This window comes from uncultured Granulicatella sp. (assembly GCF_963528195.1).
Taxonomy (GTDB): domain Bacteria; phylum Bacillota; class Bacilli; order Lactobacillales; family Aerococcaceae; genus Granulicatella.
In genome coordinates this window covers 1-86,430 of record NZ_CAURVN010000005.1, presented here as the reverse complement: position 1 = coordinate 86,430, position 86,430 = coordinate 1, and the positions used below count along the sequence as shown (strand labels likewise).

Here is an 86,430-nt window from a genome sequence, read left to right as displayed (position 1 = left end):
TAGTATTGTTAGGTTGGTTGTTTTATATCTTTAGAGAAAAAAGAAAGATTCAAGCTCTAATTTTATTGATTTTTAGTATACTTATTTTTCTCTTATATCCATCTAGATTTGACTGGATGAGGGTATTTGCAATCATTCCGTTATATTACTATAATCGTATGAAGTTAAATCAAGAAGGGAGAGGGCAAGAGCATGATGCAACAGTTTAAAAGACTGAACCGAGTACAGAAAAGTAATATAGCTTCCGTTTTTTTAGTTTCAGCATTGATTACGATGATTTTTGCTAGAATTCATATATTAAAAGATGGTAATTTTGATTTTACTATTTTGGGATGGATTAAAGTACATTTCTGGAGTATTATTCCTGCCTTTGTTAGTATTTGGATATTGAAATGGACAAAACTAGAATTGATAGAAGGGAATTTTATCGTTAAAGGATTATTGAATTGGTTTCTAACGATAGTCGCTACGATATTAATAGAACTTTCCTTTGTACTAATTTTCTATTTATTTATCTTACTGATGTATAGTTTGTAATGGAAGAATAAAGACTATAAAAATATATGAGAAATAAAGTGCCCCCAAAAAGTCAAACTTTTTGGGGGCATTTAAGTATGGAAAGAATTCTTTTTATAAAATACTTTACAAAAACAAGTAAAATGTTATAATCAATCTATAGGTAATGCAAACGTTTGCCTAAATTAAAAAATAAAGGAGATTTGAATGATGAAAGAGACATTCAAAAATATATTGTCTTTCGAGTTTTGGCAAAAATTCGGTAAGGCTTTGATGGTGGTTATCGCTGTTATGCCGGCTGCTGGTTTGATGATTTCAATCGGTAAGTCACTTGTAATGATTAATCCAACTTTTGCACCACTTGTAATTACAGGTGGAATTCTTGAGCAAATTGGTTGGGGTGTAATTGGTAACCTACATATTTTATTTGCCCTTGCTATTGGAGGAAGCTGGGCTAAAGAACGTGCTGGTGGTGCTTTTGCTGCTGGTCTTGCCTTCATTTTAATTAATCGTATCACTGGTACCATCTTTGGTGTATCAGGGGCTATGTTGAAGGATCCTCAAGCAATGGTAACAACTCTGTTTGGAGGTTCAATTAAAGTTGCTGATTACTTTATCAGTGTTATGGAAGCTCCAGCATTGAACATGGGTGTATTCGTAGGGATTATCTCTGGTTTTGTAGGGGCTACTGCTTTCAACAAATACTACAACTTCCGTAAACTTCCAGATGCACTTTCATTCTTTAACGGGAAACGTTTTGTACCATTTGTAGTTATTCTTCGTTCAGCAATTGCAGCTATTATTCTTTCAATTGTTTGGCCACTTGTACAAACTGGTATTAATAATTTTGGTATTTGGATTGCAAACTCACAAGAAAATGCTCCAATTCTTGCACCATTCTTGTATGGTACTTTGGAACGTTTACTATTACCATTTGGTCTTCACCACATGTTAACTATCCCAATGAACTATACAGCTCTTGGTGGTACTTATGAAATCTTGACAGGTGCAGCGAAAGGCACTCAAGTATTTGGACAAGATCCATTATGGCTTGCATGGATCACAGACCTTGTGAACCTTAAAGGTACAGATGCAAGTCACTACCAACAATTATTAGATACTGTTCATCCAGCTCGTTTTAAAGTTGGACAAATGATTGGTTCATTCGGTATCTTGATGGGTGTGCTTGTTGCTATCTACCGTAATGTTGATAATGACAAGAAACATAAATATAAAGGTATGATGATTGCAACTGCTCTTGCAACATTCTTAACAGGGGTTACTGAGCCGATCGAATACATGTTTATGTTTATCGCAACACCTTTATATCTTGTATATTCACTAGTTCAAGGTGCAGCATTTGCTATGGCTGACGTAGTGAACTTACGTATGCACTCATTTGGTTCAATCGAGTTCTTGACTCGTACACCAATTGCGATTAGCGCTGGCATTGGTATGGATATTATTAACTTCATTTGGGTAACAGTTCTATTTGCAGTAATTATGTACTTTATCGCAAACTTCATGATTCAAAAATTCAATTACGCAACTCCAGGACGTAACGGAAACTACGAAACTGCTGAAGTTTCAGAAGAATCTAGTAGTGAAGTGAAAGTTGCAGAAGCTTCTCAAGCTGTAAACATTATTAACCTTCTTGGTGGACGTGCAAATATTGTTGATGTTGATGCATGTATGACTCGTCTTCGTGTAACGGTTAAAGACGCTGATAAAGTCGGTGATGCAGAGCAATGGAAAGCAGAAGGAGCTATGGGTCTTGTTATGAAAGGACAAGGAGTTCAAGCTATCTACGGTCCAAAAGCCGACGTATTGAAATCAGATATCCAAGATATCCTTGATTCAGGGGAAGTCATTCCTGAAACTCTTCCAACTCAAATGACTGAAGCGCAACAAAACGCTGTTCAATACAAAGATCTAACTGAGGAAGTATACTCAGTAGCAGATGGTGAAGTAATTGCATTAGAACAAGTAAAAGATCCAGTATTTTCTCAAAAAATGATGGGTGATGGATTTGCTGTAGAACCTGCAAATGGAAACATTGTATCCCCAGTTTCAGGTACTGTTTCAAGCATTTTCCCTACAAAACATGCTCTTGGTCTTGTGACTGAAGCAGGTCTTGAAGTACTTGTTCACATTGGTTTGGACACAGTAAGTCTTGAAGGAAAACCATTTACAGTTCATGTTGCTGAAGGACAAAAAGTTGCAGTAGGTGACTTACTTGTCACAGCTGACTTGGATGCTATTCGTGAAGCAGGACGTGAAACTTCAACAATCGTTGTCTTCACAAATGCTGATGCGATTCAATCAGTTAAATTAGAACAAACAGGTTCTCTTGCAGCTAACACAGTAGTTGCTAAAGTAGAATTATAATCATCTTGAGGTTGGAAGCTATTTTCCAACCTCTTGTTTTAGGAGAAAAATATGAAATTTTTAACACTGAATACTCATAGCTGGATGGAGCAAGAAGTAGAAGAAAAATTCAATCTTTTACTTCAGGATATTCTTGACAAGAATTATGATTTAATTTGTTTTCAAGAAATCAATCAGGAAATTACTTCTCCAGAAGTAAAAGTCGATGACTTTTATAAAGCTTTGCCATCAGCAGAACCGATTCATCAAGATCACTATGTAAGATTGTTGGTGGAAAAATTAGCTGAAAGTGGCAGAAATTATTACTGGACTTGGTCTTATAATCATATTGGTTATGATCGATACCATGAAGGGGTAGCAATCTTATCTAAAACACCAATCGAAGCCAGTGAAGTTTTAGTTTCAGACGTGGATGATCCAACAGACTATCATACTCGTCGAGTTGCCTTGGCTGAAACGGTAGTGGATGGTAAGGAACTTGCAGTGGCTAGTGTGCACCTTTCTTGGTGGGATAAAGGGTTCCAAGAAGAATGGGCACGTTTTGAAGCTGTCTTGAAAGCATTAAACAAACCGCTTTTACTAGCTGGTGATTTCAATAACCCAGCCGGTCAAGAAGGATACCAAGCTATTTTAGCGAGTCCATTAGGCTTACAAGATGCATTTGAAGTTGCGAAAGAAAAAAGTGGTAGCTATACCGTTCCACCAGAAATTGATGGATGGAAGGGAAATACAGAACCACTTCGAATTGATTATGTTTTTACAACTAAAGAGTTAGAAGTAGAAAATCTAAAGGTTGTTTTTGATGGGAACAATAGTCCTCAAGTGAGTGACCACTTTGGCTTAAATGCTCAGTTAAATTGGAAATAACAGTACGAAAAAGGTTAGGAAAGAATCCTAACCTTTTTTACATTCCTAGATATTGATATGTGAGCTTAATTAGGATTAACGAAGGATAGAGTGGGGATATGTTGTAAAACTTCATAATGGTTTACTAGAAACTTATTATCCGGTAAAATAACGTTATTCTATAAAGTGAGGTATAAAGATGATAAAGAATTTTTTACAATTAACACGTAAACAACAAATCATTACAATTGTAGTTTATACAGTGATTGCAGCTATTACAATGTATCTTGGGTATAAACAAAGTCAAACCCCTGTTGTGACTACGAACTCTCTTACAGGATTCCAAAGTGCTCAATTACCTTCAGCACCGGACAATTCTATTTTAGGATGGTTAAATTTCCATAAAATTGGATTAGTTTTTGCACCAGTGAGTGTATTGATTCTTGATTACTTTAAAATCCATTTAATTCGTAAAGGATTTATTCTGAAAACATTACTCAGTGCAGGTTTAATTTTACTATTTACATTTTTATTACAAGTTGCTTTAGCTATTGTTTTTGGAATTGTTGTACTTGCCATTGCTCTTGGAATTCTTTTCAATGAATTTGGATCAGGTTCTGGAAGCTATAGTAGTGGTGGGGATTATTCTGCACCCTCTAATAACAACAATGATGCTTTCAATGCTGAACAAGCTAGACTAGCAAGTGAACAAGATGCGGAACGCAGAAGACAACAAGATATTGATTGTTATGAAAAAGCAGCTTATGAATACCAAAGCCGTGGCTTGAATCGTGCTGCAGATGAAATGAATCAAAGAGCGAATAATTTGAAATAAGCTTAGACTGAGACTGTTTGATGTAGGAGCAGTGAAACTACAGATAAAAGTCTTTTTTAGAAAGGAAAACTAATATGATATCAATGCAATATAAAATTCAATTACCAGATTCGTTTGACATGAACATCATTAGAGAACGAGTTCGAGAAAATGGACATAAAATGGATGGTTTTAAAGATTTACTCTTTAAAGCGTATCTTATCTCTGTAGAAAATAGTCAAAATGACATCAAAAAAGAATATGCTCCATTATATTTATGGAAAGATTCAGTAGGAATGAATCAATTTATATGGGATGGATTTTATGATAATATTCTGAAGTCATTTGGATGGCAAACTATTTCTAAAGCAATTCCATTAGCATTTGAGAAAAAGGAAAAATTTAATAGCAGTCGTTATTGTTTAGAAATAACAAGAGAAATCTCAGAATCAACTCAAATGGAACGCTTAAGTTTCTCTAGTACCTTTAACAATAGTACGAGTCAATTATTAGTTTATAATCCAGAAAAATGGCAATGTAAGGAATATTATTTCTTTGAAGAACTTCCAGAACAAATGGAAGGTACAAATATTTATGAAATCTTACATTTATCATTAGAACAGTAAAATTAAAGGAGAATAACATGACAAATTATGAATTACCACGTGTGTGGAGTGCAGCAGACAGTAATCAAGGAAAATTCTCAGGAATTAATCGTCCAACTGCTGGAAGTCGTTTTGAACAAGTATTACCAAAAGGGGAGAAACCTTTCCAATTATATTCTCTAGGAACTCCAAACGGTGTAAAAGTGACGATTTTATTAGAAGAATTATTAGTATTAGGAATCCAAGAAGCGGACTACGACTTATATAAAATCTCTATTATGGATGGAGAACAGTTCGGAACTGGCTTTGTAGAAGTGAATCCAAACTCAAAAATTCCTGCATTATTAGATCAATCAGGAAAAACAAATATTAGAATCTTTGAATCAGCGAATATCCTATTATACCTTGCTGAGAAATTTGGACAATTTCTTCCAAAAGAAGTTGAAAAACGTACAGAAGTATTAAACTGGCTATTTTGGCAAGCTGGATCTGCACCATTTGTCGGTGGAGGATTTGGACATTTCTTCAATTATGCTCCTGAAAAAATTGAATATGCCATCAATCGTTTTACAATGGAAACAAAACGTCAATTAGATTTACTAGATAAAGAATTAGCAACGAGACCTTATATTGCTGGAGACGAGTATACAATTGCAGATATTGCGATTTGGTCTTGGTATGGACAATTAGTATTAGATAAATTATATCAACATTCAGCAGAGTTTTTAGATGCATCTAGCTACACACATTTAGTGGAATGGGCAAAACGAATCGAGAATAGACCTGCTGTTCAAAAAGGACTAGATGTAGAATATAAGAGTTTATAGTTCTTAGTTGAAGCGAAAAAATTAGAAAAGGAATTAGGCGCTATTTAGCTGCTTAATTCCTTTTTTGTGTCAAAAAACATTTACTTATCCCAAATTAACTGTTATCATTGAACTATTATCTTAATAAAAAGGAGAAATTATGAAAATTTTTACACATCGTTCAAAATTAATGTATTTTGCAATTTTCTTAATGATATTCGATAGTTTTCGACCATTACTATTTAGTTTGGATACTTCACTTTATTTGTCAATTGTAGGTCGCATTGTTTATCCTATTTTGTTATTTTTATTTGCAGATAGTTTCTACCATGCAACTAATAAAAAGAAAATAATGATTGGATTACTCCTATTGAGTTGGTTGCTATCTCTTGGATATGGTCTGATTGATCATTTTATTGTACCGATAGGATGGCAAAGTTATAAAAATATCTTTACGACATTACTAATTGTTGCTATGTTCAATGTTGGAACTGATTATTTAAGAAAGTATCGTAAACAATTAGGAAAGAAAAATTATATTCCACGGTTCCAAGGAATAGTAATGATTTTATTACCTTTTATCCTATCGTTTTTAGTATTTGAAATTGGAATGTTCTTTTTGAAACCAAGGTTTTCGAAAGCTATTGTGTATTATATCGTGGGAGCAGTAATGTTAATGTTACCAAGTCTCTTTGTAGTTCCTACTGGAGTAATGATGGTAATATTAGGTTGGTTATTTTATATTTTTAGAAAAAGAAGAGGAATTCAATATTTATTAATCCTTGTTTATAGTATCTTTAGTTTTCTTTTACATCCATATAGCCTTCAATGGACGATGGTATTCTCAATTATAGCGATTCATTTCTGTTATCGAGAAAAGAAAGAAAAAACAAATCCAACTTCAGATATTTCTGAATAAAGTATCTTTATATGTTCGTGATTGAAACATTAAATTCATAAAACTAAAAAAACACGCTCAGTTTCATATTGAGCGTGTTTTGATTTATACGATTTAATCGTTATTAATCTTTTTTAAAGATGTTTTTAACACCTTCAATAGCGCCTTCAACAGCTTCTTTAGCGTCTTCAGCAACTTCTTTTACTTTAGAAACTACTTGTTCAGTAGCACCTTCAGATTCAAGTTTTTTGTCGCCAGTTAATTTACCAAAACCTTCTTTGATAGAACCAGCAACTTGGTTTAATTTTTCTTCTGCTGACATGAGATTCCCCTCCATTTATTAGTTTATATCTAATTCAAAGAAGAGTAATCATCATTAAACTAGATAGTAGCTAAATTATATCTATTCTGATTTTCATAAGCAAATTAACTGCTCAGAAAGTTTACTGAACATTCATCAAAATATTAATACGTTACAACATTAATTTGCCCTTTGTCATATTCAGCAATAAAGATATCCGCTACATTATCATAGCCTTCTTCTTCTAACTTGGCCATTAACCATTCTTCAGATTTGCCAATTGTATCTAAAATTTCCGATTGAATAACACCGTCTGTAATAATAGGGTATTTAGGATTTTCATCGCCCATTCTTACAACAATAAATTGCCCATTTTGTTCAATCACAGCTCTTTTAACATCTTTTAATTGGAAGATACCTTGAGAACGTAATTTAAGAGCGACATCTGAAGCAGATAATCCTTTAGAACGACATGCTTCAGGATCTAATTTTCCATTTTTAATAATTAAAACAGGTTTACCATCAATTAATTGCTTAATAACTGAGACATTTGTGTTCAACCATTTCAACAGTAAGATTAAAATTGTCCAAATAATTAAAATAACAACATATTGAAGAATTGAAATTGAACTATTGTAAATAATCCCACCAATGATTCCCCCGAGAACAAAGTTTTGTACTTGGTCTACTGCAGAACTTGGTGCTAAATTTCCTTTACCAGTTACATTAATAACAAATACTAAAGAAATAAGACCTAAAGCTAACTTAATCGCAATTGTAATAAAAAAGCTCATTATTTTTTAACCTCCACAAGTTCAACATCTGATTTATATAATTCCATCTTTTCTAATAAATAGCTATCTTTGTTAGAGCCGTTTAAAGCACGATAGAATTGATCGCCAACTTTAATAATTGCTCCATCAGTCGTAGCAGAAGTGTTGACATATATCTTTTCCTTATCTACACCTAATTCTTTTGAAACAATTTCAATAAAGTGTAGAGAGTTACGGAATTGATTATTTGTAGATTGATTACTTTGAAAATTAGAAATTCCCATTAAAACAACAGCAACTAAAGCTAAAATTGAAATAAGCGATAATTCACGAAACTTACTTCCACGTTTATCTTGATAAGCTTTAAAAGCGAAAAATGCAGTAACAAGAATCAGTAAAGCAGAAAGAATAACCATGACCCAATCTTGCTGACTGATTTGACTTAATACATATTCATATGAATAAAATTTCATAACGAACCTCCTTTTTTTGAATGCAATTTATTATAAGACATTTATGATATAAGAACAATGATTTTAGATTATCGTATGCGCTTTATAAATAAATCTTTACTCAAAAAAAGAAATTATGTATACTTTTGTTAAAATTCAAGAAAGAGTGAAACAGAGATGAAAGAAAAACAATCATTAACACTAAAGCAGAAGATATTGGTGGCTATCGTATTTTTAGTTTCTGCATTAGCAACATCGGAAATGGCTCATCTATATATTGAAAAAAACGGAGAATACGAATATTCCATTTTTAGATGGATAATAGTACATCAATGGAGCATCGTCCCTGCTGTTGGAAGTGTCTGGTTATTAAATTGGAAAAAAATTGAACTTATCAAACAAAATTTTTATATTAAAGTATTGCTAAACTGGGTTCTCATACTAGCACTGACTGATATATTAGAAATCGTTTTACTTTTCGTTATATTAATATTTGTTCTTTAAACCTATTAAGGATAGCTTGTCAGAAAAAATAAAATAGAGTGATCAAAGTACTTTACGTTCAGTAGATTACTTTTTTGTTAGGGAAATGTGGGAGGTTTAATGCTATACTATGAGTACTAAGTGAAAAGATGGGAATTAGTAAAAATGGAATTTTTAGAAACAAAACAACTGATTGGAGAGATGATGCAAAAAGATTACAAAACATTTGTAACAGCATTAATCAGTATCGAAAAAGATATCACTAATCAAGAAGTATTAGATATGATGTACCAAAAATTTATGAATATCGATGAAATGCATTTATTGAATGATGAATTTGATGAAATGATTGAAGTAGTAAGTGGAATTTGAGAAAATTTATTTAAATACCTCAGTTTAGTATTTGTAATTAACTTTTAAGAAAATTAAGATAAAAATTATAAAGTCTTTTTTCACTCCTTTTTAAATATAGTCGTAAATTTCCTTTAAAAGTTCAAAAAAATCTATTTCTAATAAATTAGCAAGAAGTTTTAATGTAGGTAAACTAGGTAATGTATTCCCGTTTTCTATATTTTTTAAGGTTTCTAGAGAAATACTATCCTCATTTAAAAAACCTTTATTTATTCTATCAACAAGAAAATTTTCTCTGCTACTGTTTAAAGATAAGTTCAATCGATGAAACTTAATGATTTCTCCGATTTTAAATAAGTTATTATTATATTTTTTTCTCTTAGTCATGTGTATATTATACCACAAAAGGTACCAAGGTTTCTTTATTTTTGGGAAAAATTATGCTATTTTTATAAAAAATAACATAATTAAAGGAGAAATTCTAATGACTGTAAACAAATTTAAAGTGAAAGCTTTGAGAACTATCAGTTCACCATCTGATGAAAATATTACAACCTATTTAGCATTAACTGAATTTAGAGACTTACCAAGTAATTTATCTTTAGAAGTTAACCCTAGAAAACCAAAAATGAACACTTCAGTTGCTAAACAATTAATTAACGCAGTGAAATCTAATTCTAATATTAATTTTGATATTAATAATAGAGGGATTGTTTTAACTGCTAAATCAGTTCATTTTAATAATTCTACTAGTGAAATTTCTGTTGATTTTTCGGATGATTCATCAAAATATGGTATCCTAGATGGAGGTCATACTTATACAGCAATAATAGAAAATCGAGACTTAATGGTAGATGATATTAATAAATATGTTAGATTGGAAATAATTGTAGGTGATACACTAAATGTAACTGAATTAGCAGATGCAAGAAATACATCAATTCAAGTAAGTGATATTGCCCTATTTGAGTTAGATGATAAATTTGATTTTGTTAAAGAAGCTATTAGTGAAATGCCTTTTAAGGATGATGTTGCATATAAAGATAATGAAAACAAGCCTATTCCGGTAGTAGAATTATTAAAGCTTATGTTTATGTTTAATATAAAAAGATATCCAGATGATTCATCAGCTCCTACTCAAGCTTATTCAGCAAAAGCTAGTGTTTTTAAAGATTTTAAAAAGGAATTAAGTTGTGAAGACAATATCTACTTAAGCTTATCTCCGTTATTACCTAAGTTAGTGGAATTATATGAATGTATTCAAATTGAAATGCCACAGAAGTATAAAGAATTTAAAGAAGAGAATGGATTTAAAGGATCGTTTGGAAGAGTAAGAGGAGTAATTTCCGCTCAAGAAAATAAGTCATCATTTTATTCAGATTTTACTCGAGAAACTATTCCTTATGAAATTTCTTCAGGATTTTTACTACCAATCTTTGGAGCATTTAGAGCATTAATTAAGAAAGAGGAAAACGGAAGTATTCAATGGAGATTTGATCCAATAGAAGTTTGGCAAGAATGTGGAGTTAGGTTAGTTCAAAATACATTCGAAACAGATACTAATCCACAAAGTGTTGGTAAAATGAAAACTCTGTGGCAATCAAATTATAGAATTGTTGAAAGTACGATGAAGGATAAAGTTATAAATGAGTTAATTAATAGAAATTAGAACAATATTTCTATACTAGAGAGTATTCATAAGATTAATTATAATTTTAAAATGTATAAAAGGTAATGTACAATCTTTTGAACACATACTCGCTAAATATATTTTATAAAATGATTTACCGTGGATGAATATTGTCCACGGTATTTTTATTTAAAAGAACGTAAGCGACTTTTAGGGAGTAAAACTCAGATGTTTAGATGTTTCTATATACTTTAAAAATATTTTTCTTGTGTATAAAAAATGTTATACCATATGCCACACTTACAAGTTAAAAAATAAAACAAAAAATTTGTAAAAAAATCAAGCAAAAGGTTTGCATTTAATTGAAAAATTGTATACGATATCACTTGTAGATGAGAATCATTCTTATTTATTATGAAAACATAGGAGGCTAACTTACATGAAAGTTGTAGTAGTTGGATGTACTCATGCGGGTACAGCTGCAGTAAAAACAATTTTAAATGATAATCCAGGCGCACAAGTTGTGGTATATGAAAGAAATGATAACATTTCATTCTTATCATGCGGTATTGCGTTATACGTAGGAGGAGTTGTTAAAGACGCTCAAGGCTTATTCTATTCTAGCCCAGAAGAATTAGCTTCATTAGGTGCTGAAGTTCATATGGAACATGATGTAACAAGCATCGATACAGCTGGTAAATCTTTAACTGTTAAAGATTTAAAATCTGGTGAAGAAAAAACAGAAACTTTTGATAAATTAGTTTTAACAACTGGTTCTTGGCCAATTCTTCCTCCAATTCCAGGACGTGAATTAGAAAACGTTCAATTATGTAAAAACTATAACCAAGCAAAAGAAATCTTTGCTAAGAAAACTGACAAGAAGAAAATCGTTGTTGTCGGTGGTGGATACATTGGTATCGAATTAGTAGAAGCATTTGCTTTAGAAGGTAAAGAAGTAACATTAGTTGACGGTTTAGACCGTATCTTAAACAAATACTTAGACCCAGAATTCACTGATATCTTAGAAGAAGACTTACGTGAACGTGGTGTACAAGTTCGCTTAAACGAAATGGTTAAATCATTCGAAGGCGAAAACGGAGTTGTAAACAAAGTTGTAACTTCTGGTGGCGAATACGAAGCTGACATGGTTATCTTATGTGTAGGTTTCCGTCCAAATAACGACTTAGTTAAAGACCAATTAGAAACAATGCCTAACGGTGCTATCATCGTTAACGACTACATGGAAACATCTGTTAAAGATGTATTCGCAGCTGGAGATAGCTGTGCTGTTAACTACAATCCTAACGGAGGACACGCATACATTCCATTAGCAACAAACGCTGTACGTATGGGTGCTTTAGTTGGTAAAAACATTAACGGACATAAAGTTAAATACCGTGGAACACAATCTACATCAGGATTACACTTATTCGGATGGAACATTGGTTCAACAGGTGTAAACGTAGGTAGCGCACCTCACTTTGGTTTAGATGTACGTTCTGTATACGTGGTAGATAACCACCGTCCAGAATTCATGCCAACATACGAAAAAATCTACATGAAATTAGTTTACGAAGTAGGTACAAACCGTATCGTAGGTGGACAAGTAATGTCTAAATACGACTGTACAGCTTCTGCAAACACATTGTCATTAGCAATCCAAAACAAAATGACAATCGAAGACTTAGCATACGTAGACTTCTTCTTCCAACCAGTATTCGACCGTCCATGGAACTACTTAAACATCTTAGGACAAGCTGCAGTAGAACAAGAACGTGTATTAGCTGAAGGCAAATAATTCAATTAAAAGATGAAACAAAAACGACAAGTATCCAAACGACACTTGTCGTTTTTTGCGTTTCTAACTTATTGTATTAAACCTTAAAGTGAAAAATCTGAAACAGAAAAAATTTTCATAGTAGCAATAATATAAACCACAGAGCAGTGGTTTATATTATTAGGAAAATTGAGACCAAGGCTCAATTTTTAGCCAAGAGACCCAAAGGGGCTACTGGCGTCCGGCTACAATGAACAATTTTTTCAGTTGAAGAACTATCATAACCGTCCCTCATATCAATGAGAGTGAATAGAAACAAAAAAAATTTTTACCGTAGCAATAATATAAACCACAGAGCAGTGGCTTATATTATTAGGAAAAATTGAGACCAAGGCTCAATTTTTAGCCATGAAACCCAAAAGGGTTTGCTGGCGTCCGGCTACAATGAAAATTATTTTCTGTTTCTATTCACGAGTATTCTCTAAAAAAGAATTAAGGTAACGATTGAATTAGCATTTCTGTTCGTTTCTATGTTACAATAAGTACGTTATATTCCATCAGAATATAGAACTCAGACATTAGATACAATAACAGAAGAGGAGTTACCAATGAAAAGGAAAATTATGTACGACGAACAAGATTCCCGCATCGATTACGGAATAATCCTACCCGTCTTATTACTAGCATTAATCAGCATAGCGACATTACTATCAACTACTTACCTCCAAGTAGCAAACGGATCACTAAGAACCGTCTTCATGCAATTTGTATGGTACGTTATCGGAACAATCGCCATAGTCATCATTATGCAATTTGACTCAGAACAACTATGGAAACTAACAACCCTGAGTTACATCATAGGACTCTTACTACTAGTAGCCGTCCTATTCCTCTATGACAGAGGAACCGCAGCCGCAACCGGTGCGAAAAGTTGGTTTAGAATAGGAGGCTTCTCCTTCCAACCATCTGAAATTGTAAAAATCTTCTACATCCTGATGCTCGCAAAAGTAGCGACCCATCATAACATGTTAACGAAGTACCGAACAAGAAGTACCGATTGGTATTTATTTGCCAAACTAATCGCATATGCATTACCTGCCCTATTACTAGTTATCCTACAAAACGACTTAGGAACAACATTAGTATTCTTAATGATTCTAGGCGGCGTTATGATTATGTCAGGAATTAGCTGGAAAATCTTATTACCATTAATTTTAACAGCCGTTCTAATCGGATCATTACTCATCTATTTAGTAGTGTACAACCGACAATTATTATTAAATATCGGATTCAAAAATTATCAATTCGGCCGTATCGATTCATGGTTAGATCCTTACCGTGACCAAGGTGGAGCAGGATTCCAATTATTCCAAAGCTTGAAAGCTATCGGTTCAGGGAAAATGTTCGGTAAAGGATATGGACATTCAGAAGTATACGTTCCCGTTCGTGAATCAGACTTAATTTTTGCAACAATCGGTGAAAACTTCGGATTCCTAGGAGGAACATTCTTAATTACCGTGTATTTCATTTTAATTTATCAAATGATTCGCGTATGTTTTGATACAAAAAATGAGTTTTATTCTTATATTGCAACGGGAGTTATTATGATGATTTTATTCCACGTTGTAGAAAATATCGGAATGACGATTGGGTTATTACCATTAACAGGGATTCCATTACCATTCATTTCTCAAGGGGGATCTTCTCTATTAGGAAATATGATGGGGATTGGGTTAATGATGTCGATGAGATACCACTTCAAGAGTAATATCTTTGGAGAAGATGAGGATCCATTTAACCAACAAACAAGACAACAACAACAATTACCAGAAGAATTTTTAAAAGCAAGAGCGTAAAGGGGAACAAACATGATTATTTATAGCCATCCAAAATGTACAACTTGTAAGAAAGCCTTAAAATGGTTAGAACTACACAATATTCCATTTGAAGTAAAAGATATTCGTGAAGAGCATCCAACTTCAGAAGAATTACAAGTCTTATTTGAAAGAAGCGCATTACCACTAACAAAAGTATTCAACACGAGTGGAGAATTATATCGTAAATTGGGATTAAAAGATGTGATTAAAACAATGGAAACTTCGAAAGCTATGGAATTATTAGCCAGTGATGGAATGTTAATTAAACGACCATTATTAGTATCAGACGAAGCAGTGTTTTTCGGGTTTAAAGAAGAACAATATGAACAATTATTGAAAGGCGGATCAAATGATTAAATATAGTGAAAATGGTTTATGGATTAAACAAGAGAAAAACCAATATACAGTAGGTATTTCTCCAAAAGGTCAAGATGATATTGGAGATGTTAGTTTTGTAGAATTATTTGTCCAAGAATCATTAACAACAGAAGATTCATTTATGAGTGTGGAAGCAGCAAAAGCTGTCACAGAATTCGTCAGTCCATTATCAGGAAAAGTAGTCGCTTGGCATACAGAATTAGAAGATAATCCTGAAATGTTAAACCAAGTCGATACATCTATGAACTGGATTTATACATTAGAAGAAGTCGATGAAACAGCATTTGCGAGTTTATTAGACAAAGATTTACCAATCGTTTGTGAGAAGAAAGAAGGATGTGAAAACTAGAATGCAAGTACAATTAATTACAGCAGAGGTTTTTGAACAACGACAAGAAAGTTATAAAAGTGCCAACTTTTTACAAACAAAACAAATGGCAGAAGTTCACGGGCAACGTAGTGTATATGAAGAAGTATTTTTTATTTCTTGGACGGAAGGCGACGAATGGATTGCTCAAGGTTTAGTAGGAATTCGTAGACGTTTCAGATTTTTCAAAGAAGCAGTCTTAATTCAAGGCCCATTATTTGAAGATGATAAAATTGCTAAACTTCCTGAAATGTTAGAAACTTTAGAAGAATTTTTAAAAGAGCAAGGCATTGCCAGAGTGGAAATGAATCCATATATGATGAATAAAGTCATTAATGAATCTTTAGAAGTCGTAGAAGAGTGTCATTATCCGGAATTATTAGCGCATTTTGAACAAGCAGGATATGACCGTTTTCTTGATTTAGATGGTCGAGCAGTCATGGGGCAATTGTTCAGAAAAGATTTATCGGAATATGAAGATAGCGAAGCGATTTATAAAGATTATTCGAATTCATTAAAACGTGACTTACGTAAAGCGATAGAATCTCATATTACGATTCGTGAATTAGAATTAGATGATTTAGAAATTTTCTATTCTATTTTAAGTGAGACTTCTATCCGAAAAGGATTCCGAGTGCAAGATTTCAGTTATTTCCAACAAATGAAAGAAGCATTCCAAGACAAAGTAAAATATATGGTTGCTTTCTTAGATGTTGAAGCCTATAAAGCTTATTATCATGAAAGAATTGAATTCTTCACGAATCGAGTGGAAGAGCTGGAAAAAGAATTAGCAGTCCGTGAAGCAGAAGGAAAACATGTAAAGAAAACACGTGGATTAATTACAGATGCTAAAGATCAATTAGCGAGTTATCAAAAACGTAAAACGACTTTTGAAGCATTAGACATTCATAATCCAATGTTAGCTTTATCAGGATACTTATTTATGTGTTATGGGGATGAAGTCATTTCAGTATTTGGTGGTTCTCATGAAGAATACTTAAACTTTGGTGGTTCAAGCTTATTGAACTGGGAAATGATGAAATATGCGAAAGACAATGGATTTAAGTATTATAATTTCTATGGAACGATTGAAACGAATCAAGCGAACCAAAATGAAGGAAACTTTAACTTCAAACGTCAATTTGGAGGAAGACTCGTTCAACCAGTCGGCAACTTCATGAAAACATTAAGCCCACTATTAGCATTCATTGCGAAATTTAAGAAAATATAACAATCTAACGTTTTACCGTGGAATAAGAAAAGGAATTTCTTATTCTGCGGTATTTTTTGCACCGACAAAAAGAGAAAAGACTTTTCAATGTAGTATGAACAATAAAAGCCACTTGGAGTGGCTTTTATTGTAGGAAACATCGAGACCTAGGCTCGATGTTTAGCAATGAGACTCGCAAAGCGAGGCTGCTTGTGTCCTAAATACTACATGTTAGAAAAGTCTTTTTTCTCTTACGTATTCTACAAAATGGTTGAATAATTCTTGCATTCCTTTATCGTTATGAATCATCGCTTCCGGATGACCTTGAAGAGCGATAATGTAATGTCCATCTTCATTTGATTCAAAAGCTTCGATTAATCCATCTGAACTCCAAGCAACAGCTTTGAAGTTTGGAGCAAGGTTTTTAATCCCTTGATGATGATAAGAATTAATAGCTGCTTTCGTACCAAGAATTTTTGCTAATTCACTGTCTTTTGAAATTTCAATGGAGTGAGTGGCCATTGAAGGCATCGTTTTTTGCAAATGTAAAATATTTGATTCTGTATATTGCGATTGTAAGTCTTGATATAAGGTTCCTCCAAAGGCAACATTTAAAATTTGAAAGCCTCGACAGATTGCTAGAATAGGTTTACGTTGACGATAAGCTTCTTCAATAAGTGCAAGATCAAAGGTATCTCTAATCGGATAAGTTCTACCTAATTTTAGATGAGGTTCTTCTCCATATAAAAGAGGTGAAACATCTTGCCCTCCTGATAAAACTAATGCGTCAACTCTTGAAATATATTCGTGAGCTGTTTCTCGAGAAACAATCGGTAAGATTACTGGAATGGCTTTTGCTTTTTCTAATCCAGTAACAAATCCATTTGGTGCATAGGATAATAAATAGGGATCTTGTTCAGTATTATCTTGACGATGATTCCCTGAAATTCCTATTAAAGGATATTGTTGCATCTGATTTTCCCCTTTCGCATTGTAAGTAGTTTATATAATACTCCATTTTCAGAAAAATGAAAAGATTTTTATATGAAAAGAATGGAAAAAATTGTAAAAGAATATCCGAAAAAATCGTTATCTTTTGATAATCGTTCTCATTTAGGATAAAATATTCTTAATGTGACAGATAAAAATATCTGTTATATCATTGAGGATTTATTTTGAAAGGGGCTTAATAATGGCAACATTAGAAATTAAAAATTTACATGTGTCAATTGAAGATAAAGAAATTTTAAAAGGTGTTAATTTAACCATCAATACTGGAGAAATCCATGCAGTTATGGGACCGAATGGAACAGGAAAATCAACTCTTTCTGCAGCAATTATGGGACATCCAAGTTATGAAGTAACAGAAGGTGAAATCTTATTAGATGGAGAAAATGTTCTTGAAATGGAAGTAGATGAACGTGCTCGTGCAGGTCTATTTTTAGCAATGCAATATCCAAGTGAAATTGCTGGAGTAACAAATGCAGAATTTATGCGTTCAGCTATTAATGCTCGTCGTGATGAAGACAATAAAATGGGTGTTCGTGAGTTCATCAAAAAATTAGATGAAAAAATGGCAATTTTAGATATGCCAGAAGAAATGGCAGAACGTTACTTGAATGAAGGATTCTCTGGTGGAGAAAAGAAACGTAATGAAATTCTTCAATTAATGATGATTGAGCCAAGTTTTGCTATTTTAGATGAAATTGACTCAGGGTTAGATATTGATGCGCTTAAAGTTGTTTCTCGTGGTGTGAATGCTATGCGTGGAGAAAACTTTGGATCATTAATTATTACTCACTATCAACGTTTATTAAACTATATTGAACCAGATGTTGTTCATATTATGATGGATGGACGTGTCGTAATGACAGGAGATGCTGCATTAGCAAAACGTCTAGAAGCAGAAGGATATAAAGGAATTAGTGAAGAATTAGGAATTTCTTTAGAACATCAAGAATAGGAGAAAGAGAATGGCAGAGAAATTAACCGTAACACCAGAACAACTGACTTCATTCTCACTTCTAAAGAATGAACCAGATTGGTTTTTAGACATTCGTTTAAAAGCATTGGAATTAGCGAAACAATTACCATTACCATTTATTGAGCGTGTAAAATTCCATCGCTGGAATTTATTCCAAAGTGAAATTGGAGAAGCAAACTCACTCATTACAGAATTAGAAAAAGACATTCCAAGTGCAGTAGGAAGTGCAAAAATTGTTCAATTAGGAGCAGTTTCTTACTGGGAAGAGATGAATGTTGAAACAGCTATGCAAGATGTATTAGTAATGGATTTATTTGAAGCATTACAACAATATCCAGAATTAGTGAAACCATATTATATGACAAAAGCTGTACCAGTGGATGAAGATAGCTTAACAGCGTATCATGCTGCAATGGTCAATTCAGGAATTTTCATTTATGTTCCTAAAAATGTTATTTTAGAAGACATTATTGAATCTCATTTTGTACAAAATAATACAGTAGACGAAGCATTTGTTAAACACGTATTAATTGTTGCAGAAGAAAATAGTTCACTCTCTTATGTGGAACGTTTCGAAAGTATTGGAGATCGTAAAAATACTGCGAATATCATTGTAGAAGTGATTGCAAAAGAAGGAGCAAAAGTTCATTTTGCAGCAGTTGATACATTAGGACAACCAACGGATGCCTACATTAATCGTCGAGGCTATTTAGAAAAAGATGCGACTATTGAATGGGCATTAGGCATTATGAATGACGGAAATGTAATCGCAGACTTCGATAGTGAATTACGTGGAGCAGGTTCTACTGCAAAAGTTAATGTGGTTGCTATTTCAACTGGTAAACAAGTTCAAGGAATTGATACAAGAGTGACAAACTATGCAAACCACTCAGTGGGACATATTTTACAACATGGAGTTATTCTTGATAAATCAACGTTAACATTTAATGGAATTGGACATATTATTAAAGGAGCAAAATTCGCAGATGCACAACAAGAGAGCCGTGTATTAATGCTTTCTGAAGGCGGACGTGGAGATGCAAACCCAATTTTATTAATTGATGAAAATGAAGTAACAGCAGGACATGCGGCAAGTGTAGGACAAGTGGATGATGAACAATTATTCTACTTAACAAGCCGTGGAATTAGCCAAGCAGAAGCGAAACGTTTAGTAATTCGTGGATTCTTAGGTTCTGTAATTAGTGCCATTCCAGCACAAAATACACAAAAAGAATTAGTAGAAATGATAGATCAAAAGTTGGCGAAAAATGATGAACAGTAAAGACATTCGAAAAGATTTTCCAATTTTAACTAGAACCGTTAATGATGAACCATTAGTCTATTTAGATAATGCCGCTACAACGCAAAAGCCTGAAAGTGTGATTCGTTGTATGGAAGAGTATTATCGTCATTATAATGCCAATATTCATCGTGGCGTGCATACACTCGCTCAACTAGCAACAGATGCCTATGAAGCGAGTCGTCAAAAAGTTCAAGCATTTATCCATGCTTCTTCGATAAAGGAAGTATTGTTTACAAGAGGTACAACGACTGGAATCAATTGGGTGGCGCAAGGTTTTGCTAAATATCGCCTACATGAAGGAGACGAGATTTGGATTAGTAAAACGGAGCATCATTCAAATTTTGTTCCATGGCAACAATTAGCACTTCAAACAGGAGCTAGTTTAAACTTCCTTCCATTAACCGAGGAAGGTGAGCTAGATTTACAAGCTACAAAAGAAGTGTTAACTCATCAAGCAAAAATTGTTTCAATTGCGCATGCTTCTAATGTGTTAGGAACCATTCAGCCGATTAAAGAATTAGCAAAAATCGTCCATGAAGTTGGAGGCGTATTAGTTGTTGATGGAGCTCAAGCAGCACCTCATATGAAAATTGATGTACAAGACTTGGATTGTGATTTTTATGCGTTTAGTGGACATAAAATGTTAGCTCCAACAGGTATTGGTGTCTTATATGGAAAGCAAGCATTATTAGAAGAAATGCAACCCATTGAATTTGGTGGAGAAATGATTGACTTTGTGTATGAAAAAGAAAGTACATGGAATGAACTTCCATGGAAATTTGAAGCAGGAACACCTAATATTGCTGGTGGAATAGCACTAGGAGCAGCGATTGATTATTTAGAACAAATTGGTATGGATCACATTCATGCCCATGAACAACAATTAGTAGCATATGTTTATGACCAATTAACACAAATGGAAGGTGTGACCGTTCATGGTCCAACAGATGTTTCAAGAAGAAGTGGCGTGATTTCATTTACAATGGATGGCGTTCACCCTCACGATTTAGCAACTGCCTTAGATATGGAAGGAGTCGCAATTCGTGCAGGACATCATTGTGCACAACCATTAATGAGAGATTTATGCGTTTCTTCGACTGCTCGTATTAGTTTTTATATTTATAATACAATGGAAGAAGCTGAATTTTTCATAGAAGCATTACAAAAAGTAAAGGAGTTTTTCTCAGATGGCTTTATCTAAATTAGATCAATTATATCGTCAAGTGATTTTAGACCATTCAAATTTTCCTCGTCATAAAGGGATTCAAACTGAAAAAACAGCTGAAGTTATCGAGTTGAATAATCCGACTTGTGGCGATGTATTACAGTTACAATTAGAATTATCAGACGATGGTCATATTACAAGTGCTTGCTTTGATGGACAAGGTTGTTCGATTAGTATGGCAAGTGCCAGTATGATGTGTGTTATTTTAGAAGGAAAAACTTTGCCAGAAGCTTTAGAATTAGCAGAAGATTTCTCAAAATTAGTACAAGGACAAAGTGTGAACGAAGATCGATTAGAAGATGCTGCCTTACTAAGTGGAGTTTCTAAATTTCCTGCACGTATAAAATGTGCAACCTTAGCATGGAAAGCATTAGAAAAAGCAGTTGAACAGAAAAACAAGAAAGGAATTTAAAAATGAGTGGAGTTCCAGAATTAGAAGATTACAAGTATGGCTTTCATGAAGATGTAACGCCCGTATTTGATAGTGGAGTTGGATTAAGCGAAGAAGTCGTTCGTACAATTTCAAAAATGAAAAACGAACCAGAATGGATGCTTGAATTCCGACTAAAATCTTTAAAAGCATTTGAAAAAATGCCAATGCAAACATGGGGAGCAGATTTATCAGATATTGATTTTGATGCAATTACCTATTTCAAACGTGCGAGTGATAAACCAGCTCGTTCTTGGGATGATGTTCCTGATAAAATCAAAGATACATTTGAAAAAATTGGGATTCCAGAAGCAGAACGTGCTTATTTAGCAGGGGCATCTGCACAGTTCGAGTCAGAAGTTGTGTATCACAATATGAAAGAAGAATTCGATAAACTAGGAATTGTCTTCACTGATACAGACTCAGCATTAAAAGAATACCCAGAATTATTCGAAAAATATTTTGCAAAATTAGTACCACCAACAGATAATAAATTAGCAGCATTAAACTCAGCAGTATGGTCAGGTGGAACGTTTATTTACGTACCAAAAGGCGTAAAATGTGATGTTCCACTTCAAACCTACTTCCGTATTAATGACCAAAATATGGGACAATTTGAACGTACATTAATTATCGTAGATGAAGGTGCAAGCGTACACTATGTAGAAGGATGTACAGCACCAACATACTCATCAAACAGCTTACACGCTGCAATTGTAGAAATCTTCGTAGAAGAAGGTGGATACTGCCGTTATACAACGATTCAAAACTGGTCTGATAATGTCTACAATCTTGTAACAAAACGTGCTCGTGCAGCAGCTCATGGAACAGTTGAATGGATTGATGGAAACTTAGGAGCAAAAACCACAATGAAATATCCTTCTGTATTTTTAGAAGGGCCTTATGCAAAAGGGACAATGTTATCAATTGCCTTTGCTGGAGAAGGTCAACATCAAGATACAGGGGCAAAAATGATTCATAATGCACCTCATACTTCTAGTTCGATTGTTTCAAAATCAATCGCAAAAGATGGCGGTGTTGTAAACTATCGTGGACAAGTAACCTTTAGTAAGAAATCTGATTATTCAATTTCTCATATCGAATGTGACACGATTATTATGGACGATTTATCGAAATCAGATACAATTCCATTTAACGAAATCCATAATGATAAAGTCGCTTTAGAACATGAAGCAAAAGTATCAAAAATTTCTGAAGAACAATTATTCTACTTAATGAGTAGAGGAATTAGTGAATCTGAAGCAACAGAGATGATTGTCATGGGATTCGTTGAACCATTTACAAAAGAACTTCCAATGGAATATGCAGTTGAATTAAACCGATTAATTGCGTATGAGATGGAAGGGAGTGTCGGGTAACCGATAAAAAGAAAAAAACTTTCCTTACGTAGCAAGGTCGCCAGCAGCCAGCAAATGCTGTCTCATGGCTAAAATTTGAGCCTAGGTCTCAAATTTTCCCTGTACAAAGTACTTTTGCTACGAAGAAAAGTTTTTTTCTTTTTATCATAAATGACTTACGTTTCAACTAAATAATAACCAATTTTAAGTTAGAATGGGAAAAGTACCAGAGAATTACTACTTCTATTTCTTGTACAAAATGAATAAGCTTTGTTTAATGACAATCAGAGATTATTGAGATAAAATTGATAGTGTCGTTATGCAACTATAATAGATAAGAATGTTATAAAGGAGAACAAATGAAAGTACTAATTGTATTAGACTGTCAAAAAGGTATGTTAGAACGTGGACATTTTGACGAATTAAGAAAAAATATTTTAAAATTACAAAACATTTTTAAGCAAAATGGAGATATTATTATTAATACGAGACATATTGATAATGATGAAAATAGTATTATTTACAATGGAAATGAAAGTGGAAGTTTAGATGAGGAATTGTCAGTTTTAGCAGACTATATTATTGAAAAAGAAAGTCCAAATATTTTTCAATGTAAAGATTTGACGGAGATCTTATTGAAGCATCAAATTAAAGAAGTTGTGATTACAGGATTAAATGCAGAATATTGTTGTTTATTTTCTGCTATTATTGCTTCAGATAGAGGTTATAAAGTAACGTATATTGAAGATGCAACTGCCAGTGTGAATAATGGGGAAACATATGAAATGAAGGATTTAGATATTGTTGATTTCATTGGTTGTATATTAGATTGGTCAGGACAAGTTGAAGTATTATATCTTGATGAATTTGAAAGTAAAAACCGATAGATTTGCTATAAATTGACAAAAGAAAATAGTTATTATAGAATTATGTCAGAGTTGAGGGAGAATTTTTATCCTTTCAATTACAGATTTTTCCAATAATCTATAGTGATATAGAAGTGTAAAAAAGCACGTTACACTGCTTGGCAGAGCTAATGAACTGTTCCCTTGCGATAAGCCTAAAAAGCACAACAGTAGGGAGTTAGTTGCTTTATATGAGTAACTAATCGATTGTCTTGTTCGGAGACTTTTCCGTTCCGTGCTTATTTTTTTTGCTTTAAGGAGCGACTATGGATAATGATGCAACTTTACAAAGTGTTTTAATTGATTATCATGAAAAGTTTTGTCATAAAAAATGTTTATTGGAGATAAACTATCCTAAATTTGATAAAATAGTTGTTCTCTTTCATGAACTTGATTTGCATCATTTATTGGGCTTACATTATGTATTAGATAAAAGTATCAATGCTACTACAAGTATACAAAGTATAAAAGATAATAAATTATTTTTATCTGATTTAACAAAAAGTACTAATTTTAGGAAGATGTTTTCTAGATTTAATAATTATTCTTTTATAGAAAGAATTTTCTATGATAAAAAAGTGAAAGTTTGTGTTTTAAATAAAGACTTAAATAGTAATAACATGCATCTTGATTTAGTTTTCTTTGAGGAACAAGGAAGAACTGCTTTGGTATTAGGGTTAAGAAAAGTAGGAAATTATTATAGATTGATTACTTTACATGAAAGTGATGTTAGAAAATATAAAAAAGTAAGAAAAACTCAAATTAATAATATATCTTGGATAAAATAAGAAAGACTTTTTGCGAATGCAAAAAGTCTTTCTTCTATTTCAATGTAAAACTCATTGAAACTGGGTTGTGATCGGAATGTTGGAATTCTAAGTCATGTGCTTGGACATGGTTGAATTGTACATTGTCTGAAATAATGAATCCATCGACTAATGTTACAAAAGTTCTTCCTTTTTGGTAGCCTTCATCTAATGCACGAGCTGAAGGGATTTTTTGTTCTGCTAATCCTTGAGTGGCTAATGTAAAGTGCTTTGAAAGATTTTCTACTGGGAATGGATGAGTCCAAGTTTGTGGTTCATCGGATGTTTGGAAGACTTCCGGACTTTTTCCAAGTAAAATATCATGATTAAAGTCACCACCGACAATGACATAGTTTCCTTTTTCATATTCACTTTCCATATAGCGGAATAGCTTTTCTAATTGGCTTTTTCCAATCGTTGGATCTTTTGTATATGCAGATAAGTGAATGTTGATTAATGCTAATTGCTTCTGATTTGAAACGGGTAAGTAACTAACGGTAAAAGCTCGGTCTAAATCGAAAAATTTATTGAAATTCGTTTCAATTGGTAAACTATATCGTTGGCTAGATTGAATCGTGTATTTTGACATCGTTAGGAGTCCAGAAGTTGCTTTTCCAATGGGATCTAATAGTGGATAAAATAAATAAGGTGAATCATAGTTTTGTCCAAATACCCAATTTTGTTTCTCAAACGCCTGAGTGATAAATTCCACTTCATCCACATGTTGGGAACGATCTCCATCTGTATCTATTTCTTGGAATAGAGCAATATCTGGTTGAATCATCTGAATAGCATTTTGGATTCCTTGCATATTATTTAATACGGTTTGTCGATTATAGGCTCTTGAATATTTTCCGCCATCCATAAAGAAGCTATAGTCTTGAGGGTAAGCTCCATATCCGATATTAAAAGAGGAGATGGTATAATCTTTTCCAGTGTTGAGAGATTGATCTGTATGGCTTGTAACTGATAAAGGTAGATTATCTTCTAAACGATAATAAGCCGTATAACCATAAATAAAATAGCCAATAATCAAACTGATAAGAATGATTAGAGGACTTAAAAAATAAAATAGTTTTCGTCTGAATGTTGTTTTTCTTTTCATAATAAATTCCTTTTGTTGTCAATAATTTCTTTATCGATTATAGCACGATACTTTAAAACTACATAAAGGAATGAATTTCATTTCATTGACAGTACTTTCTATTTTGGTGTATATTGGCTCTGTTATACTGATTACTAGGAGGTTTTGTTATGGCAGAAGTAGAAAGTTTCACATTAGATCATAATAAAGTGATTGCACCTTATGTGCGTAAAATTACAGAAGAAGTTGGAGAAAAAGGAGATCGTATTACAAATTTCGATATTCGTTTCTTACAACCAAATAAGCAAGAAATGCCAACAGGTGTGATTCATACATTTGAACATTTATTAGCGGACTTATTAAGAGATAGAGTAGACGGAATTATTGATATCTCTCCATTTGGATGCCGTACAGGATTCCATTTAATTACATGGGGAACACCAAGTGCAGAAACAATTGCAGTTGCGCTAAAAGCAACATTAGAACAAATTGTGAATGAAATTCGTTTTGAAGATATTCAAGGAATTTCAGCAGTACAATGTGGAAACTATAAAGATCATTCATTGTTCGGAGCAAAAGAATACGCAAAACAAGTATTAGAACAAGGAATCAGCATCGACCCATTCGAAAGAAAAGTTATTTAGTAGACGGAACCATTGTCGTGAAGTAAGGAAGGAGACTTCTAACTTCACGTTTTTTTATAGGGTTAAACGTTTGAAAATTATTTTTTTTCACTTTTTTTCGTATGGCTGTTAAAAAAAGGATAAAATAAAAAGGTCTTTTCTTTAATAGCATGGGTAATATTATCTGCAAAAGCAGATAATATTACAGGTAAATTCGAGACCAAGGTTCGAATTTTAGCCAAGAGACAGCGTAGCTGGCTACTGGCGTCCTAATGCTATTAAGTAAGGAAAGACCTTTTTATTTTCTATTTTGTTTTCCGCTATTTTTTCCTGTTGATGTGCGGTTTCTTTGCGCAAATGTTTGTTGAGTAGGTGAAACAGTTGTATTATTAGCAGTCTTAACAGTGTTAGTTGTATCTGGTAAGATAACTGAATTTCCTTGTGCTTCTAATTCTGCATCGATTTCAGCTTTTACTTTTGGACGAATGAATTGGTTTTGAATCCAAGTTTGTAAGATTGCAGTTAAACCAGAAGTGAAGAAGTAAATCCCAATCCCTGCAGCTGTACCAACCGTGAACAATAGCATCATGACTGGCATCATATATAGAGTAGCTTTAGCTTGAGCCTTTTGCGTTTCATCCATATATAATTGGCTAATATATCCTTGGATTAAATAAATAACGGCAGTTGCAATCGCAATTGGTAAATACGTACTACCTAATGAAACTCCCATAAATGAACTATTTGAAATTTCAGGAGAGTATAAAATCGCATTATATAAAGCACTATAGACTGGCATTGTGACTAATACTGGAAGACATCCAGAAGCAATCCCACCTGTTAATGAAACATTATTTAAACGATAAATATCCATTGTATATTGTTGAACTTCCATACGTTGTTCTGGTGTTGGGTCATCCCCATAACGTTCGTTCATTTTATCAATATATGGTTTTAATAATGCCATTTTTTCTTGGTTCATTAACATTGTTTTCATTTGTTTAAACATAGTTGGCATTAAAATAATACGAACTACAATTGAAACAATCATAATAGAAATGACATAGTTTCCACCGATTGCTGAAGCAATCCAGTTTAAAATGGTTTGAGTCGGTACTGCTAAATAATCGTATACAATTCCATACGGTTGATTAGTGGCTTTGTCGATTTGTACACATCCGGATAGGAATAGTACAAGTAAGCTCGATAGAGCAGCTAATTGAACTTTTTTTGTTAATTTCATGAATCACATTCCTTTATTTTTTTCTGTTAAACACAATCATTTTACTTTATATTGAATAGAATAGCAATGAAAATCAGTCGTATGTGGTTCTCTCTCTTTTATTTTTATCCTTAATAATAAATTGAGAAACCTTTATAAATCGGTTCATTTTCAATAATTTCTAATGTTGATGAACGGATTTTTGCATATGGAGATGGGGGAGAGGTTTTTACTCGGTCTACAAAAGCATAGGCTCTCTCCGGAGTATCCTGGACAATGATTTCAACGGAAGCATCGATTTTATTTTTTACCATTCCGTTTATTTGTAAATGATCTGCTAAACGTTTTGTATAAAAACGAAATCCAACTCCTTGAACAAGTCCCCAAACTCTTAGACGTAAAGTAATCATTTGAATTCCTCCTTTTTAACTATCCTATCAAAAATATATGAATTTTCAATGGATGAAGATAACAAGTTTTGAAAAAGTCTGGTATACTGTTCAAGAGAGGTGATAGATATGTATTGTGTTATCCAAACAAAAGGAGTCGATGAGCCTTGGTGGATGATGGACGACTGGAAAGAGATGATTGTTTTAGAAGAATCTTGTTCCACTCTAGAAGAAGCAAAAGAACTTTATAAACAATTAGTAGAAACATATACAGCTAAATATCAAAAGAAACGTGAGAAACATTTTTCTTGCGCATTTTGGGATGAAAATGAATGTGAATATTGTGAGTCCTGTGAGGATTGTTTGCAAATCTATTATGGTGTATTGATTTTAACACCAGAAGGAAAACTATATTCAGAAGGAGAGTAAAGTGGCTAAGCAAGAACAAAAGAGAAAAAGAAAATCTACAAAAAAGAAGACTGAGTCTACAATATCCATTGAAATTGTGATGGCGATATTGATTCTAATTCAATTGTTAGCCATTTTTAAATTAGGATTTTTAGGACGATTTTTTGCCAATAGTATTCGTTTTTTTGTAGGAGATTTATTTATATATGCGGGTATTGTTGGCATACTCGCTTCAATAGGAGTTTTATTCCGTGGAAGAATACATTCTATTCCGAAAAAATGGATTGGAGTTGCTACATGTCTTTTAATTGCGATTTTTCTTTGGGTAGAAGTGGCTGTATTTAGTAATCATGTTCAAGAAGGCGGTCAATTATTTAAAGAAATGATGGCTCGTTATGCGATTGATTTTAAAGCAAATGCTATCGAACAAAATTTAGGTTCGGGGATGATTGGAGCATTATTTTATACGATTACTTATTTCTTAGTTTCTCAATGGGGAACTTATTTGACGATTTTCGTACTATTTATGATTTCCATATTCGTAGCATTTGAAATTCACTTAAGAGATGTTTTCGAAGTTTTAAGAAATTGGACAGCCCAAGTTAAACACCAGTTAGAAGAAAATAAAGCGGAAAAAGCTTCTCAAGTTCGTGAAACTAAACCAGAAGTGATTGAAGCAAAACCAAAAGAAGTAAAAGAAAAGAAACCTTCCTTAATAGACAAGATGAAAAACTTTGTTTTTGATGAAGAGGAAGAAGAGGATGAGTTTGAAGAAATTTATCCAGAAGTAACACCACCACCTGTTACAAAACCAGTTGTAGAAGAAGAGTTTGTTCAACCGAAAAGAGAAGAACCAACTTCTTTCAATCCTTTTGTCGAACCAACAGAAGTAGAGGAAGATACGGAAGATTTAGAAGACTTTGTCATTAATGGAGGAACTGATGATTCAGATTATCAATTGCCACCATTAACATTATTAAATCCAATTCCACCATCTGATCAATCAGATGAAAAAATGATTGTTGAGAAGAATCTTAAAATTTTAGAAAGAACGTTTGAAAGTTTTGGAGTTGAGGCAAAAGTGATGCCAAATCCATTAGTAGGGCCTGCTGTAACTAAATTTGAAATTAAGCCTGCTATTGGAGTGAAGGTTAGCAAAATTGTGAATTTAAGTGATGATATTGCTTTAGCTCTTGCTGCAAAAGATATCCGTATTGAAGCGCCAATTCCTGGAAAACCTTATGTAGGAATTGAAGTTCCAAATAGTAAAACGAGTTTTGTGGCTTTCAGTGATGTGATTCAAGCAGCTCTTCAATCACCAAAACCATTGGATGTGCCTCTAGGAAGAGACATTTCTGGAAATGTTCGATTATGTGATATTTCTAAAATGCCGCACTTATTAATTGCTGGTTCAACGGGTAGTGGTAAGTCCGTTTGTATTAATGGGATTATTACAAGTATTTTGATGAAGACAAAACCGCATGAAGTTAAATTAATGATGATTGACCCTAAAATGGTAGAGTTAAATGGCTATAATGGGATTCCTCATTTATTAACGCCTGTTGTAACGAATCCAAGAAAAGCAGCGCAAGCTTTGAAAAAAGTTGTGAGTGAAATGGAAAAACGTTATGAAATGTTTGCGGCAATGGGAATGAAAAATATCGATGGTTATAATGCGCATGTAGCTTCTTATAATGCTGAAACTGGAGAAGAGAATCCATTACTTCCATATATTGTAGTGATTGTGGATGAGTTAGCAGATTTAATGATGGTTGCGAGTAATGAAGTCGAAGATGCGATTATTCGTTTAGCGCAAATGGCTCGTGCAGCGGGGATTCATATGATTTTAGCAACGCAACGTCCATCAGTTGATGTTATTACCGGAATTATTAAAGCAAATGTACCTTCAAGAATTGCCTTTGCAGTATCCAGTGGTACAGATTCTCGTACGATTATTGATTCAAGTGGTGCTGAAAAATTACTTGGTCGAGGAGATATGTTATACATTCCAATGGGTGAAAATAAGCCGATTCGTGTGCAAGGAGCTTATTTAACCGATGAAGAAGTAGAAAGAATTGTCGAATTTGTAAAAACACAACAAGAAGTGGAATATGACGAGACAATGATGCTTCCAGAAACATCAGAGGGTAGTTCGGATGATCCTGAAGATGATTTGTTTTATGAAGTATTAGAAATGATTCGAGAATTAGAAACGATTAGTACTTCTTATATTCAACGCCGATTTAAAATTGGATTCAATCGTGCAGCTCGTTTAATTGAAGAGTTAGAAGCAAGAGGTTACGTAGGGCCTTCAGAAGGAAGTAAGCCAAGAAAAGTAAACTTAGATGCTTTTGATCATGAAAATGACTCACAAAATCCACCAACTGTGTAACAAATGAAATGCTAGGACAAGTGATGCCGAAATGTTAGAATAAAACCTAACAAAAAGGTTCGCTAACCTAGCATTTTTTTGAAATCAGTCTTTAGATGGATGGTCAGGAAAGAAGGAATATGTTACTTTTATAGTGAGAAATTACTCTAAAGAAAGAAGGGTAGAAATGAAAAAGAATCGATTCATCTTAATCCTATTTATTATAGCCATTGGGATGTTTTTAACAGGTTTTCAATTATTCACGAATCACCACTTGCTGTTTTTATTTGTTTTAGGAATTATTTTTGTAGGAATTGCCGTTCAATTAAAAAATCGATTTATTCGTACAAATGGAATTTTCTTTGGAATATTAATGATTTTATTATCTGTATTTTCTACATGGGGAATTTGGTTAGCAGGAAGTATTTTAATTGTTTATGGTCTTTCTTATGGTAGAAAATTAATTAAAAAATACTTTTCAGATGATAGTGAATGGATTTGGAAGAAAAAAAGATATGTTTCCGTTAAGCTAAAAGAACCGTCAGACCGATTTGAAACACAAAGACAGGAATGGATTGGAGTTCAAAAAATTGGAAAAGACACTTTTGAATGGGATGATATTAATATTAGCCATTTAATGGGAGACACGATTATTGATTTAGGAAATACGGTTCTTCCAAATGAACAGAATACCATTATGATTCGAAAAGGCATTGGACGTATTCGTGTTATTGTTCCTATTGGGGTTGGCGTGAAACTTTGTCATAATGCATTTATTGGTGAAGCAAAGTTTGATGGGCAACAGTTAGAATTAAAAAATGAGACGATTACGATGTATTCAGAACGCTTTGAATCGAGTCATAAAAAAATAAACATTATCTCGTCAGTTCTTGTAGGAGAAATTGAGGTGATTGAAGCATGAAAAAGTGGTTTTTACGAATCTGTTTTGTTGTGTTTCTCTTTGTCTCTAGTATTTTTCTAATTGGTGTAAATGTTATTCATTCTTTATTTGGGATTGAGTTATTTGAAAAACTGTCGTCTAATCAATTAATTATATTATTTCTTGTAGTAACATTAATTGTATTTGTTATTACTTTTATGGCAGCAAGTATTGTATTTTTCTTACAGCGATTAACGGATTCTGTTATGTACAATCAATTAGAAGCCATTAGAAATCAACAATATTCAAATGTAAAAAAATCGGTGGATGAAATTTGGTATCGTCCTTTATTAATGATTCGATTGGATACATTTTTCCAAGAAACTGCTAAAATAGCAGAAATGCAGGAACAACTGGTTCAAAATCTTCAACAGATTTCTTCTAGACCAGAATATATTGGTGAAGAAACGAAGGAAGAAATTATTGAATTGGAAAGACATCGTATTGCTCGAGAATTACATGATTCGGTGAGTCAACAATTATTTGCTGCGATGATGATGCTTTCTGCGATGAATGAGCAAAAAGAACAATTATCTCCAGCAATCCAGCAACAATTAGCATTAGTAGAGAAAGTTATCAATGATTCTCAATCAGAAATGAGAGCTTTATTATTACACTTACGTCCGATTTCACTTGAAAATAAAACATTAGTTCAAGGGATTGAAAGCTTATTAAAAGAATTAACGACAAAAGTGCAATTATCGCTTCATTGGGAATTAGATGAAGTGACACTACCTAGTACTTTTGAAGATCATCTTTTTAGAATTGTACAAGAATTGGTGTCCAATACATTACGACATGCAAAAGCCAAACAATTAGAAGTCTTTTTAAAACAAAAGGATGATTATATTATTTTAAAACTAGTCGATGATGGAATTGGATTTGATACAAGTGTTTCAAAAGCAGGTAGTTATGGTTTGAAAAATATTGAAGAACGTGTTGCAGGAATGGGAGGGCAATGCAAAATCATAAGTATTGCCAATCAAGGAACCATTATTGAAATAAAAATTCCACAAAAGCAGGAGAAGGAGTAGTTGAATGATTAAAGTTTTATTAGTAGATGACCATGAAATGGTTCGATTAGGTGTATCAGCCTATTTATCTGTTCAAGAAGATATTGAAGTAATAGCTCAAGCAGAAAATGGGAAAATCGGTGTTGAAAAAGCACTAGAATTAAAACCAGATATTATTTTAATGGATTTAGTAATGCCTGTGATGGATGGAATTGAAGCGACAAAAGAAATTTTATCTAAATGGAAAGAAGCTAAAATTATTATTGTGACAAGTTTTATTGATGATGAAAAAGTTTATCCAGCTATTAGTGCTGGAGCAAAAAGTTATTTACTAAAAACTTCGTCTGCTTCTGAAATTGCTCAAGCGATTCGTGATACTTATCGTGGAGAAGGAGTATTCGAAAAAGAAGTGAGTGAGAAGTTAGAACATCGTCACGAAGTAGAAGAAGAATTTCGTTTGTTTGAAGAATTAACGAGTCGTGAAAAAGAAGTGCTTTTGTTGATTGCGCAAGGGAAATCGAACCAGGAAATTGCGGACGAGTGTTTTATTACTTTAAAAACGGTTAAAACGCATGTTTCGAATATTTTATCGAAGTTGCAAGTAGAAGACCGTACACAAGCGACGATATATGCATTTAAGCACCATTTGGTCCAGCCTTAATTTTAAATGACTTTTTGGTTATAGTAGTAATGGACGGCAGCAGCCCTGCGGTCTCATGCCTAAAATTTGAGCCTAAGGTCTCAAATTTTCCAGTGATAAAAGCTACACTTGGATTTTATCACCAATACTACTATGAAAAGTCTTTGGGTTTCGCTTATATATTAGAGTACGAAAAAATAGAGTGATTATTTTAGTAGAAAAATGCTAAAATAGTCATTCTATTTTTTATTTTACAATAGCCAAAAAATATTGTACGCTTAGGATTAGAAAAACTTTTCATGAAAGTAGGATATTATGATACGGAATAGTAAAAAATCAATTGGATTAAGTGATAAAATCCGTATGCAAAGAGATTCAAAAGAAATATTATTAGAAGGTTCTTCCTGGTTAACGATTGGTAGTATGGTTTCTAGATTACTAGGAGCTTTATATATCATTCCATGGGGAGCAATGTTTGCGACTCAAAGGGATGATGCAAACTTCTTATATTTCATTGCATACAATATTTATGCTTTAGTATTACAAATTTCAACTGCTGGAATTCCAGTAGCGATTTCAAAAATTGTGGCAGATAATCAATCAAGAAAAGATTACGAGACAAGTTGGAATATTTTTAAAGGCGGAATGTTATTTATGACCGCAACAGGAATTGTCAGTGCGATTGTCATGTATGTAACGGCTCCTTATTTTGCAAAAGGAGGTTCTGCTCAAGAAATTCAAGATAGTATCATGGTCATTCGTTCACTTGTTCCAGCGGTAGTGATTATTCCACCATTAAGTTTATTAAGAGGATATTATCAAGGCTATAGTGATATGGCACCTTCTGCTAAATCTCAATTGTGGGAGCAAATCGTACGTATTATTTATATGTTACTCTTAACGTTCATTGTCATGAAATTATTCGGTGGCAGTTATGCTGTTGCAGTTGCGCATTCAACTTTTGCTGCATTTGTTGGGGCGGTTGTTGCATTTGTCTATTTAGGGTATAAAATGTGGAAAGATATGCCTGGCATGAAGCAATTAATGAGTGAAGGGCGTCCTGCTCGTAACATGAGTTTTGGGCGAATTGTATTTGAAGTGATTCGTGAAGCCTTACCATTTGTGATTGTGACTTCAAGTATTCAGTTAATTAGTATTTTGGATCAAGAAACTTTCCAACCACTAGCGATGACATTTACTCATTTGAATTTTGAACAAAGTAAAGAATTATTAACAATTTTTGGATTTAATGCCAATAAAATTATTATGATTATTTTATCTCTTGCCATTAGTATTTCAACAGCGGCATTACCATTATTAGCTTCTCATTATTCCGTGAAAAATCATGCAGAAGTAAAAAATGTTATTGAGGAAAATATTGGTTTATATTCCTTTATTATGATTCCAGCTTCTGTTGGAATGGCAGTTGTAGCAGAACCAATTTATAATGTGTTTTATTCTCCAAGTAAAGATGGAACGTATTTATTAATGATTTCTTGTGTTCTATGTATTTTTATGGGGGCTTTTACTGTCTTTACATCAATTCAACAATCCATGCAGCAACATATGATTGCGATTAAAGCTTTAGTAATTGCTTTAGTGGTGAAAATGTTATGGCAACCGATGATGATTTATTTCTTTGAAGGTGCAGGTCCATTATGGGCGACAAGTCTTGGATTTATTTTAGCAACCGTTTATATGGGGTATCACTTATATTATCAAACCTTATTTAATCTAAAAAAAGTCGCTATTCAATTAGCAAAAGTAATGGGAATTTCATTGATTATGCTGATTGTCAGTTCCTTAACTCTAGTAGGTTTAAAACAAATCATTAATATTGATGGAAAATTAATGGCGCTGATTGCTGTTGCGATTGTTGGTTTTGTTGGAGCGATTGTTTATGCAATGATGAGCTTGTATACAAGATTAGCAGACGAATTATTAGGGAAAAGAATGGTTGCGATTCGTAGAAAACTAAAAATGAAGGAGTAAGTTGAGTGAGACTAGATAAGTTTTTAGCCGATTCTGGAATAGCAACACGTTCTCAAGTAAAATTAATTTTAAAACAAAAGCGTGTTCGAAAAAATCAAGAAATTGTGACGAATGGTAAAGTACAAATCGATGAAAAATTAGATGAAATCTATTTAGATGATGAAAGAGTCTATTATGAAAAATATTTGTACTATGTGATGAATAAGCCAAAAGGGGTTATTTCAGCAACAGAGGATACGAAACATGCAACCGTGTTGGACTTAATTGGTGAATTAGCACAAAAACGAGGAGTCTTTCCTGTAGGAAGACTGGATATTGATACGCATGGATTTCTATTATTAACGAATAATGGAGCTTTAAGTCATGCAATGTTATCTCCAAAAAAACATGTGGAAAAAACTTATGTTGCTAAAATTGAAGGAATCATGACTCAGGAGGATCAAGTTTCTTTTGAAAAGGGAATTACATTGGATGATGGTTATGAATGTATGCCGGCTCATTTAGAGATTCTTTCGGTAGATGAAAATCATCAAGCTTCACTTGTCCAAATTAAGATAAAAGAAGGTAAATTTCATCAAGTGAAACGTATGGTGAAAGCTTGCGGAAAAACGGTAGTTGATTTACAACGAATCAGTATGGGACCATTACATTTAGATGAATCCTTAAAAATCGGAGAGTTTCGTAGTTTAAAGGATTCCGAATTAGAAGCCTTAAAAATTTTTAATGTAGAATTGTAATCAATAGAGGAGTAAGAAATGAATGTTTCTTATTCCTTTTTTAGTTATCTCTTCTAGCAAAATATATGGAAAAATGATAAGATAAACCTAATGAATTTCGTAAAGGAGCGATAATATGACAATTGATTGGAAAAAAGAAGTCGAAAGCCGTAAAGAAGACTTATTAAAAGATTTATTTGATTTATTACGTATTGATAGTGTTCGTGATGATTCAAAAGCAAGTGAGGATGCACCAGTAGGCCCTGGTCCTAAAAAAGCTTTAGAAGCCTTTTCAGCTATTGGGGAACGTGATGGATTTACAACAAAAATGGTTGGAAATTTAGCAGGTCATATTGAATTTGCTCCAAATCCTGATTATAAAGAAACATTAGGAGTATTAGGACATGTGGACGTTGTGCCTGTTGGAACAGGTTGGGAAACAGATCCTTTTGAACCACAAATTATCAATGACCGTATTTATGCACGTGGTTCAAGTGATGATAAAGGGCCAAGTATGGCAGCTTATTATGCGTTAAAAATTATTAAAGAATTAGGATTACCAGTATCAAAACGTGTTCGTTTCATTATTGGTACAGATGAAGAATCTGGTTGGAAATGTATGGATCGTTACTTCCAAACAGAAGAAATGCCAGACTTTGGTTTTTCACCAGATGCTGAATTCCCAATTATTAATGGAGAAAAAGGAATTTTATCACTACATTTTGAGTTAGCAGCAGGAGAAAGTGCTGGACAATTCCAATTGAAAAACTTCAATTCTGGATTAAGAGAAAACATGGTACCTCAAGATGCTCATGCAGAAGTAGTTGTTCCAAATTCTTCAGAATTTGTAGCAGCATTTGAAGCTTATATTGCTGAAAATCCAGTTGAAGGAACAGCTTCAGTTAATGAAGGTGTAGTTGTATTAGATGTAGTTGGTAAATCAGCTCATGGTTCAACTCCTCATGCAGGAATTAATGCAGCTACTTATTTAGCAGCATTCTTAAATCAATATGATTTTGCAGGACAAGCGAAAAACTTCTTATCTTTTGCTGCAGATGTGCTTCACTTAGATACAGATGGTGCAAAATTAAATGTGGCATTTGAAGATTCAGTAATGGGACCATTAACTGCAAATGCAGGTATTTTAACATTTGCTCCTGAAGTAGGAGGAAAATTAGTAGTTAACTTCCGTTACCCACGTGGAATTGATGCAAAAACAGTAGAAGCAAAAGCAAATGCTGTGTCATCTAATTATGGATTGACTGTTTCTGCAGGTAAATCTCAAGTACCTCACTATGTTTCACCAGAAGATCCATTGGTAGCAACATTATTAGAGGTGTATGCAAAACAAACAGGACTTCCAGCTCATGAACAATCCATTGGTGGAGGAACTTATGGTCGTATTTTTGAACGTGGAGTAGCGTATGGTGCTTTATTCCCAGATTCAATTGATACAATGCACCAAGCGAATGAATTCTTTGCACTAGATGATTTATTCCGTTCAGCAGCAATCTATGCAGAAGCAATTTATGAATTAATCAAATAATCAATAAAAGAATCTTTCTAAAGGACCAAATATTCGCTATAAATGACGGATTTTGGTTCTTTTTTTCGAAAAAATTTTTGCTATAAAGTATACAAACGTGATATACTAGTCCTGTATGTAAATTAATATGTAGATAAATAAATTTTGGAGGAAGAGATATGGGATTTGTATATTTCTTACTTATAATCGTGGTAGCCGGTGCCATTGGTTATGGAGTAGCACATTACTTAAGTCAAAAACAAAGTAAAGTTATCGAAGAATTAGGAGTTAAAAAACAAAAATTAATGACTGTTCCAATTGCAGATATTTTATTTACTTTAAAAAATCTGAATTTGACAGGACAAACAAAACGTACGTATGAAACTTGGCAAGCAACTTGGCAAACCATTACTCGTTTCCGTTTTCCAGAGATTGAAGCAGCATTAGTAAGTGCTGAACAATATACACAACGTTTGAATTTTGTTAAAGGTTCTCAAATTTCAAATCAAGCTAGTCAATTAATTGAAGAAACGAAAGCAGAAGTCGATAAAATTTACACAGCATTACAAAAATTATTAGATAGCGAAAAGAAAAACCGTGAAGAATTAGAAGTATTACAAGAACGTTATGCAAGTATGCGTAAAGATTTATTAGCACATAGTTTCTCATTTGGTGAAGCACTAGAGTCATTAGAAAAACGTTTATCTTATTTAGAATTAGATTTTACAAAATTTAATACTCTAACAAATGAAGGTGACCACTTAGAAGCTAAAGAAGTATTAGGTCGAATCGAAGCTGAAATGCAAGATTTCGAACAAATCGTTGAAGAAGTTCCTAAATACTTAAAAGAAATCGAAGAAGAATATGAAGACCAAGTAGCTGACTTAAAAGAAGGCTATCAAAAAATGGTGGAAGAGCATTATCAATTCCCTAAAATTTCTATTCCGACTGAAATTCAAAAAATTGAAGAAATTATTGCTGTTGCAAGAGAACATATTAAGGCAACTGAATTAGAAGATGCTCGTCAACAATTAGATAAAGTTGCGCGTGAAATTGATCAATTATATGCAGTAATGGAAACTGAAATCGAAGCAAAAGCATTTGTACAAAGAAATCGTGCTCAAGTAGAGAGAAAATTAAATCAAGTATTACAAAGCAATCGTTATGTCAATATCGAAGTCGATCGTGTATCTCAAAACTTTGTATTATCGAATAATGAATTTAATCGTGTGCAAGATTTTGCAAAACAATTAGAAAAAGAACAAGAGGCAGTTGCTTACTACAGTAAAGCATTACAAAATCAACAAGTTCCTTATTCTATTGTGAAAGAACATTATGAAATTGTATTAAATACCTTAAAAGAAATTGATGAAAATCAATTATCATTAGTAAATACATTGACTGATTTAAGTCAACAAGAGAAGAGTATTCGTGATGGCTTAGATGTATTTGAATTAGATTTACGTAATATGAAACGTACGATTGAAAAATATCATTTACCAGGCTTACCAAAAGAATATTTAGAATTATTCTTTGCAACAAGTTCTCGTATCGAACAATTATCTCAATTAATGAATCGTGTAAAATTAGATATGACTGAAATTACAGGATTAAATCAAACGATTGAAGATGATGTTGAAAAATTAGATATTATGACAGAAGAAATTGTTGATCATGCTCAATTAACAGAGTTCATGATTCAACATGCGAACCGTTATCGTTTAGATCATCCAGAAATTGATACAGCTATTCAACAAGCTTTAGAACAATTTAATCATTTCTATCGTTATGAAGAATCATTAGCAATTATTGAAAAAGCGTTGAATCAAGTGGACCCTGGTTCTGCTCAACGTGTACGTGATAATTATCAATCAGAAAAAAATAACAGTTTATTCTTCTAAAGTAAAAAAGAAGCCGTGAGGCTTCTTTTTTGTTTTAAAAATCTCATTTTACGTGTTTTTTTTGCAAAAAAATGGTACACTTAAAACAATATGGTAACGAATGAAAGGATGAAAGTTGTGTCTCAAAAGAAACAGCGTTATCGTGCAAATATTGCTGGAAAGACTTATACCATTTTAGGTACAAAATCTCATCAGCATATGCATAGCGTCATTAAATTATTAAATGAACAGTGGAATGAACTTAGTGAAGTTGCGAAAGAATGTTCTAATGAAGAAAAGGCCATTTTATTAGCGATTAATGCAGTGAGTTTACAATTAGAAAAACAAGAAGAATTGATGATGTTAGAAGAAGAAAATCAACAGTTGAAGAAAAATGTTTCACATCATAGAGGTAATAAACGACAAAGTATTGCTCTAGAGCGTAAGGAACAATTTGAAAAACAATTTGCTGATCAAGAAGAATTATGGAGAAAGTAGGCAATTAATGGTAACAATAGGGATTTTAATATTTTTATTATTAGGAATTTATACAGGTGCTAGAAGAGGATTAGCTTTACAATTAATTCATTTTGTAGGATATATCATTTCTATTTTTATTGCTATTTTTTGCTATCGAGCATTTTCTAAAATGATTGAAATGTATGTACCTTTCCCATCTTATATTCCTGGAACACATTTAGCGATTTTTTCGGATGGACAAGCATTAGAAATGGATCAATCATTTTATTATTTATTCTCGTTTATTATCATTATGGTTGTGAATTGGGCAATTGTTCGTTTGATTACAACAGTGATTAAAGAAATGATAAAATTACCAATTATTAAACAATTTAATACATTAGGGGGAGCGATTTTAGGATTTGTTTTCCACTATGTAGCGATTTTCTTTGTATTATATTTAGTAGCGATGATTCCTACAGATTCAGTACAAAAGATTTTTGAAGGACATACTCTAGCGAATTGGATTGTGACACATACACCATTATTCTCAGGAATTGTTAAAATGTGGTTGTTTTCATAATCTATGATTAGAAATCTATTCAACAAAGAATAGTAGAATCTATAAGAGTGGAAAATAATTTTATTTTTCACTTTTTTTCTGTCTAAAAGGAGGAGAAAGCATGAATCAAAAAATTGAAGATATTTTAGAATTTCATAAAATAAGACATGCTGTAAAAGAATTTGCGAATACTCAAAAAGCAAAAACAATGATTCTTCAATTACCAATTGAAACGAATGCTAAAAAAATTTGCCATAAAATTGAAGAAACAAGAGATGCAGTGACGCTTTTACGATTAAAGCAAGGAATCCCCATTCCTAAATTAGAAGATATCAGTGTATCGATTAAACGATTAGAAGTAGAAGCAGGATTAAATGGAAGAGAATTAAGTGAAATTTTAAAAGTATTACAAACAACGAATCAAGTGGCTACTTTCTTTGAAAAAGTGAAGGAAGAAGATATTACATTAGATCGATTGCCACAATTAGTAGAAAAATTAGAATATTTACCTGAAATTTCCAAACAATTACAGTTATCTATCCGTGAAGATGGGTATGTATTAGATGATGCCTCCATAGCATTAAAAGGAATTCGTCAAGGAATTTCCAGAACTGAACAAGAAATTAAAGGACAATTGGATACGTATGTCACTGGGAAATATGCGAAGTATTTAACGGATTCTTTAATTACAATTCGTAATGATCGTTATGTTGTTCCTGTTAAAGCAGAATACAAATCAACCTTTGGTGGAATTGTGCATGACCAAAGTGCAACAGGGCAAACATTATTTATGGAACCACAAGCGATTGTAAACTTGAATAATAAATTACGAGATTATCAATTACAAGAAAAGAAAGAAGTCGAGCGCATTTTACTAGAATTATCAGAAAAATTAATGCCTCATACACCTTCTTTAACACAAAATCACTATGTATTATCTCGTTTAGATATCGCAAATGCAAAAGCGCTGTATGCCAAACAAATTAAAGCAAATGAACCGATTATTGATGAAGAGAACCATGTAGCGATTTGGCAAGCAAGACATCCGCTCATTTCGCCAAAATCAGTAGTCGCTAATGATATTATTTTAGGGCAAGAATATCAGTCCATTGTCATTACTGGACCAAATACGGGTGGTAAAACTATTCTTTTAAAAACGATTGGGATTATCCAATTAATGGCACAAATGGGATTATATATTCCAGCACTACCGGACAGTCGTGTAGGTGTCTTTACGCAAATTTTTGCAGATATTGGAGATGAACAATCGATTGAACAAAACTTAAGTACATTCTCATCTCATATGTCAAATATCGTTTCGATTTTACATAAAATTGATGAGAAAAGTTTAGTGTTAATGGATGAAATTGGTTCAGGAACTGACCCGCAAGAAGGAGCTTCATTAGCCATTGCGATTTTAGATTATATTGGGACAAAACAAAGTTATGTAATTGCAACGACCCACTATCCTGAATTGAAAGTCTATGGATATAATCGAGTAGGAACGATTAATGCCAGTATGGAGTTTGATAGTGACACGCTTCAACCAACGTATCGATTCTTACTAGGAGTTCCAGGAAGAAGTAATGCCTTTGATATTTCAGCAAGACTAGGACTTCCAAAAGTTGTAATTGAACAAGCACGACAATTTATTTCTGTTGAAAGCCAAGAATTGAATGAAATGATTTCTGATTTAGAAAGAAAACGTCGTATTGTAGACCAAGAAAAATCAGTGATTCAACAACAATTAAAAGAAAGTTCTCAATTACTAGAAGCATTGAAACTTGAAACAGAAAACTTCAAAGAAAATAAAGCTCGACTCATTGAACAAGCAAAAGAAAAAGCCAATGAATTAGTATCCCAAAGTCAAGAAGACGCAGAAAAAATCTTATCGGATATTCGTGCAATGCAATTGAAGAGTAAGGAAACAGTTGTCAAAGAACACGAATTAATTGAGAAGAAAACAGCTTTAACAGATTTAAAACATGAACAAGCATTGAAGAAAAATAAAGTACTGAAACGTGAAAAAGCTAAGAAATCATTGCGCCCAGGACAAAGTGTAGAAGTCACAAGTTTTGGACAAAGAGGAACATTAGTTGAAAAAATTTCCGAGCAAGAATGGGTTATTCAAATGGGCATTATTAAGATGAAATTACCTGTTGAAGATTTAATTAGTATTGAGGAAGAACCAAGTAAACCAACTCAAGTGATTGTGAAGAGTCATCGTTCGAGTCATGTTTCAACGGAATTGGATCTACGTGGGAAACGTTATGAAGAAGCCATCAAGGATTTAGAATTGTTCTTAGATGCAGCTTTATTAGCGGGATATCCTCGTGTGACGATTATTCACGGTCGTGGTACGGGTGCAATTCAACAAGGGGTTCATAAGACTTTGAAGAAACATCGTAGTGTGGCTTCTTATGAATTTGCTCCAATGAATATGGGAGGAAACGGTGCTACTGTAGTTTTATTTAAATAATTAGAAAGTTACTTTTCAGATGTAGCAAAAGATAAGAGCAGCCTTGCAAAATACGAGGATCGTTGTTTTTGCTATTGTAGAATTTTTCGTGAGCAGAATATTTTGTAAATAGAATGAGGCTTGATATACTATGTTTACAAGTGAGAAGAAAGGGTGATTTTAATGGTACAATCATTAAATGATAGCAATTTTATAGAAAAAACAAATGAAGGAGTTGTGTTAGTTGACTTTTGGGCACCTTGGTGTGGACCATGTCGTATGCAAGCTCCAGTTATTGATGCATTAGACGAAGAATTGGGAGATAAAGTGACTTTTGCAAAAGTAGACGTTGATGAAAATCCTAATACTGCTCGTCAATTTGGAGTAATGAGTATTCCAACTTTACTTGTTAAGAAAGATGGAGAAGTCGTAAATAAAGTAATCGGCTACCATTCTAAAGAACAATTAGAAGAATTATTAGAACAATATTTATAAGAAATAGACTTTTCTAAATGTAGCAAAGGACGGCAGCAGCCTCGCAAAAATGCGAGTCTCATGCCTAAAAATTGAGCCTAAAGTCTCAATTTTCCCTAGTACTAGTATCCAAAAGCGTGGATACTAGTACGTTTGCTACTGAGAAAAGTCTTTTCTTTTTGATGAAAAAATGAGTAGTGATAGGATGTTTTGGGTGTATAGAAAAATTTAAGAAGAAAAATTTTCTTTGTAGCATTAGTAAAAATCCAGTTCTTTATGGATTTTTATAGGGGAAATTCGAGACCAAGGCTCGAATTTTAGCCATGAGACTCGCTTTTGCGAGGCTGCTGGCGACCTTGCAGACAAAGGGAATTTTTTCTTCTTAAATTTTAGTAAGAGATGAAATAACTGTATCATTTGCCATGGTACTATTGGCATTGTTGTCATTGATTGTCAAAATCATAGAAATAATGACAAAAAAATAACACCGCTCACAACTTTGACGAGTTGAGTGGTGTTATTTAAATCATTCAATAAGCCACCGTCTTTTTAACGGTCTACAAGAGAGTCGAGTTCGCGCTCGGCTCTTTTTGTATCTTTAGTATAACACAAATTGTGCAATAAACAATTATTTTGAGTTTGTTGTATTCTTCGTTCAATATTTCCAATGCTATTTTCCATGATAGTAAATGGATCTCATCTAATAGTTTTTTTGCATAAAAAATTTAAGAAGAAAAAATTTTCTTTGTAGCATTAGTAAAAATCCAGTTCTTTATGGATTTTTACAGGGGAAATTCGAGACCAAGGCTCAAATTTTAGCCATGAGACTCGCTTTTGTGAGGCTGCTAGCGACCTTGCAGACAAAGGGAATTTTTTCTTCTTAAATTTCATTTGACTGATTGTAAAAAATATTCTCTGAACTGTTGACAAAAGGAGATAAAAGGATTATAGTTAGTTACACAAGTAGTTAACCGGTAAAGTGTTTGATTTTATAGAAAGGAAGAGAGGAATGAAATTTGATTTTCAAAGTGACTTGCCATTATTTCAACAAGTGGCTTATCAACTAGAATTAGAAATTTTTAGAGGAACTTACCAAGAAGGGGATCAAGTTCCTTCAACAACAGAGATATCCACGAGTTATCAAATTAATCCAGCAACAGTATTAAAGGGGATGAATTTATTGGTTGCACAAGATATTTTAGAAAAACGTAGAGGATTAGGAACTTATGTTAGCGTAGGTGCAATGCATATTATCCAAACAAAACGACAAAAAGAATTTTTGGAATCGACTATTCCAACCATCGTTCAAGAAGCACAAACATTAGGCATTAGTAGTCAGGAACTTTTATCAATGATTGAAAAAGAAATGACTCGATAAGGGAGTGAAAGATATGACATTAGAAGTTAGAAATGTATCAAAAAAATATAAAAAAAATCTTGCAGTAAAAGATGTGAGCTTTACATTACAACCAGAAAGCATTTATGGATTACTAGGAAGAAATGGTGCTGGAAAAAGTACGGTTTTAAATATGATTGCTCATCGAATTGAGAAAAATTCAGGAGAAATCTTATTAGAGAATCAGCCCTTATGGACAACTCCAGAAGCAATGAGTGACATTTACTTATCAAGTCCTGAAAATTGGTTCCCAATTGATTGGAAAGTGAAAAAAATTGTTAAAGTTTTCCAACAAATTTATCCAGAATTTGATACCGAGTTTGCCGAAGAATGCATGAAAGCATTCGGAGTTGATGAGAAAAAGAAATTAGTTGAATTATCTACAGGATATAAGAGTATTGTAAAGTTAACATTAGCACTAAGTGTACCCGTATCCTATGTATTTTTAGATGAACCAGTTTTAGGATTAGATGCAAACCACCGTCAATTATTTAATAAAAAATTATTAGAAGCGTATGCTCGTAGACCGAGAACTTTTGTCATTGCGACACATTTAATTGAAGAAATCTCTTACTTATTAGAAGAAGTGATTGTAATTCGTGATGGGGTCACTTTCCAACAATCAAGTGTGGAAGAAATTTTACAACATGCTTATTTAGTAACCGGATCAAAAGCAGTGGTAAGTGAGCTCATCTCAAATCAAACTGTTATTCATCAAGAGGAAGTTGGAAATCAATTACAAGCAGTGATTATTTCACAACAAGTTCCTCAAGAAACAGCCGATTTTTCCGTTCGTCGCTTAACGTTACAAGAGTACTTTATTCAGCTAACACGCAAGGAAGGTGAATAAGATGACTCGATTTTATCAATTGTTAAAAATTCAAATTTTAGATTATTTACGTATTTTATTAATTGGTTTAGGTTCTTATTTGGGTGTCATTAATGTTCTAAATTTTATCGATCGGTCAGAGGGATTTTCATTTACAATTAATTTACCTGCTATAAGTTTTTTAGCAATTACTTTATTAGGAATAGCTTTTTCAGTTGCTGATTTTAGAATAATGAATCAATTGAGTTTTACAAGAAGAGAACAATATCAATTTCCGATTTATATGGGAGTTATTATGACAACATTATTAACACTCAAAAATATTTTCTTTTATGTATTGGCTGGTAAAGCAGCTTCAGTGGGAATTCATTTAATTCAATGGACTGATCTAGAAAATGACTTTGTTTTAGGAACTATTTCTTTATGGGGATGGTTACTAGTGATGTTTTTATTCTCATCAATTATAGGGTTTATTTTAAATAAGTTTAACAATCAAAAAATTGTGTTAATCGTTACTGCAACAAGTTTAGGGGGAATATTTGTACTTTTAGGAATATTTGCTCGTTCAGAAGTGGTAAATAATTTCCTAGATAGAATGATTCAATATAATATTCCACTTAGTTATATAATGATTGCCATTTGTGTTTTACTATTATACGTTGTGATTCGTCATCATGAAAGTAAAGAAGTCGGCGTAGGAATGTAGAGGTGCTCGTCATGTCAAATTTACAAAAAAGGCTATTAAAGTTATTCTTTATTGAACGTTTAAAAGTGATGGGATTTTCATTTTTATTCTTTAGCGGTATAGTTGTTATTTTTTCACTGATTCCTCGTATGGAAACTTTTGTGTTTGAGTTTGAGTTTGAGGGAAGTACATTAATAACGTTTGCGATGATATTCAGTATATTTTTAAAATGTATCCCTCAATTTCAATTGAGTACGATGGCAGGGTTAACTAGAACGAAAATTATTATGAATGAATTGTTGTTGAATAGTATCAATGTACTAATCGCTGTAATCATCTTTTTGATGGCTTCAGCTTTACACATGGATTGGACAATCGGGTCGGTTCATATTTATTTTAGTGTAGAAATGATTCAGTTTGGTTTAAATTCTATAACAGGAATGATCGCTATTTTTCTTAGCTTGTTTGCAAGTTTTATGGGAGTGACAACTTTCTTCTTTGTAATGAACAAGTTTACATCGAAAAAAGCATTTGTGTTTGTGATATTTTTAATGTATCCAATCGTTGGAGTTCTTGTCATGATTGTGACATCGATTCCGAATTTATTAACTTTCTTATTAGCGATTTTAAATTTCTATATTCAAAATCTATTGATTGGAAATATCATTCTTTGTGGATTGATGACAATTTTCTTCCTACTTGCAATTTATAAACATGAAAGTAAAAGTACAGTCTCAGATGTTTAACGATAAAACATGTTAGTAGTATTTGCTAACATGTTTTTCCTACATAATCAAATAATCCATGGTATAATGAACCAAGAGAATTTAAGGAAGAATGAACGATGTTTTAAAAGCAAGAGGAGAGAATAATGTCAAATTTACAAAAAAGATTGTTGAAGATGTTTTTATTAGAACGGTTAAAAATCATAGGAATTACTTTACTATTTTTTGCCCTTCTAAGTGCGGTACTTTCTCTATTTCCGATTTTTAATTTCTTAAGAAATTGGATTATTCCAGATTTCACGATTTTCTATTCGGATAGTTTTAGACCTACTATAGAGGGAAATATAATCCTTATGATTGGTATCATAGTGAGTATATTTTTAAAATGTATTTCTCAATTTCAATTGAGTACATTGGCAGGATTAACTCGAAAACAAATTATTGTGAATGAATTGTTGATCATTAGTGTATATGTATTGATTAGTGTTTTTGTTTTAAATTTTATAAAGATAGATTGGATTTGGGGACTTGTTCGTATATCGTTTAGTTCAACTTTGCCTCCTTTTAAAGATTTTCCTTTAATTGCAATGATATTAAAACTATTCGCAGATTATTTAGGATGGACCATTTTATTCTTTATTGTTAATAAGTTTACATCTAAAAAGATGATTATAATTTTATTCTTTTTAATTTATCCATTTGCGGGAACATTCTTTTTAATTTCAATATTGATACCGAATTTTTACGTAATCGTATTTACACTTTTATATGTATATTTTCAATTTCCAATTTTGGGAACTTCTATTGTTTGTGGGTTAATGCTCATCATTTACTTCCTTGTCGTATATAAACATCAAAGTAAGATTACAGTTTCAGTTATTTAACGATAAAACATGTTAGTAGTTTTTGCTAACATGTTTTATTTATTATGAGAAATTTAAGAAAAATAGGGTTTTCCTACAAATTTGAACAATCCATGGTATAATGAATCAAGAGAAAAGAAGAAAGAGTGAACAACATGTCGAAAGCAATAGGATTCATTGATTCGGGTGTAGGAGGATTGACTGTTTTAAAAGAAGCTTTAAAGCAATTGCCTCATGAATCAATGATTTTTTTAGGAGATTCTGCAAGATGCCCGTATGGAAATCGAACAGTTGAAGAAATCAGAAAATTTACCAAGGAAATGGTTCAATTTCTCCTTAAAAAAGACGTAAAGATGATTGTTATTGCCTGTAATACAGCAACAGCAGTAGTCTTAGAAGAATTACAAGATACATTAGACATTCCAGTAGTAGGCGTAATCCAACCAGGAAGTTTAGCAGCCATTAAACAAACAAAAACACAAAAAATTGCAGTACTAGGTACTCATGCAACAATTCAAAGTGACGTTTATCGTAAAACATTACAAAAGAAAAATCATGAATTAAAGGTGACAAGTTTAGAATGTCCAAAATTTGTTCCTTTAGTGGAAAGTAACCAGACAGATTCTCCCATTGCCAAAAAAGTGGTTGCGCAAACATTACAACCTTTAATGGGGAAAGAATTTGATACTTTAATATTAGGTTGTACTCATTATCCTTTATTAAAACAAAGAATCCAAGCAGTTGTAGGACCTCAAGTTATATTAATAGATTCAGGGGCGGAAACTGTGTCGACCGTTAGTACGTTATTAGATTTTAATCATTTAGCAGAAAATTATGAAACGAATCCTTCTCCAGCATTAGAAATCTATACAACTGGTTCACCCGTTCTATTTAAAGAAATTGCGGAAAATTGGTTAAATAGAAGTCCGTTAACGGTTGAGAAAGTTCGTTTAGAACCTTATATGGAGGAAAATATGTCTCAAAAAGAATTAGTTATCGCTACAAAAAATGCCGGTAAAGCAAAGGAGTTTGCAAGTATTTTTGAACCAAAAGGATATAATGTCAAAACATTATTAGATTTTCCAGAATTAGATGATGTAGATGAAACAGGTCATACATTTGAAGAAAATGCTCGTTTAAAAGCAGAAACAATTGCTGAAAGACTTCAAAAAATTGTATTAGCAGATGATTCAGGCTTATGTGTGGATGCATTAGAGGGACAACCAGGAGTTTATTCTGCACGATTTGCTGGAAATCAAAAAAGTGATGCTGCGAATAATGCAAAATTATTAGCTGAATTAGGGGAATTACCGTCTGATAAAAGAAGTGCACATTTCCATTGTTGTTTAGTAATGGCTGCACCAAATCATGAATCTTTAGTTGTTGAAGGCATTTGTGATGGAGAAATCGCAAAATTCCCTTCAGGAGATGGCGGATTTGGATATGATCCATTATTTTTCGTTCCAGAAATTCAAAAAACATTTGGGCAATTATCTCGTGAAGAAAAAAATAAAATAAGTCACCGTGCAAAAGCTGTGAACTTATTAGTGGAACAATGGGAAGAATGGCTAGAATCAGTGAATCATTAGTAAGAGGTGAACGTATGAAAATTATTATCATGAGTGATAATCATGGACAAAAAATCGCATTACAAAAAGTAATTGAACACTATCAAACAGAATCAGATGTTCGTTTTATTCATTGTGGTGATTCAGAGTTTCCATATGAAGATGAAGTTTTTCAAGACTGTCTTCGAGTAACAGGAAATTGTGATTATGATACAAATTATCCAGAAGTAGAAGTGTTTGAAGAAGGTGGCATTCGATTTTTAGTAACGCATGGTCATATGCAATCAGTGAATAGTGGTGTGTATCGTTTAGCCAAATTTGCTAAAGAACAAGGAGCTCAAGTAGCTTTTTACGGTCATACGCATAAACTATACGAGGAAACTTATGACGGAGTATTATGTATGAATTCAGGAAGTGTTTCTTATCCAAGAGGACATTTTGCCATGACTCCGACTTATGCTGTATTGACAATTCATTCAGAATCAGAAATTGAATTACAATATTTTGATATGAAACATCACCCATTAGAGGGACTTCATTATAAGTATCATTTAGATGCAGAAAGAGGATTTATTCATGATTAATCGAGTAGTACAAGAATTATTACTAGAAGAAAAGGATAAATTATTTATTGCAGCAGAAAAAGTAGCGATTTTGGAAGAAGATCATACATTAGATCATGCCATGTTAGTCTTAACTCATGTACGTTATTCACTGATTCCAGTTGTTAATCGTCAAAATAAATTAACAGGATTAATTTCATTAGCGATGATTTTAAATCAAGTGGCGACATTAGAAGAGGTTGATTTAAGTCAATTACATGATTTTCAAGTAAAAGAAGCCATGGAAACAAACTTTCCAACGATTACATTGGAAACAGATATTGAAGATGTATTGAATGAATTAGTCGACCATAATTTCTTATGTATTACGAATGATGAAAAGGAATTTGTAGGAATTGTGACTAGAAAAGAAGTATTAAAACGAGTGAATTATATGGTTCATGAATTGAATAAAAAATATGAATTAGTGGAAAAATAATAAAAATGTTACTCCTTTTTACGGGAGTAACATTTTTATTTATTAGCAATATTTAGTGCGGTATTACTTGTTGGAAGTGAAATGCCTGCTTCAATTAAAGCTTCTTGATACAATTTTAAGAATTGATTATAAATCATATTTTGTTTTCCATTTTTTGTGAAAATACTAATTCTGAAAACAAATTGTCCATTTGGAAGAGTTTGTGGACCGATAATAGTGGGGCCTTTTACAATTTCTGTGTATTGTCCAGCATTTTTAGTGTTGACTTGTTCGACTGTATCATAAACAATCGTTAAATCTACGTCATTATAAAGCGGGATTTCAATTAAAGCTCTCATATCTCCTCTAGATTGATTACTAACAACAGAAATACTACGGTTTGGAATGAAATGAAGAGTGCCATCAAAACCACGTACTTGAGTGGTTCTTACGCCAACACTTGCGACAGTTCCTGTAACCGAACCAATAATAACAGTATCTCCAACATCATATTGACGTTCTAGTAAAATAAAGAAACCATTTACGACATCGCTTAGAAATCCTTGAGCACCTAAACCAATGGCAACACCAGCAATCCCAGCTCCTGCTAATAGACTTGTAATTGGAATTCCTAAAATGACTAAAATCCAATAAATTAATACGAAGTATAGTAAATAGTCTAAACAGTTTTCTAATAATCTCATTAAGGTATGCTTTCTAGCAATACTTTGTGAGGATAATTTAATAGATGAAAGTACAGTCTTTTGAAAAATTTTATGTAAAACTTTTTTCCCAACGATAAATAAAATACTTAGAATTGCCAACGAAATTAATTTCGATAAAATCTCAGATAAAATTATTTGCCAGGGGATTGAAAGCCAATATTGTTCAAAAAAACTATGTACTGTCGAACGAATATCCATAGAGTAACCTCCTTTTATGCTACTTGATATAGTTTATCATAATTAAAATAATTTAGAAAATACTATATCACTTTTAGTAGCGTTTTATTCGTGATAATGGTATTATGATTAATAATATCGGAAATTGAGGAGGGATGTTCAAAATGTCTGGAATAGAAGTTGCAGCTTTAATTGCAGCATGTTCATTTTTAGGTTTAGTAGTATTTCTAGTCTTAAAACTTAATCCAGTTTTAAATAAATTAGATAAAACAATAGACCATGTGAACAACTCTATTGAAATTATTACAAGGGATGTCGATAATTTATCTATCGAAGTAGAGGGATTATTGAATAAAACAAATGCTTTAGTAGATGATATTAATGGAAAAGTAAAAAGAACGGATCCATTATTTACAGCTATTGGAGATTTAGGATTAACAGTTTCTGATGTAAATCATTCAACTCGTTCCCTTGCGACTAGAGTATCGAGCATTAAACCAGCTCGTACTTTAGGGGTTTTATCTGTTGGAAAAGCGATTTTATCAAGAAAGAAAAAATAATGAACGGAGTGAAGAAAAATGGGTAAAAAAACAGGCGGATTTCTTTTAGGAGCATTTATTGGAAGTGTGGCAGCAGCAACTACTGCATTATTATTTGCACCAAAATCAGGTAAAGAATTACGTGAAGATTTAGCAGTAAAAGCAGATGAATTGAAAGAGCAATTATCTGAGTATGTAGATATTTCAATTGAAAAAGGTGTTGAATTATCAGAAGTAGCTTTAAATGCTACAGAAGATATTCGTGTGAATTTAAAAGATTCAGCTTCTCAATTTAAAGATACTGTTAAAAAATCTGCAACTAACTTAAAAGAAGAAGTTTCTCAAACTGTAAGTAAAGTTCAAGATACTTTCTTAGCTAAAAAAGAAGAAGCAGAAGAAGTTGTTGCGGAGTTAAAAGAAGACGTAAAATAGTAATTTAGACTTACCTGAAGTAGCTAAGGACGCAAGCGGCCTCGTGAAAACGAGTCTCATTGCTCAAGCTACGGTTTTTAAGACAATAAATAATAAACCGAGGAAATTTATATTTCCTCGGTTTTCTTTTATCCTAATTTTTTGTAACTTCTTGTGGGAAGTGGGTAAATAACTCACAACTATCTTTTGTGACAACTAAACAGTCCTCTACACGAACCCCATAGTCATTTGCGATATATACACCTGGTTCGACAGAAAAGCACATGCCTTCTTCTAGAATCATATCATTACCTTCCATAATGGATGGGAATTCATGGCAACTTTGACCAATTCCATGACCTAAACGATGGATAAAGTATTTACCATATCCTTTTTCTGTAATATAATCTCGTGCAATCGCATCAATCTGGCTTGCTTTCATTCCTGGTTTAACAGCTTGAATGGCTAAATCATGAGCAGTTTTTACGATAGTAAAAATTTCTTGATGACGAACATCTTTAGCATTTTCTTCACCAAAGAAAATGGTACGAGTCATATCGCTAGCATAACCATTATGCATAGTTCCTAAGTCAAAAAGTACCCACTCATTCTTTCTTAATTTTCTATCTCCTGGAACCCCATGAGGATCAGCAGCATGGTCTCCAAATAATACCATTGTATCGAAACTCATTGAAGTAATTCCTAATTTTTTCATTTCATATTCAATTTTAGCAACAACTTCTAATTCTGTAATGCCTTCTTTTAAACTTTGAATCCCAATTTCTACAGCTTTATCTGCATAGGTTCCTGAATCTTTTAATTTTTGAATCGCATCGGCATCTTTTCTTAAACGTAAATCATTAATGATAGTTGTTAAGTCATCAGCCCATTGAATTTCTGAGTTTTCTTTTTTTAAATTTTCAGCAGTATGTAAAGTAATAAAGTTTTTCTCTACCGCCCATTTAGTAGGTAAATCAAATTGTTTTTGTATAGCAGAAGTTAAAATTTCCCATGGGTTTTCATGGTCCTGATAACTTATAACAGTATAAGTTGGTTCAGCAGCTTGTGCCATGTTTTTTTCAAGAGCAGGTACAAAGAGTAGAGGAGAATGATTGACAGATACAACCATCGCTAAAACTCGTTCATGTGGATCTGTTGTATAGTGGGTTAATAAACTAACCGTTGTAGGATCTTGAATGAATGCAATATCACAATCAAGCTGTTTTAAAGCAGTAATAAAATTAGTATAAGTTTGTTTGTTACTCATAATAAATCCCCCGTATTTTTTTATTGTAAGCATATTTTATCACAAATAGTAAAGGAAATGTAAAGAGTTTCAAAAAATATGAAAATAGTTATATGAAACGCTTGCAAAACTTCGTGAAAAATGATAACCTTTACCTAGAATGGTGTTCGATTACATAGTTTTTTTAATAATTAGAGGAGAATTAATATGGAAAAACAAACAATTACAATTTATGATGTTGCTCGTGAAGCAAATGTTTCCATGGCAACTGTATCCAGAGTGGTGAATGGAAACCCAAATGTTAAACCAGCAACTAGAAAAAAGGTTTTAGATGTTATTGATGAATTGGATTATCGTCCAAATGCAGTAGCACGAGGTCTTGCAAGTAAAAAAACAACAACAGTGGGAGTTATTATTCCAGATGTAACAAATTTATATTTTGCTAGTCTGGCTAGAGGAATTGATGATATTGCTACAATGTATAAATATAATATTATTTTAGCAAATTCAGATCAAAATAATCATAAAGAAATTCAAGTATTAAATACCTTATTATCTAAGCAAGTGGATGGTATTTTATACATGGGAAATAATTTAACTCCAGAGCTACGTTCAGAAATTATTCGTTCTAAAACACCAATTGTTTTAGCCGGAACAATTGATCCAGAACATGTAGTTGCTTCTGTAAATATTGATTATAAAGTAGCTGCTCAAGAAGCAGTTCAAAAATTAATTGAAAATGGCCATAAAAATATCGCATTCGTAACAGCTTCATTGAAAAATACATTTGCTTCTGATTTACGTTTAGATGGATATAAAGAAGCTTTATCAGCAGCTAAAATTAAATATAATGAGAAATTTGTTTTTGAAATTCCATTAACGTATCAATCAGGTGAAGTTTTATCAGAAAAATTATTAAATGCTGGAATTACTGCAGCAGTGGTAACAGATGATGAAGCGGCAGTTGGTTTGTTAAATGGATTGTATGATCGTGGAGTAAATGTACCAAAAGAGTTTGAAGTAATTTCAAGTAATAATTCAAAATTAACTAAAATGGCTCGCCCAACATTAACAACAATTGCGCCACCTTTATATGATATTGGAGCAGTGGCGATGAGATTGTTAACGAAAATTATGAATAAGGAAGAAGTAGCGGATACTGAAATTACTTTACCTTATAAGATTGAATATCGCCAAACAACTAAATAACTATAAAAACGACTTCGAGGGGAAACCTCGAAGTCGTTTTATTAATTTCTAGATTTTGTTGTCTGTGTTGAAGAAGTCGGTTTTGGTTTTTCTGAAGATGATTTTTTCTTATCTTTATCTTCGCTAGCTTCTTTTTCTTTCTCAGCTTTTTTCTTTTCTTCTTCTTTTTCTTTCTCACTTTGACCATTCCAGTATTTTTCTAATTCTGCATTAGTTGCTCCTACAGCAAAATGATAAGTTGGAGCAATTGGCCCGAAGTCTTTTTTGAATAAATCCGTTGTCGTACTGCCACCAATGGAATAGGTTTGACCATTATAAGTAGCTGTTCCGGGTTTTGTCCCTGTTGTAGATACTACAGAATCTTGATAGACAGATGAAGGTTGGACAAATTTTGCACTTTGATTAAATAAACTTGGTTTTGCACTATAGACTGCATTCATTAAGCTTGTCCAATTTCGTAAACTTCTCATAGTTGGATGTCCATAGCCATCAGATTCTGTAATGGAGTAACGAGCACTGTAGAAATTATCATATCCAATCCATGAACCTAGAGTTACTTCAGGAGTATATCCCACAAACCAGTTATCTATTTCAAATTCTGAGGTACCAGTTTTACCTGCAATATCTGCAGTAAATTTCAGGTTACCTTTAATATTATAGAAATCTGTTGTTGCAGCTACTTGACGTAAAATATCCGTTGTTAAATATGCAGTAGCAGGGGAAAAGACTTCAGTAGAGACATCTTCGTGTTGATAAACAACTTTCCCTCGAATATCTTCAATTTTTTCAATTAAATAGGCTTCGTGATGAACACCACCATTTGCTAAAGTAGAAAAGGCGCTTGTTTGTTCCATTACAGTTGGTCCTGTTTTAGTACCGCCAATGGATAAAGCAATATTTTGATACTCTTCTTCACCAATTCCTTGAATTCCCATCTTCTTTAAATATTCTCCAGCATTAATGCCTTTAGACAGCATTGTTTGGAAAATTTTGATAGTTGGGTTATTTAATGAATTTTTTAATGAATGACGAGCTGTTAAGAAATTGTTTGAAATTCGATTCCCATAATTGGTCGGTTCCCAATAAGTTCCGTTTTGTTGTAAAATACTAATTTTTGTATCTGGAATAATGCTTGCTGGATAAATAATATTGTTTTCCATTGCTGGAGCATAAACTAATAATGGTTTAATCGTTGAACCAGGAGAACGATGGGTTGAAAAAGCATGGTCTACTTGGTTTACTTGGAAATCACGTCCAGCAACGAAACCTAATATACGTCCAGTATTGTTTTCAATTAATACAGCACCATTTTGTGCCATATCCGTTTGTCTTTTTGCTTCACCAGTGTTTTGATCGATATATGGTGTTTGGTAAGTTGGACCAATTTTACTTCCGTTAATAGCTGTGGATTCTTGCATTGCTTCATAAATACTTTGGTCAACAGTAGAAGTAATTTTGTATCCACCTGTTGCTAATTCAGCATTAGCACGATCGTAATATCGATTAAATAATTCTGTATCTTTCTTTAATTGGTCATATGTTAATCGGTCTTTTTCAGCCATTTTTTTCATTAAAATTTTTGTAGCTTCACGATTAACGGCTTGATATAAATAAGATTGACGTTGAGTTGAGATTTCTTCAGGAGCTAAAAAGTCTTGAGTAATATCATAAGCAAGAGCTTCATCATATTGTTGTTTTGTAATTTTCTTCTCACGATACATACTAAATAGAACAGTTTTCATACGAGTTAATCCCGCAGAAACATCTTCTTTTAGTGTTGCGTAGTTTGTATAAGGAGTATACGTAATCGGATTTTGAGGCATTCCAACTAAATATGCAGCTTGAGGTAGAGTTAAATCTTTAGCAGATACTCCAAATACTCCTTGAGCAGCCTCTTCAATACCTGAAATATTTAGTCCATTATGATTTCGTCCAAATGGAGAAACATTTAAATAAGCTTCTAAAATTTGATCTTTAGAAAAATGTTTTTCTAAACGAAGTGCATATAAAATTTCATTTGCTTTACGCTTAAAAGTAACTTCACTTGTTAAGATTTGTTGTTTAATTAATTGTTGCGTTAAGGTAGAGCCACCAGAAACTCCTGAACTAGACGATACAGCTTCTTGGAGTAGTGCACGAACGAGTGCTTTTGGAACAATTCCATTATGCTGATAGAAATAACTATCTTCTGTTGCAACAATTCCATCTTTAACATATGGAGAAATTTTATCCAGTGTTGTTACTAAACGAACTTCATCACTTGTAACATCAGAAATTTTTTCACCATCTTGATAATAGAAACTTGAAACTAAATTCAGATTCGTAATCGCATCTGCCATTTCTTCTTGTGTTAAAGGTTTTTCATTGGCAGTTAAACTTGCAAAATATCCTAAACCAATACCCGCACCAAAAATTCCTAATAAAATACATCCACATAAAAGGATAAATAATAGATTTTTGATAACGGAGAAACTCACATTAAAGATAAAACGTAAGTTTTTTTGCAAGGGTTGATTCCAAAAATTCAAGAATTCTTTTGAAACTTCTCGAAAGTTATTTGAATTTGGCATACTTTCAACTCTTTTCTTTTTAAGTATAATATCAGCCATATTATATCAAATAATTCAAGAAAACGCTAATTTCTTTATAAAATAAGGGTTTTAAGAGGGAAAAGTGGAAATTTGAATAAAAAAATTAGGGTGTAAAGAAAAAATACTTTACAACTGATTTTTTTTCTGATAATATATCTAACTGTGAGATGAAAACATGGAGGTGTAAAAAAATGGCAGTTAAAATTCGTTTAAAACGTATGGGATCTAAGAAAAATCCTTTCTACCGTGTAGTAGTTGCAGATTCACGTTCTCCACGTGATGGACGTTTCATTGAAACAGTTGGTACTTACAACCCAGTTGCAAACCCAGCACAAGTTTCAATCAACGAAGAATTAGCATTAAAATGGTTAGCTAACGGAGCTCAACCTTCAGATACTGTTCGTAACTTATTATCACAACAAGGTATCATGAAGAAATTCCACGAATCAAAGTTTTCTAAGTAATTTTTCTCATCGAGATAATTCGGTAAAGAGGTGAAAAGAATGCCTGATATTCGTGAATTAATTTTAGCAATCGTTCAACCATTGGTTGATTTTCCAGATAATGTAACAATTGAAGTTGCAGAATCAGATGAATTTTTAGAATACACATTACGTGTGAATTCTGAAGATATTGGACGTGTTATTGGAAAACAAGGACGTGTTGCTCGTGCAATTCGTACAATTGTTTATAGTATTCGCACTAGAAACCAAAAACGTGTTCGTTTAAGCATTGAAAACAATGACTAGAAAAAAGTTCAACAATTTCGCTTAGGAGTTGTTGAACTTTTTTTATACCTTCCGCTCAAAATGGATTTTGTTTGCAATTTTGTTTGCTTCTCACGTATGATAACAGTAATGAATTGTGAGGAGGAAGTAGAAAAGATGTCACAATATTTTAAAGTAGGAAAAATTGTTAATACACAAGGATTAAAAGGGGAAGTTCGTGTAATTTCTACAACGGACTTTGCAGAAGATCGCTATCAAAAAGGGGTAGAATTAGCTTTATTTAGAGATGGTGAGTTTGAAAAATTACTTACGATTAAAAGCCACCGACGCCATAAAAATTTTGATTTATTAACATTTGAAGATCATCCTCGAATTGAAGATGTGGAAGGCTATAGAGATTGTTTATTAAAAGTGTCAAGCGATGCTTTAGAAGAATTAGAAGAAGATGAACTATATTATCATGAAGTAGTTGGTTTAGAGATTATTACAGATGAAGGAGAACATTTAGGAAAAGTATCTGAGATTTTATCTCCAGGCTCCAATGATGTATGGGTTGTAAAACAAAAAGGGAAGAAAGATTTGTTAATTCCATTTATCGAACCAGTTGTTTATAAAATCGATAAAGAAAATAAGCAAGCTTTTATTCATGTATTAGAAGGGTTGTTTGACTAAAATGAGAATCGATGTCTTAACATTATTCCCTGAAATGTTTGCTCCAATGGAACAATCGATGATGAAGAGAGCTATTGAGAAAGAAAAAATTACATTTGATACGATTGATTTTAGAGACTTTGCATTTCATAAGCACAATCGAGTAGATGATTATGTCTTTGGTGGAGGAGCCGGTTTATTATTAAAAGTTGAACCGATTGACCGTGCATTAAAAGATTTAGAACAGAGAACTCCGGAAACTAAAAAGAGAGTGATTTTACTAGATCCAGCAGGGAAGAAATTTAGCCAATCTGATGAAGAAGAATTAGCAAAGGGAGAACAATTAGTTTTTATTTGCGGTCATTACGAAGGATATGATGAACGTATTAGAATGCTCGAAACAGATGAATATTCTATTGGAGACTTTGTGTTAACGGGTGGAGAATTAGGAGCTATGGTGATGATTGATGCGACGGTTCGATTAATTCCAGATGTACTTGGCAATTACGAATCAGCTATTGGGGATTCTCATTCGATGGGATTATTAGAGCATCCTCAGTATACTCGTCCACGAGAATATGAAGGAATGGAAGTTCCAGAAGTATTATTTAGTGGAAATCATGCCAAAATTGCAACTTGGCAGAAAAAAGAATCCTTAAGAAGAACGTATCAAAGAAGACCCGATTTATTAGAAAGTTATTCATTAGATAAAGAAGAAGAAAAGTTACTACAAGAAATTATTCAAGAAGAGAGTATGAATGAGAAATAATCGAATAACGATGTAGTACAAATAGTTCATTAAAAGTTGGAAAATAGATTTGGTATTCCTTAGATGATTTACATGTATTATCCTTATATTGTATGACTTTAGAACACTAAAAAAATTTAAAAAAGTAAAGTGAAAATACTTTACAACTAATCATATCTGTGATAAACTCTCAAAAGTGGATAGGAGACTATCCATATAAAACGATATTCCGCTGGTTGGACATTCGGCCAAATCATGAATGTTTGTTGGAAGGAGAAAAAAACATGAGCAAATTAATCGATAGCTTAACACAAGAACAATTACGTTCTGATATTCCTTCATTCCGTCCTGGGGACACTGTACGTGTTCACGCTAAGGTAGTTGAAGGAACTCGTGAGCGTATCCAAATCTTCGAAGGTGTTGTTATTAAACGTCGTGGTGCTGGTATCAGCGAAACTTATACAGTACGTAAAGTTTCTAACGGTGTTGGTGTGGAACGTACATTCCCATTACACACTCCACGTGTAGCACAAATCGAAGTAGTTCGTTACGGTAAAGTTCGTCGTGCTAAATTATATTACTTACGTAACTTACGTGGTAAAGCAGCGCGTATCCAAGAACGTCGTCGTTAATAGAAAGACAAAACCCCTTGAGCAATCAAGGGGTTTCTTTTTATACATTTTAATTGTATGGAATAAAAATATCTCCATATTCATTAGTTGGTTTGAAAATTGTTGCAATAAATCTAAAGAATGCAATAATTGAAGGAATGAATGTCCAAGAAAATAAAATTGAAAGAATTCCTTTTAAATTTTTCCCTTCATAAAAATAATGAATTCCAAATCCACCTAAAAAGAACATTAACACTAATAAAATAACTTTATTCACATATCTGCCAGGAATGTATCCACGATTATTATTTGGATCATAAGAGTAGTTTGCCATCTTGAGTTCACCTCACTTTTATTTTTAGTTATCGTAACATAGAGTGAATATACAAGCAATTATTAAAATAAAAAAATAAATCCCTTCATCTTTTACGACGAAGGGATATTTCTATAATTGATAAAAAATTCCAATTAAAATTGTTAATAATGTCGCGTACCAATAGAAATAGGTGCTAATTCTACTTGGTTTTGCAGTTCTCTTTAAAAGAATATGGTATAGTATTGGAATAATTCCACTGATACCAATAAGAATTAATGCAAATAATGAAAAATGTGTTCCTACTACATAAAAACTAATTGGATAAGCAATTAACCAGCATAAGTTAAAAATAAGAGATAAAAACATACTCCAAACAGGATAGTCTAGTTTCTCAGGATTATGTCGTTCAACTGATTTTTGTTTAAACTGTATCATACTAATTCCAAAGATTGCATAGCATAAAAATACTTGGAAAATACTATTTGGAATTTGATTTGTAATTGTATAATACATTAAAAAGTTTCCAACTGTGAATTTTGCTAAAGCATTCAATAGTACATGATATGCATATGCAGGATGATTTGATTGTAAATGGAAAATCCAACTATGATTTACTCCGACAACTAAAGCTGCAATAATTCCAATTCGAATTCCAAAAGTTTGTACAAAATAAACAATTGGTAGCAGTAATAAAAAATTTGTTAAGAGTAGTACAACGGATTGCCCACGTTTTGGAACTTTATAAAATTTAGAATACATCATTTCTTGTAAGTTAATGATAAACAAGAAAAAATATAATACGAGTAAGCCAGAAAGTGGAATAGCATTTGTTTTAATGGCTAGGAAAAAACCTAAAAATGAATAACTGATTGGAGCTAACAATATACCCCATAATGGATTTGTCAATTGCTTCATATAAGGTATTTCTGGATGTACCATAGAATTTGCGGACATATAAATTACCTCGAAAATACTTTTTTATTTTCATGATAGGTAAATTAATCTAGCTTGTCAAGCAATATTTAAACGATTTCATGACATTTTCACAAAATAAATGTATAAAAAAGAGAAATAATACTAGGAATTTTTAAAAATAATGCTATAATGGTTTAGTCTTAAAAAAATATGATATTCCCGAGAGGATACACAACGTGTAGATGCCTTGTAACCGGAATTGAATGGGGGAAAAACAATGGAAAAAATTTTATTTACATCGGAGTCAGTTACAGAAGGACATCCCGATAAAATCGCAGACCAAATTAGTGATGGAGTATTAGATGCTATTTTAGCTCAAGATCCAACCGCTCGTGTGGCTTGTGAAACAGTCGTTAATACAGGTTTAGTCGTATTAGTTGGTGAAATTACAACAACAGCAACAGTCGATTATCAACAAATTGCAAGAGATACCATTCGTAAAATTGGTTATGCTGATCGTAAGTATGGCTATGATGCGGATAGTGTTGCCGTAATGGTTTCTTTAGATAAACAATCACCTGACATTGCAATGGGGGTTAATGATGCTTTAGAAACTCGTGGACAACAAGAAGAGTTTGGTGCTGGAGACCAAGGGTTAATGTTTGGTTTTGCAACAAATGAAACAGATACTTACTTACCAATGCCAATTTACCTAAGTCATCAATTAGCTTATCAATTAGCAAAAGTTCGTAAAGAAAAACAATTAGATTATTTAGGACCAGATGGTAAAGTTCAAGTAACTGTTGAATATACAACAGACCATAAAGTAAAACGTATTGATACGATTGTTGTCAGTACACAACATGATGAAGAAATTTCTCAAGAACAAATTCATCGTGATATTTTAGAGTATGTTGTCAAACCAGTTGTACCAAGTGAATTATTAGATGATGAAACACGTTATTTCATTAATCCAACAGGAAAATTCGTAATTGGTGGACCGGTTGGAGATTCTGGATTAACAGGACGTAAAATTATCGTAGATACTTACGGTGGATATGCTCGTCATGGTGGAGGAGCATTCTCAGGAAAAGATGCAACAAAAGTTGACCGTTCTGCAAGTTATGCTGCACGTTATATTGCTAAAAATGTAGTAGCTGCAGGTTTAGCAGATAAATGTGAAATCCAATTAGCTTATGCAATTGGGGTAGCTCAACCAGTATCGATTTCTGTGGATACTTTTGGAACAAATCATGTTTCAGAAGAAAACTTAATTGCTGCGATTCGTAAAGTATTCAAGTTAACTCCAAAAGGAATTATTGAAACATTACAATTACGTAGACCAATTTACCAACAAACTGCTGCTTACGGACATTTTGGACGTAAAGATGTAGACTTACCATGGGAACAATTAGATAAAGTAGAGGCTTTAAAAGCTGAATTCTAATAAAAAAACGATTATAACATTTGAGTTATAATCGTTTTTTTACTATTTATAATTCATAACAGTCATTGCAAATTGGAATACAATTACGCCTAATGTTGCTAATAACATAAACCATACAACAACACGAGTGATTTTTTCCATTGTTGAAAGATTACGTTTTTGTTTTTTACTTGGTTTTCTTGACACTAATATCTCTCCTTTAATTTGAATCATAGTTAGTTTACATGAATTAGAGCAAATACTCAAGTAGTATTGTCAATGAAAACTTGCTTTTTATGCAAATAGCTTTCCTAATATTGTAAATTTTGGTATGATATGTAAGTAAATTAAATTAATTATTGGAGGAATTTTAAATGTCAAAACAACAAATTGGTGTCGTTGGTATGGCAGTAATGGGTCGTAATTTAGCTTTAAATATTGAAAGTCGTGGATATTCGGTTTCAATTTTTAACCGTTCATCTTCAAAAACAGATGAAGTTATTGCATTACATCCAGACAAAAAATTAGTTCCAACTTATACAGTGGAAGAATTTGTAGCTTCATTAGAAAAGCCAAGAAGAATTTTATTAATGGTTAAAGCTGGGGAAGCAACAGATAAAACTATTCAAAGTTTATTACCACATTTAGATAAAGGTGATATTTTAATTGATGGGGGAAATACATTCTTCAAAGATACAATGCGTCGTAATGAAATGTTAGCTAATTCTGGCATTAACTTTATCGGTACAGGAGTTTCTGGTGGAGAAGAAGGAGCATTAAAAGGTCCTGCAATTATGCCTGGTGGTCAAAAAGATGCGTATGATTTAGTAGCACCAATCTTAGAAGAAATTGCTGCTAAAGCTGATGATGGAGCACCATGTGTAACTTATGTTGGTCCAAATGGAGCAGGTCATTATGTAAAAATGGTTCATAACGGAATTGAATATGGTGATATGCAATTAATCGCTGAAAGTTATGATATTTTACGACGTGTAGGTGGATTATCAGTAGAAGAAACTGCAGAAGTATTCAAATCTTGGAATACTGGTGAATTAGATAGTTACTTAATTGAAATTACTGCTGATATTTTAACGAAAAAAGATCCAGAAACAGGTAAACCAATGGTTGAAGTGATTATGGATACTGCTGGTAATAAAGGGACTGGTAAATGGACTTCTCAAAGTGCGTTAGATTTAGGTGTGCCACTTCCATTAATTACAGAATCAGTATTTGCACGTTATATTTCTACATTAAAAGAAGAACGTGAAATTGCTAGTAAAGAATTATCTCCAATTAAAGTTCCTGAATTATCTAATACTGAAAAACAAGCGTTAATCGAATCAGTTCGTAAAGGTTTGTATTTCTCTAAAATTATGAGTTATGCGCAAGGATTCGCTCAAATGCGTGTAGCAAGTGAAGAGTTTGATTGGAACTTAAATTATGGGGAAATTGCGAAAATTTTCCGTGCTGGATGTATTATTCGTGCTCAATTCTTACAAAAAATCACAGATGCATTTGAACGTGATCCAGAATTGAAAAACTTATTATTAGATAAATACTTCTTATATGTAACAGAATCTTATCAAGAAGCCGTTCGTGAAGTTGTTGTGACAGCTGTTCAAGCAGGAATTCCTGTTCCAACATTCTCAAGTGCATTAGCTTACTATGATTCTTATCGTTCAGAAGTTTTACCAGCTAACTTAATTCAAGCGCAACGTGACTACTTTGGTGCACACACTTATAATCGTGTGGACAAACCAGGAGTTTTCCATTTCGAATGGGCGCAAGAACGTGAGATCGAACAATAATAACCATGATTTTAATAAGACTAGTCTATAGTAGCCAGGACGCAAGCAGCCAGCGAAGCTGTCTCATTGCTAAATTTCGAGCCTAGGTCTCGAAATTTCCTGTACTAGAAGCCAAGAGGCTTCTAGTACTGGGGCTACTATGGACAGTCTTTTCTGTTTCTTCATTCATGAATGAGGAGACGTAATTTCTAATAATAAAAAAAGCATCTCCCTTGAGATGCTTTTTTTATTGATGTTCTTGTGGTGCAGTTTTAGTTGGTTTCATAAAGACATGTTGAATGAATACAATTCCACATGAAACTAAAACTCCAACAATAACTGCATTTGTAAAGTTATATGGAGATTGTGCTAATGCTGAGCCTAAATAATAGGTTACTTGACTTAAAATAAATCCCCAAACAAAAGTTACGAGGTATTTCATTTCGACACCTTCTTTCATTTTCATTATAGTCAATCCTACTAATTCATACAAGTAAAATTTCTTAAACTTGCATGAATCAAATTGTTTAAAAAACAACATCACAATATTTGTACAAAATTCTATTCAGCCGTTATAATGAATGAGAAGAAATGATAGAAAGGATTCATTATGACATTTACGATTTTACAAGTTACTAGTGGCTATAGCTTACTGAGAAGTACCATTGATTTATATAAATATGTAATGACTGCTAAGTCATTAGGGTATCAAAAATTAGCCTTAACTGATGAAGGTGTCTTACATGGGGCAATTGAATTTTATAATTTATGCCGTAATCAAAATATTGAACCCATTATTGGTTGTGTATTCCAATATAAGCAATGGAGAAATGCAGAAGTTTTATCTCCAATGATTGTTTATGCAAAAGATGAAATAGGTTATCAATCATTAATCGAATTATCAACTCAATATCAACAAACAAAATTTGTTTCAAAAGATATGGAAAAAATCATAAAAGAATCTTCCGAGCATATACAAATAGTATTCCCACAAGAAAATAGTGAATGGGCATTGGAATGTTCGAATGGAGAAGTAGCTTTTCAACGTTGGTTGTTCGAAGCTGAAGAGCGTTATTTTCCAAATATTCATCTTGGTACTGAATCAAACCAAATTTTACCAATTCCTCTAGAAGAATTAGAAGTATGGGGACAAGATTTTTCGATGAAACTTCTTCCTTTTGTTAAAACTTTCTATTTAAAAGCTGAGGATGATTTTAGTTATCGAGTATTAAAAGCTATTGGAGATGGTGAAACACTAAGTACGACTCAAGCAGAAGTGAGTGGACAATACTATTTACAAGATGAGAAGACATTAACGCAACAATGGTCAACTATATTAAACGGAAAATTAGTTCGTCAATTACAAGCGTTTGTTGATTCTATTAAATGGGAACTTCCAAAGAATGAATTATTACTTCCAAAATTTCAAACACCAGAAGGTAAATCAAGTCAGGAATATTTACAAGAAATTTGTCAGCAATCTTTAAAAGACAAAGAATTAGTAAAAGATGAGTATCAATCTCGACTAAATTATGAATTGTCCATTATTCATCAAATGGGATTTGACGATTATTTCCTAATTGTATGGGATATTATGAAATATGCTCATGAAGCAGGCATTCAAACAGGTCCTGGACGTGGTTCGGCGGCGGGCTCATTAGTATCTTATTTATTGAATATCACTAAAGTTGATCCAATTGAGTATCAATTATTATTTGAACGTTTCTTAAATCCAGAACGATATACAATGCCGGATATCGATTTAGATTTTCCGGATAATCGAAGAGAAGCTATCCTAGAATATGTTCGAAGAAAATATGGGGAAATTCATGTTGCACAAATTGCGACGTTTGGAACTTTTGGAAGTAAACAAGCATTGAGAGATGTATGCCGTGTGTTAGGGCTAACAACAGTTCAAGCGGGAGAATGGTCTAAAGCTATTCCAAATCAACTAGGGATTAATCTGAAAACAGCTTATGAACAGTCAAAAAAATTACAAACATTAGTTTCGAGAAGTCCAAAAAATCAATTGATATTTGAGACAGCTTGTCGAATTGAAGGATTACCTCGACATCTATCAACCCATGCTGCTGGTGTAGTATTATATGATAAACCGTTAACGGATGTCATTCCTTTAATCTATAAAGACCAACAAATGCCAATAACGCAATATACAATGAAGTATGTCGAACAAATTGGATTGTTAAAAATGGACTTTTTAGGTTTAACGAATTTATCGATTTTACATGATTCAATTGAATTAACAAAATTAATTTATCAACATGAAATTATTTTAAATGAAATTCCATTAGATGACGAGAAGAGTCTCGAATTATTCCAAATGGCTGATACAAATGGAATATTCCAATTTGAATCAGATGGGATTCGTCGAGTGCTGAAAAAACTTCGACCAACAAATTTAGAAGATATTGCTGCTGTGAATGCTTTATACCGACCTGGTCCTATGGAGCAAATTGACACCTTTATTAAACGCAAGCATGGACAAGAAGTTGTAAAATATCCTCATCCAATTTTAGAGTCAATTCTTCAATCGACATATGGTGTCATGGTCTATCAAGAACAAGTTATGCAAGTAACTTCTCAAATGGCAGGATTTACATTGGGACAAGCAGATATTTTAAGACGAGCTATTGGGAAAAAAGATGCCAAAGTGATTGAAACAGAAAAAGCTCATTTTATTGAAGGAGCAATCGGAAAAGGGATTGATGTAGCTAGTGCGACAGAAGTGTATCAATATATCGAGAGATTTGCGAATTATGGGTTTAACCGTTCGCATGCATTTGCGTATTCGTTATTAGCGTACCAATTAGCATATTTTAAAGCGCATTATCCACGTGCATTTTATACAGCTATTTTAAGATTTGTCGGAGATCGTTCTCCAAAATTACAAACTTATTTTATAGAAGCAAAACAAAGGGGAATTTCGATTAAAAATCCATCGATTAATACAAGTGTAGGCGATTATACTGCAACAATAGATGGAATTTTTATTGGATTAAATGCCATTAAAGGGTTAAGAAGAGATTTCATTCAAGAAATTCTTATTCTACGTAAAAAAAATGGTCCATTTATTGACTTTATGGATTTTGCATTTAGAATTGGTAAAAGATTTTGTAAAAAAGAAGCCTTAGAGGCTTTAATTGATGCAGGAGCTTTTGATGAATTAGGAAAAAATCGAGCGACATTACGAGCAACTATTGATGCCGTGATTGAAAGTGTGAAATTTCATGGAAGTAATCTTTCTTTAGAATTAAATGAAGAGATGTATCCGAAATATTTTGAAGAAGAAGATAGTAATATTATTGAAAAAATTGAACGAGAAATTGCTGTATTAGGATTTCCAGTTTCTGCTTTTCCAACAGAACCTTATGAAATTTTATATAAAGAACAGAAAGCTGAAAAAATTTCTAATATTTATGAATCAAAACCAGTTTCCGTATTAGGTTTACTCAAAAATATTCGTAAGACTCGTACAAAAAAAGGTGAACCTATGGCATTTGGGACGATTCAGGATGAAACGGGTGAAATGGAATTTGTTGTCTTTTCCGAAGTATATCCTATAGTATTTTCAATGTTAGAAGAAAATGAATTAGTTTTACTAAAAGGAAAAACAAGAAAAAATTTGCAATCTAAGTGGCAAGTACAAGTTCAACAAGTATTAAGTTTGTTTGAAGTAGAAGGATTAGCACAAGCGGCTTCTATAAAGTGCTATATAAAAATCACAGAAAATTTACAAAATAAAGAAGTATTTGATCAAATTAGAAATGTTATCATTAATAATCCAGGGGATACAACGGTTCTTTTATATATCGAGAGTAAAGATCAGGTTCTAAAAATGAATTTTAACTCTGGAATAGTTGTCGATGCTGAGACTTTAAAAGCCTTTTCTAACATTGTCGGAGAAGAAAATGTAAAAATTATAAAATAAAAACCTTTTCATTAATGAAAACAAAAGACATTTCTGTAGAAAAGTGTTAAAATGAGAAAAGAATTGGATGAGTTCCAAAAAAAATTTAAGAGGTGAATAGCTTGAAACGTATTGCTGTTTTAACAAGTGGTGGAGATGCACCAGGTATGAATGCTGCAGTTCGTGCCATCGTTCGTAAAGGAATTTATGAAGGATTTGAAGTCTATGGAATTAACTATGGATTTGCAGGATTAGTAGCAGGAGACATCCGTAAAATGGAAGCTTCTGATGTAGGAGATATGATTGGTCGTGGAGGTACTTTCTTATATTCTGCACGTTATCCTGAATTTGCTCATCGTGAAGGTCAAGAAAAAGGAATCGAACAATTGAAAAAATTCGGTATCGAAGGTTTAGTTGTTATTGGTGGAGATGGAAGTTACCAAGGTGCTGTAGCTTTAACAAAATTAGGATTCCCAACGATTGGTGTTCCAGGAACAATCGATAATGATATTCCAGGTACAGATTATACAATTGGTTTTGATACAGCGATTAATACTGTATTGGATTCAGTAGACCGTTTAAGAGATACTGCAACAAGTCACGTTCGTACATTTATTGTTGAAGTAATGGGACGTAATGCAGGGGATATTGCTTTATGGACTGGTATCGGAAGTGGAGCAGAACAAATTTTAATCCCTGAGCAAAAATTTGACATTGCTGAAGTTGCAAAAGAATTAAAACGTGGTCGTTTAAATGGTAAAAAACACACAATTATTCTTTTAGCTGAAGGAGTAATGAGTGGTGAGGAATTTGCTAAGAAATTATGGGAATATGATGATGATTTCCATACTCGTGTAACAGTATTAGGACACGTTCAACGTGGTGGTTCACCAACTGCTCGTGACCGTGTATTAGCAAGTCGTTTAGGTGCAAAAGCTATCGACCTATTAAAAGAAGGCGTTGGTGGAGTTTGCGTTGGTGTTCGTGGCGAAGAAGTTGTTTATAATGACATCGTAGAAACATTAGCAAATGGAAAACATGTACCAAACTTAGAATTATATCAATTAAATAAAGAAATTTCATTTTAATTAAGGAGTTATTTTTTATGAAAAAAACTAAAATTGTATGTACAATTGGACCAGCAAGTGAATCAATTGAAAAATTAACAGCATTAGCAGAAGCAGGAATGAACGTATCACGTTTAAACTTCTCTCATGGTGACCATGAAGAACATTTAGCACGTATTAATAACATCAAAAAAGTACGTCAAGAAACTGGTAGAATGATTGCTATCTTATTAGATACAAAAGGACCAGAAATTCGTACACATGATATGGAAGGTGGAGCTTTAGAATTCTTCACTGGTGATGTATTACGTATTTCAATGACTCAAGTTTTAGGAACTAAAGAAAAAATTTCTATTACTTATCCAGAATTAATCGATGATGTTCAAGTTGGATCTACTATCTTAATCGATGATGGTTTAGTAGGTTTAACAGTTACTGAAATTGACCATGCAAATGGTGAAATCGTAACAGTAGTAAATAACAGTGGTGTTGTTAAAAACAAAAAAGGTGTTAACGTTCCAGGCGTAAGCACTAAATTACCAGGAATCACTGAAAAAGATAGAGCAGATATCATCTTCGGTATTGAAAATGATATTGACTATATCGCAGCAAGTTTTGTTCGTCGTGCATCTGACGTTCAAGAAATCAGAGATTTATTAGAAGAACACAATGCAACTCATATTCAAATCATTCCAAAAATTGAAAACCAAGAAGGTATTGACAACATTGATGAAATCTTAGCTTTATCTGATGGTTTAATGGTTGCTCGTGGAGACATGGGTGTTGAAATTCCTGCAGAGGAAGTTCCAATCGTTCAAAAAGCTTTAATTAAGAAATGTAATGCTTGTGGTAAACCAGTAATCACAGCTACACAAATGTTAGATTCAATGCAACGTAACCCACGTCCAACTCGTGCGGAAGCAGGGGACGTAGCGAACGCTATCTTTGATGGTACAGATGCTGTAATGTTATCTGGTGAATCAGCAGCAGGGGACTACCCAGTAGAAGCTGTTAAAACAATGGCAAGCATTTGTGTACGTACTGAACGTGAATTACGTGGACAGGATAAATTCAAACTAAAAGCCTATGATGCAACAGATGTAGCTGAAGCGATTGCTCGTTCAGTAGCTCATACAGCTAAAAACTTAGAAATTAAAACAATCGTTGCAGCAACTCAATCAGGACATACTCCAAAAATGATTTCTAAATATCGTCCAAGTGCGAATATTATGGCTGTGACATTCTCTGAACGTCAACAACGTAGTTTAGCATTAGTATGGGGTGTTCAACCTTACGTAATTGAAAAACCAGCTTCAACAGATGAAATGTTCAAGCTTGCAAATGATATCGTATTAGAAAAAGGATTTGCTGAAAAAGGAGAATTATTAATTCTTACTGCAGGTCTAAAAATTGGAGAAACAGGTTCAACAAATATGTTGAAGGTCCAAAAAACATTTTAATATTTGAAATAGACCTTTCTATATAGTAGTAAAGGACGGCAGCAGACTCGCTAAGCGAGTCTCATGCCTAAATTTCGAGCCTAAGGTCTCGAAATTTCCTAGCAAAAGTTGCCAATCTGGCAACTTTTGCGCTTACTACTATGAAAGGTCTTTTCTATTTTGACGGATAATTATGAGAGAGCGTATTGAGAGTAGTTTCTTATAGTAAAAGTCGTAAAGGATGGTGGCAACTTTTGCGCTTACTACTATGAAAGGTCTTTTCTATTTTGATGGATAAATATGAGAGATCGTTTTGGGAGCTGACTTTTCTATAATAGCGAAGGACGGTAGCAGCCTCGCAAAAGAGAGTCTCATGCTTATACTGCTATGGAAAGTCTTTTTTAAAATTAAAAAAACTCTTCGTTTCAAAAACAAAGAGTTTATCATTGATAGATTATTAAAAAATTCGATTACGATAAAGGCTGACTACTTTTCCTAATATTGTTACATTAGGTAAGATGATTGGATCTAATTGATCATTTTCTGGTTCTAAGCGGATGTGATCAGATTCTCTATAAAATCTCTTACATGTAGCAGTATCTTCTTCGGTCATTGCAATCACAATTTCACCATTAGAAGCAGTGGATTGTTTTCGAACAATAACAGAATCACCATCAAAAATACCAGCGTTAATCATACTGTCTCCTTTAATGGTTAACATGAATAAATCTTCTGCATCTTGTTGCAAATCTGGTGGGATAGGGAAGAATCCATTTGCCTCTTCAATTGCTAAAATAGGAGCACCTGCAGTAACGGTTCCCAACATAGGAATAGCAGTGGCAGTAGCGCCAATTGTTTTTAGTCCAAATTGTGTTAATTCAATCGCTCTAGGTTTACTAGGGTCTCGTTGAATATATCCATTTTTTTCTAAACGAGAAAGGTGTCCGTGTACAGTCGATGTTGAAGAAAGTCCAACAGCATTACAAATTTCTCGAACAGTTGGTGGATAACCATGTTCTTTAACTTCTTCATATATAAAACGTAAAACATCGATTTGTTTTGAATCTTTTCCATTTGACATTGTATCACCTTCTCTATTTCTTTTACGTAATCATAGCACAAATTGATTACTAAATCAAACAAATGTTCGTATGATAGAATGTTTTCTTTTTATGCAAATAATGGTATGATAAGAGAGTAATTACAGAATTTTAGAAAGGAAGTCTTATATGTTAGATCCTAAAAAGATCGAAAGAATAAATGAATTAGCTCGTAAGAAAAAAACAGTTGGATTAACTCAAGTTGAACAAGATGAACAATTGTTATTACGTCAAGAATATTTAGAATCATTCCGTGGAGGAATGAGAAATCATATTGAAGGGTTAAAAATTGTTGATGAAGAAGGAAACGATGTAACTCCTGAAAAATTGAAACAAATTCAAAGAGAAAAAGGATTACATAATCGTAACGAAGAATAGTTTTTAATTAAAATAGTGAATTAATAAAATAATCATTTGAATAGGAGTGTTAATATGTTTGATAAAGTAGATCAGTTAGCAGTAGATACGATTCGTACTATGAGTGTGGATGCCATTCAAGCCGCAAATTCTGGACATCCAGGGTTACCAATTGGTGCTGCTCCAATGGCTTATGTATTGTGGTCAAAATATTTAAAAGTAAATCCAAAACAATCTAAATGGGTCGATCGTGATCGATTTGTTTTATCAGGTGGACATGGTTCAGCGCTCTTATATTCATTATTACATTTATCTGGCTATCAAGTTTCAATTGAAGATGTTAAAAATTTCCGTCAATTTAATAGTAAAACTCCAGGTCACCCAGAAGTGGGTCATACACATGGAGTAGAAGCAACAACTGGACCTTTAGGTCAAGGATTTGCGAATGGTGTAGGAATGGCAATGGCTGAAGCGCATCTTGCTGCAACTTATAATCGTCCAGGATTTCCAATTGTAGATCACCATACTTATGTGATGTGTGGGGATGGAGATTTAATGGAAGGTATTTCTTATGAAGCAACTTCATTAGCAGGTACTTTAAAATTAAATAAATTAATTGTATTATATGATTCAAACGATATTACATTAGATGGTGAATTATCAAAATCATTCAATGAAAGTGTAAAAGATCGATTTATCGCCCAAGGTTGGAATTATATTCGTGTTGAAGACGGTAATGATTTAGATGAAATTGCAGAAGCTATTGAGGAAGCGCAAGGTGAAACTGAAAAACCGACTTTAATTGAAGTGAAAACGATTATTGGATATGGTGCTCCAAACCAAGGAACAAATAAAGTTCATGGTGCTCCTTTAGGAGAAGAGGGTATCAAAATTATGAAGCAAAATTATGGCTGGGAGTATGCACCTTTTGCAGTTCCAGAAGAAGTAGCTCGTAGATTTGATAAATTATTAGTTCAAACTGGAGAAACGGATTATCAAGAATGGCAAGAGTTGTTTGAGGCATATCGTAAAGAATATCCTGAATTAGCGAAACAATTCGAAGAAGCTTTTTCTGGAAAAGTTGAAGTGGATTGGAAAGAAATTTTACCAAAATATGAATTTAATAGTCCAGCAAAAGCTTCTCGTGTCACAAGCCAAGAAGTTATTCAAGAATTAGGAAAACATATTCCATCATTCTGGGGTGGCTCAGCTGATTTATCTTCTTCAAATAACACAATGAATAAAGCAGATACTGATTTTGAAGTAGGAAATTATGCTGGACGTAATATTTGGTTTGGTGTACGTGAATTTTCAATGGGTGCAGCACTAAATGGTATTTTATTACATGGTGGTACAAGAGGATATATTGGTACATTCTTTGTATTTGCAGATTATGTGAAACCAGCTATGCGTGTAGCTGCATTATCTAAATTACCTACCATTTATGTTTATACGCATGATTCTATTGCTGTTGGGGAAGATGGTCCAACTCATGAACCAATTGAGCAATTAGCAGGATTCCGTGCAACTCCAAATACAAATGTCTTTAGACCAGCAGATGGAAATGAAGTAGCTGCAGCATGGAAAACAGCTTTAGAAGATACTACTAGACCATCTTTATTAGTCTTATCAAGACAAAATCTTCCAGTATTAGAACATTCATTGGAATTAGCTTTTGATGGAGTTGATAAAGGGGCATATGTTGTGAGTCCACAAGAAGGGGAAGTTCCAGAAGGAATTCTTATCGCAACTGGTTCTGAAGTGAATTTAGCAGTAGAAGCTCAAAAAGTTTTACGAGAAACAGGACATGATGTTTCAGTTGTGTCAATGCCAGCGATGAATCGTTTTGAAGAACAATCAAAAGAATATCAAGAAGCAGTATTACCAAGTTCAGTTCGCAAACGTGTTGCAATTGAAATGGGTGCAAGCTTAGGATGGCATCGTTATGTAGGATTCGATGGTGAATTAGTAACGATTGATAAATTCGGGGCATCTGGTAACGGAAATACTGTTATGAAAGAATATGGATTTACTGTAGAAAATGTAGTGGCAACTTATTTATCCTTAATTTAATAGAATAAATAGGAATGGACTTCTCTGATGTAGTAGATAACGATGTCAGAGAGGTCTTTTTTTATTGTAATAAGATGATAAAAATGAATAAAAAGAATTATTCCTGCAGAAGAGGGAAAATGTTTTATTTTTATTAAAAAATTAACAAATAAAGCATATTTTTGAGTGTTTAGAGTATTATTCTTACTTTTTTTGTTCTATAATGAACATTTGAAGAAGCAATTTTATGCTTAAAAATAGATTTGTAAGAATCAGAAATAAATACGTTTCTTTGAAAACTGTTTTACTGACATTCTATGATAGATAAGTAATTTCTATATGATAAAAGTTGATAAAAAGTTTACAATTTATATAAGAAGGGATGAAGGAAATCTTAGGGGGAGATAATTTGATCGATATTCATTCGCATATTATTTTTGGAGTCGATGACGGACCACAGACAATCGAAGAGAGTAGAAGTCTTTTAATGGATGCTTATAATCAAGGTGTACGTACGATTGTTGCAACTTCACATCGTAGAATAGGAATGTTTGAAACATCTGAAGATACAATAGAAAAGAATTTTAAAAGTGTTCAAAAACTTTCTAAAGAAGTAGCATCAGATTTAACCGTTTTATACGGAGCAGAGATTTATTATTCTAGTGAATTAATGGATAAATTAGAGAAAAAGATGATTCCCAGTATAAATGGAAGCTCTTATGTGCTAATAGAGTTTAGTCAAAATGCAAAATTCTGGGAAATTAAAACAAGTTTAACAAATGTTTTAAGACTGGGATTTATTCCAGTTATTGCTCATGTAGAACGTTATCAATCTCTTGAGAATAATGAAAATTTTTTGAAAGAATTGATTAATATGGGTTGCTATGTTCAAATTAATAGTTCAAGTGTGTTAAAATATAAATGGTTTTTTGATAAAAATAGGTTGTTTAAGAAAAGAGCAAAGTATTTTTTAGATAGAGATTTAGTTCATTGTATAGCAAGTGATATGCATCATCTATTAAAGAGGCCATCTTATATGAAAGAAGCGTTTGAGATTATTTCTCATTCATATGGGCGAAAAAAAGCAAAAGAGTTATTTGTAGATAATCCTAATCGGATAGTTACGAATCAAATGATAGAATAAAATTAAATATTTTACGAATAGTATCGATGAGATGTTAATCATTGTAAAAGTTGTGAGATTACTATGAAAGAGGAAATTATGTGTGCTTATAGAATTATAAAAAGAGGGATTGATTTGTTTATAAGTATAGTATTATTAATACCAGTTATGTTGATTTGTAGTATTAGTGCTTTATTTATTATATTAGAAACAAAAGGAAATCCTTTGTACATCCAAGAAAGAGTTGGATTAAACGGAAAAAGATTTAAAATTTATAAACTAAGATCGATGTATTCAGATGCCGAAAAAGATGGTCATCAATGGGCTATGAAAAATGATGTTCGTATTACAAAAGTGGGTTATTTTATTCGAAAAACTCGAATTGATGAATTACCTCAATTAATGAATATTATTAAAGGCGATATGGCTATTATAGGTCCACGTCCAGAAAGACCTGAATTTATTAAAGAATTTTTACAAGAGATTCCAGATTTTAATGATCGTATAACGATAAAACCAGGAATTACAGGTTGGGCACAAGTCAATGGTGGGTATGAATTATCTCCCAAAGAAAAGTTGAAATATGATAAATATTATATAGAACATGAAAGTTTAAAATTAGATATTTTAATTTGGATAAAAACAGTACAAGTTGTTTTTACCGGAGATGGATCTAGGTAAAAAATTAAATAGAGGAGAACAATGAATGGATATTTTTAATAATATGACAAGATTTTATAGTCTTATTAAGTCGAAATTTATTTTTTTAATAAGTTTTATAATTTTAGGAGTAGGTTGTGTTACATTATATACCATTGTAGCTATTAAACCAGTATATAGTGTATCATCTACTCTTATTATGAAAAATATGAGTACGGAAAAAAATGATTCTCAAGTAATAGAATCTTTAAACTTGTTTCAAAGACAGGCAAAAACCTATTTAGAAATTGCAGCATTACCGCCTGTAAAGGAAGCAACTAATCAAGCGTTAGCACTTTCTCCTGAAGAATCATCTAAAATTAAGAGTGTTAAACTAACGAATGATTCAGGTTCGCAATTGATGACTTTAACAATACGAGCTACAGATAGAGAGCTGGCTGTTAATTATATTCAACAATATGTAAAACAATATAAAAAATTTACAGCAGAAAAATTTGGTCGGGATGATTTAGAAGTAGTAAGTGAGGCATTAGGAAGTTCAAAACCTGTTTATCCAATTTTATGGAAAAATATGTTCATATCTTTAATCGCTTTTACATTTATAGCTTTTAATATGATATTTTTCCGTTATATTTTAAGTGATTCCATTGATTCTTCTGAAGATTTGGAAGAATTAACAGGTGTTCCAACTTTAGGAATGATTCCTGAAATAGAGAAAAAAGGAAGAAGGTAGAAATATGCATATTGAAGTCATTCATAATAGTAAATCGATTGCATCGGAATCTTTCAGAACTTTACGAAGTAATATTCAATTTTCAAATTTTGGACAAAGTATTCAAACAATTGTTGTGACGAGTTCCAATCCTAATGAAGGAAAGAGTGAAGTGAGTATTAATCTTGTAGCTTCATTAGCTCAACAAGGAAAGAGAGTTTTATTAATTGATGCGGATATGAGAAAACCCACTCAACATAAAATTATTGAAGTTATGAATACTGAAGGATTGAGTAAGTTTTTATTACGCGAAACAGGTGCAGAGGCTATTCAACATTTAAATATTCTTGATGTAAAATTTGATGTTTTAACTTCAGGGCCTGTTCCGCCAAATCCTTCAGAAATGTTAGCTAGTATGGCGATGGAGCAAAGTATTAAAGCATTTGTAGAGTATTATGATTATGTCATTATTGATACACCACCTTTATTAGCAGCTACTGATGCACAAGTATTGGCGAGAATTGCAGATGCAACTTTATTAGTAGTTGATCCTAAACAAAGCAAACGTAGACAAATCGTAGAAGCTAAAAAAAGATTGGACAATGTTGGAGCTAGACTATTAGGAACAGTGATGAATAAATTAAAATTAACAGAAGGTAATAATTATTATTACTATTACAAATATTAGTTAGTGGAAGAGATAAGAAACACTAGGGAAGGAGTTCAAATGATTATCTATATTTTAATGTTTATGTACCTTACCTTGCTAGCGTTCTTATCTTTTTATTTTGAAGAGAGAAAAAGAGAGATAAACTTTCTCATTTTTCCAACCTTTATGTTCTTCTTACTTTTCGATGGGTTAAGAAAATCAAGTGTAGGAGGAGATTTGAGTGTTTATGTGTCAATTTTTGAACAAAATGCTTTAAAACTTCCAGAACTTTCTAAAATCTTTAAATCGAGATTTGAACTAGGCTATGTTTTCACTAATCAACTCATTCGTAGCTTGACTGAAAATTACTCGATATTACTCTTTATATTTGCTTTCCTAACATTATGGATATGGTTCTATGTATTAGATAAGTATTCTAAAAATGTGTATATGAGTTTAATTATTTATTTAAGCTCTTTAGGAATGTTTTTATATTCTTTATCAAATATTCGCCAAGGACTAGCAGTTGCTTTTGGTTTTTTAGGATTTTATTTTTTAACAGAAGAAAAGAAAATAAGAGGGATTCTTTTTGTATTATTAGCGCCACTATTTCATACTTCAGGAATTATTTGTATTCTATTGATCTTTATTAGAAAAATAAGACTAAGTTTGAAATATTATCCAGCTATTATATTAGGTTTTATAGCTTTATTTCCCTTTGTAAAATTAATTACGATTGCTATCATTAAATATTTTCCACAATATAATTCTTATTTAGAATCATCCTGGTTTTTAGATAGTAATAAGTGGGCTCCTCTATTACTAACAATTTTATATGTATTCGTTTTTATAATTGGAGAGATAATTTTAAATAAGCAAACCTTAACAACGGTAGAAGAATCCATTAGAACGTTATTTTTAGTTTATCTAGTGTTAACAGCTATGACGTTGCAAACAAGTCTTATTGGTCGATTTGCGCATTACTTTTCCCCATTTGTAGCATTGTATATTCCAATGGTGTTATCTAAAGTTTCACAAAGAAAAATAAAATGGATTTTGTTTTATGGGATTATTTTAGTTTATTTGATGATGCTTTTAGTACTGATTTATTATAAAACAGACTGGTATCATATAGTTCCTTACCGTTCTGTTATTACAGATTGGTTGATAGGAAATTAGATAGAGGTGTAGGTATGGAGTTTTCCGTTTTAGTAACTGTTTATAAGAAAGAAATTCCTGAAAATTTAAGAAAATGTTTATTAAGTTCTTATAAACAGACTGTAAAACCAAAAGAAATTATTTTAGTTTGTGATGGGGAATTAACAGAAGAATTAAATGAAGAAATTGAGAGATTAAAAAAAGAAATTCCTATTTTATCGGTTTATCATTTGCCTGAAAATTTAGGTTCAGGGCCAACGTCTCGTTTTGGAGTAAATCGCTGTCAAACGGATTTCATTGCTCGAATCGATAGTGATGATTATTGTGTGGAAACACGATTTGAAAAGCAAATAAACGCTTTTAAGAATAATCCTAATTTGATTATGGTTGGTTCCAATATTTTAGAAAAGAATACAGAATTTATCGCGTTAAAGAAAGTACCAGAAACAAGTGCAGAAATTCGACAATATTCAAAAATGCGAAATCCGTTTAATAATCCTTCGAGTATGATGAAAAAACAGTACGTTTTAAAATCTGGAAACTATCGGGAATTTCGTTATTTAGAAGACTACGATTTGACGATGAGATTATTACATGATAATCCGACTAAAGATTTTTATAATATTCAAGAACCTTTAGTAGTGATGCAAACAAATGATTCTAGTTATTTACGAAGAGGCGGCTTATTGTATGTGAAGACAGATTTTATTCTGCAGTTAGATTTTTATCGTAGAGGAGATATAAATTTGTTGGAATTGGTGAGAAATATTTTTCTTCGCAATTTTGTACGAATATTGCCTAATAAGGTTCGAAAATGGATCTACAAGAAAAAAATGAGAGATGAAGTAGAAAAAATTTCAACTATTAAATAATATTTCCAAATAAGATTGAGGTGAATTAGAAGAAATGAGAAGAGTTATTACATATGGGACATTTGACTTACTACACTATGGTCATATTAATCTATTAAAACGTGCAAAAGCATTAGGAGATTATTTAATTGTTGGATTATCTACGAATGAATTTAATCAAAAAGAGAAAAATAAAGACTGTTATTTTGACTATGATAAGAGAAAGTCTCTTTTAGAGGCAATTAGATATGTGGACCTTGTCATACCAGAGGAAAATTGGAAACAAAAAGTTTCTGATATCGAGAAATATCATGCGGATGTATTTGTTATAGGAGATGACTGGAAAGGAAAGTTTGATCATTTAGAAGACTTAGGAGTCGAAGTTGTTTATTTGCCAAGAACGGAAGAAATTTCCACTTCTAAAATTAAAAAAGATTTAAATCAAGGGTGATGGGATGAAATATCAAGTTTTCCATGTAACAGGTGGAGTACGAAATACGATGAGTGGGGTACAAAGTTTTATAAAAAACCACATTCAAGAAGACGATTCTGAGTTTAACTATATAGTTGGGGAATCTAATGGCGAGCCTTATTTTCCTTTTAATCAATATTTAGATGAAAAACAAATCAAACGAATCGTATTTCCAGAATTGAAGATTACTAAAATGTTCCAATATGTAAGAGAATGTAAAAAGTTTTATAAAAATAACTCAATTGATATTTTGCATGTTCATAATCCTATTACCGCCTTTATACATAATTATTATGCACGAAAAAATGGTGTTCCTGTAAGAATTTATCATAATCATAGTAGTCAGTTTTCTGATCATTGGTTAAAAAGCATTCGAAATCGATTTTTAGTGTTTTTATCGCTAAAAAATGCAACACATCGTATTTCATGTGGTCAATTAGCTGGAACTAAAATTTTTGGAAATCAGTCGTTTCAAATTATTCCAAATGCTATTCAGATAGAAAAATTTAAATTTTCATCAGACTATAGAAATGAAATTCGTGAAGAGTTTCATATTCCTAACAATCAAAAAGTAGTTGGAATGGTGGGGATTTTAAATCCGTTTAAAAATCAAAAATTTTTAATTGAAATTGCAAAGGATTTACCACAAGTAACATTTCTATTTGTTGGAGAAGGTCCGGATCGTTTAATGTTAGAAGAACAAAGTAAAGAATTAGAGAATGTTATTTTTACAGGTCGTAGAAATGATGTACATAAATTTTATTCAGCTTTTGATGTTTTTGCATTTCCGTCACTTTATGAAGGCTTCCCGATGGTATTAGTAGAGGCACAATGTTCAGGGGTGAATATTATTATGAATGAAACGATAGATTCAACAACGCAAATAAATAAAAAAATTTGTACTGCTTTGCCTTTAAAGAAGGATAAATGGATGAATTATATTGAAAAATCTCCTATTATAGATCAAAATCGCTTTTTAGAGGAAACCTTAAAACCGTTCAATATTGATGAAAATAGAGAATTCTTGAAAGTAATTTATAAGCAAGGTTTGGAGAAATGATATGAATCATTATTTAAAAACAGTTTTGTTTAAATTCAAAATGATAACTTCAAAAATGAATATGATTATTCCAAAGAAAAATAAGAGGATTGTTTTATATTCCAATTGGGGCTTCAGAGATAATCTTAGAACTCTTTATCAGTATTTAGTGGATAATGGCTATCAAGAAGAATATGACATTATTTGTGCGTCAAATGATTTTTATCATTTAGAAAAAGAGAAGGACGTGAAGTATGTTTCGATTTATCGAGGACTGTATTATTTTTTAACGTCAAAATATTTTTTCTATTCATTTGGTAAATATCCTATTAAGCCTGCTCCAAATCAGATGGTGGTGAATTTATGGCATGGAATGCCTTTGAAAAAAATTGGGAACCTCGAAGAGGGGTTAGAGAATGTTGACTATAACTTTTTTACAAAATTAGTATCATCTTCAGATTTCTTTACACCAATTATGAAAGCTGCTTTTAATGCAACTGATGAACAAATGTTATTAGTAGGAAATATTCGTAATGATGAATTATTTAAAGAAAAACAAGATAAGAGAATTATTTGGATGCCAACTTATCGAAATTCTAAAAATTATCATGATAGTCAGGATGCACTAATATTTTCTCTTGAAGAAGATGATTCTAGAAAAATAGAACAATTATTATTGAAATATGGTTACCAACTATATATTAAATTACATCCTTTAGAAGAATCTCGCCTTCAAGTACAAATGAATCACTCAACTATTCATCTATTAACAGAAGAGATTATTAGTGAGCAGTATGGGACTTTATATACATTTTTAGGGACTACTAGCGCATTAATTACTGATTATTCTTCAGTATTTTTAGATTATTATTTATTAAATAGACCCGTAGCATTTACTATTAATGATTACGAAGAATATAAAGACAAACGTGGTTTTGTATTTGAAGATGTTAAGAGTCTTATGGTTGGGAGTGTTATTCGTGATTCACACGATTTATTAGAGTTCCTAGAGAGTGTCATGAAATCTGAAGATAGTTACATTGAAGAAAGAACAAAAGTAAATGATAAAGTCAATGCCATTCAAAAAGATTTTACAAAAACCCTTTTGAATGAAATTGGATTAAAAAAATAAGGTTAGGATAAAAAATGATTAGCGTAATTATTCCCGTTTATAATGTAGAAAATTATTTAGAAGAATGCTTAAAAAGTGTTCAAAATCAAACATACACCAATATTGAAGTACTATTAGTAAATGATGGTTCTACAGACAACTCTAAACAGATTTGTGAACGTTATTGTCAAGAGGATAGTCGTTTTCTTTTAATTAATCAAGAAAATCAAGGATTAAGTGCTGCAAGAAATAAAGGGGTAGAAATATCAACTGGAGAGTATATTGTATTTGTAGATAGCGATGATAGTATTAAAACAAACTATTTAGAAAAGTTAATGCAATACATGGCTGAGGATGTAGATATTGTAGAGTGTATATTTACAGTAAAGAAAATGGAATTTTTGAATGAAAATATTGAGACAACAACCATTATTTTTGAAGGGGATTCAAACGAGGCAGTTAAGTTTTTCCCAAATCATACTCTAAATGTTAATGCAGTTACTAAACTGTACAGAAGAGAGATTGTTGAAGCAGTTCCATATATAGAAGGTGTATTTTATGAAGATGTTTATAGTGGAATAGGGATGTTAAAATATATTCGAAAAATGATTAAAATTGACTATGTAGGATATTATTATCGAGTACGTTCAGGTAGTATAATGCACCGAGAATTTTCACCAAAAAATCTAGATATATTTACTGTTTGTGATAAATTAATAGAATTATATGCTGATAGAGAAGACCTTCTTCCTTATGTTGGTAGTTTTTTAGTTCATTTGGCTACGATGCATTATCATGCTTATGTAAAAAAAGGGAATCCATATAGAGAATTCTATAATCAAAAATTAGCTGAGTATGTAACATTAACAAAGAAAAATCCAGAGTTAGCTAGAGCATCACGTTTGATTAAGCTCTATAACTTTTGCCCCAAATATTATAATTCAATTGTATTCCCAATCTATTATGCAATTTGGAAATTCAAAAATGGCATTAAAGAAGTAAAGGTAGATGAATAAAAATAATTGAGAAGGAAATTATTTTATGATTAGTGTAATTGTACCCGTTTATAATGTGGAAGAATACCTAGAAGAATGTCTAGAAAGTATTCAATATCAAACTTATACAGATATTGAAGTCATCTTAGTAAACGATGGTTCAACGGACAGCTCAACAGAGATTTGCGAACGATTTTGCCAGGCAGATAGTCGCTTTAGATTGATTAATCAAGAAAATAAAGGTCAAAGTGCAGCCAGAAATCGTGGGGTTAAAGAATCCATTGGCGAATACCTCATGTTTGTCGATAGTGATGATGTTATCAATAAAAACGTGTTAGAAGTACTACTTCCTTACATGAAGACGGATGTAGATATCGTAGAATGTAGAATGACAAGAAATAAAGAAGAGTTCTATCTTAATAAGATTTCTACAATTGTATTCGAAGGAAACGCTAAAGAAGCAATTCTTAATTGTATTGAGTTTAAAGAAGTGAAGTTTTGTCCCGTTACAAAATTATATACAAGAGAAATTGTTGAAAAGATTCCATTTTTAGAAGGATATATTTATGAAGATGTCTTTACAGGAATTAATTATCTAAAACATATTCGAAAAATAGTAGTTATTGATTATATTGGTTATTATTACCGTGTTCATGCAAATAGTACTATGACGAAATCCTTTAATGAAAAAGATTTAGATATTTTTAAAGTGGGAAATCAGTTAATAGATTCTTTTAAAGATGATGAAAATATGCTTCCGTACATTGGTTATTTTATGTTTTATCTTGGTCATGGACACTATTTAAAAGATGGGATTAATACGAAGAGTCCGTATGTTGATTTATATGAAGATTTTATTCAAAACGCTGCTTTTATAGCAAAGCAATCCAAGGAAGTTGTCCAGAAATATCGTTTATTGAGACTGTACTTATTTGCTCCAAAATATTATACAACTTTTACTCATCCTATTTATATAAGTTTGCAAAAGAGATGGATTGCTGCTAAAAAAGTAATGAATCATCTAAACGATAAATTACATATAAGAAAAAATTGAGTATTTAAATAAGTAGGATAATACAATAAATTTAAAAGGAAATGTTAGAAAGAATATGATTAGTATAATAGTACCAGTTTATAATGTAGAAAATTATCTGGAAGAATGTCTAGAGAGTATAAGGCAGCAAACTTTCACAGATTTTGAAGTTATTTTAGTGAATGATGGATCTACTGATGGTTCAAAAGAAATATGTGAACGATATTGTGAACTAGATAGTCGTTTTCGTTTAATAAATCAAGAAAATCAAGGACAAAGTGTTGCAAGAAATAGAGGCGTTGCTGAGTCTACAGGAGAATTCATCGTTTTTATTGATAGTGACGATATAGTAAAGTTTGATTTGTTGACACAATTAAAGAAGTATATGTCTGATGGAATTGATATTGTAGAATGTAATAGAACCGAAGATATTCAATATTTAAATTTAGAAAAAAAAGTAATTGATGTTAAAGAATTGGATTCAAATGAAGCGTTATATGAATGTTTTAATCATGGAGTAAGTTGGAGCCCAGTCGCAAAACTTTATCGTCGTGAAATAGTGGAGAAAGTTCCGTTTTTAGAAAATTTAATTTATGAAGATTTTTATACTGGAATCGTCTCTTTAAAGTATATTCAAAAAATGAGAAAAATTGACTATATTGGTTATTATTATCGATATCATACTTCTAGTACAATGAATCAGAACTATTCAGAAAAGAATCTTGATATTTTTAAGGTTGGCGAAAAATTATTAGAGGAATTTAGAGAAGATAATTGGTTACCTTATGTAGGGAATATGTTATTTTTAGTCGGTATTGGACATTTTAAAAAGTATAACATAAGAGTTGGACATCCATATTATCAGTTATATATTGATGAGATTAATAAATATGCCAAAATAGCTAAGAAATCATCAGATATTTTCAATTCTAGTAAACTATTAAGATGGTATAGTTATTCATCAAAATATTTTTTTAGTTTATATTATCCTCTGTATTTAAGATATTTAGACATTCGAAAAAAATGGAAAATTTAATAGGAGCCTATTTATGATTAGTGTCATTGTACCTGTTTATAATGTTGAAGAGTATCTGGAAGAATGTTTAAATAGTATTCAACATCAAACTTATACCGATATAGAAGTGATCCTAGTCAATGATGGTTCAAGAGATGGCTCAAAAGAAATTTGTGAGCGCTATTGTCAACAAGATTCTCGTTTTCACTTAATCAATCAAGAAAATAAAGGATTAAGTGGCGCTCGTAATCGTGGTATGACTGAATCTAAAGGCGAATTGATCACTTTTGTAGACAGTGATGATGTTCTTAAAGAAGATATGTTGGAACAATTGATAAAACAGGTTACCTTAGATGATATTGATATTGTAGAGTGTTGGTATACGAATGATCAAAAAGAAATATTAATACTTTCACCAGAAAATGTAAAAATTATTTTTCAAGGGAATACTAAAGAAGCTTTAGTTTCTTTATGTAGAGATAATATTGTTCGTTTGAATGCAGTTGCTAAATTATTTCGAAGAGAAGTAATTCTCAATTTTCCATTTTTAGAAGGTTTATTTTATGAAGATGTTTATGGAGGAATGGGAATCTTAAAACAGATTCGTAGAATGGTGAAAATCGATTATATAGGATATTATTACCGTGTACGACAAGGTAGTATTATGAATCGAGAATTTAATTTGAAAAATTTAGATTTATTTATAATATGTGATAAAGTCGAACAATTATATGAAGGTGATGTAGAGCTACTTCCATACATTCATCGTCGTTTGTTCCATTTAGTCTTGATGCACGTTATCGATTATCATATATTCGAGGGAAATCCATATCAAGAGAAATATGTGGAATATTTGAATCGATACGCTAAAAGTTCAAGCCCATCATTTTTAATGAGAGCTTATCGATTATTCCCAAAAAATATTGTCTTCATTTCGAGAGTTGTTGGAGCGATTCAATGGAGATTTGAAAAATATATTATAAAAGGATTAAGGAAAGGGATGTAGTAGCATGAACTATTATTTAAAAGAAAATTATGCTGAAGCTAAACATGCAGGATCTAAAGCTAGATTAGATGCTGAAAAAATAATGGTAGAAGCAGGCTATCAACCTTTTTTCTTAAATAATCATTCAAATGCTGTTACTTTAACAAAAGACGATGTAATCATTCTTCAATTTCCATTATTATGGCAGTCGTTAAAAAAACAAATTTTAAGGAGATTTTTGAAAAACAGAAAGTTTAAAGCTTATTTACTCATCCATGA

At 32.4% G+C, this 86,430-nt stretch carries 87 protein-coding genes, 3 pseudogenes and 1 riboswitch; of the genes and pseudogenes, 74 read left to right on the top strand and 16 right to left on the bottom strand.

Annotation, left to right across the window (positions count from 1 at the left end; genetic code table 11):
* The 8 genes and pseudogenes from RWR88_RS02955 to RWR88_RS02920 all read left to right on the top strand — a co-directional run.
* Nucleotides 1–209 (top strand): annotated as a pseudogene (locus RWR88_RS02955) (hypothetical protein); the annotation flags it as partial.
* A complete protein-coding gene (locus RWR88_RS02950; RefSeq protein ID WP_314450595.1) occupies nucleotides 193–537 on the top strand; it encodes a hypothetical protein in 345 nt (114 codons plus the stop codon). The pseudogene RWR88_RS02955 and the gene RWR88_RS02950, both read left to right, overlap by 17 nt.
* Nucleotides 538–723: 186 nt before the next feature.
* Nucleotides 724–2,904, top strand: a complete 2,181-nt coding sequence (locus RWR88_RS02945; protein ID WP_314450594.1) for a PTS transporter subunit IIBC — start codon at nucleotides 724–726, stop codon at nucleotides 2,902–2,904.
* A 51-nt stretch (nucleotides 2,905–2,955) separates the two neighbouring features.
* Nucleotides 2,956–3,771, top strand: a complete 816-nt coding sequence (locus RWR88_RS02940) for an endonuclease/exonuclease/phosphatase family protein (RefSeq protein ID WP_314450593.1) — start codon at nucleotides 2,956–2,958, stop codon at nucleotides 3,769–3,771.
* A 178-nt stretch (nucleotides 3,772–3,949) separates the two neighbouring features.
* On the top strand, nucleotides 3,950–4,585 hold the full coding sequence (locus tag RWR88_RS02935; protein ID WP_314450591.1) for a hypothetical protein: 636 nt from the start codon (nucleotides 3,950–3,952) through the stop codon (nucleotides 4,583–4,585).
* 74 nt (nucleotides 4,586–4,659) lie between these two features.
* Entirely contained in the window at nucleotides 4,660–5,190 is a 531-nt protein-coding gene (locus RWR88_RS02930) for a DUF4865 family protein (RefSeq protein ID WP_314450590.1), read from the top strand.
* A gap of 17 nt (nucleotides 5,191–5,207) precedes the next feature.
* Nucleotides 5,208–5,996, top strand: coding sequence for a glutathione-dependent disulfide-bond oxidoreductase (yghU, locus tag RWR88_RS02925; protein ID WP_314450589.1), 789 nt, complete (start codon nucleotides 5,208–5,210; stop codon nucleotides 5,994–5,996).
* A gap of 139 nt (nucleotides 5,997–6,135) precedes the next feature.
* The gene (locus RWR88_RS02920) at nucleotides 6,136–6,894 is read left to right on the top strand and encodes a TraX family protein (RefSeq protein ID WP_314450588.1); all 759 of its coding nucleotides are present in this window, start codon (nucleotides 6,136–6,138) and stop codon (nucleotides 6,892–6,894) included.
* Nucleotides 6,895–6,997: 103 nt separating this feature from the next.
* Here the strand turns inward: RWR88_RS02920 and RWR88_RS02915 are convergent, their stop codons facing one another.
* The 3 genes from RWR88_RS02915 to RWR88_RS02905 form a co-directional block, all read right to left on the bottom strand.
* Nucleotides 6,998–7,195: a CsbD family protein gene (locus RWR88_RS02915; protein ID WP_006702927.1), complete on the bottom strand. Its 198-nt coding sequence runs from the start codon at nucleotides 7,193–7,195 to the stop codon at nucleotides 6,998–7,000.
* Between the two features lie 143 nt (nucleotides 7,196–7,338).
* Nucleotides 7,339–7,971 carry a DUF421 domain-containing protein gene (locus RWR88_RS02910; protein ID WP_314450598.1) on the bottom strand — a complete coding sequence of 211 codons (633 nt, stop codon included), beginning with the start codon at nucleotides 7,969–7,971 and terminating at the stop codon, nucleotides 7,339–7,341.
* Nucleotides 7,968–8,420: a DUF3290 family protein gene (locus RWR88_RS02905; protein ID WP_314450587.1), complete on the bottom strand. Its 453-nt coding sequence runs from the start codon at nucleotides 8,418–8,420 to the stop codon at nucleotides 7,968–7,970. Before RWR88_RS02905 ends, RWR88_RS02910 begins: the two co-directional genes overlap by 4 nt.
* Before the next feature lie 156 nt (nucleotides 8,421–8,576).
* Between RWR88_RS02905 and RWR88_RS02900 the strand changes: the two genes are divergently transcribed.
* Both RWR88_RS02900 and RWR88_RS02895 read left to right on the top strand, forming a co-directional pair.
* Nucleotides 8,577–8,903 (top strand): hypothetical protein, encoded by a 327-nt coding sequence (locus RWR88_RS02900; protein ID WP_314450586.1) that lies wholly within the window; start codon nucleotides 8,577–8,579, stop codon nucleotides 8,901–8,903.
* A 120-nt stretch (nucleotides 8,904–9,023) separates the two neighbouring features.
* Complete coding sequence (locus RWR88_RS02895) at nucleotides 9,024–9,254, top strand: hypothetical protein (RefSeq protein WP_314450585.1); 231 nt, start codon at nucleotides 9,024–9,026, stop codon at nucleotides 9,252–9,254.
* A gap of 90 nt (nucleotides 9,255–9,344) precedes the next feature.
* Here the strand turns inward: RWR88_RS02895 and RWR88_RS02890 are convergent, their stop codons facing one another.
* Nucleotides 9,345–9,620, bottom strand: coding sequence for a helix-turn-helix transcriptional regulator (locus tag RWR88_RS02890; RefSeq protein WP_314450584.1), 276 nt, complete (start codon nucleotides 9,618–9,620; stop codon nucleotides 9,345–9,347).
* Nucleotides 9,621–9,717: 97 nt separating this feature from the next.
* Between RWR88_RS02890 and RWR88_RS02885 the strand changes: the two genes are divergently transcribed.
* The 6 genes from RWR88_RS02885 to RWR88_RS02860 all read left to right on the top strand — a co-directional run bounded on the left by RWR88_RS02885 (nucleotide 9,718) and on the right by RWR88_RS02860 (nucleotide 16,493).
* Nucleotides 9,718–10,902 carry an AIPR family protein gene (locus RWR88_RS02885; protein WP_314450583.1) on the top strand — a complete coding sequence of 395 codons (1,185 nt, stop codon included), beginning with the start codon at nucleotides 9,718–9,720 and terminating at the stop codon, nucleotides 10,900–10,902.
* 400 nt (nucleotides 10,903–11,302) lie between these two features.
* Nucleotides 11,303–12,661 carry an FAD-dependent oxidoreductase gene (locus RWR88_RS02880; RefSeq protein WP_314450582.1) on the top strand — a complete coding sequence of 453 codons (1,359 nt, stop codon included), beginning with the start codon at nucleotides 11,303–11,305 and terminating at the stop codon, nucleotides 12,659–12,661.
* 602 nt (nucleotides 12,662–13,263) lie between these two features.
* On the top strand, nucleotides 13,264–14,496 hold the full coding sequence (locus RWR88_RS02875; RefSeq protein ID WP_314450597.1) for an FtsW/RodA/SpoVE family cell cycle protein: 1,233 nt from the start codon (nucleotides 13,264–13,266) through the stop codon (nucleotides 14,494–14,496).
* Nucleotides 14,497–14,508: 12 nt separating this feature from the next.
* Nucleotides 14,509–14,874 (top strand): arsenate reductase family protein, encoded by a 366-nt coding sequence (locus RWR88_RS02870; RefSeq protein ID WP_314349852.1) that lies wholly within the window; start codon nucleotides 14,509–14,511, stop codon nucleotides 14,872–14,874.
* Nucleotides 14,867–15,244 (top strand): glycine cleavage system protein H, encoded by a 378-nt coding sequence (locus RWR88_RS02865; RefSeq protein ID WP_314450581.1) that lies wholly within the window; start codon nucleotides 14,867–14,869, stop codon nucleotides 15,242–15,244. The genes RWR88_RS02870 and RWR88_RS02865 overlap by 8 nt, the downstream gene beginning before the upstream one ends.
* Nucleotide 15,245: 1 nt before the next feature.
* Nucleotides 15,246–16,493 carry a peptidoglycan bridge formation glycyltransferase FemA/FemB family protein gene (locus tag RWR88_RS02860; protein WP_314450579.1) on the top strand — a complete coding sequence of 416 codons (1,248 nt, stop codon included), beginning with the start codon at nucleotides 15,246–15,248 and terminating at the stop codon, nucleotides 16,491–16,493.
* Nucleotides 16,494–16,703: 210 nt separating this feature from the next.
* On the opposite strand, the gene RWR88_RS02855 is transcribed toward RWR88_RS02860, so the two are convergent.
* Nucleotides 16,704–17,444 (bottom strand): gamma-glutamyl-gamma-aminobutyrate hydrolase family protein, encoded by a 741-nt coding sequence (locus tag RWR88_RS02855; protein WP_314349856.1) that lies wholly within the window; start codon nucleotides 17,442–17,444, stop codon nucleotides 16,704–16,706.
* A 220-nt stretch (nucleotides 17,445–17,664) separates the two neighbouring features.
* Here RWR88_RS02855 and sufC point away from each other — a divergent pair, with 220 nt between their 5' ends.
* From sufC to RWR88_RS02820, 7 genes are all read left to right on the top strand, one after another.
* A complete protein-coding gene (gene sufC, locus RWR88_RS02850) occupies nucleotides 17,665–18,435 on the top strand; it encodes a Fe-S cluster assembly ATPase SufC (RefSeq protein ID WP_006702912.1) in 771 nt (256 codons plus the stop codon).
* 10 nt (nucleotides 18,436–18,445) lie between these two features.
* Entirely contained in the window at nucleotides 18,446–19,738 is a 1,293-nt protein-coding gene (sufD, locus tag RWR88_RS02845; RefSeq protein WP_314450578.1) for a Fe-S cluster assembly protein SufD, read from the top strand.
* Nucleotides 19,725–20,960 (top strand): cysteine desulfurase, encoded by a 1,236-nt coding sequence (locus RWR88_RS02840; RefSeq protein WP_314450576.1) that lies wholly within the window; start codon nucleotides 19,725–19,727, stop codon nucleotides 20,958–20,960. Before sufD ends, RWR88_RS02840 begins: the two co-directional genes overlap by 14 nt.
* Nucleotides 20,947–21,396, top strand: coding sequence for a Fe-S cluster assembly sulfur transfer protein SufU (gene sufU / locus RWR88_RS02835; RefSeq protein WP_314450575.1), 450 nt, complete (start codon nucleotides 20,947–20,949; stop codon nucleotides 21,394–21,396). The genes RWR88_RS02840 and sufU overlap by 14 nt, the downstream gene beginning before the upstream one ends.
* 2 nt (nucleotides 21,397–21,398) lie before the next feature.
* On the top strand, nucleotides 21,399–22,793 hold the full coding sequence (gene sufB, locus RWR88_RS02830) for a Fe-S cluster assembly protein SufB (RefSeq protein ID WP_314450574.1): 1,395 nt from the start codon (nucleotides 21,399–21,401) through the stop codon (nucleotides 22,791–22,793).
* 338 nt (nucleotides 22,794–23,131) lie between these two features.
* Entirely contained in the window at nucleotides 23,132–23,659 is a 528-nt protein-coding gene (locus RWR88_RS02825) for an isochorismatase family cysteine hydrolase (protein ID WP_314450573.1), read from the top strand.
* 284 nt (nucleotides 23,660–23,943) lie between these two features.
* Nucleotides 23,944–24,465, top strand: a complete 522-nt coding sequence (locus RWR88_RS02820) for a PBECR4 domain-containing protein (protein ID WP_314348573.1) — start codon at nucleotides 23,944–23,946, stop codon at nucleotides 24,463–24,465.
* A gap of 34 nt (nucleotides 24,466–24,499) precedes the next feature.
* On the opposite strand, the gene RWR88_RS02815 is transcribed toward RWR88_RS02820, so the two are convergent.
* A complete protein-coding gene (locus RWR88_RS02815; protein WP_314450572.1) occupies nucleotides 24,500–25,588 on the bottom strand; it encodes an endonuclease/exonuclease/phosphatase family protein in 1,089 nt (362 codons plus the stop codon).
* Between the two features lie 149 nt (nucleotides 25,589–25,737).
* Between RWR88_RS02815 and RWR88_RS02810 the strand changes: the two genes are divergently transcribed.
* Nucleotides 25,738–26,211 carry an S-ribosylhomocysteine lyase gene (locus RWR88_RS02810; RefSeq protein WP_314353707.1) on the top strand — a complete coding sequence of 158 codons (474 nt, stop codon included), beginning with the start codon at nucleotides 25,738–25,740 and terminating at the stop codon, nucleotides 26,209–26,211.
* 277 nt (nucleotides 26,212–26,488) lie between these two features.
* Here RWR88_RS02810 and yidC read toward each other — a convergent pair whose 3' ends face one another.
* Together yidC and RWR88_RS02800 are read right to left on the bottom strand one after the other, a co-directional pair.
* The gene (yidC, locus tag RWR88_RS02805; protein WP_314450571.1) at nucleotides 26,489–27,433 is read right to left on the bottom strand and encodes a membrane protein insertase YidC; all 945 of its coding nucleotides are present in this window, start codon (nucleotides 27,431–27,433) and stop codon (nucleotides 26,489–26,491) included.
* Nucleotides 27,434–27,543: 110 nt separating this feature from the next.
* Nucleotides 27,544–27,822: an acylphosphatase gene (locus RWR88_RS02800; RefSeq protein WP_314450570.1), complete on the bottom strand. Its 279-nt coding sequence runs from the start codon at nucleotides 27,820–27,822 to the stop codon at nucleotides 27,544–27,546.
* A gap of 108 nt (nucleotides 27,823–27,930) precedes the next feature.
* Here RWR88_RS02800 and RWR88_RS02795 point away from each other — a divergent pair, with 108 nt between their 5' ends.
* The 21 genes from RWR88_RS02795 to cbpB all read left to right on the top strand — a co-directional run bounded on the left by RWR88_RS02795 (nucleotide 27,931) and on the right by cbpB (nucleotide 50,346).
* Nucleotides 27,931–28,230: a DUF1033 family protein gene (locus RWR88_RS02795; protein WP_314450569.1), complete on the top strand. Its 300-nt coding sequence runs from the start codon at nucleotides 27,931–27,933 to the stop codon at nucleotides 28,228–28,230.
* Nucleotide 28,231: 1 nt separating this feature from the next.
* Nucleotides 28,232–30,601, top strand: coding sequence for a DNA translocase FtsK (locus RWR88_RS02790; protein WP_314450568.1), 2,370 nt, complete (start codon nucleotides 28,232–28,234; stop codon nucleotides 30,599–30,601).
* Between the two features lie 166 nt (nucleotides 30,602–30,767).
* Nucleotides 30,768–31,502, top strand: a complete 735-nt coding sequence (gene liaF, locus RWR88_RS02785; RefSeq protein ID WP_314450567.1) for a cell wall-active antibiotics response protein LiaF — start codon at nucleotides 30,768–30,770, stop codon at nucleotides 31,500–31,502.
* Nucleotides 31,499–32,554 carry a sensor histidine kinase gene (locus tag RWR88_RS02780; protein WP_314450566.1) on the top strand — a complete coding sequence of 352 codons (1,056 nt, stop codon included), beginning with the start codon at nucleotides 31,499–31,501 and terminating at the stop codon, nucleotides 32,552–32,554. The genes liaF and RWR88_RS02780 overlap by 4 nt, the downstream gene beginning before the upstream one ends.
* A 4-nt stretch (nucleotides 32,555–32,558) precedes the next feature.
* Nucleotides 32,559–33,194 carry a response regulator transcription factor gene (locus tag RWR88_RS02775; RefSeq protein WP_006702897.1) on the top strand — a complete coding sequence of 212 codons (636 nt, stop codon included), beginning with the start codon at nucleotides 32,559–32,561 and terminating at the stop codon, nucleotides 33,192–33,194.
* Nucleotides 33,195–33,488: 294 nt separating this feature from the next.
* The gene (locus RWR88_RS02770) at nucleotides 33,489–35,165 is read left to right on the top strand and encodes a polysaccharide biosynthesis protein (protein ID WP_314450565.1); all 1,677 of its coding nucleotides are present in this window, start codon (nucleotides 33,489–33,491) and stop codon (nucleotides 35,163–35,165) included.
* 5 nt (nucleotides 35,166–35,170) lie between these two features.
* Complete coding sequence (locus RWR88_RS02765) at nucleotides 35,171–35,902, top strand: pseudouridine synthase (protein ID WP_314450564.1); 732 nt, start codon at nucleotides 35,171–35,173, stop codon at nucleotides 35,900–35,902.
* A 115-nt stretch (nucleotides 35,903–36,017) separates the two neighbouring features.
* Nucleotides 36,018–37,427: a dipeptidase PepV gene (gene pepV / locus RWR88_RS02760; RefSeq protein ID WP_314450563.1), complete on the top strand. Its 1,410-nt coding sequence runs from the start codon at nucleotides 36,018–36,020 to the stop codon at nucleotides 37,425–37,427.
* A 158-nt stretch (nucleotides 37,428–37,585) separates the two neighbouring features.
* Complete coding sequence (locus tag RWR88_RS02755) at nucleotides 37,586–39,307, top strand: septation ring formation regulator EzrA (RefSeq protein WP_006702893.1); 1,722 nt, start codon at nucleotides 37,586–37,588, stop codon at nucleotides 39,305–39,307.
* Nucleotides 39,308–39,424: 117 nt separating this feature from the next.
* Nucleotides 39,425–39,784: a cell division protein ZapA gene (gene zapA, locus RWR88_RS02750; RefSeq protein ID WP_314348584.1), complete on the top strand. Its 360-nt coding sequence runs from the start codon at nucleotides 39,425–39,427 to the stop codon at nucleotides 39,782–39,784.
* A gap of 7 nt (nucleotides 39,785–39,791) precedes the next feature.
* The gene (locus RWR88_RS02745; RefSeq protein ID WP_314450562.1) at nucleotides 39,792–40,328 is read left to right on the top strand and encodes a CvpA family protein; all 537 of its coding nucleotides are present in this window, start codon (nucleotides 39,792–39,794) and stop codon (nucleotides 40,326–40,328) included.
* A gap of 100 nt (nucleotides 40,329–40,428) precedes the next feature.
* Entirely contained in the window at nucleotides 40,429–42,786 is a 2,358-nt protein-coding gene (locus tag RWR88_RS02740) for an endonuclease MutS2 (RefSeq protein WP_314450561.1), read from the top strand.
* A 162-nt stretch (nucleotides 42,787–42,948) separates the two neighbouring features.
* A complete protein-coding gene (trxA, locus tag RWR88_RS02735) occupies nucleotides 42,949–43,260 on the top strand; it encodes a thioredoxin (RefSeq protein ID WP_314450560.1) in 312 nt (103 codons plus the stop codon).
* 988 nt (nucleotides 43,261–44,248) lie between these two features.
* Nucleotides 44,249–44,617 (top strand): GntR family transcriptional regulator, encoded by a 369-nt coding sequence (locus RWR88_RS02730; protein WP_006702888.1) that lies wholly within the window; start codon nucleotides 44,249–44,251, stop codon nucleotides 44,615–44,617.
* A gap of 13 nt (nucleotides 44,618–44,630) precedes the next feature.
* The gene (locus RWR88_RS02725; RefSeq protein WP_314450559.1) at nucleotides 44,631–45,485 is read left to right on the top strand and encodes an ABC transporter ATP-binding protein; all 855 of its coding nucleotides are present in this window, start codon (nucleotides 44,631–44,633) and stop codon (nucleotides 45,483–45,485) included.
* Between the two features lies 1 nt (nucleotide 45,486).
* Nucleotides 45,487–46,170 (top strand): hypothetical protein, encoded by a 684-nt coding sequence (locus RWR88_RS02720; protein WP_314450558.1) that lies wholly within the window; start codon nucleotides 45,487–45,489, stop codon nucleotides 46,168–46,170.
* Between the two features lie 11 nt (nucleotides 46,171–46,181).
* Nucleotides 46,182–46,895, top strand: a complete 714-nt coding sequence (locus tag RWR88_RS02715; RefSeq protein WP_314450557.1) for a hypothetical protein — start codon at nucleotides 46,182–46,184, stop codon at nucleotides 46,893–46,895.
* 125 nt (nucleotides 46,896–47,020) lie between these two features.
* The gene (locus RWR88_RS02710) at nucleotides 47,021–47,758 is read left to right on the top strand and encodes a hypothetical protein (protein ID WP_314450556.1); all 738 of its coding nucleotides are present in this window, start codon (nucleotides 47,021–47,023) and stop codon (nucleotides 47,756–47,758) included.
* Nucleotides 47,759–47,892: 134 nt separating this feature from the next.
* On the top strand, nucleotides 47,893–49,326 hold the full coding sequence (racE, locus tag RWR88_RS02705; RefSeq protein WP_314348592.1) for a glutamate racemase: 1,434 nt from the start codon (nucleotides 47,893–47,895) through the stop codon (nucleotides 49,324–49,326).
* A 14-nt stretch (nucleotides 49,327–49,340) separates the two neighbouring features.
* Complete coding sequence (locus tag RWR88_RS02700) at nucleotides 49,341–49,889, top strand: metallophosphoesterase (RefSeq protein WP_314450555.1); 549 nt, start codon at nucleotides 49,341–49,343, stop codon at nucleotides 49,887–49,889.
* Entirely contained in the window at nucleotides 49,882–50,346 is a 465-nt protein-coding gene (gene cbpB / locus RWR88_RS02695) for a cyclic-di-AMP-binding protein CbpB (protein WP_314348594.1), read from the top strand. Before RWR88_RS02700 ends, cbpB begins: the two co-directional genes overlap by 8 nt.
* Before the next feature lie 35 nt (nucleotides 50,347–50,381).
* Here the strand turns inward: cbpB and RWR88_RS02690 are convergent, their stop codons facing one another.
* Complete coding sequence (locus RWR88_RS02690; protein WP_314450554.1) at nucleotides 50,382–51,248, bottom strand: mechanosensitive ion channel family protein; 867 nt, start codon at nucleotides 51,246–51,248, stop codon at nucleotides 50,382–50,384.
* A 143-nt stretch (nucleotides 51,249–51,391) separates the two neighbouring features.
* On the opposite strand from RWR88_RS02690, the gene RWR88_RS02685 reads away from it, so the two are divergent.
* Nucleotides 51,392–51,787 carry a DUF948 domain-containing protein gene (locus RWR88_RS02685; RefSeq protein ID WP_314348596.1) on the top strand — a complete coding sequence of 132 codons (396 nt, stop codon included), beginning with the start codon at nucleotides 51,392–51,394 and terminating at the stop codon, nucleotides 51,785–51,787.
* Nucleotides 51,788–51,805: 18 nt separating this feature from the next.
* Complete coding sequence (locus tag RWR88_RS02680) at nucleotides 51,806–52,198, top strand: YtxH domain-containing protein (protein ID WP_314348597.1); 393 nt, start codon at nucleotides 51,806–51,808, stop codon at nucleotides 52,196–52,198.
* 133 nt (nucleotides 52,199–52,331) lie between these two features.
* Here RWR88_RS02680 and RWR88_RS02675 read toward each other — a convergent pair whose 3' ends face one another.
* The gene (locus tag RWR88_RS02675; protein ID WP_314450553.1) at nucleotides 52,332–53,444 is read right to left on the bottom strand and encodes an aminopeptidase P family protein; all 1,113 of its coding nucleotides are present in this window, start codon (nucleotides 53,442–53,444) and stop codon (nucleotides 52,332–52,334) included.
* A 186-nt stretch (nucleotides 53,445–53,630) separates the two neighbouring features.
* Here RWR88_RS02675 and ccpA point away from each other — a divergent pair, with 186 nt between their 5' ends.
* A complete protein-coding gene (gene ccpA, locus RWR88_RS02670) occupies nucleotides 53,631–54,632 on the top strand; it encodes a catabolite control protein A (RefSeq protein WP_314348599.1) in 1,002 nt (333 codons plus the stop codon).
* 41 nt (nucleotides 54,633–54,673) lie between these two features.
* Here the strand turns inward: ccpA and RWR88_RS02665 are convergent, their stop codons facing one another.
* Nucleotides 54,674–57,202: a transglycosylase domain-containing protein gene (locus RWR88_RS02665; protein WP_314450552.1), complete on the bottom strand. Its 2,529-nt coding sequence runs from the start codon at nucleotides 57,200–57,202 to the stop codon at nucleotides 54,674–54,676.
* A 212-nt stretch (nucleotides 57,203–57,414) separates the two neighbouring features.
* Between RWR88_RS02665 and rpsP the strand changes: the two genes are divergently transcribed.
* The 5 genes from rpsP (at nucleotide 57,415) to rplS (ending at nucleotide 59,982) form a co-directional block, all read left to right on the top strand.
* Nucleotides 57,415–57,687 (top strand): 30S ribosomal protein S16, encoded by a 273-nt coding sequence (rpsP, locus tag RWR88_RS02660; protein WP_006702874.1) that lies wholly within the window; start codon nucleotides 57,415–57,417, stop codon nucleotides 57,685–57,687.
* A 39-nt stretch (nucleotides 57,688–57,726) separates the two neighbouring features.
* Nucleotides 57,727–57,972 carry a KH domain-containing protein gene (locus RWR88_RS02655; protein WP_314450551.1) on the top strand — a complete coding sequence of 82 codons (246 nt, stop codon included), beginning with the start codon at nucleotides 57,727–57,729 and terminating at the stop codon, nucleotides 57,970–57,972.
* Between the two features lie 135 nt (nucleotides 57,973–58,107).
* The gene (rimM, locus tag RWR88_RS02650) at nucleotides 58,108–58,623 is read left to right on the top strand and encodes a ribosome maturation factor RimM (protein WP_314450550.1); all 516 of its coding nucleotides are present in this window, start codon (nucleotides 58,108–58,110) and stop codon (nucleotides 58,621–58,623) included.
* Nucleotide 58,624: 1 nt separating this feature from the next.
* On the top strand, nucleotides 58,625–59,371 hold the full coding sequence (trmD, locus tag RWR88_RS02645; RefSeq protein WP_314450596.1) for a tRNA (guanosine(37)-N1)-methyltransferase TrmD: 747 nt from the start codon (nucleotides 58,625–58,627) through the stop codon (nucleotides 59,369–59,371).
* A 263-nt stretch (nucleotides 59,372–59,634) separates the two neighbouring features.
* Nucleotides 59,635–59,982: a 50S ribosomal protein L19 gene (gene rplS / locus RWR88_RS02640; protein WP_314450549.1), complete on the top strand. Its 348-nt coding sequence runs from the start codon at nucleotides 59,635–59,637 to the stop codon at nucleotides 59,980–59,982.
* A 49-nt stretch (nucleotides 59,983–60,031) separates the two neighbouring features.
* Here rplS and RWR88_RS02635 read toward each other — a convergent pair whose 3' ends face one another.
* Nucleotides 60,032–60,295, bottom strand: coding sequence for an NINE protein (locus RWR88_RS02635; protein ID WP_314450548.1), 264 nt, complete (start codon nucleotides 60,293–60,295; stop codon nucleotides 60,032–60,034).
* 111 nt (nucleotides 60,296–60,406) lie between these two features.
* On the bottom strand, nucleotides 60,407–61,231 hold the full coding sequence (locus tag RWR88_RS02630; protein ID WP_314450547.1) for a hypothetical protein: 825 nt from the start codon (nucleotides 61,229–61,231) through the stop codon (nucleotides 60,407–60,409).
* Between the two features lie 164 nt (nucleotides 61,232–61,395).
* Nucleotides 61,396–61,472: riboswitch (SMK box riboswitch) on the top strand.
* On the opposite strand from RWR88_RS02630, the gene metK reads away from it, so the two are divergent.
* Nucleotides 61,470–62,639, top strand: coding sequence for a methionine adenosyltransferase (metK, locus tag RWR88_RS02625; protein ID WP_314450546.1), 1,170 nt, complete (start codon nucleotides 61,470–61,472; stop codon nucleotides 62,637–62,639). (Overlaps the previous riboswitch by 3 nt.)
* A 42-nt stretch (nucleotides 62,640–62,681) precedes the next feature.
* Here the strand turns inward: metK and RWR88_RS02620 are convergent, their stop codons facing one another.
* Nucleotides 62,682–62,825 carry a DUF4044 domain-containing protein gene (locus RWR88_RS02620; RefSeq protein ID WP_314348606.1) on the bottom strand — a complete coding sequence of 48 codons (144 nt, stop codon included), beginning with the start codon at nucleotides 62,823–62,825 and terminating at the stop codon, nucleotides 62,682–62,684.
* A 167-nt stretch (nucleotides 62,826–62,992) separates the two neighbouring features.
* Here RWR88_RS02620 and gndA point away from each other — a divergent pair, with 167 nt between their 5' ends.
* A complete protein-coding gene (gndA, locus tag RWR88_RS02615) occupies nucleotides 62,993–64,426 on the top strand; it encodes an NADP-dependent phosphogluconate dehydrogenase (RefSeq protein WP_314348607.1) in 1,434 nt (477 codons plus the stop codon).
* 226 nt (nucleotides 64,427–64,652) lie between these two features.
* Here the strand turns inward: gndA and RWR88_RS02610 are convergent, their stop codons facing one another.
* Nucleotides 64,653–64,871 carry a YjzD family protein gene (locus RWR88_RS02610; RefSeq protein WP_314450544.1) on the bottom strand — a complete coding sequence of 73 codons (219 nt, stop codon included), beginning with the start codon at nucleotides 64,869–64,871 and terminating at the stop codon, nucleotides 64,653–64,655.
* 144 nt (nucleotides 64,872–65,015) lie between these two features.
* On the opposite strand from RWR88_RS02610, the gene RWR88_RS02605 reads away from it, so the two are divergent.
* The 3 genes and pseudogenes from RWR88_RS02605 to pyk form a co-directional block, all read left to right on the top strand.
* Nucleotides 65,016–68,354 carry a DNA polymerase III subunit alpha gene (locus tag RWR88_RS02605; protein ID WP_314450542.1) on the top strand — a complete coding sequence of 1,113 codons (3,339 nt, stop codon included), beginning with the start codon at nucleotides 65,016–65,018 and terminating at the stop codon, nucleotides 68,352–68,354.
* A 101-nt stretch (nucleotides 68,355–68,455) separates the two neighbouring features.
* Nucleotides 68,456–69,421 (top strand): 6-phosphofructokinase, encoded by a 966-nt coding sequence (pfkA, locus tag RWR88_RS02600; RefSeq protein ID WP_314348610.1) that lies wholly within the window; start codon nucleotides 68,456–68,458, stop codon nucleotides 69,419–69,421.
* 17 nt (nucleotides 69,422–69,438) lie between these two features.
* Nucleotides 69,439–70,848 (top strand): annotated as a pseudogene (gene pyk / locus RWR88_RS02595) (pyruvate kinase); the annotation flags it as partial.
* A gap of 448 nt (nucleotides 70,849–71,296) precedes the next feature.
* On the opposite strand, the gene lexA reads toward pyk, so the two are convergent.
* Nucleotides 71,297–71,920, bottom strand: a complete 624-nt coding sequence (gene lexA, locus RWR88_RS02590) for a transcriptional repressor LexA (RefSeq protein WP_314348611.1) — start codon at nucleotides 71,918–71,920, stop codon at nucleotides 71,297–71,299.
* A gap of 148 nt (nucleotides 71,921–72,068) precedes the next feature.
* On the opposite strand from lexA, the gene RWR88_RS02585 reads away from it, so the two are divergent.
* From RWR88_RS02585 to RWR88_RS02510, 16 genes and pseudogenes are all read left to right on the top strand, one after another.
* Nucleotides 72,069–72,317 carry a DUF896 family protein gene (locus tag RWR88_RS02585; protein ID WP_314348612.1) on the top strand — a complete coding sequence of 83 codons (249 nt, stop codon included), beginning with the start codon at nucleotides 72,069–72,071 and terminating at the stop codon, nucleotides 72,315–72,317.
* Between the two features lie 54 nt (nucleotides 72,318–72,371).
* The gene (tkt, locus tag RWR88_RS02580) at nucleotides 72,372–74,369 is read left to right on the top strand and encodes a transketolase (RefSeq protein ID WP_314450540.1); all 1,998 of its coding nucleotides are present in this window, start codon (nucleotides 72,372–72,374) and stop codon (nucleotides 74,367–74,369) included.
* 388 nt (nucleotides 74,370–74,757) lie between these two features.
* Nucleotides 74,758–75,492, top strand: coding sequence for a CpsB/CapC family capsule biosynthesis tyrosine phosphatase (locus tag RWR88_RS02575; RefSeq protein ID WP_314450538.1), 735 nt, complete (start codon nucleotides 74,758–74,760; stop codon nucleotides 75,490–75,492).
* A 63-nt stretch (nucleotides 75,493–75,555) separates the two neighbouring features.
* Complete coding sequence (locus tag RWR88_RS02570; RefSeq protein ID WP_314450536.1) at nucleotides 75,556–76,152, top strand: sugar transferase; 597 nt, start codon at nucleotides 75,556–75,558, stop codon at nucleotides 76,150–76,152.
* Nucleotides 76,153–76,177: 25 nt separating this feature from the next.
* The gene (locus tag RWR88_RS02565; protein WP_314348616.1) at nucleotides 76,178–76,864 is read left to right on the top strand and encodes a chain-length determining protein; all 687 of its coding nucleotides are present in this window, start codon (nucleotides 76,178–76,180) and stop codon (nucleotides 76,862–76,864) included.
* A 4-nt stretch (nucleotides 76,865–76,868) separates the two neighbouring features.
* Nucleotides 76,869–77,531, top strand: a complete 663-nt coding sequence (locus RWR88_RS02560) for a CpsD/CapB family tyrosine-protein kinase (protein WP_006702855.1) — start codon at nucleotides 76,869–76,871, stop codon at nucleotides 77,529–77,531.
* 39 nt (nucleotides 77,532–77,570) lie between these two features.
* Nucleotides 77,571–78,671, top strand: coding sequence for an EpsG family protein (locus tag RWR88_RS02555; protein WP_314450534.1), 1,101 nt, complete (start codon nucleotides 77,571–77,573; stop codon nucleotides 78,669–78,671).
* A gap of 14 nt (nucleotides 78,672–78,685) precedes the next feature.
* A complete protein-coding gene (locus tag RWR88_RS02550) occupies nucleotides 78,686–79,522 on the top strand; it encodes a glycosyltransferase (RefSeq protein WP_314450532.1) in 837 nt (278 codons plus the stop codon).
* 34 nt (nucleotides 79,523–79,556) lie between these two features.
* On the top strand, nucleotides 79,557–79,952 hold the full coding sequence (tagD, locus tag RWR88_RS02545; RefSeq protein WP_314450530.1) for a glycerol-3-phosphate cytidylyltransferase: 396 nt from the start codon (nucleotides 79,557–79,559) through the stop codon (nucleotides 79,950–79,952).
* A gap of 4 nt (nucleotides 79,953–79,956) precedes the next feature.
* Nucleotides 79,957–81,033: a glycosyltransferase gene (locus RWR88_RS02540; RefSeq protein WP_314450529.1), complete on the top strand. Its 1,077-nt coding sequence runs from the start codon at nucleotides 79,957–79,959 to the stop codon at nucleotides 81,031–81,033.
* Nucleotide 81,034: 1 nt separating this feature from the next.
* On the top strand, nucleotides 81,035–82,144 hold the full coding sequence (locus RWR88_RS02535; RefSeq protein ID WP_314450527.1) for a CDP-glycerol glycerophosphotransferase family protein: 1,110 nt from the start codon (nucleotides 81,035–81,037) through the stop codon (nucleotides 82,142–82,144).
* 14 nt (nucleotides 82,145–82,158) lie between these two features.
* On the top strand, nucleotides 82,159–83,139 hold the full coding sequence (locus tag RWR88_RS02530; RefSeq protein ID WP_314450525.1) for a glycosyltransferase family 2 protein: 981 nt from the start codon (nucleotides 82,159–82,161) through the stop codon (nucleotides 83,137–83,139).
* 25 nt (nucleotides 83,140–83,164) lie between these two features.
* Nucleotides 83,165–84,172 (top strand): glycosyltransferase family 2 protein, encoded by a 1,008-nt coding sequence (locus RWR88_RS02525; RefSeq protein WP_314450523.1) that lies wholly within the window; start codon nucleotides 83,165–83,167, stop codon nucleotides 84,170–84,172.
* A 55-nt stretch (nucleotides 84,173–84,227) separates the two neighbouring features.
* The gene (locus tag RWR88_RS02520; protein ID WP_314450521.1) at nucleotides 84,228–85,187 is read left to right on the top strand and encodes a glycosyltransferase family 2 protein; all 960 of its coding nucleotides are present in this window, start codon (nucleotides 84,228–84,230) and stop codon (nucleotides 85,185–85,187) included.
* A 13-nt stretch (nucleotides 85,188–85,200) separates the two neighbouring features.
* Nucleotides 85,201–86,172, top strand: a complete 972-nt coding sequence (locus RWR88_RS02515) for a glycosyltransferase (protein ID WP_314450519.1) — start codon at nucleotides 85,201–85,203, stop codon at nucleotides 86,170–86,172.
* 4 nt (nucleotides 86,173–86,176) lie between these two features.
* Nucleotides 86,177–86,430: pseudogene (locus RWR88_RS02510) on the top strand (galactofuranosyltransferase); the annotation flags it as partial.

Bases quoted from the DNA above. Each gene is read 5' to 3' on its own strand.
- tagD (WP_314450530.1), top strand. From the start codon at position 79,557: ATGAGAAGAGTTATTACATATGGGACATTTGACTTACTACACTATGGT.
- RWR88_RS02770 (WP_314450565.1), top strand. From the start codon at position 33,489: ATGATACGGAATAGTAAAAAATCAATTGGATTAAGTGATAAAATCCGT.
- RWR88_RS02820 (WP_314348573.1), top strand. From the start codon at position 23,944: ATGGATAATGATGCAACTTTACAAAGTGTTTTAATTGATTATCATGAA.
- RWR88_RS02665 (WP_314450552.1), bottom strand. From the start codon at position 57,202: ATGCCAAATTCAAATAACTTTCGAGAAGTTTCAAAAGAATTCTTGAAT.
- RWR88_RS02530 (WP_314450525.1), top strand. From the start codon at position 82,159: ATGATTAGCGTAATTATTCCCGTTTATAATGTAGAAAATTATTTAGAA.
- RWR88_RS02905 (WP_314450587.1), bottom strand. From the start codon at position 8,420: ATGAAATTTTATTCATATGAATATGTATTAAGTCAAATCAGTCAGCAA.
- RWR88_RS02610 (WP_314450544.1), bottom strand. From the start codon at position 64,871: ATGAAAATGAAAGAAGGTGTCGAAATGAAATACCTCGTAACTTTTGTT.
- trxA (WP_314450560.1), top strand. From the start codon at position 42,949: ATGGTACAATCATTAAATGATAGCAATTTTATAGAAAAAACAAATGAA.
- RWR88_RS02605 (WP_314450542.1), top strand. From the start codon at position 65,016: ATGACATTTACGATTTTACAAGTTACTAGTGGCTATAGCTTACTGAGA.
- RWR88_RS02890 (WP_314450584.1), bottom strand. From the start codon at position 9,620: ATGACTAAGAGAAAAAAATATAATAATAACTTATTTAAAATCGGAGAA.
- RWR88_RS02525 (WP_314450523.1), top strand. From the start codon at position 83,165: ATGATTAGTGTAATTGTACCCGTTTATAATGTGGAAGAATACCTAGAA.
- RWR88_RS02875 (WP_314450597.1), top strand. From the start codon at position 13,264: ATGTACGACGAACAAGATTCCCGCATCGATTACGGAATAATCCTACCC.
- RWR88_RS02690 (WP_314450554.1), bottom strand. From the start codon at position 51,248: ATGGATATTCGTTCGACAGTACATAGTTTTTTTGAACAATATTGGCTT.
- RWR88_RS02855 (WP_314349856.1), bottom strand. From the start codon at position 17,444: ATGCAACAATATCCTTTAATAGGAATTTCAGGGAATCATCGTCAAGAT.
- RWR88_RS02915 (WP_006702927.1), bottom strand. From the start codon at position 7,195: ATGTCAGCAGAAGAAAAATTAAACCAAGTTGCTGGTTCTATCAAAGAA.
- RWR88_RS02585 (WP_314348612.1), top strand. From the start codon at position 72,069: ATGTTAGATCCTAAAAAGATCGAAAGAATAAATGAATTAGCTCGTAAG.
- RWR88_RS02535 (WP_314450527.1), top strand. From the start codon at position 81,035: ATGAATCATTATTTAAAAACAGTTTTGTTTAAATTCAAAATGATAACT.
- RWR88_RS02745 (WP_314450562.1), top strand. From the start codon at position 39,792: ATGGTAACAATAGGGATTTTAATATTTTTATTATTAGGAATTTATACA.
- RWR88_RS02865 (WP_314450581.1), top strand. From the start codon at position 14,867: ATGATTAAATATAGTGAAAATGGTTTATGGATTAAACAAGAGAAAAAC.
- RWR88_RS02685 (WP_314348596.1), top strand. From the start codon at position 51,392: ATGTCTGGAATAGAAGTTGCAGCTTTAATTGCAGCATGTTCATTTTTA.
- RWR88_RS02540 (WP_314450529.1), top strand. From the start codon at position 79,957: ATGAAATATCAAGTTTTCCATGTAACAGGTGGAGTACGAAATACGATG.
- RWR88_RS02795 (WP_314450569.1), top strand. From the start codon at position 27,931: ATGTATTGTGTTATCCAAACAAAAGGAGTCGATGAGCCTTGGTGGATG.
- RWR88_RS02935 (WP_314450591.1), top strand. From the start codon at position 3,950: ATGATAAAGAATTTTTTACAATTAACACGTAAACAACAAATCATTACA.
- sufC (WP_006702912.1), top strand. From the start codon at position 17,665: ATGGCAACATTAGAAATTAAAAATTTACATGTGTCAATTGAAGATAAA.
- sufB (WP_314450574.1), top strand. From the start codon at position 21,399: ATGAGTGGAGTTCCAGAATTAGAAGATTACAAGTATGGCTTTCATGAA.
- RWR88_RS02755 (WP_006702893.1), top strand. From the start codon at position 37,586: ATGGGATTTGTATATTTCTTACTTATAATCGTGGTAGCCGGTGCCATT.
- RWR88_RS02515 (WP_314450519.1), top strand. From the start codon at position 85,201: ATGATTAGTGTCATTGTACCTGTTTATAATGTTGAAGAGTATCTGGAA.
- RWR88_RS02635 (WP_314450548.1), bottom strand. From the start codon at position 60,295: ATGGCAAACTACTCTTATGATCCAAATAATAATCGTGGATACATTCCT.
- metK (WP_314450546.1), top strand. From the start codon at position 61,470: ATGGAAAAAATTTTATTTACATCGGAGTCAGTTACAGAAGGACATCCC.
- RWR88_RS02885 (WP_314450583.1), top strand. From the start codon at position 9,718: ATGACTGTAAACAAATTTAAAGTGAAAGCTTTGAGAACTATCAGTTCA.
- RWR88_RS02570 (WP_314450536.1), top strand. From the start codon at position 75,556: ATGAAAGAGGAAATTATGTGTGCTTATAGAATTATAAAAAGAGGGATT.
- RWR88_RS02560 (WP_006702855.1), top strand. From the start codon at position 76,869: ATGCATATTGAAGTCATTCATAATAGTAAATCGATTGCATCGGAATCT.
- RWR88_RS02715 (WP_314450557.1), top strand. From the start codon at position 46,182: ATGTCAAATTTACAAAAAAGGCTATTAAAGTTATTCTTTATTGAACGT.
- yghU (WP_314450589.1), top strand. From the start codon at position 5,208: ATGACAAATTATGAATTACCACGTGTGTGGAGTGCAGCAGACAGTAAT.
- RWR88_RS02675 (WP_314450553.1), bottom strand. From the start codon at position 53,444: ATGAGTAACAAACAAACTTATACTAATTTTATTACTGCTTTAAAACAG.
- liaF (WP_314450567.1), top strand. From the start codon at position 30,768: ATGAAAAAGAATCGATTCATCTTAATCCTATTTATTATAGCCATTGGG.
- RWR88_RS02655 (WP_314450551.1), top strand. From the start codon at position 57,727: ATGCCTGATATTCGTGAATTAATTTTAGCAATCGTTCAACCATTGGTT.
- RWR88_RS02950 (WP_314450595.1), top strand. From the start codon at position 193: ATGATGCAACAGTTTAAAAGACTGAACCGAGTACAGAAAAGTAATATA.
- cbpB (WP_314348594.1), top strand. From the start codon at position 49,882: ATGATTAATCGAGTAGTACAAGAATTATTACTAGAAGAAAAGGATAAA.
- RWR88_RS02630 (WP_314450547.1), bottom strand. From the start codon at position 61,231: ATGTCCGCAAATTCTATGGTACATCCAGAAATACCTTATATGAAGCAA.
- RWR88_RS02870 (WP_314349852.1), top strand. From the start codon at position 14,509: ATGATTATTTATAGCCATCCAAAATGTACAACTTGTAAGAAAGCCTTA.
- rplS (WP_314450549.1), top strand. From the start codon at position 59,635: ATGAGCAAATTAATCGATAGCTTAACACAAGAACAATTACGTTCTGAT.
- RWR88_RS02555 (WP_314450534.1), top strand. From the start codon at position 77,571: ATGATTATCTATATTTTAATGTTTATGTACCTTACCTTGCTAGCGTTC.
- RWR88_RS02800 (WP_314450570.1), bottom strand. From the start codon at position 27,822: ATGATTACTTTACGTCTAAGAGTTTGGGGACTTGTTCAAGGAGTTGGA.
- RWR88_RS02730 (WP_006702888.1), top strand. From the start codon at position 44,249: ATGAAATTTGATTTTCAAAGTGACTTGCCATTATTTCAACAAGTGGCT.
- RWR88_RS02725 (WP_314450559.1), top strand. From the start codon at position 44,631: ATGACATTAGAAGTTAGAAATGTATCAAAAAAATATAAAAAAAATCTT.
- sufU (WP_314450575.1), top strand. From the start codon at position 20,947: ATGGCTTTATCTAAATTAGATCAATTATATCGTCAAGTGATTTTAGAC.
- RWR88_RS02840 (WP_314450576.1), top strand. From the start codon at position 19,725: ATGATGAACAGTAAAGACATTCGAAAAGATTTTCCAATTTTAACTAGA.
- RWR88_RS02710 (WP_314450556.1), top strand. From the start codon at position 47,021: ATGTCAAATTTACAAAAAAGATTGTTGAAGATGTTTTTATTAGAACGG.
- RWR88_RS02930 (WP_314450590.1), top strand. From the start codon at position 4,660: ATGATATCAATGCAATATAAAATTCAATTACCAGATTCGTTTGACATG.
- ccpA (WP_314348599.1), top strand. From the start codon at position 53,631: ATGGAAAAACAAACAATTACAATTTATGATGTTGCTCGTGAAGCAAAT.
- lexA (WP_314348611.1), bottom strand. From the start codon at position 71,920: ATGTCAAATGGAAAAGATTCAAAACAAATCGATGTTTTACGTTTTATA.
- RWR88_RS02680 (WP_314348597.1), top strand. From the start codon at position 51,806: ATGGGTAAAAAAACAGGCGGATTTCTTTTAGGAGCATTTATTGGAAGT.
- RWR88_RS02825 (WP_314450573.1), top strand. From the start codon at position 23,132: ATGAAAGTACTAATTGTATTAGACTGTCAAAAAGGTATGTTAGAACGT.
- RWR88_RS02720 (WP_314450558.1), top strand. From the start codon at position 45,487: ATGACTCGATTTTATCAATTGTTAAAAATTCAAATTTTAGATTATTTA.
- sufD (WP_314450578.1), top strand. From the start codon at position 18,446: ATGGCAGAGAAATTAACCGTAACACCAGAACAACTGACTTCATTCTCA.
- RWR88_RS02860 (WP_314450579.1), top strand. From the start codon at position 15,246: ATGCAAGTACAATTAATTACAGCAGAGGTTTTTGAACAACGACAAGAA.
- gndA (WP_314348607.1), top strand. From the start codon at position 62,993: ATGTCAAAACAACAAATTGGTGTCGTTGGTATGGCAGTAATGGGTCGT.
- RWR88_RS02550 (WP_314450532.1), top strand. From the start codon at position 78,686: ATGGAGTTTTCCGTTTTAGTAACTGTTTATAAGAAAGAAATTCCTGAA.
- yidC (WP_314450571.1), bottom strand. From the start codon at position 27,433: ATGAAATTAACAAAAAAAGTTCAATTAGCTGCTCTATCGAGCTTACTT.
- racE (WP_314348592.1), top strand. From the start codon at position 47,893: ATGTCGAAAGCAATAGGATTCATTGATTCGGGTGTAGGAGGATTGACT.
- tkt (WP_314450540.1), top strand. From the start codon at position 72,372: ATGTTTGATAAAGTAGATCAGTTAGCAGTAGATACGATTCGTACTATG.
- RWR88_RS02810 (WP_314353707.1), top strand. From the start codon at position 25,738: ATGGCAGAAGTAGAAAGTTTCACATTAGATCATAATAAAGTGATTGCA.
- RWR88_RS02815 (WP_314450572.1), bottom strand. From the start codon at position 25,588: ATGAAAAGAAAAACAACATTCAGACGAAAACTATTTTATTTTTTAAGT.
- RWR88_RS02520 (WP_314450521.1), top strand. From the start codon at position 84,228: ATGATTAGTATAATAGTACCAGTTTATAATGTAGAAAATTATCTGGAA.
- pepV (WP_314450563.1), top strand. From the start codon at position 36,018: ATGACAATTGATTGGAAAAAAGAAGTCGAAAGCCGTAAAGAAGACTTA.
- RWR88_RS02780 (WP_314450566.1), top strand. From the start codon at position 31,499: ATGAAAAAGTGGTTTTTACGAATCTGTTTTGTTGTGTTTCTCTTTGTC.
- RWR88_RS02700 (WP_314450555.1), top strand. From the start codon at position 49,341: ATGAAAATTATTATCATGAGTGATAATCATGGACAAAAAATCGCATTA.
- RWR88_RS02565 (WP_314348616.1), top strand. From the start codon at position 76,178: ATGGATATTTTTAATAATATGACAAGATTTTATAGTCTTATTAAGTCG.
- RWR88_RS02740 (WP_314450561.1), top strand. From the start codon at position 40,429: ATGAATCAAAAAATTGAAGATATTTTAGAATTTCATAAAATAAGACAT.
- RWR88_RS02940 (WP_314450593.1), top strand. From the start codon at position 2,956: ATGAAATTTTTAACACTGAATACTCATAGCTGGATGGAGCAAGAAGTA.
- RWR88_RS02900 (WP_314450586.1), top strand. From the start codon at position 8,577: ATGAAAGAAAAACAATCATTAACACTAAAGCAGAAGATATTGGTGGCT.
- RWR88_RS02775 (WP_006702897.1), top strand. From the start codon at position 32,559: ATGATTAAAGTTTTATTAGTAGATGACCATGAAATGGTTCGATTAGGT.
- rpsP (WP_006702874.1), top strand. From the start codon at position 57,415: ATGGCAGTTAAAATTCGTTTAAAACGTATGGGATCTAAGAAAAATCCT.
- RWR88_RS02920 (WP_314450588.1), top strand. From the start codon at position 6,136: ATGAAAATTTTTACACATCGTTCAAAATTAATGTATTTTGCAATTTTC.
- RWR88_RS02945 (WP_314450594.1), top strand. From the start codon at position 724: ATGATGAAAGAGACATTCAAAAATATATTGTCTTTCGAGTTTTGGCAA.
- RWR88_RS02880 (WP_314450582.1), top strand. From the start codon at position 11,303: ATGAAAGTTGTAGTAGTTGGATGTACTCATGCGGGTACAGCTGCAGTA.
- trmD (WP_314450596.1), top strand. From the start codon at position 58,625: ATGAGAATCGATGTCTTAACATTATTCCCTGAAATGTTTGCTCCAATG.
- rimM (WP_314450550.1), top strand. From the start codon at position 58,108: ATGTCACAATATTTTAAAGTAGGAAAAATTGTTAATACACAAGGATTA.